A 92,026-nucleotide genomic window follows, 5' to 3' on the forward strand; every position below is an offset into this window, starting at 1 on the left:
CGGCGGACAATCAATCAGGTAAATAGGATTTTGACCTAACATGAGCCGCAAAACTCGATACTCCGTATGCGGCCATGATGTTAATTCTGTTTCTAATACAACTTCTGCGTCTGCGAGTTTATCAATACTGCTGTACGCAGGGATGGTAATTCTTACGTCTTGCTGTAGGTTTTGAAGGGCTTCCGGTAGTGCCTTGGCAACATCTGCCAAGCCACCACTTTTAATGAGGCCTTCAACCTCAGAAGCTACAAACAGAATAGATAAGTTGTTAGTAGCCAACTCGAGCTCCTTTCGGAATAACAACAATGCCCTCCTCAGACACGTGGAAGTGTTTTTTATCTTCTTGAAGATTCACACCAATCTGAGTACCAGGAGCAATATCGGCATCCTTGTCGACAATCACACGACGTAAAACACATCCTTCGCCAATTTTTACGTCACCAAGAAGTATACATTCGCTGATATCGCAAGCAGAAGCAATATTACTGCGAAAACCAAGCACCGACTTTTCGATTCTTGAGCCTCTAACATAGCTGCCATTACACACTAAACTATCGATTATCTGCACACGACCATTATCAGAGTCGGTAAATGTCGCAGGTGGTAATGGTGGGTAGTAGGTGTGCAATGGCCATTTACGGTTGTACAGCGAAAATGGTGCATCTTTTTCTAGCAGATCCATATGCGCTTGCCAGTACGCATCAATAGTTCCGACATCACGCCAGTACACCTCTTCTTTTTCGCCACTGATTTTGTTGGTACTGAAGTCATACACGAACACATCACCTCTAGGGAACATCTTTGGAATGATGTCCTTTCCAAAATCATGTGATGAAGCTTCATTATCCGCATCTTCGACCAACTCTGAGAACAGTACCTGAGCTTCAAAAACATAGTTACCCATTGAAACTAAAGCGTAATCAGGATCACCAGGAATCGACTTCGGATTTGCTGGTTTTTCTTCAAAGCCAATCATACGACCTTCACTATCGACTTCGATAACCCCGAATTGCGACGCCTCTTTTAGTGGCATGCGCAATGCAGATACCGTCAGAGAAGCCTTCTTTTCTGAGTGGAAGTTCAGCATTTGTTTGATATCCATCTTATAGATATGGTCAGAGCCAAAAATACAAACTTGCTCTGGTTCCTCTAATTCCATAAAACGCAGGTTTTGATAGATCGCGTCCGCCGTCCCTTCGTACCAACGTTTACCAGTACGCATTTGAGCGGGAATAGGATCGATAAAGCGGTCTGTAATGCCGTTGATGTTCCACCCCTTTTTTAAGTGATGGAATAAAGATTGAGATTTAAATTGGGTTAGGACGTAAATGCGCATCAGATCCGCATTAACAAAATTGTTTAGAGCAAAATCGATCAATCGATAACTACCACCAAACGGTACCGAAGGTTTACTGCGAGATTCCGTTAAAGGTCTCAAACGAGAGCCTTCACCGCCAGCAAGAATCATTCCCAAAACACCAGCCATTTGTTGTTCTCCATATCGTTATAGCTTGGATTTGGTACTCGCTTGAATGAGTCATACTCGGGGAGTCAAGCGAATACATTTAGCAACCGTCTCTGAGTTTCTGTGAACTCTTACAACACGGATAAAAAAGCTACGGCACTTCCAGTATGCAACGTCCACTCTTTCCTTATTTTTTGACGCAAACAATGTACACAGTTGCACTAATTTTTGTAATAAATTATCTAAGCGGGTTCTAAATTACAATTTTTAATACGCCATTCTGTGTACCATACAGCTCTTGCGTACTCAAGACGATATCTAGATCACACATGGAAAAGCAAACGATTACATTGTGAAAACAATTTACAAACGGATTCACTACACCGCCGATTTTTTAGCCCAATGTATAACAAATATGTGAATGCAAAATGAAAGTTACAACGAATATTTTTTACATAAAAAATACATCAGCGACTACGAAATATTGATACTGGGATCTTCTCGCGTCAGCAAAACTCAGTCAAAGCAGCAAAGATCTATACGAACAACACAGTGGCCTTTACGCAAAAACAAAACGCAAAAAAGGCAGCGATATCGCTGCCTTTTTACATTACTTAGATCGTACGTTTTTATGCTTTCGCTTTTTTACGCTTATCAGTGACTTCCCACTTACCGTCAACAAAGAGCGCTGTCCAACCAGATGGTTTGCCATTCTCTTCCGAACGAACGTAGTTCTCTTTTGTTTTGCGACTAAAGCGTACGACTGCAGGACGACCATCAGGATCTTCTTGCGGTGCGGTCGCTAGGTATTTGAACTTCTCAGGTAAACGCTCTTCAAAACGTGCCAGTTCAGCAACCAAAGGAGCACGTGTCTCGCGCGATTTCGGGAAGTTGCTTGCCGCCATAAATAGACCTGAAGCACCATCACGAAGTACGAAATACGCATCTGAGTTTTCACATGGCAACTCGGGGAAATGAACAGGATCTTCTTTCGGGGGCGCGACTTCGCCATTCTTCAAGATCTTACGAGTGTTCTTGCACGTTTCGCTCGTACAATCCATGTATTTACCAAAGCGACCGTTCTTAAGCACCATATCAGAGCCACATTTGTCACATTCAACAACTGGACCATCGTAGCCTTTTACTTTGAACTCGCCGTATTCAACAAGGTAGCCTTCACAGTTCGGGTTATTACCACAAACATGCATCTTACGCTTGTCATCAATCAGGTATGCGTCCATCGCTGTTTCACAGATCGGACAACGCTTTTTAGCACGAAGAGCTGCGGTTTCAACGTCTTCTTCTAGAACGTTAATAATACCTTCTTCGTCACCCAAGTTGATGGTTGTCTTACAACGCTCTTTTGGTGGTAACGCGTAACCTGAACAGCCTAAGAACACACCTGTCGAAGCAGTACGGATGCCCATTGGACGGCTACACGTCGGACACTCGATATCCGTCATGACGATGTGATTTAACTTCATACCGCCTTCTGACTCATCCAGCTCCGCTTTTTCAAGATCGCCAGTAAAATCAGCAAAGAAGTTGTCTAACACAGCTTTCCAGTTCACTTCACCTTCAGCGATTTGGTCCAATTTCTGTTCCATACGCGCAGTAAAGTCGTAGTTCATCAAATCGTTAAAGCTGTCATCAAGGCGGTCAGTAACAATTTCACCCATTTTTTCAGCGTAGAAACGGCGCTGATCAACTTTCACGTAGCCACGATCTTGAATCGTAGAAATGATCGATGCGTAAGTCGACGGACGACCAATGCCTCGTTTCTCCAGCTCTTTAACCAGTGCTGCTTCAGTGTAGCGCGCAGGTGGCTTTGTAAAGTGCTGTTTAGGGTCAAGTGACTCTAAGCTTAGCTTATCGCCAAGTTGTACCGCTGGAAGGATTGTATCCTCGTTTTTGCCCATTGGACGCTGTACACGAGTCCAGCCGTCAAATTTAAGGATACGGCCTTTCGCTTTAAGCGTGTATTCTGCCGCTTTTACGCTGATGGTTGTTGAATCGTATTCTGCTGGCGTCATTTGACACGCTACAAACTGATTCCAAATCAAAGCGTAAAGTTTGTGCGCATCAGCATCGACACCTTGCAGGTCTTCCGCCTTAACACCCACATTTGAAGGACGGATCGCTTCGTGCGCTTCCTGTGCCCCTTCTTTGCTACCGTACGTCAATGGTTTCGCTGGCAGGTACTTATCACCAAACTCAGAACCAATAAAGTCACGTACAGCGTCCACAGCCTCGGCACTTAGGTTAGTCGAGTCAGTACGCATATAAGTGATGTAACCGGCCTCATAGAGGCGCTGAGCTAGCATCATGGTCTTTTTCACGCCGTAGCCCAGGCGTGTACTCGCTGCCTGTTGAAGCGTAGAGGTGATGTAAGGTGCTGAAGGCTTGCTCTTTGTAGGGCGGTCTTCACGCTTACATACTTCGTAACTTGCATTCTCAAGTACAGACATCGCTGCTTTGGTTTCTGCCTCATTAACTGGCTTAAACGCAGAACCGTCTTTCTGCGCAACAAGCAGTTTAAAGTCCGCTTTGTCTTTCGTTTTCGTATTCGCATGAATGTCCCAGAATTCTTCTGGTACAAACGCGTTAATCTCACGCTCACGCTCAACTAACAATTTCACCGCAACAGACTGCACTCGACCAGCAGATAAGCCACGAGCCACTTTTTTCCAAAGTAAAGGTGAAACCATAAAACCAACGACACGGTCCATGAAGCGACGTGCTTGTTGGGCATTTACACCATCCATGTTCAGCTCGCCAGGTGTCTGGAAAGCTTGTTGGATCGCGTTTTTCGTAATTTCGTTAAAAACTACACGTTTGTATCGCTCTTCATCGCCACCGATGATCTCACGAAGGTGCCATGCGATTGCTTCCCCTTCGCGGTCCAAATCGGTTGCGAGATAAACGCAATCTGCGTCTTTGGCGAGTTTTTGTAGTTCGTTGACAACTTTTTCTTTGCCTGGAAGGATTTGGTAATTCGCTTCCCAGTCATGATATGGGTTAATCCCCATTTTTTTGATCAACGCTTTGCGGTCTTTCTCTTTTTTAACGCGCGCTTTCTCTTCCGGACTCATCCCTTTAGTTGAGATGGCTGCGGCTTTTTTCTCACCAGTGCTTTGACCGGCCGTAGGCAGATCACGCACATGACCAACACTAGACTTAACAATAAAGTCTTTACCAAGGTACTTATTTATCGTCTTTGCCTTGGCTGGTGACTCCACTATAACGAGTGATTTACCCATAACTGACTCTAACGTCCTTCATAATAATGCGGGTAGAAACCTTGTTTAAAGGCCACCCGCATAATGTTCTATTTCATTGCTTCTTTTTTTACTATTGTGCGAGATGAAAAGAAGATCAACTGCTTTTTTGAAATTCAGATCCGATTGGTTGACAATTCATCGTCTTTATACTTCAAAGAGACAGGGTTCTGAAAGGTATTGAGCGGCATATCTAAACAGGCAAACTTAGCATCCGCTAATCCAATGCAATAAATTTTGTTACCCATCACAAAATAGTTTGGTTCAATGTTCTGCCATCTTCCTCCGCATCATGCTTATACTCTAAAAATTGATCTGTTTAGTCTTACTGAACGATTGACTGAATTAATCATGCAAACCCATTTTAGTTGTAGGTATACTCAGCGCTCTTAACTGAATAGAATGGTAGAAAGAATATGTCTGATAGAACGTTTATCGAAGAGTTCGACCTTCTTTTGATCGCTAACCAAATCATCCAAGAGCACGATGATTACATCGAGGGAATGCGAGCAACAAGCGTAGAAGAAAAAGAAGGTGTTTTAGTTTTTAAAGGTGAATACTTCCTTGATGACAAAGGTTTACCAACTTCAAATACGACTGCAGTATTCAATATGTTTAAATACTTAGCGCATCACCTTTCTAAGGAATTTACGCTGGTTAAATAGTATTGGGAAACAAAAAAGCCAGAGTGTTATTCACTCTGGCTTTCCGGTTTCAGGTCAGAATATTTAGCAGCTTAAAGCCTTAAGTTTGTCGAAGTAGTCAGGGAACGTTTTCGACGTACACTTTGGATCGTTAATCGTCACAGGCGTATCACTAAGTGCCACCAGCGAAAAACACATCGCCATTCGATGATCATCGTAAGTATCAATCGCAGCATGCTTTAACTGAGAGACAGGTTTGACGATGATGTAGTCTTCCCCTTCTTCCACTTCCGCACCAACTTTACGTAACTCAGTCGCCATAGCTGACAAACGGTCTGTTTCTTTTACACGCCAGTTATAAACGTTACGAATAGCGGTAGTGCCTTCGGCAAATAGCGCTGTTGTCGCGATGGTCATTGCAGCATCAGGGATATGGTTGTAATCCATATCAATGCCTTTTAATTGACCAACACGTGAAATTACGTAGTCATCACCCCATTCAATTTCTGCACCCATTTTTTCAAGCGCATCAGCAAATTGAATATCACCTTGAATGCTGTTTTTACCGATACCCGTGACTTTAACTTCTCCGCCTTTGATGGCTGCCGCCGCCAAGAAGTAAGAAGCAGAAGACGCGTCACCTTCAACCAAGAAATCGCCTGGAGCGATGTATTGCTGACCGGCTGGGATCACAAACTCTTGATAGTCGTTGTTGATCACATCGACTCCAAACTGCTTCATGATATGCAGGGTGATATCGATATAAGGCTTAGAAACCAAATCGCCTTCGATGTTGATGCGAATTTCACCTTCAGCCAATGGCGCAGACATTAAGAAAGCGGTCAAGAACTGACTTGAAATGGACCCATCGATAGAAACTGTACCTGCTTTTAGGCCAGTACCAATTATTTTGAGAGGCGGAAAGTTCTCGTTTTCCATGTACTCAACGTTCGCACCAGCATCTTTCAGTGCCGTGACAAGGTGACCAATTGGACGCTCTTTCATACGAGGTTCGCCCGTCAGTACATACTCCCCTTCTCCAAGACAAAGAGCCGCAGCTAATGGTCGCATCGCAGTGCCAGCATTGCCGAGAAATAACTCTACCGGCTCTGAGACAGAAAACGGGCGCCCAAGGCCGTCAACGAGACATTCTGTTTTATCTTCGGAAAGTTGGTATTGAACGCCTAGTTTAGTCAGCGCATTCAGCATATGGCGAATATCATCACTGTCGAGGAGATTAGTAAGGCGAGTTCTGCCTTTAGCAAGAGCAGCAAGTAAAAGAGCTCGATTAGAAACGCTTTTAGAGCCAGGAAGGTTCACTTCCCCTTGAATTTTATTGATAGGTTGTAACGTTAGGCTTTCCATTAAAAGTTGATAATCCTTTGTGCCCTCAACATACGATTTTTTATGAGGGCTAAACAATTCTTCGTGAATTCAGACTACCCAAAAAAACACGACAAAACCAGAGTAAATCGGCGCTAATTTATGAATATCCTCAAGCAGCCTAAAGATACAGAATTAAAGGCATTGCCAGCGATGTAAATAAGAGCGAAAGAAGCACGGCGAAACAGCAAACTATTTCGACTTGATTTGACAATAAGCCAGCCCGACTGTACATGCTTGATTAGGCTTCGTTAGGCTAAAACAACCTAGGGTTAATAAGTGATATCAACCCTGACTCCATCATCAAAATATAAAATACGAACTTCATCCCCTCGACTAAATAACATATTTTTATCAACATCTTGGATGACATTAATTAGCTTATCACCCTTCACTTTGATGAGTAGCTCAACTAACTTATATTCAACCGTGTATTGGTAATTACTTTGGTTTTGAGCAACTGCGGCACCTGCAAGCGCACCCACTGCCGTCGCGACTTCTCTTCCCGTACCGCCACCAAATTGATTACCGACTAAACCACCGATAGTGGCACCAAGTAGTGTCTTCCAACCGTTACTTTTCGATTGAACAACCTCTTGTTGAGTAATATAACGGACAGAGTCAATCTTCCCGTAAACTACTTCATTAACTGGCTTGGCAACATTTCTTTCATAGGCTGCGTTGGCGACAAGTGGTAAAAACAGTATGATCCCAAGCCATACTTTTACGATATTTCTTAACCAGGTCATCATAAACTCCTCTGACTCCAATGTTGGTAACGACTTCTTATGGCTATTTATTTAACTGAACTCGATGAAACGTTCAACTTCCCCTCACCCTATAAAGCACTCAGCGACCCCAATGGTTTGCTGGCTTTTGGTGGTGACTTAAACCCCATGAGAATCCTCAATGGTTACTATCAAGGCATTTTCCCTTGGTATGGTCCTGGTGAACCTATTTTATGGTGGAGCCCTTCTCCGCGCGCCGTGTTTGACCCATTGCAGTTTAAGCCATCTAAAAGTCTCAAAAAATTTCAGCGTAAACATAACTATAAAGTAACACTCAATTTCGCGACAGAAGAAGTGATTAGACTATGTTCTTCAACACGCCCTGCAGAGGAAACATGGCTCAACGAGGAAATGCAAGCTTCCTACATTGAGTTAGCCAAACTTGGTCACTGTCACTCTGTAGAAGTATGGCATGACAACAACCTGATTGGCGGACTATATGGCATCTGCGTGGGCCAACTTTTTTGCGGGGAGTCGATGTTTAGCCTAAAAGATAACGCATCCAAAATTGCATTGTGGTACTTATGCAACCATTTGGCGTCAAAGCAAGGTCAATTAATCGATTGCCAAGTTATGAATTCTCACTTGGCATCACTTGGCGCATTTGAACTTGAGCGTGACGAATTTATGCAAAAACTACTATCTTTAAGAGAAAAGCAAACACTATTTGATGCCTATCAGCCCCAAGTTTTGCAGGATTCAGTATGAGTACGGATATACAACATATTCGAATAGGGTTGACGAATAATCACCCTTGTAGTTATTTGCCTGAACGGCAAGAGCGGGTTGCGGTGGCGCTTGATGAAAGGCTGCATACTGAAGAAAATTACCAGTTGCTCATGGCTAACGGTTTTCGTCGTAGCGGAGATACCATATATAAACCGCATTGCGAGCATTGCACCGCTTGCCAGCCAATTCGAGTCTCGATTCCAGACGTTAGACTATCAAAAAGTCAGAAGAGGCTGCTTAATAAAGCACAGTCTTTACGCTGGGAAATGAAACCTGAAATGGATGAGGAATGGTTTGAGCTTTACAGTCGGTACATCTGCAAACGGCATAGAAACGGCACTATGTACCCACCAAAGCGTGATGAGTTTGCTCGATTTGCTCAAACCAGCTGGCTGACAACGTCGTTTTTACACATTTACGATGAATCAGATCAATTGCTCGCCATTGCAGTGACAGATTTGATGCCTCAATGCTCGAGTGCTTTTTATACTTTTTTTGACCCTGACTACGAGTTATCTCTTGGCACGTTAGCAGTGCTTTATCAAATTAAATACTGCCAAGAAAACAAACAACAGTGGCTATATTTGGGATATCAGATTGATGAGTGCCCAGCAATGAGCTACAAAACACGCTTTCAACGCCACCAAAGGCTAGTAAATCAGCGTTGGCGAGGGTAGAATACGCCTCAACTTTACATAATTACTATTTAGCGGCAGAATATAGCCCGCTAATATTGCCTAATTTCTAAAGAGGATTAAATGGCTAAAGAAGACGTAATCGAGATGCAAGGCACAGTCCTTGACACTCTACCAAACACTATGTTCCGTGTTGAACTTGAAAACGGTCACGTTGTGACTGCTCACATCTCTGGCAAGATGCGTAAGAACTACATCCGTATCCTAACGGGTGACAAAGTAACTGTAGAGATGACTCCATACGACCTGTCAAAAGGCCGCATCGTCTTCCGCGCTCGTTAATCTCTGATTTTCGGATGCAATAAAAAACGGAGCAAGCTGCTCCGTTTTTTATTGCACAATTTTTTCCGATTTAGTTCAGATAAAAAAGCGCACGATCTTCTCGTGCGCTTTTACGTTTGTTACCGACTAACGATTAATGCATCGCTGTCTCTTTCTCACTTAAGTATTCAAACTCAAGCGTATCGTTGACCAGCGTTACTTTCACTGTACCGCCGTCAACTAAAGACCCAAACAACAGTTCGTTAGCCAAAGGCTTCTTAAGCTGTTCTTGGATAACACGCCCCATTGGGCGAGCCCCCATAGCTTTGTCATAACCTTTATGTGCTAACCAATGGCGAGCGTCTTGCGATACTTCCATTGAAACGCCTCTCGCATCAAGTTGCACTTGCAGTTCAACAATGAACTTATCAACCACTTGATGGATAACGCTTTCATCAAGGCTGTTAAACCAGATGATGTTATCAAGACGGTTACGGAACTCAGGAGTAAACACCTTCTTAATTTCCGCCATTGCATCGTGACTGTTGTCTTGTTGAATCAAACCAATTGATTTCTTCTCGGTTTCCGCCACACCTGCGTTAGTTGTCATAACAAGAATGACATTACGGAAGTCTGCTTTGCGACCATTGTTGTCCGTTAGCGTACCGTTATCCATGACTTGCAACAACAGGTTAAAGATATCAGGGTGCGCTTTTTCAATCTCATCAAGTAATACGACTGAATGTGGGTGCTTAATAACAGCATCGGTTAGCAAACCACCTTGGTCATAACCGACATAACCAGGAGGCGCACCAATTAAGCGACTTACGGAGTGACGCTCACCATACTCAGACATATCAAAACGAAGTAGTTCGATACCTAGAAGCTTAGATAACTGCACCGTCACCTCTGTTTTACCAACCCCTGTTGGGCCTGCAAACAAGAATGAACCAACGGGTTTGTTGTCTACACCTAAACCTGCACGTGTCAGCTTGATCGCCTCGGATAATGCATCAATCGCATTATCTTGACCGAATACCAACATCTTCATTTTGCTATCTAAGTTTTTCAAAATGTCTTTATCTGAAGAAGAAACCGACTTCTCTGGAATTCGCGCCATTTTGGCAACCATTGATTCGATATCAGCCACTCCGACCGTTTTTTTACGACGGCTTGCAGGAGCAAGACGACTACGAGCACCAGCTTCATCAATGACATCAATGGCCTTATCTGGTAGATGGCGTTCATTAATGTATTTAGCCGACAGTTCTACCGCGGCACGCAGTGCTTTATTGGTATAACGTACTTCATGGTGAGCTTCGTACTTCGGCTTCAAGCCCATCAAGATTTTAGTTGTATCATCCAATGAGGGCTCTACAACGTCTATCTTTTGGAAGCGGCGAGACAACGCACGCTCTTTCTCGAAAATGTTGCTGTATTCTTGGTATGTCGTCGAACCAATACAACGCAACTTACCGCTACTTAAAAGAGGCTTAATAAGATTTGCTGCATCGACTTGACCACCAGATGCCGCGCCTGCACCGATGATGGTATGTATTTCATCGATGAACAAAATGGCATCTTCTTCTTTTTCAAGTTGTTTCAAAATCGCCTTGAAGCGCTTTTCAAAATCACCGCGATATTTGGTACCAGCGAGCAAAGAACCAATATCTAGTGAATAAATCACGCTGTTTTGAATAACCTCAGGGACCTGCCCTTCGACAATTCGCCATGCAAGACCTTCCGCAATGGCTGTTTTACCAACCCCTGCCTCACCCACTAGTAGTGGATTATTCTTGCGGCGTCGACAAAGTACCTGAATAGTGCGCTCTAACTCTTTATCACGTCCAATGAGTGGGTCGATGTTTCCATCTTTAGCGACTTGATTAAGATTCGTCGCAAAGCTTTCTAGGCGTTCTTCAGAATTAGGCTCTTCAACACTTTCTGAGCTAAACGAGTCTGATGATGAATCCTCACCTGCACCTGATGCTTTAGTAATACCGTGGGAGATGAAGTTAACAATATCTAATCGGGAGATGTCATTTTTCTTCAGTAAGTAAGCGGCATGCGACTCTTGTTCACTGAAGATAGCAACAAGCACGTTGGCGCCTGTTACTTCATTACGACCAGACGACTGTACATGAAAGACGGCGCGTTGTAGTACACGTTGAAAACTCAAAGTCGGCTGCGTTTCACGCGTCTCATCACTATCTGGGATAAGAGGCGTAGTTTGATCGATGAAAATATCGAGTTCGTTGCGTAAAGCGTCAAGATCCGCCTTACAAGCTAGAAGGGCTTCCTTAGCTGCATCATTTTCCAACAATGCAAGTAGGAGGTGTTCGACAGTCATAAACTCGTGGCGTTTATCGCGCGCCCGAGCAAATGCACCGTTAAGGCTTGACTCTAGTTCTTTATTTAGCATAAGTACCTCCCGAAAAAACAACTGGGGTTGTTCGAGCAAGTCTTCTTTGTTTACGCTTGCTCCATAGTGCAAAGTAGCGGATGTTCATTTTCCCTTGCGTACATCGTAACTTGCGCTACTTTTGTTTCGGCAATTTCTGCGCTGTATGTGCCGCAGATTGCCTTTCCTTCATAGTGGACCTGAAGCATGATTTGAGTTGCTTTATCAATATCATGTGAGAAAAATCGCTCAAGCACCTCTATGACGAAATCCATAGGTGTATAGTCATCATTATTGAGTACGACATTGTACAGCTTAGGTGGCTGGACTTTCGTACTTTCTCGCTCCAGAAGATCAGAGTCCGGAGTGACCCATTCAAAATTTTTACTCATGGCAATCTAAAGATATCGTATCAAAGGGTTGATGTTTTCGACCTATAAAAACAATCTACCACAAGCGTGCAACGCGGTGTAGTGAGTTATGGCACCGAATTCGATCTTTGATCGATAAAAGTTGCTACCTAATATAGAGACTAATGCACGTCTTGATACGGCGCAAATAAAAGATGCTTGTCGATAAGTTACACATTTTTTCTTATAAAAGAACTTTCTATTTATTGCTTTCGGACTATTGCAAACCACCCCATCATCTTCTATCTGGATCACACTTCCTCATTGAGAATACGGTAATTATCACGAAAACTTCATTTTTTATTCAGTCAGAGGATTCTTCTACCATAAGCAACACGGACAGTATGGCTTTTTCAGTATGAACCACTTCATAGGCAAATTGACTAAACTTCTGCGTATATACGAAAAACTGTTTGCAACTTTGTTAATCTCAAAAGTGATTTGTTTTCAATTATGTTTCTGTTTGTTGCTCACTGCTATTGACTGTCGAAATTCATTGACTACAGTGGAAAGTGTCGATGCATAAATCATCATTTTGAAACATCTCTTCTTTAAGTGGTTTGATGAATGTGACTTATCATTGATTTGACGTTTGTTGGCATTCGCTGACAATGGTAGTACCAAGTTAAAGGTATAACTTGGTTGCAGTAACAACATCAGTAAAAAATGCATGAGGGATGTAAAGCATGGCTACAGGTACAGTAAAGTGGTTTAACAATGCCAAAGGATTTGGGTTTATTTGTTCAGATGAAGAAGAGGGAGATATCTTTGCCCACTACTCAACTATCCAGATGGACGGTTATCGTACACTGAAAGCAGGCCAACAAGTCTCTTACGAGATTGAAAAAGGTCCCAAAGGCTGTCACGCGAGTAGCGTCGTGCCTCTTGAAGGCCAAGCCAAATAATTAGAGCGCTGTCGAAATATAAAAATATTGCTCTCGAAACACCACGTTGATGTTTTGAAGAGAAAAATAAACCCGCCAAGATAGCGGGTTTCTTACTATTTAGAGCACGTGTTACAAAAGGAACACTTACAACGCACTTACAGGATAGGAAACACGCCGAAAACGACGTGTTTTTTAACACTAACTTACTTGTTAATGATTGCGTTAAAGGTTTCGCTTGGACGCATCAATTTAGAAACCAATGCATCGTCTAGTAAGTAGTAACCTCCTAGCTCACCTTTCACGCCTTGCGCATTATTTAGCTCAGCAACGATCGTTTCTTCCTGCTCTGACAGCGCTTTTGCAATTGGTGCAAATTCAGCAGCAAGATCCGCATCATCCGTTTGCTCTGAAAGCGCTTTCGCCCAGTAAAGTGCAAGATAGAAGTGGCTTCCACGGTTATCTAGCTCACCCACTTTGCGTGACGGAGATTTATTGGTGTCTAAAAACTCACCGGTCGCTTTATCTAGTGTATCTGCTAGAACCTGAGCCTTAGGATTGTTTGTCGCTACACTTAAATGCTCTAACGAAGCTGCAAGCGCTAGGAACTCGCCCAAAGAATCCCAACGAAGGTGATTCTCTTTTTCTACTTGTTGAACGTGCTTAGGAGCAGAACCACCAGCGCCTGTTTCAAATAGACCACCACCGTTCATCAATGGAACAATAGATAGCATCTTAGCAGACGTACCTAACTCTAGAATTGGGAACAAGTCTGTTAGGTAGTCACGAAGAACATTACCTGTAACAGAGATAGTATCTAGGCCCGCTTTCATACGCTCTAGTGAGTACTTACAAGCTTCAACAGGAGATAGGATCTTAATCTCTAGACCGTCAGTATCGTGATCTGGTAGGTAGGCGTTTACTTTCTTGATGAGCTCAGCATCGTGCGCGCGGTTTTCATCTAGCCAGAATACAGCTGGAACACCTGTTGCACGTGCGCGAGTCACTGCTAGTTTAACCCAATCTTGGATTGGTGCGTCTTTAACCTGACACATACGGAAGATATCACCTTCTTCAACCGCTTGCTCTAACAGTACGTTACCTGAAGCATCAACAACGCGAACAGTACCCGCAGCGTCTAGAATGAATGTCTTGTCGTGAGAACCATACTCTTCAGCTTTCTGAGCCATTAGACCAACGTTAGGTACGCTACCCATAGTGGTTGGATCAAATGCGCCGTGCTCTTTACAGAAATCAATAACCGCTTGGTAAATACCTGCGTAGCTACGATCTGGAATCATCGCTTTGGTGTCTTTTTGTTTACCATCTGGTCCCCACATTTGACCCGAAGAGCGAAGCATTGCTGGCATAGAAGCATCTACAATAATGTCACTTGGTACATGTAAGTTTGTGATACCACGATCAGAGTCAACCATCGCAAGTTCTGGTTGAGTTTGGTAAACCGCTTGAATGGCCGCTTCAATTTCTGCTTTTTGCGCTTCAGGTAGAGACTCAATTTTTGAGTAAACATCACCGATGCCATTGTTTACATCAACGCCTAGCTCTTCAAACAGCTTACCGTACTTATCGAAAACGTCTTTGTAGTAAACTTTTACTGCATGACCGAAAATGACAGGGTCAGAAACTTTCATCATCGTCGCTTTCATATGAAGAGACAGCAGCACGTCTTGCGCTTTCGCTTCAGCAATCTCTTTCTCGAAAAATTCAACCAACGCCTTCTTCTTCATTACTGAAGTATCAATGACTTCTTTATCTAGTAATGGGAACGCAGACTTAAGCTCTTTAACTGTACCATCATTACCGACAAACTCGATTTTGACCTCTGTTGCACCAGAGATAGTTGTAGACTTTTCGCTACCAAAGAAGTCATTGTCTGACATGCTCGCAACATGAGACTTAGATTCTGCTGACCATGCACCCATTGAGTGTGGGTTTTTCTTCGCGTAGTTCTTAACCGAAGTCGGAGCACGACGGTCTGAGTTACCTTCACGAAGTACTGGGTTAACCGCACTACCTTTGATTTTGTCGTAAGCCGCTTTAATCGCTTTCTCTTCGTACGTGCTCGGCTCTTCTGGGTAGTTTGGTAAATCGTAACCTTTCGCCTGAAGCTCTTTAATCGCCGCTTTAAGCTGAGGAACTGAAGCTGAAATGTTAGGTAGCTTGATGATATTTGCTTCTGGAGTTTGAGCTAGTTCACCAAGCTCAGTCAACGCATCGCCAATGCGCTGTTCTTCTTTTAGATGCTCTGGGAAGTTAGCGATAATTCGACCTGCTAGTGAAATATCACGAGTATCTACATTGATGCCAGACGATGCTGTGAATGATTGAATGATTGGTAGTAATGAATAAGTTGCTAGCGCCGGCGCTTCATCAGTGATGGTGTAGATAATTGTAGGTTTTTCTGTAGGCATGAAATTTCCCTATTTTTTAATCAACTTGTTGGCTGATCAACTCAGCGTCTGAGTTGGTTTAATTGACGCATTGCTGCACGTTAGCAGTACATGTCTCCTCACTAACGCCACATGCGGTTCGCACTCTTTGTTGTAGTTTGAAGCTCTAAGCTCTGAATCCATGAGTGCACTGATATAATTAAACAAATAACACGAATTAGTCTATCATTCTGTGCGCGTTTGTTAGTTTTAGGCGCGCAAATCATATCCGATCATGAGAAAACTTAAAACTTTCAAACACAGTTCATTTACATTTTTGCAGGGTAGTTAACATGTCATCTCGTACAGGTCAGGAAAAAGGTCGCAGTCGTAACCAGTCTAAAACGGGCCATTTTAAACACTCAGGAGCTCGCAATGGCTCGAAGACTCGTACTCAGCAAGACCGCCGCCCTAATCGCCCAACAAAAAGCCAAAAGCCAAAAGTGGCCCCTAAAGATCGTAAAGTCATTATTTTCAATAAGCCTTACGATACGCTCAGTCAATTTACCGATGGCGATGGTCGCAAAACGTTAGCGGACTATATCCCAATCAAAAATGTCTATGCGGCTGGCCGATTGGACCGAGACAGCGAAGGTTTGATGGTACTCACTAACGATGGCATCTTGCAGGCGAAGCTAACGCAGCCAAAGTCAAAATCGCCGAAGACTTATTGGGTTCAAGTTGATGGCGCTCCTCAGGAGCAAGATCTTGAAAAATTGAGAAAGGGAGTAGAGCTAAAAGATGGTATGACTCTACCAGCCGAAGTTGAAGTTATTCCAAAACCACAAGTCTGGGACAGAACGCCTCCGGTTCGTTTTCGCGCAAATATCCCTACCACTTGGTTAGCCATTACCATTATTGAAGGAAGAAATCGTCAGGTGCGTCGCATGACTGCGCACATTGGCTTCCCTACTTTGCGCCTCATTCGTCATTCGATGGGTGATATCGTCCTTAACGACCTAATGCCTGGTGAATGGAGAGAAATCTCTCTCTAATAAGCAGAAAAGATAAAAGCAGGCTTAAAGCCTGCTTTTTAGATTCGTACTTTTTCAGTTAAGCCCTATCTAATGAACTAAGGGATTACTGCTCAGCAAGCCAGTTTTTAAAGGCCTCTTTTTCCGCCGGAGACGCTTTCTGGTACATCGTCTTTAATACATCAACCATTGGGCTGTCGTTCGATGCGGCTGTTGAACGGGTATCACTAGTCTCAACTCGAGGCTCGATATCACTTACTGATTGTTGATGCTGATTCACAGTTACATAACTAACGGCAACACTCGCGATACCGCCAGCAATATTGTAGTTGCGAGATTCTTGAGGGTAATTACGACCAATTTGAACACCATCTGACTCTAATACATCTTCGACCAAAGCAATAGGTTGGCCTTTGGTATCCAGTAATTGCCAATCTAGAGGCGAGATGTTGTTTTGCGCTTGGCGAAGAGTTTTAAACTCTGGCAGTTCAAACGTTAGCTTTTCGTTTTCAGCATCAAATTTAGCAACGATTACATCACTGTAAACCGTCTTAAGGTTTTCGTTAATTTCGAATGTAGGTTGATATTTGAAGACAATTTGATTCGTTCCGTCAGGTAGTTCGATTGTCTTCTCACTAGAAAAAAGACCACCTTCTAGATCTGGCTTCTCCATGTTGACGGCCAATAACTTCACGTCTTCTGGAACCACTAAAGTCGTTGCAGCGTAGAGGTTTGTACTGGCAAAAATAGACAGTGCCATTGCCACTTTTAATGATAACTGCATAGAATTTTTCATCCTTATCTTCATAGTAAAAGACCCAGCATATAGCTGGGTCTTACAATATCAAACTGGGTATTGATTACCAGTAGAAACGAGCACCAACACCGAAGTTAGTTGCGTCGTCTGTGTCTTTGTTGTCGAAGTCAGTACCTTCGAAAGTGTAACCCGCTTCTGCGAATACACGTGCCCATTTAGAGAACTTGTATTCAACACCAGCGTAGAACCAAGAAGAGTCTGCGTCTACTTTACCTGCTTCGTCAGTAGACTGAGCTAGGTACTCGTAACCAGAGTATAGAGTTGTTTTAGGAGCAACAGCGAACATACCAGCTACAACGATGTAGTGTGAATCAACTGTTGATTTACCTAGCTTATCTTCGTTTTCGTTGTAGTAGTACGTAGCACCTAGAGTGTGCTCGTTTAATGCGTACTCAGCAGTTACTTCAAAAGATAGGTTTTCGTTATCAGTACGCTCTGTGTGAGAAACTGTTTGCTCTACACCATTAAGAACTAGTTTTTTCTCTTTAGTTACGTTGATGTCGTTGTTCGCAGTAAGTACACCAGCGTGTAGAGATAGGTCGTTGAAAGATTTACCAACGAATACTTCTAGTACTTCTTCGTTAGAATCTTTTTCGCCTAGCGCGTAACCAGCTTTTAGCCAGAACGCGTCATTTTCGTAAGCGTATTTGATTTGAGAATCGTTGTTCCAAGCGTGACCGTATGCAGTTTCCGCTGCGTTACCACCGAAGAAGTAAGAGTAATCTGCGAAGTATACGTCATCAGCCCAAGTACCTTCTTTACCGAAGCGAAGAGTACCCATATCACCCATATCAAAACCGATGATGTGGCGACGTACGTATACAGAGTCATCTGTACGCTCGCTTGAATCAGCACCTGCGTCGTAGTTGTCACCTAGAGCAACACCGATTTCAACTTCACCCAGAACTTTTAGGCTTTCGTCAACAACGTAAACCGCGTTCACACCAGTACGAGAAGAGCTAGTGTTTAGCTCTGCTGTGTGATCAGTTTTTTCTGTGAATAGAAGAGTTGGACGTAGCTGACCGTAGAAATCTACAGAACCTTCTTCAGATTTGAATACTTCAGCTGCGTTCACTGAAGTTGCAGACGCAACTACAGCTAGTGCTAATAGAGTTTTTTTCATAATTAATCCACTGCCTTTTCTTAGTTCGGGATATCCTTGTCCGGTTCCCTTTTTTTATATGTTTGAGGTAGAGCGTTAACAAAACGTTATACAGCACCTCCTCAAAATCTGGAGCTAAGAGTGCAAAAGATTATTCTGGCTGTCAAATTTTCTAAATACCAATGTAAAAAAAACAAAATACCATTATAAAACAACAACTTGATAAGTTTACCTTTATTTATTCGACGAACATCTAACCAATCTCCATTATTATTTGTAATTTACAAAATTATTAACAAATGGTTTTTTAATCCAATAAGTAAATTTAAAAAAACAAAAAAAAGAATAAAAACCCACAAATCAGACCAAGTTGGAGTTTTATATTTTTCATATAATGAAATTAATTTCATTAAGATAAGGTTCAATATTTTTTTGTGAAGGAGATCTACATTCCTTATAAAAGCATTCCGTTTTGTGAACTACTGTACAACTAGTGATGTGTGCTACTATTCGCCTCCAACGCATTTGAGGCCCGTATGCTGACCAGTAACATTCAAAAATCGATTCGTAATAGCTATCAAAACCTTCAAGATCAACTTGATAACTTTGTGCCTAGAAGAGCACAAAACTACCTTGTTGCAGAGATTGCAAAAACGCTGTGCGGTCAGTATCACAAATCTAACCGAATACTCGTTGCAGAAGCAGGGACTGGAATTGGTAAATCGCTCTCCTATCTAATGGCGACCATTCCCGTGGCTGTACATAACAATAGAAAAGTGGTTATCTCAACGGCGACCGTCGCTCTGCAAGAGCAGCTCATAAATAAAGACCTCCCTCTTTTTCGTCGGATTACCGACCGAGAGTTTTCTTTTATTTTGGCAAAAGGCCGTCAACGCTATTGTTGTGCAGAAAAGCTCGCTACTGCTAGCGGTGCTGATGGTGGCCAGTTAGCCATGTTTGAAACCAAACCTAAGCAAAAAGATATAGAGCTGTTAGAAACAATGCATCGCTCTCTTGCGCAAGGTAAATGGGACGGTGACCGTGATTCTTGGCCTAAACCCATCGACGATAAGCTTTGGCAACTGATTGTCAGTGATAAACACAGTTGCAATAACAGTTTACCAGGCCACCGCGGCTGCCCATTCCAAAAAGCGCGCTCAGAGTTGGATAAAAACGATGTCATCATTGCTAACCACTCTCTCGTCATGGCAGACGCAGATTTAGGTGGCGGCGTGATTTTACCTGAGCCAGAAAATACAATATACGTCTTCGACGAGGCACATCACTTACCTCACGTCGCTCGTGACCATGCTTCAGCATCTGCGAGTTTAAAAGGCGCGGCAGCATGGCTTGAGAAGTTAAATCAGTCGATTAGTAAGTTTTCATCACTCGCAGACGAGAAACGCGTAGCTCGATTTCGCAACGACCTTCAAGACGCGGTTCAGAACTTGATACCGGCACTGACTCAATTGCCCAAACAGTTCGACCCAGCTCAATTTGAAGAGGGTATCTACCGCTTCGAACACGGTGAACTACCTGAGTGGTTAGAGAACCAATCCAAAGAACTAAAACAGTTCAGTAAAAAAGCAAATCAGAGTGTGGCAAAAATTGCCGACCTTATTGCGGAAAGAGTAAAAGACGGGGAGCTTGCGACAAGGTTGGCTGAACCAGCGCTTGCAGAGCTCGGTTTCTACATTCAAAGGTTAGAAAACCTAGCGCAAGTATGGCATTTAATGGCTGAACCAGCTCGTGAAAAAGGTGCGCCTTTAGCTCGCTGGTTAGAAACCCACCCTGATCGCGAGGGTGATTTCATTGTGAGTGTTTCGCCACTTGAAATTGGATGGCAACTCGACCAACAGATTTGGAGCAGATGTATTGGCGCCATTTTGGTTTCCGCAACGATGCGTGCATTAAACTCCTTCCATTACTTTTGCCATCAGGTTGGTATTGATGGAAAACCAGAATCAGGCACACAGTTTTTAGCGCTTGCGTCACCATTCGATTACCAAAACCAGGCAGAATTACTCATCCCTGCGATGAAATATGAACCACCAGCGCCTCAATTTACTGAATATCTTATTGAGATCTTGCCTAAGTACTTGGAAGACAAGAAAGCCAACTTAGCATTATTCTCATCCTATTGGCAGATGAACCAAGTCGCGAAGGCACTCTCTTCGGAGTTCATAAAAAAAGGCTGGGCGTTGCAAGTTCAAGGTGAAAGCTCACGTCAAGAAATTCTAAAAAAACATAAAAAGTTAATAGAATCAAATAAAACCAGCATCTTATTTGGTACTGGCAGTTTCTCTGAGGGGCTAGACTTACCTGGCGAATTACTTGAAAACTTGGTGATTACAAAAATTCCATTTGGCGTTCCAACCTCCCCTGTTGAGCAGGCTCATTCCGAATACATTGAGAAAAAAGGAGGAAACCCGTTTATGCAAATAACTGTACCTGACGCAAGCAAAAAGCTGATCCAGAGCGTAGGTCGCTTACTGCGTAAAGAGAGAGATTCTGGTAGAGTAACGATTCTTGATCGACGCCTAGTCACTAAGCGATACGGACAAGCCTTAATCGACTCACTACCTCCATTTAAACGTAAAATAGAATATTAGAAGAATCACCATTTATGGAAATGATTGAGCCAACCATGCTGTTGGTGTTGGCGCTTGTCGCTTTTGTCGCTGGATTTATTGATGCAGTTGCCGGTGGTGGTGGCATGCTTACCGTACCTGCTCTACTGTCGCTGGGCTTGCCGCCTCATATTGCACTAGGCACCAATAAACTTGCCGCTACCTTTGCTTCTTCTACTGCGGCATTTACGTACTACAAAAAACGTCTATTCAAGCCTCAATGCTGGAGGCGTGCATTCGTGGCGACACTCGTCGGAGCGACATTAGGTACGCTATTTGTAGATGCGATTAGTACGGATTGGCTGGAAAAAGGATTGCCACTTGTTATTTTGGCGGCAGCGTTGTATACCGTTTTTCATAAAACGCCCCACTCTGCTCATCAAAGTCCAATCCCCGAGCCTTGCCCAAAACTTCATAAAAAACAGTACATACAAGGCTTATCAATCGGATTCTACGACGGACTCGCTGGGCCTGGAACTGGGGCTTTTTGGACAGTAAGTTCAATGGCGCTGTACCGGCTGAATATCTTGCTCGCCTCTGGCTTAGCAAAAGCAATGAACTTTACAAGTAACTTTACCTCTTTGATCACTTTTGCATTCCTCGGACACATCAACTGGGTGCTAGGCTTAACAATGGGAGTATGTTTAATGGCTGGTGCTTTTGTTGGCGCGCACTCCGCTATTAGATTTGGTTCTAAATTCATTCGTCCTGTATTTGTTACTGTCGTCAGCATACTAGCTATTAAATTGGCTTATGACGCATGGTTTGTAGGTTTGTCATGAACATTTCTCAACTCCAGGAAAATCTAGAACAAATGGCGAAGCAAGCCGCTGTTCTTGACCGTCAAAGAGGCGAACATCATGTTCCGCTTTTTGATGAGCGTTTATTTGGTTGCCGCTCTCGCTTACTTACTCCTTGCGTAAAAGAAGCAAAAGCCACGCTGGGTGCGATTGTGCGTGAGCAAAATGAAGGTAAGCTCACCGCTTTGCGTGCTGAGTACCTCACTGAACGGTTAGTGGCGCAAATCGGTGCGATTCAACGCGAGATTTCTACCACTAAAATTCGTAAGAATGAAATCAAACATAGCAGCCATTTCCGTAAGCCTATCAACGTGCTTTATCAGGAGCTCGCTCAACATCAAGAGTGGGCAAGACGCTTGCGCGAGATGGTGTTAGAAAAAGAACGTGCTGTCGAAAGCGCTCCTAGTTTTATGCGTGCCGACGCTCAAAAAGTATTACTAGCAACCGAGCAACGTTTAGCGCGTTGTGAAACAGCACTTCTTAAGCTAGAGAACCAAATTACACATAGGGAAAAACATCAATAATGGCTGATCAACCAACCTCGCCTTTAGATGACGCACCTGAAGAGATCAAACTGGCTGTCGATTTAATCTATTTGCTTGAGAGCAATGAGATAGATCCAGAAGTTGCGCTTAACGCTTTAAAGATCGTGCAAAACGACTTAGAAAACAAATTAAAAGCAAAGTAGCTCAGAGCGTTTCACTCCTTTCACCGAGACTCGTTTTCAGTGCTCTTACACAATGATACTATTCATAAAAAGTACGCCCCCAAAAAGGATAAATAATGAAAGTAATCAGCTTTAACATCAATGGACTACGTGCGCGACTGCACCAACTCCAAGCGCTAATCGACAAACACCAACCTGATGTGATTGGTCTTCAGGAAATTAAAGTTCACGATGAAGCATTCCCGATTGAAGCTGTCGAAGCCATGGGCTACAAAGTGTATTTTCATGGTCAAAAAGCACATTACGGCGTAGCAATGCTTTGTAAGCAAGAGCCTCTACACGTACAAAAAGGGTTCCCGACGGATAACGAGGAACATCAAAAGCGCATGATCATGGCAACGTTTTTAAATGAAAACGGCGAAAAGGTCACTGTGCTAAACGGCTATTTCCCTCAAGGGGATAACATCAGCCACGAAACCAAATTCCCATACAAGCGCCAATTCTATAAAGATCTGATGACCTACCTAAACGATCATCACAATAACGACGAGCAATTGATTGTTATGGGTGACATCAACATCAGCCCTATTGATGCAGATATCGGTATCGGCGAGCCAAACCGGAAACGTTGGCTAAAAACAGGTAAATGTTCATTCCAACCTGAAGAGCGCGAATGGTTGAAAACCTTACTAGACTGGGGCTTTGTGGACACCTTCCGTAAGCTATACCCAGAGGTAAACGATCAATTTTCGTGGTTTGACTACCGTTCTCGCGGTTTTGATGATAACCGTGGCCTACGAATTGATGTCATTTTGGCAACCCCTTCTCTAGCGGAAAAGTGTATTGAATCTGGTATCGACTATGAGCTTCGTGGTATCGAGAAGCCTTCAGATCACGCACCAATCTGGTCAACATTTAAGTAATATATTGCAAAGCTATAAGCGAGACTCAACGCTAAGCTTAGTCCGATAAAAAGGGAGACTCAGTCTCCCTTTTTAATACAAATTACCATTTAATCACTGGTTCAGCGGCCAAACCGTTTGACCATCAATACTTATCGGTGTTTGAGCGAATTCGTTCAGACAGTAGCCTGTATTACTACTTGCAAAGTAAGTGAGCGGCATCGGTGGTAGATTCAGCGCCACAACCTGCTGTTTCGCTTTTTCTGTGAACGAGAATCCCCACATATCGAGATAGTTAGTCATATCTCGCTGAGAAATGTAGCTCAGAGCAATAAGCAACCAGTCGTTGTTCGAGATGCTATTTGCTTCTTCCCGAGAGTAGTTGGCGAAACCAATACTCAATCGTCTCTCATCCCAAAGCGCATCGTCCGATTTTAAGCGGTTAAACTCACGTTCAATCAGGTGCAAGCGCGCCAATAAATGCCAACCATTTTTAAGCACACCTTCATGCTGCGCCGCCATCATCATTTGAATGTAAACACGAGCGCCCCAACTCCAACTGGTTTGATTTTGCGCTGCCATGTATGCGTTTGGATCCGCTTGAGTTCGGCTAGCTTGCAATAATTCAAACTGGCCTTTGAAATCCAAGCTTTGGCAAGTTGAAACTTTCCCCGTATTCTGGAAGAAACGAGACTTACTGTAATACGAGTAGTAATTGGTCGTTGAATGCCCTTCCCAGCCTGAAAATCGGAATCGACCTTTTTCTAAACCATGGCCAAGCTCATGTAAATCACCGTGACCGAGTGGGCTGAATGACCAATAAGCATCGTAAGGGTTACCCGAACAACCATAACCACACGTCGCTTGGTCAGCGTTCATGTGCTTCACTATATCAATATTGGCGATTTCCCAACCTTGGTTTTGGGCGTATTGAATAATTTCAGGCACTTCATCTATGCCCGGCCCTTGGAAACCTGCTAGCACATGCGGGTAGTTGTGAACATATTCTTCTGTTGCAAGCGCCATTTCCGAAGGGGTAGACCACATTTTATCGTTAACCGACTCCAACATTTTGTCGCGCTTTGAGTGTACTTCAAACCCAGGAGTGATCAGCTCAGCCCAATCGAATAAATTGGCTTCTAACTGTTGAATAAAAGCGTCGTTATCCTTCTCACTTCTCCAAACTGGATGCTGTGCCACATGATTAAATTTCAGTTCAACCGGAACATCATTTTTGTCAAAGTGAACCTGTACTGGACCACCATAAGGAGAAGTCAACGTGATGGTTTCACCCGGCTTCACTTCATAGCCGAATGAAGTCAGCAGTTTTGGTCGCGTGTATCCATCTTTGCTGAACTCATGAGTTGCACCACTTCTTAAAGTGTTGATGACAATCTTAGTCGCCACATCATTGCTGTCATTACGTTTAACCGTAAAAGTTTCCCCAGGAAGCGCATACACACCAGTCGAACGGAAGTTACGCTTTGATTCCATATTAATCGTTGCACTGATTCTCTTTATGTCAGGGCTAAACTCACTACGGCTGAAGTTCCCCATATTTGGTTGTTTTGGGTTTACGCTTCGGCTGTTGTATTGCACGTAATCGGCAAAGTACGACTTTAGGAATTCGGTCGTTTGGGTTGATTGTTTGTCCATCGGGAAGACAACCGTTTGACGATAATGATCAGCCAACAATACCATGAGTTTTTCGTATTGGTAGCCGTTTTGATTAAACAAATCTACTTTTTGTTCATCAAGCTTTTGCAACCAATGGCGAATGCTGTTTGCCCCTGCATAAAATTGACTGTCCATATTCGCAGTGTCAGGACAAGATTTGTCCTCACACTGTGACAAGTCAACATTGAAGTTTTGAGATTCAAAACGAGACAACAGCGCTTGTTGCGTAGCAACAGAGTCTGGCACGAAGTTCATGAGTGATGAAGGCGCCCAATCAACCAAGCCTAACTTACGCCAATAGTTATCTCCCACATAATCAACATGGAATTTTTCCAAAATGTCTCGGCCAAGTTCAGTTAGTCCTCCATCCCAATGCAGGTATAGAACAGGAATTTGGGCTTGCTCAGCGTATGCCAGAGCATCGAGTACTTGTTGGTTGGTGTCGCCAGATTGCAGATGCTGTGACAAGATCAATAAGTTTGGAGTATTGGTTTGCAAGCAGCTAAGTAGCTTCGAACCATCGCATAGGTTGGCCTCGTTAAACGCCAACTCTTGTGAAACATTGTCTTTCAGCCAATTCCGAGTCGCTTGCTCATCCGGAAAGTAATAAGACTGGTCCATTTGCGCGATGACGACGTTTGAAGTAACTCCGCCCGACAACCAAGTGACCAGATTACTTAACCATTTCGTCATCGCTGAGTTGGAAGAGTCGGGAAAACGTTGTGCCGTTCTAAATGGGTTACTCCCTAATAGTGCGTAACGTTGACCATTAGACTTTTCCCCGGCAACGCCAATTGACATAGCTTGATCTTTGTAACCGCTTACCATGGCCTTATTGGTCATCAAGATGGTGTCGTTGAAGCCATACTTAGGTGCCAAGATCGCGGCATCATGGGTTGGATCCCAATAAAGACCTGAAAGGTTTTTCGCAATTGCAGATTTGATCGTATTCGACTGCATCTTGTGAGCTTCCACAACCTGACGACTTTCACGAATGAAATCGCTCGGGTCAGAAACGAGCAGTGCATTACCAGTTTCAAGAGCTTGTTGAACTGGAGCTGGCGTTGGTTTTACTTGAGCATTAGGTTGTGATTCTCCCTCTCCCCCACCACATCCTGTGGCTAAGGCGGCAATGCCCAACGATAGAATTGTTTTTTTCATTTTTACTTACTAAACAATGAGTTTACCGAATGTTAATGTAAGTTAATGAATAATAAGAAAGAGTCTTTTACATCGGCTGGAAAAATAGGAATGAAGATAACAAAATTATCAAAAGCAATAGCACCCATTCCGGTGCTATTGCCTCTATTGATAATTAGCTTAAAGGACGCAGATAAGCTAAGAAACGCTTCTCTGCCACTTTGAAACACCACAAGATCATAAACGTCAGTGCCATGTAGAACAGCCCCGCCGTCAGGAAAGACTCAAATGGTGCATAGTAGCGCGAGTTAACTAGACGCGCAGCACCAGTTAAATCCATGATGGTAACGATGCCCGCGACTGCACTTCCGTGCAGCATAAATATGACCTCGTTTGAATAAGCTGGTAATGCTCGACGCAATGCACTCGGCAAGATAATACGTCTGTATGTCATAAACTTACTCATGCCATAGGCTTTCGCAGCTTCCACCTCACCTTTCGGCAAACCATTAATCGCACCACGAATAATTTCTGCGGTGTAAGCCGATGTATTCAGAATAAAAGCGACCAAAGCACAGAACCAAGCGTTCTCCCACAAGGTATCTTTCACAGGGAAAAACTGATCCATGCCGTAGTAAATCAAATACAGCTGAACCAATAGCGGCGTTCCACGGAAAAAGTAAATGAATCCCCAAGAAGGTAAGCTTAGAGCGTAATTGGTACTATTGCGTGCCACGGCTAATGGGATAGAGACACACAAGCCAATAACCAACGCTAATCCCACTAACCAAACTGTTGTCCAAAGTCCCTGAAGATAAGTTGGAAAGCTTTCAATAATCAAAGAAAAGTCCATAACTTACCTCGCATGAATACTGAACTTACGCTCAACAAGCTTGAGTAGCCCGGTCGAAACGCTGGTAAAAAATAGAAAGATGAGCGCGACAGCCATGTAAAAGGTGAACGGCATTTTCGTTGTACCTGCTGCCAATGAGCTCATTCTCACCATGTCATCCAGACCAATAATGGAAACTAACGCTGTGGTCTTAAGTAACACTAACCAGTTATTACCAAATCCAGGTAATGCATGACGAATCATCTGAGGAAGTAAGATTCTTCTAAACGATAAAGCAGAACTCATCCCATAAGCTTTCGCCGCTTCTAATTCACCCTTGTCCACCGCCATGATCGCTCCGCGAAAAGTCTCCGCCATGTAGGCGCCAAAGATAAAACCAATCGTGAGTACACCAGCAATAAATGGGCTGACATCAATATAATCAGGTAAGTAAGACGTCCATTCATGGTTTGGATCACTCGAGGCAAACCACTCGTTGAGCGTTTCGTTGATGGAGTAAAGGCTGTTATTTAAAAGTATTTGTCCACCAAAGAAAATTAGCATCATCAGAACCAAATCTGGAATGCCGCGAATGACTGTGGTGTAAAGAGTGGCAATCGCCCTTGCCCATTTGTAAGGTGCTAACTTAGCTAATGCGCCAAGCATGCCTAAGACCATGGCGAGAATGAGTGAAAGCACTGCAACTTCTATTGTTACTAAAGCTCCTTTCAAAATCGAAGCTTCGTATCCTTGTAAATCTAGCATAGGTGAGTTCCTAATCCCTAAACTCAAAAAATCGACCGTTGACTACTTCTAGGAACAAGCCAACGGTCGCTTAATTACGGTTTATTCACCGTACACATCGTAGTTAAAGTATTTACCAGCAATTTCTTGGTAAACACCTTTCTCACGTAGTGAAATAATTGCTGCGTCGAGTTTCTTCGTTAGATCTTTGTCTTGTTTACGAACAGCGATACCCATACCTTCGCCAAACCATTTTGGATCGGTTAACGATGGTCCAACAAACTCATAAGCTTCGCCACCTGCTTTGTTGATCACACCCTCTTCTAGAGCAGAAGCATCACCTAAAACAGCAGCAATTCGACCATTTTCTAGATCAAGATACGCTTCATCAAAAGAGCCATAACGCACAATTTCAACATCATCGCCGTAGTTGTCAGTTAAGTACTTGTCATGTGTCGTCGCACGTTGCACGCCAATTTTGACATCTTTAAGATTATCAAAATCTAGACCCGCACCTTTCTTAGCGATAAATTTATTTGGAATTTGTGCGTACTTGCCAGTGAAATCGACTTTTTTCTTGCGCTCTTCAGTGATAGACATTGCTGCGATGATGGCATCGTACTTACGTGCAAGCAGAGAAGGAATAATACCATCCCAATCTTGAGCGACGATTTTGCACTTCACTTGCATCTCTTCACAGAGTGCATTTGCCATGTCTACGTCAAAGCCTTTTATTGAGCCATCAGTTTCTGTCCAGCTAAACGGAGGGTAAGCACCTTCGATACCAAAGCGAACTGTTTTCCATTCTTTCGCTTGGGCAACACCTGATACTGCCGTTGCAGCAATCGTTGCTGCTAATAACCACTTTTTCATTTCCATACTCCTGTGATTGCTATTTTATTTCGTTTTGTTTGTTGTGTTGGCTTAGGAGGCAATAGTCTGCCGCCTAACAAATATTAGTAAATGGATGAGATAAACTGCTGTAATCGTTCTGAATCCGGGTTTGTAAATAGCTTAGCTGGATTTCCCTGTTCTTCCACTAAGCCTTGATGTAAAAACATCACATGGTTTGATACGTCACGCGCAAACGCCATTTCGTGCGTGACCACCAGCATAGTTCGCCCTTCATCTGCCAAATCTCTCATTACCCCCAGAACTTCTCCTACAAGTTCTGGGTCAAGCGCAGAAGTTGGCTCGTCAAACAACATCACCTCTGGGTCAACTGCTAGCGCACGGGCAATAGCTGCACGTTGCTGCTGGCCGCCAGATAAGTGCCCAGGGTAATAATCCTTACGCTCATACAAGCCTACTTTCTTAAGCAAGACTTCTGCATTTTCAATCGCTTGAGCTTTTGGCACGCCTAAGACATGAACAGGCGCCTCAATCACGTTTTCTAGTACGGTTAGGTGAGACCAGAGGTTGAAACCTTGGAAAACCATTGCCAGGCGTGAGCGAATACGTTGGACTTGCTTTTCATTAGCAGGAACAGATTCACCTGCTCTGTTGTTCTTCATTTGGATTAATTCACCATTTACCCAAATTTCGCCCGCGGTAGGCGTTTCTAGCAAGTTGATACATCTGAGAAAGGTACTCTTACCTGAGCCGGAAGAGCCAATGATGGAGATAACATCTCCTTTGTGCGCGGCAAGTGAAATGCCTTTTAAAACTTCATTTTGTCCAAATGTTTTGTGCAGGTCTTTTATATCTAGCGCTGGTACATCATTCATGCGCCCTACTCCCTGTGTTTTTGTCACTGCAATTAAGGGACTCCGCCCTCTCTAATTTGGAACAAATTAGCACCGCCCTTTGAAACTTGCAACAAATTATTAACCTAAATAATTCGAATAGAAAGATACTATAGACAAATTAATATGCAATATATAGCAACATATTCTTCAAAAGTTGAATATTAAATATAAAAAAGCCCCTTTCAAAGGGGCTTAATTAATTTACAAAAGTGTTAAGACGCTACTTAACCAATACCATAAAATCAGATTTCTGAGCATTCGTATTGACCTTCTCAGAATCAACTTCACTGATCACAAGACCATCGTGATCCACTTTAAGATCGGTCACATCACCATGAGAGAAAAGAGAAACAAAGTCATAGCTATTTAGGTTTGCTTCAGCAGACTCCACGACAATAGATTGTGAGAAATCACTTTTAGAAGAAACTTTCAAATCTTGCTTCACACTGTCATCGAATGTGTAGTAGAACAACTCCGGAACAACGACATCACTCTCTAAAGTTGTAAATATCTTGTGTGTTACTCGGTGTAGTGTTCCAGAGTTAGACTCTGCACGATATGCAAGGCGGCTAAAGCCTTTATCTTGGTCAGTGAAAGCAAAACCAGTATCAATAGTTGAGCCTCTCACCACATGCGACGCAGGCAGAGCATTTAGGTTGTAGTAAGCGCTTGGATCAATTGAGATATCCCAATTTGCGTCCTGATACATCTTTTGGTTCAGCACTACCGTCCAACCATTGATAGGTTTTTCAGCTGCAACACTGTAAGTCCAAGTTTCCGTTTTTGGCTCAAGCGGGTGGTAGAACTTCGTCGTTGACATAGGTAGCTCTGCAACTTCGTAGTTGTAATCACCAACAAGTACACTGATGTCTAAAGTGTCATATTTAAAAAGTGTTGGGTTCAAGATTGGAGAAGAGCCATTCATGCCAACCAACGGCAATGGTGATTCACTCGACCAATCGCGAATACCATACTGGTGCAGTTCTGTTTTCGCTGCGTCTGCATATTGTAGCACGACTGTCGACTCCATCTTCGAACCAATTGCTCTTACATCCAAAGAATCAATAGAATAGGTAGGCTTAGACTCTTTCGCAATTTTAGATATGAAGTTGTACTCTAAGCCACCAGCCTCCGTTGCTTCATATTTAAGGTCAGTTCGGGTAGCCTTACGGAAGTTGCCATTTTTATTGCAAGCAGACACCGCCTCTCGATTCATTGAGAACGTTGAGTTTCTAAGGTTATTGTCCTTTAAAAAATCTCGACCGAAGCTGTTTGCCGTAAATACTGTTCCAGAAGCATCAAGCAACTGATAAGTAAAATAGCCGTCCTCAGGAATGTCTTCTAGAACAAATTTCAAAGTAGTGCCTGATGGGTAGATAAAGTCGCCTTGACGGACACCATTCTTGTCTGAATAGAAACCGACGACCTTACCTCCTGTTAGCTGTGCACTTACGGCTGGTTGATAGGTCAATACCTGCTCGATGCCGTTGCCATCTACTCTTCGGTCGTAAATAGTACAGCTGTCTTTTTGTGCATTTGTTTCACTAATGACATTTGGAGCTGCAAAAGTAAAAGTGAATGTAGTTCTTGGTGTGGAACCACCGCCACCGCCGCCACCGCCGCCGCAACCGACCATTAACCCTGAGATGATTGCCACTAGTGGCAGTACTTTAAGCTGTTTCATGTCTTTTTCCTAAACTGAGCGGCAATGATTAGCCAAAAAATTGTCTTTGCTCTGTCCAAAGCAAGAATAAAGCCAGCTTTATATAATCACCGTGAATATTGACATTTAATCTGCATCTCGTGCAAAAGGAAAAAAAGTTCTAATTTTATGCAACTTGTGTAATGAAATTACACAAGATCTCCGCATCTCATTCGCATGCCAGAAACTTTCTGTAGTTTTATTTCACAACCATTCTTAAAGTGATCTAAATCAATCACCCTAAATGGCTATCTTGCTAGACTCCTGCCAAAAGATGAGGCTTTTTTTGCGCCTCAACACAATAAGTTATTAGCTATGCTTAGGCACAGTATCGACGTGTAACAAATCTAACAATAGCTAGCATAAGCGTGCCGCAGGATGCGGATTAACACAATTGAATGAAGAATTCATAACTTTTAAATATATGAGGAATCTATGTCAGACGCAGTTAACAAAACGCACTCTGATTCAGATATCGAGACCAAGAGCTACCGTGAGCTTCATCGTCCAGCATCTGAGTTCGCAAGCCGTTCAGACTACCTAGACCACGAACTACAAATCATGAAGCCACGTCGTTTTGGCTTGAACTTGCCAGGTCGTGACTTCCGCTTTGAGCTTGAAGACCTTGTTCCAGCACTTGCTGGTACTATCGGTATTATCGCAATGTACTCTGCGGTAATGATGTCTTGGGCTGAAGGTCTTACTGCAGCATGGGACCACGTAAACTTAGGCAAGGACTTTGCTATCGAAGTTGCGCGTGTAGAAATGCTCATCCCTGCACTTCTTTTCTGTGTACTTGCCTCTGGTTTTATTAACCCTAAAGCCAACCTAGCAGGCAACCACGGCCCAATGATCCCTCTTATTGGTACCATCGCTCTTGCTGGTGCTCACCCTCTTGCATTAGCAATTCTCATTGGTGTGTTTGGTTTGATTTTGAGCCTCTTAAAAGGTGGGTCAAAACTGGTTAACCTCACCTCTGAAGGTACGGCTGGTGGCCTTCTTATTTTCCTAGGTTTAACCGGAACCATGAGCCAAATTAACTCTATTCAAGCTTGGGCTGTTGGTTTGCAATCCGATACGGTTGCCGCTGGTAGCATGGGTTACATCGGTCTAATTGTTCTTGCGGTTACCATTGGCTTATACGCGTTCCTTGCTAAAGTGAACAAACGCTGGCTAGCGATCCCTGTTTGTGCCTTCACTGGGCTTGCAATCGCACTTGCTCTTGGCGCAGGCTTCGATATTAAATTCGTAACCGAGACAGGCCTTCCAAACCTAAATCCAATCTACTGGTGGGGTTCAACAGAAGAAGGTTGGATGCTTGGTCTTCCTAATATGGAACACTTCATCGCTTCTCTACCATTCGCCATTCTTGCGGTAGCAATGTGGTCACCTGACTTCTTGGGTCACCGTATCTTCCAAGAAATGAACTACCCACGTAAGAGTGAAAAAGTACTGATGGACGTTGATGACACAATGACAATGTGTTCCGTTCGCCAAATGGTCGGTACTGCAGTGGGTGGTGGTAACATCACATCATCTTGGGGGACTTACATGATCCCTGCTGCAATCGCGAAACGCCCTATTCCTGCTGGCGCCATCTTACTAGGCTCTCTATGTATTATTGTTGCAATCCTTGGTTTTCCTATGGACGTTGCAGTATGGCCTCCAGTTATGCGCGTTGCTCTTCTCGTTGGTGTATCTCTACCACTGCTTGAAGCTGGCATGCAGATGGTGAAGGACTCGAAAGACTCACAAGCAGCAGGCATTTGTATCTTTGGTTCTGCCGTTGTTAACCCAGTTCTAGCTTGGGCACTAACTATGCTTTTAGATAACAACGGTTTAATTGGAGATAAAGAGCGCGCGTCTCGCCTATCATTTGTAGACAAGATTGTGATCCCAGTAAGCGTACTTGTTATCTGTTTAGTTGCTATGCTTGCAGTTGGTATGCTTGAAGGCCAGTATGGCATCCAAGCTTGGCTATAAGCTAGCAGTCCAGAAATTTGTGGGTAGCGCTCGTCGCTACCCCATTTTTATCGAAATTTTTGAGGATTTATTGATTTAGTTTAAGGTTTGCAAAAAAATTTTAGTTTAACCTCTAACTGTTGCTTAAAAAGAGAAACGTTAAAACTAGTGACAATATTTATAGTTTTGTAAATCGAATACGTAAATTTAAGACTATAAATATTGTTATTCATAAGAGTGTACTGTTCCCCTCTTTTATCTGGGGATAGCTGGCTCAACGGCGAAGCAGTACGTATTTTTTTCTACTAAAAAGGTAGGTATGTCATGGCAGAGCAATTTGCTAAAGCTTGGGAAGGTTTTGCTGCAGGCGACTGGCAAAACGAAGTAAACGTTCGTGATTTCATTCAGAAGAACTACACTCCGTACGAAGGCGACGAATCTTTCCTAGTTTCTGAAGGTACTGAAGCGACTAACAAGCTTTGGGCTAAGGTAATGGAAGGCATCAAACAAGAGAACGCGACTCACGCTCCTGTTGATTTTGATACTTCAGTTATCTCTACCATCACTGCTCACGATGCAGGCTACATCGAAAAAGACCTAGAAACTATCGTAGGTCTTCAAACTGACGCTCCTCTAAAACGTGCGATCATCCCTAACGGTGGTATCCGCATGGTTGAAGGTTCATGCAAAGCCTACGACCGCGAGCTAGACCCACAAGTTAAAAAAATCTACACAGAATACCGTAAAACTCACAACCAAGGCGTTTTCGATATCTACACTCCTCAAATCATGGCGTGTCGTAAATCTGGCGTACTGACTGGTCTTCCAGATGCATACGGTCGTGGTCGTATCATCGGTGACTACCGTCGTGTTGCTCTATACGGTATTGACTTCCTAATGAAGGATAAATTCGCGCAGTTCTCTTCTCTACAAGAGCGTTTTGAGAACGGCGAAGACCTACAAATGACAATGCAGCTCCGTGAAGAGATCGCAGAGCAACACCGTGCTCTAGGTCAAATCAAAGAAATGGCTGCAAAATACGGTTGTGATATTTCTCGTCCTGCTGAAACTGCGCAAGAAGCTATTCAGTGGACTTACTTCGGTTACCTAGCTGCTGTTAAATCTCAAAACGGTGCGGCTATGTCTCTAGGTCGTACTTCTACGTTCCTAGACATCTTCATCGAACGTGATATCGCGGCTGGTAAGCTAACTGAAGAACAAGCTCAGGAAATGATCGACCACTTCGTAATGAAACTACGTATGGTTCGTTTCCTACGTACTCCTGAGTACGATGATCTATTCTCTGGCGACCCTATCTGGGCAACTGAGTCTATGGGTGGTATGGGTCTTGACGGTCGTACGCTAGTTACTCGTACAAACTTCCGTTTCCTAAACTCACTATACACTATGGGTCCTTCTCCAGAGCCAAACATCACTGTTCTTTGGTCTGAGCAACTACCTGAAGGCTTCAAGAAGTTCTGTGCGAAAGTATCTATCGATACTTCTTCTATTCAGTACGAAAATGACGACTTAATGCGTCCAGACATGAACTCTGACGACTACGCGATCGCATGTTGTGTATCTCCAATGGTTGTTGGTAAGCAAATGCAGTTCTTCGGTGCTCGTGCGAACCTTGCGAAAACAATGCTTTACACCATCAACGGTGGTGTGGATGAGAAGCTAAAAATCCAAGTTGGCCCGCAAATGCCTAAGATCGAAGGCGATGTTCTGAACTACGATGAACTGTGGGAGAAAATGGACCACTTCATGGATTGGCTAGCGAAACAATATGTGACTGCACTAAACGCTATCCACTTCATGCACGATAAGTACAGCTACGAAGCGGCACTAATGGCTCTACACGACCGTGACGTTAAACGTACTATGGCTTGTGGTATTGCTGGTCTATCTGTTGCTGCTGACTCACTATCTGCAATTAAATACGCAAAAGTTAAGCCAATTCGTGACGAAGACGGTCTAGCAATCGACTTCGAAATCGAAGGCGATTACCCTAAATTCGGTAACAACGACCCACGCGTTGATGACATTGCATGTGAACTTGTTTCTGTATTTATGGGCAAAATCCGTAAGCTTAAGACTTACCGTGATGCAATCCCTACTCAGTCAATTCTTACTATCACTTCAAACGTGGTTTACGGTAAGAAAACTGGTAACACGCCTGACGGTCGTCGTGCTGGTGCTCCATTTGCTCCAGGTGCAAACCCAATGCACGGTCGTGACGAGAAAGGTGCTGTAGCATCACTAACTTCAGTTGCTAAACTGCCGTTTGCTGACGCACAAGATGGTATCTCTTACACATTCTCTATCGTACCTAACGCACTAGGTAAAGATGAGGGTTCACAACGCGCTAACCTTGCTGGTCTTATGGATGGTTACTTCCACCACGAAGCGGGGATCGAAGGTGGTCAACACCTAAACGTGAACGTTCTTAACCGTGAAACTCTAGAAGACGCAGTTAAGCACCCAGAGAAATACCCTCAGCTAACAATCCGTGTATCTGGTTACGCTGTTCGCTTCAACTCTCTAACTGCAGAGCAACAAGCTGACGTAATCGCGCGTACATTCACTGAGTCTCTATAAGACTATAGCGAAATAACGTTCTAGTAATACAACAAAGGCTGATGCTAAGTAGCATCAGCCTTTTTTTATTTCTTGAATGAAAGTTGTGATATCGCGAAAGACTTTTGCCCGCATTCTTACGTATGATGCGAAAAAAGTTAGCAAATAAAGTCTATGAGATTTAGTAAATTAATTATTCTTACCCTTCTCTCTCCAGTTGCAATAGCATCCACTAAGTCTACGGTTTCTTTTACCATCGACAACGATGGTATTTTTGGCGTCGATCAAGACTATACGAATGGTGTTTTCCTTTCTTACGCGACAGACCAACTGACACAAGAAAGCCAATGGAAATGGCTGAGTCTAGCTAACTCAGAGCACGCCAATATCGATAAAATAGAGTTGGTTCTTGGCCACAAGATGTGGACTCCAAGCGACATTGAAGCCGATTATCCACTAATCAATGATCGCCCATATGCCGGTTACCTACACACCGAAATCAACTACCTTTCCCTAACGAGTGACAAAGCTGTACGGTACAATTTCACCATAGGAACTACGGGTGAAAGTTCGCTATCAGAAAAGGCGCAAGAAATCGTTCACGGCATAACAGGATCGACGGACCCTCAAGGTTGGGATTACCAGATTGAAGATAAAGTGGCGTTCAGCCTTGGTTACCGCGTATTTAACAAATTGATGCGCAGCGAAGAACAAAAAACACAATGGGAGATCACCAACATTAACGACATCAATGCGGGTAACTTCCGTAGTGATGTCTCTCAAGGCGTCATGTTTCGTTGGGGTACAAACCTAGCGAATAGCATCGGAGCCGCCAATATCAGTGTCGAAAGCCCTTTCTCAGCAAGTATGATCGCTCAGAACACGTCGAGTTGGTTCTTGTTCACCGGGTTTGAAGGTCGTTACCGCTTTAATGACATGACTATCGAAGGCGATCGTCCTGGCATTCCTGAACCGTCAGCGCCATACGACGTCACACTGCAAAATTGGCAAGCAAGTGCCGTCGCGGGAGTATCTTGGTACAACCAAAATTACGGTGCAAGCATCACCTTTACAATTAAAACACCGGATTATGAAGAAGCCCAAACCGATGTTTATGGGACAGGCTCGTTCTCCGTGTTCGCCTTTTTCTAAAAACTGGATTATCCCAGCATCGAAGTCAATCTAGATACACGGCAAGTTCTCGGGGTAGGTATTAACCACCTCGTGTTCAAGCGTTTATGTAGATTGGCTCCATCTATTTTCTTTCTTCAAATAACCTTGCCTTTAGTACCGACAAAGCTGTTTTAACCCTGCTTTTTGTAATAAAATAACAGCTAGAATTTACTAGTAATGAGAGCAAAAGATGTCAACAGCTGGTCGTATTCACTCATTTGAGTCATGTGGTACCGTAGACGGACCTGGTATTCGATTTATCGTCTTCTTGCAAGGTTGTTTAATGCGCTGTAAGTATTGCCATAACCGCGATACTTGGGACACGCATGATGGCAAAGAAGTCACGGTTGAAGAAATCATTTCCGAAGCGAAAAGTTACCGCCACTTCATGAATGCATCAGGTGGTGGCGTTACTTGTTCTGGCGGCGAAGCGATGCTTCAACCGGAATTCGTACGTGATTTTTTCCGCGCAGCTAAAGCCGAGGGCATTCATACATGTCTAGATACTAACGGTTATGTTCGTAAGCACACTGATGTTATCGATGAAGTACTGGATGCAACAGACTTAGTCATGCTTGACATCAAACACATGAAAGACGAAGTGCACCAAGATCTCATCGGTGTATCCAACCGACGCACATTGGACTTTGCTCGTTACTTACAAAAAATCGGAAAGAAAACATGGATTCGCTATGTCGTCGTGCCTGGTTACACAGATGACCCAGAAGCAGCACACATGCTTGGTGAATTTATTAAAGACATGGATAACATCGAAAAGGTCGAGTTACTTCCTTACCACAAACTAGGGGCTCATAAGTGGGAAGCGTTAGGCTTAGAATACCCACTCGAAGGCGTAAACCCGCCACCGAAAGAAACCATGGATGAAATTCAATCCATTCTTGCTCAATACAACGATAACGTAAAATACTAAGTGAACCGCAAGACTAACCTCTTTAAAATACCAGCTTATTGCTGGTATTTTTTTGATTATATCTAAGCCTTATCAGTGAGTTTCTCTGCGGTCATTTAGGTATAAAAAGAACGATAGAAATGATTGCGTAATGTTCGCATAGGAAGGAAGTAACATGGATTTGTTTAACTTAGGCTCTCTTGTTGTCTCAATTTGGATAGTAGCTGTCTACTGCCTACCAGATTGGAAAAAAGTCGTTTGGCCCAAACTGGAAAAAGAAAAAGGATTTCAGCACCTCGTTTTTGCAACGCTCTTCTTTTTCAGTATTTTATGGGCCGCTCAAGCAGGTGTAAAAGAAGGATTACAGATTCATTTTCTTGCACTAACAACGCTGACGATGATGTATGGGTGGCGCATGGCATTTCTACTCAGCATTCCCGCTATGTTGGTCAACCACCTACTACATGATGTGTCCTTGCTACTCTTACCCACGTCGTTAGTTCTATCTGCCCTAATTCCGATTTTCATTAGTTACTTAGTGTTTCTTCTGAGTTACCACTACTTGCCACGAAACATTTTTGTTTTCATCTTCGTTGCTGGATTTTTCAATGGCGCGATAACAGGAAGTCTGCACCTCATCATTAACTCTTTTTATCACCTATCCGTTGGTCACTACGATTGGGAAACCATTCAACATAACTACTTTGTTTTTGTGCCGTTGCTCGCCTTTCCTGAAGGTCTACTAAATGGTATGGCACTCGCGGTTTTAACCGTATTCAAGCCAGAGTGGCTGAGAGTATTTTCAGACCGAGACTACATATACAATCATTACCATAGATAAGTGTTTTTAAACTGGTCAAAAGTGACAGTTCTTGCCATTTTTTAGTATTAAATATGTGTTGAGATCATGTTTCACTCGTGTCTTAAGCGTTAACCTAAGCACATTAAAAATGTATTAGATATCTAGTGAGGTCACCATGGAAATGTCAAACGCTCAACGTTTGATTCTATCAAACCAATACAACCTTATGTCTCAACTTGATCCAAGTAATGCGGCCAAATACAAACGCTTACAAACGATCGTTGAACGTGGTTATGAACTACAAATGCGAGAGTTGAACAAAGATTTCGGCTGCCTCTCAGAAGCAGAGTGTCGTGAGATCATCGACGTTATGGAGATGTATCATGCGATGCAAGAATCTTACAACATGCTAGAAGATGAAGATCGCAGCAACGTGGATCAACGTCGCTTGAAGTTCTTGGGATTTGATATCGCTTCAGAAGCGCAACAAGTACATTACGTACGTTTTCTCATCGATTCTGAAGGTTTGTACCCTCAGTTTGACAAGGCAGATCATCACTTTAACAGCCAAATGCCGATGCTAGATAAATACCGCCGTATGCTGCAAACTTGGCGTAACTGCCCTCGTCAGTATCATTTATGTGAAAACGAACTAGCGCAAATCTTCAGCGCATAAAATGGTCATCTAAGAATGAGGAGAGCGCCCGCTCTCCTTGTTATTTACCCTGTCACAAACTTATCTAAGACTTTGCTCTCTTCCTACCTCTTTCACTTGCCTTGCTCAATGTAGAACAACGAATCACTGAGACTCTTCCGTCTTTGCCAAATATTTGATTTCTATTGCACCTATTCACGACATAAATTCGTCCTTAATAAAAGAGTGATTCAAATGTCACTTTTACAATAAATTCATAATTGTTAAGCAAAATTGCAAATCCCCGACTAGGCTTAAGTAGAGAAAGGCTGTGATTGAAAAATTCATATCCACCGCTCACCGTTGTAACGAAAAAACCGTCCATAAAGCAAAGTCTTTGGTGTCGCCAATCTTACATTCTGTACGAACCAAATATGATAACAGGACGTATATTCAAACAACAACGAGCATAACTGTTGGTGGAAAGCCTGAATCAACGTTCGTCGGTAGACTGACTATTAAAGGGGAAAGCGACATGAGTATTTTCGACCACTATCAATCAAGATATGAAGCTGCAAAAGATGAAGAGATGTCGTTACAGGAGTTTTTAGCCCTGTGTAAAGATGACAAAAGCGCTTATGCTAATGCAGCAGAACGCCTACTGATGGCGATTGGTGAACCAGAGATAATCGATACGGCAAAGGATCCGAGACTAAGCCGAATCTTCTCGAATCGTGTTATCTCTCGTTATGAAACCTTTAAAGACTTTTATGGCATGGAAGATGCCATAGAACAAATTGTGTCTTACCTAAAACATGCGGCGCAAGGCCTAGAAGAGCGTAAGCAGATTCTTTATCTACTCGGCCCTGTAGGTGGCGGTAAGTCTTCGCTTGCAGAAAAGCTTAAGGCTCTGATGGAACAGATGCCTATTTATGTTCTTACTGCTAACGGCGAACGCAGCCCAGTGAATGACCATCCATTCTGCCTATTCAAAGCCACAGAAGATGGCGATATTTTGAAAAAAGAATATGGCATCGAGCACCGTTATCTTCGCTCGATCATGTCTCCTTGGGCCGCTAAACGTCTTCACGAGTTTGGTGGTGATATCACCAAATTTAAAGTAGTGAAAGTACGCCCTTCTATCCTTGACCAAATCGGTATTGCCAAAACTGAACCAGGCGATGAAAACAACCAAGATATCTCATCATTGGTTGGTAAAGTCGATATTCGTAAGCTTGAACACTATTCGCAAGACGATCCAGACGCTTACAGCTACTCCGGTGCGCTGTGTAAAGCAAACCAAGGTTTAATGGAATTCGTTGAGATGTTCAAAGCACCAATCAAAGTGCTTCACCCGCTGTTAACAGCAACGCAAGAAGGCAACTTCAACGGTACAGAAGGCCTTTCTGCGATTCCATTCGACGGTATGATTCTGGCTCACTCAAACGAATCTGAGTGGCAGACCTTCCGTAACAACAAGAACAATGAAGCGTTCTTGGACCGTGTTTATATTGTGAAAGTACCTTACTGTCTACGTGTTTCAGAAGAAGTCAAAATCTACCAAAAACTTCTTGAAAACAGTGAGTTGTCTCAAGCCCCTTGTTCACCAAGCACGCTCGAGACTCTGGCACAATTCAGTATTCTTTCTCGACTTAAAGAGCCTGAAAACTCGTCCATCTTCTCTAAGATGCGTGTATACGACGGTGAAACGCTGAAAGATACGGATCCAAAGGCAAAAAGCTATCAAGAGTATCGTGATTATGCTGGTGTCGATGAAGGCATGAACGGTCTCTCAACACGTTTTGCCTTTAAGATTTTGTCACGCGTATTTAACTTCGACCAAACCGAAGTGGCAGCCAACCCTGTACATCTATTCTATGTGATTGAACAACAGGTTGAGCGCGAACAGTTCCCTGCTGAAACAGCAGAGAAATATCTCGAGTTCTTGAAAGGCTACCTAGTACCTCGATACGTTGAATTTATCGGTAAAGAGATTCAGACCGCTTATCTTGAGTCTTACTCTGAATACGGCCAAAACATCTTCGACCGATATGTCACCTATGCAGACTTCTGGATTCAAGACCAAGAGTACCGAGATCCAGAAACTGGTCAGCTATTTGATCGCTCTTCACTGAATGCTGAGCTAGAGAAGATCGAAAAAACAGCTGGTATTTCTAACCCGAAAGATTTCCGAAACGAAATCGTTAACTTTGTGCTTCGTGCGAAAGCGAATAACAATGGTCAAAACCCGGTTTGGACCAGCTACGAAAAACTGCGCACAGTAATCGAGAAGAAAATGTTCTCCAATACCGAAGAGCTACTTCCGGTTATCTCATTTAATGCGAAAACCTCTTCTGAAGATCAGAAGAAGCACGACGACTTTGTCGCTCGCATGATGGAAAAAGGCTATACCGAGAAACAGGTTCGCCTACTTTCTGAGTGGTACCTACGAGTACGTAAGTCATCCTAACCCAGTATTGAGTTAGGTCGCTTGTGAAACATGAAGAGGGCTATTTCATGGCGCAATTTATAGACCGAAGGCTCAATGGCAAGAACAAGAGCGCTGTTAATCGACAGCGCTTCTTGAAGCGCCACAAAGAGCAAATAAAAGAGTCGGTAGCAGACGCAGTGAATCGACGCTCGATTACGAATACGGAAACGGGCGAAGACGTCTCTATCCCTCACAAAGACATCAATGAGCCTATATTTCATCAAGGCAAAGGTGGTGTTCGCGAACGAGTTCATCCCGGTAACGACCAATTCATTACTGGTGATAAAATTGAGCGTCCCAAAGGTGGCGGTCAGGGTAGCGGCTCAGGAGAAGGGAACGCCAGTCCAGATGGAGAAGGCCAAGACGAATTTGTATTCCAAATATCAAAAGATGAGTACCTCGATATTTTGTTCGAAGATCTCGAGCTGCCTAATCTAGAAAAAAACCAAATTGCCAAAATCACTGAATGGAAAACACACCGTGCAGGCTTTCAAACTGCCGGTATCCCTTCCAATATCGCCGTAGTACGCTCTCTGCAACAATCTCTTGCGCGCCGTACTGCAATGACTGCTGGTAAGAAACGACTTCTCAAAGAGCTAGAAGACGAACTTGCTCGCATCAAAAATATTGAGCCTGCTCAGCAGTTTGAAGAGAACCGCTTGAAGGCTGAAATTGAAGAACTGCGCAAGAAAATCGAAAGCGTGCCGTTCATCGATACCTTCGACTTACGCTTCAAGAACTATGAGAAACGCCCTGTACCATCGAGCCAAGCGGTCATGTTCTGTCTAATGGACGTATCCGGTTCTATGGATCAGGCAACGAAAGACATCGCAAAACGCTTCTATGTTCTTTTGTACTTGTTCTTAACTCGTACCTACGAGAATGTCGAAGTCGTCTTTATCCGCCACCATACCCAAGCGAAGGAAGTGGACGAGCACGAATTTTTCTACTCACAAGAAACCGGGGGTACCATTGTATCTAGCGCGCTCAAGTTAATGGATGAAATAGTAAAAGAGCGATACCCGATTGGTCAGTGGAACATATATGCAGCTCAAGCATCCGACGGTGACAACTGGGCAGATGATTCGCCAAGATGCCGGGATCTGTTAGTGAACAAATTACTTCCAAACTGTCAGTATTACTCTTACATAGAGATCACGCGGCGCTCGCACCAAACTCTATGGCATGAGTACGAAAAACTCACTGAAGAATTTCCTAATTTCGCAATGAAAAACATTCGCTCTGTGGAGGATATTTTCCCAGTCTTTCGTGAACTATTCCAAAAAGAAACGGCGTAAGGAGGCTAGCGATGAATACCGCAACGAGAAACCTCTCAGGAGAGGCGCCTAAGAAGCGTAACAGTAAAGTGTTGCCGGATGGACCAGATTGGACATTTGAGCTGTTAGAGCGATACCACAAAGAAATTAAGCGTGTCGCGGAGCATTATCGCCTAGACACTTACCCTAACCAAATAGAAGTGATTACTTCAGAACAGATGATGGATGCCTATTCAAGTATCGGCATGCCAATCAATTACAATCACTGGTCATTTGGTAAAAAATTCATTCAAACAGAGCAGAACTATAAACATGGTCAAATGGGGCTAGCCTACGAGATTGTGATTAACTCCGACCCTTGTATTGCTTATTTGATGGAAGAAAATACGGTAACAATGCAAGCACTCGTGATAGCGCACGCGTGTTACGGCCATAACTCTTTTTTCAAAGGTAATTACCTATTCCAAACGTGGACTGACGCTAGCTCTATTATCGACTATCTGCTGTTTGCCAAAAAGTACTTAGCCGAATGTGAAGAACGATATGGCGTAAAAGAAGTGGAAAAACTGCTCGACTCTTGTCACGCATTAATGAACTTTGGTGTAGACCGCTACAAGCGTCCAGAGAAAATCTCAATTACAGAGGAAAAAGCAAGACAAGAAGAACGCGAAGCATACCTACAATCTCAAGTTAATGAGCTTTGGCGCACCGTACCGACAGCCAAGACGAAAGAGGAAGACATTAAAGAGCGATTCCCGAGCGAGCCTCAGGAAAACTTGCTCTACTTCTTCGAAAAACATGCGCCGTTGCTAGAGCCGTGGCAACGTGAAGTTGTTCGGATCGTCCGTAAGATCAGTCAGTATTTTTATCCGCAAAAACAAACGCAAGTCATGAATGAGGGCTGGGCAACGTTCTGGCACTACACCATACTCAACCATCTTTATGATGAGGGCTTGGTGTCTGAAAAGTTCATTCTAGAGTTCTTACATAGCCACACCAGTGTCGTGGCTCAGCCGCCTTATAACAGTCCTTACTTTAATGGCATTAACCCCTACGCGTTAGGCTTTGCCATGTTCCGAGATATTAAGCGTATCTGCGAAGAACCAACTGATGAGGACAAGGAGTGGTTTCCAGACCTAGCAGGAACCGACTGGTTAGATGCAGTGCATTTCGCGATGCATAATTTCAAAGATGAAAGCTTTATTAGCCAATACCTTTCTCCGAAATTAATGCGTGATTTCAAGCTGTTTGCGATCAACGATGATGATCATAAGAACTTTATTGAAGTCGCTGCGATACACGATGAGATGGGTTATAAACGCATTAGAGAAACCCTAGCCGCTCAGTATAACTTATCTAATCTTGAGCCAAACATTCAGGTGTTTAATGTCGATGTCCGTGGTGATCGCTCGCTTACGTTGCAGTACGTTCCTCACAACCGCATCCCACTTGATGATAGTTACGAAGAAGTTCTAAAGCACGTGTATCGATTATGGGGCTTTGATGTCATTCTCCAAGAAGTGAAAGACACCGGTCACCGAGAGGTCTTAGCGACCTGCCCTAAACGGAACCAATACGACACTAACATTTAACTAATACCTCGATACAAGTAAAACAAAAAGGCTCCTAATTCAGGAGCCTTGTTTATTCTTAAATCTATATGAGCATTTGTTACGCTTGCTTTGCAACAATCGCGCGCACGGCTTCTAGATCTTCGGGCGTATCAACCCCTGCCGCTGGTGCTTCTTTCGCTACCGCCACATGAATTTTTTCACCGTACCAAAGCACTCGCAGTTGCTCAAGACACTCAATCTGCTCTAATGCACTTGGTGCCCAGTTGACATACGTATAAATGAAACCAGCTCGATAAGCATAAATACCAATATGACGCATTAATGGGTTGGCAATGGTTTTGTCTTGTTTAGCAAAGTTATCGCGATCCCAAGGGATGGTTGCTCGACTAAAGTACAACGCATAGCCTTGCTCATCGGCGACAACTTTAACAGCATTCGGGTTGAACACTTCCTCTTCCGAGTCTATTTCTACAGCTAACGTCGCCATCGGGGCTTCACACCCTGATAAGTTATCAGCAACCTGACGAATGATGGACGGCGGAATCAAAGGCTCATCCCCTTGCACATTAACAATAATGTGGTCTGACGGAATAGCCATCTTTTCAACAACTTCTGCAAGACGCTCCGTACCTGATTCGTGCTGGGGAGAGGTCATACAAACTTTACCACCAAATGACGAAACCGCTTTCGCAACACGCTCGTCATCAGTTGCAACGATGACATCTTCCGCACCCGCTTGTAGCGCTTGTTCATAAACCCACTGAACCATAGGCTTACCACCAATATCCGCTAGCGGTTTACCAGGCAAACGGCTCGATGCGTAGCGCGAAGGGATGACAACCGTAAAAGACATTAGCGTCCCTCATCCATGCTCATAGTGCGAGCTTCAGGCTCTAGCAGAACTGGAATACCCTCTTTGATCGGGTAAGCAAGGCGATCCAATTTGCAGATCAACTCTTGATTATCTTTATCGTACGTCAGCTTACCTTTGCAAACAGGGCAAGCTACAATCTCAAGTAGACGGTGATCCATAAGCCGCTTTAACCTCTTTTATTCTATTTAAAATTTGCTCTGCATCGTTTGATTCAAACTGGGCAGATACAGGCAGATACCACCAATTATCTTGCGCATAATGGCTGCACTTGACGGCATCTTTCTCGGTCATAATCACATTGGTCCCTTGTTGAGCCAATGCTTCTAATTCTTGTTGATCAAAGTCTTGATGGTCAGCAAAACCTTTTGTGACTTTAACATCTGCGTTCATCGAGTTTAGTGTATGAAAAAAACGCGGAGGATGACCAATGCCCGCAAATGCGACGAGGTCTTTCAACTCCGAGACATCCACATGTTGCTTAGTCTTAAGATTAATAGCTTTAGAGGGTGCTAAAGCCATTGCGATTTCGCCCGTATGCGCTTGACCGCCATTGGTGATGATAAAGTCGACTTCTTTAAGTCGCTCAATACCTTCACGTAAAGGACCTAATGGAATCAGGCTTTCATTCCCAAACCGGCGATTACCATCCACAATCACTAACTCAATATCACGGCCTAACGCATAATGTTGTAATCCATCATCCGTAATTATGATATCCACATCCAAATCTAGCAGTGCTTTCACTGCATTTGAACGCACAGGATCTACCGCAACAGGTGCTCCTGTACGGCGATGAATCAACTTAGGTTCATCGCCACAATGCTTCGCTGGCGTATCTTCTTTTAGCACTAACGGATAGGCAGGAGCCTTTGCCCCATAACCACGAGAAACAACCCCCGGCTTAAAGCCCATTTGCTGTAGTTGCTCAACAAGCCACACAACAACTGGTGTTTTACCATTGCCACCAGCAGTGATATTGCCAACCACAACAACAGGTATAGGCGCATTATAAGCTTGCTTGCGGCCAGTTTGGTATTGCTTTCGCTTTGACTTGCTTATCGCTCCAAATAATAAACTCAGTGGCCACAAAAGCGGCCACAAGAGATATTTTATTGGATGGTTTTCAAACCAGATTTTTTCAATCACCGCGCTTATTCACCAAACTGAATACGGTGCAATTGTGCATACGCACCATTTTTCTCAATAAGCTCAGCGTGGTTGCCACGTTCAATGATGGCACCATCATCAACCACAAGAATTTCATCGGCTTTCTCGATTGTGGATAAGCGGTGCGCTATTACAAGTACCGTTTTGTCTTTTTGCAGCTCATCAAGTGCAGCTTGAATAGCTCGCTCGGATTCGGTATCCAAAGCCGAAGTTGCCTCATCAAGAATCAGCACTGGAGCATCACGCAATAGAGCTCGCGCAATCGCAACACGTTGGCGTTGACCACCAGACAAGCTAGCACCATTTTCACCAATCATGGTATCCAGTCCATCATCCATTTTGCCGATGAACTCCATCGCATGCGCGAGTGTTGCCGCTTTCTCGATATCACTACGCTCATATTGGCCATCCGTTGCGTACGCAATATTGTTTGCTATCGTGTCATTAAACAAATGAACATTTTGCGATACTAGTGCAAATTGCTGGCGTAAATTCTTTAGCTCGTAATCACGAATATCATGCCCATCTAATGTGATAGATCCACTGTCAACATCATAGAAGCGGTTGAACAAGTTCGCGATGGTACTTTTACCTGAGCCAGAACGGCCAACTAGCGCCACCGTTTTTCCTCTTGGAATATCGAAGCTGACATTTTCCAATGCTGGTTTTTCTGCACCAGTGTAAGTAAAGCTTACGTTTTTAACTGAAACATCGCCATTTGCGCGTTCAACTGTCAACTTACCTTCGTTTTTCTCAGGCTCGAGGTCAATTAACGCGAAGAGCGTTTGGCTCGCGGCCATACCACGTTGGAACTGAGAAGTAACGTTAGTCAGCGCTTTAAGTGGGCGCATCAGACCAAACATTGCAGAGAAGACAACAGTAAATGTACCTGGAGTCAGTTGCTCTTTAATCGAATCAATACTTGCTAAATAAAGAACGGCAACAATTGCAAGTGATGCAATCATTTGGATGATAGGGTTAGCCGCCGCTTGAGCCGTCACCAACTTCATGCTTTGTTGACGCATTTGGTTGCTGACTTTTTCAAATCGTTTACGTTCGATGTCTTGGCCGCCATAGCTCAACACAACTTTATGGCCTTTCAGCATCTGCTCTGCTGATGCAGTTACGTTACCCATCATGGTCTGCATATTTTTGGATATTTTTCTAAAACGTTTAGAAACAACACCAATACCCCATGCCACAACGGGAGCAACAGCAAACAGCACTAGCGACAATTGCCAGCTGTTGTAAAACATCAAGACTAACAGACCAATGATACTTGCGCCTTCACGCACAATGCTCACCAACGCTTGGCTAGTTGCCGCTGATACTTGCTCTGAGTCGTAGGTTATACGCGACAATAAGTTGCCCGTCTTTTCCTTATCAAAGTATGACACTGGCATATGCATAAAGTGATTGAACACCATGCGACGGACTTGCATAACTACGTTGCCAGATACCCAACTCAAACAGTAGGTGGAGACAAATCCACTTATGCCACGGATAAACATCATGGCAAAAATAATCAATGGAAGCGTGCGTAAAAAATCAGACTCAGCGTTCCCAAAACCTTCATCGAGTAGCGGTTTTAGTAGGGAAATCATATAGGTATCTGATATAGCATTAATAACTAATGCAATGACTGCAACGACAAGACCTGACTTATAAAGGCGAATAAATTGCCATAGACGCTTAAACGTCTGCCAAGTCGTTTCATCAGTATTTATCGACATAGAAGTGCTTTATTTTCTTACATTAAGACTCTCATTCTACTCCCTTACGCAGCATCTGCCTATACCAAGGCTCAAATGTATCGCTACGTTTGGTTTCTGAGCGCCAATTATCACGGTGAATAAAGAAGCTTACCTGACCACCCTCACCAGTATCAAGCCAAGTAATACCAAACTTTCGGTATGAAGCAACGACATTTTCCGCTGGCATTCCCCATCGATTGTTTTTTGCTAAAGAAGCAACCGCCACACTCGGGCTCACCGCCTCAATAAATCGAGGATTCGATGAACTTTTACTCCCGTGGTGAGGGACTAGCATCACATCGCTTTGTAACTTTCCGGGTTCTCTAAGCAAAATCCACTCGCTAATGGCCTCAATATCACCAGTAAAAAGCATACTAAAGTTAGAAATAGGGTCAGTAAGTCGTAGTACACAGGAGTGCGGATTATACGCACGTTGAACAAGTGCAGGAGGCCAGAGCACTTCCATGTTTAATCCTTGCCATTTCCATTGGTCGCCTCTAGTGCAAGGCTCATATTCGATAAATAATTGACTACTAAGTTTACGTTGTGGAGAAAAGGCATCTTCAATGACAAAGCGGCCGCCTGCGTGATCATTATCGGAATGGCTTAGAATCAGTGTATCTATGCTTTCATAACCTCGTTGATGCAAAACCGGAGTGACGACCTGCTCTGCGATACTGCCGCTTTGCCATGCTTTACCAGTGTCATACAGCAACACCTTGTCGTCTTTTTCTACAACCACTGCAAGGCCATGACCTACATCTAATACATCGATACGCCAATGCGGTTCATACTCCGCTGCAAACTTGATACTAATAACGATGCCGAGTAACAAATACCACGCGTACTGAGACATGAACCGTTGAAATATTAAGCAAACCACTATAGCCATAACCAGCATTGTCATTTCCATGCTAATAGGTTGCCAAGAACCTATTGCGTACTGTATTGACGTGCTCAATGGCTGTAATGACCAGTCCACCAAATGCCACAGAGGCTTCGCTATCATTTCAAGAAACAAAGATGAGAACAGGGCTAGAAACATCAAAGGTACAACGATAAATCCGAACCAAGGAATAAATACCAAGTTGTAGGCTATTGAGGACAAACTAAAACCGGAGAAGAAATGGCCACTAACAGGTACGATTAAAGCGCTCAACATCAATTGAGTAAGCAATAACGCTTTTAATCGCGCTTTCCAACCTCCCCTTTGATGTCGAATCAAATTAATTGCGAACAATACCGCACAAACGGAGAGGTACGATAACCAAAAGCTCATACTGTAGGATGCAAAAGGTTGGACAAGCAGTTGTAGAGATACTGCAAGCAAAAGAACTCGCCAAGAAGTCCAGTGCACCAGAGTATACTTCAGGAGAACGTAAACAACGCATACCGACACTGCTCGCGTAGTAGGCAGAGAGAAATCCGCTAACCAAGCGTAGGCAACAGCGAAGATCAGCCCATATAAGCTAGGCAACAACTGGTATTGGGGTAATAGATAACGAACGGTACCGCCCACGACTAGCCCAAAAGTAAACGCCATACCAATATGTAAACCAGAAATGGAGACCAAGTGCAGTAAACCACTGTCCCTGAGCGCTTGCCAATCCTCTTTAGACAGCCAAGAACGATCAGCAAAAACTAACGCATTTATTAACGAGAAATGATGAAGGGAAGACACATCATCAGCGACATCGGCAATAATGGATTGACGCAGAGATACATTAGAACGAACAATCCACTTAGCATCTTTGTTAACAACCGCTCGGGCGATAATATTTTTACTCATCGCGTGCTTTTCAGCATCAAAGCCAGCTTCGTTGCGTAGACCTGTAATCGGCTTTAACGAGATGGATGTCGTAAACTCACTGTTAACATCGAGTGGAAAAGGCGTAATAAGACGGATTTTAGGTTTAAGAAAAGGTAACAGAGTTTGAGAATTTACCGCTTCTATAGCGACAATACCTTCATAACCGTGACTTATTTGCGTAAAAGGGCTGTCAACTTTACCAATTATGGTAATATTCTCCCCTGCTTGAAAAAGGGCTTGTCTCTGAGACTCCAATACATTGCCGTGGACGATGACAACCATAAAGCCCGCAATTGCGCCTATGCTAATTAAGCCACGACGTAATTTGATTATTGAGCCAGTGGTTATTATTCCCAGCAGCAACCAACGCCAATCTGGTATTGTCGGCCACCAAGCTGACGAGATTACGCTCGCTACAAATAACGCCAAGGTCCAACTTTTTTCTGAGAGAGTCATGCTGTCCTATGCCTAGAAAGCTGATAAAACGCTTCATGCCAGATCATGAATTGATCAAACGCCAAAAAGCATTGAAGGTCTTCGGCAATGTGTTGTACAACCCGAACTTGTGGTGCTTAAACCGCCGCTCGGCATCAGGGGCTTTTGCTGTCGGGTTATTTATGGCTTTTGTTCCGCTGCCGAGCCAAATGATCATGGCCGCTGGCTTGGCCATTATGTTGGGTGTCAATCTGCCCCTCTCCGTCGCTTTGGTATGGATCAGCAACCCTATCACTATGCCTGTGCTATTTTACTTTGCGTACAAGCTAGGTGCTCTAGTGATGCGTCTTCCCCCGCAACCTTTTCACTTTGAACTATCGTGGGAATTCATCATGCAGCAAATGAGCACCATTGGACCTCCATTTCTATTGGGCTGCGCAATTTGTGGGGTTGTATCCGCGATTATTGGCTACTTCGGAATTCGAGGGCTTTGGCGCTACTCAGTGGTACGGAGCTGGCAAAAACGCAAAATAAGATAAGACCTTACTGCGTAAAAATCAGCATTTGAGCTATCAGTTGAGGGGCATCTAACAGTTAGAATGAAACGCGATGTTACTCAAGTCGGATAAATACAAAAAAGGACCGAATTCGGTCCTTTTTGTTTTTCGCATATTGTAAAACAATCAGCTATTTAGAACTCAGTACAGCCGCCGGATTCAACCTTGCGGCACGCGAAGCAGGATACCAAGTCGCAAGTAAACTAAGCACTATCGCCGTCACTGACACCAATGCGACATCTGGCCAGTGTAGTTGTGATGGTAAGAAGTCAACGAAGTAAATATCACCCGATAAAAACTGATGACCGATTAAGCTCTCTAGCCCTTTAATTAACGGAGTCAGGTTTAACGCTACTAAGACACCGATAACACTGCCGACGAGACTACCAAATACACCAGAGAATACACCTTGCCAAACAAAGATCCGTTTGATTAGGCTATCTTTTGCTCCCATTGTTCGCAAAATTGCAATTTCCGCCGCTCGGTCTTTCACTGCCATCATCAACGTAGACACAATATTAAAACATGCCACGCCAATCACCAGTACCATCACCAAGTACATAATGGTGCGCACGAGCTGAATATCGCGATACAAAAAACCAAACTTTTGCTGCCAGCTTTTCAAATACACGTAAACATCAACCATGCTACCAACCTCGCGAACAATAGAAGGCGCATTGAGAACATCGTCAGTTTTTAGTGAAATGCCAGTGACCCCTTCCCCTAATCTCGCGTATTGCTGAGCATCCGCTAATGGTACTAACGCTAGAGAGTGGTCGATTTGGCCATTCAATGTTAAGAACCCTGACACCTTCACGCGCACTCGCTTAGGAGCCTGCACTTTATTTGCGCCGCCTGTTTGCGGAATCATCAACGTAGCGTAATCCCCCACGGCGACATTTAGCTCGTTTGCTACACCTCGTCCTAAGATCACTTGCTGCTGACCGGCATAAAAGTTTTGCCAAGCTTCTTGGTCAATAAAATTCGATAAGCTCGACACCGCTTGCTCGAAAGTAGGCTCTACACCACGAACTTCTATCGCTTTTAGCTTACTGCCTTTTTCTGCCAAGCCCGTAAAACGAACGTACGGTGCTGCCGCAACAACATGTTCATGTTTTAGAGCTTGATTCATCGTTTTGGTGTAGTCATGAAGTGGTCCATTAACACCTTCTAACTCGCCGTGTGGGATCACAGACAACACACGCGATTGCAGCTCGCGCTCAAAGCCATTCATTGCAGACAAACCGATAATGATCACAGCAACGCCAACCGCAATACCAATAGTCGAAGAAAGCGATATGAAAGACACCATCTTGTTGCGCTTTTTCGCTCGACTGAAGCGACCACCAATCATCAAAGCTAAAGAGGTAAACAAAACTAGCCCTCCGCAGATGCTGTATCAGTCACAAAACGATCTACGAGCAAACCATCTTGCATGTGCATTTGACGATCCATTTTTGCTGCTAGCTCTTTGTCATGCGTGACAACCAAAAATGCAATGTTTGACTCTTTATTGAGCTCGCGCATCAAATCATAGATAGACAGTGCCGTATTGTGATCTAAGTTCCCCGTAGGTTCATCAGCCAAGACCAGATCAGGTTTATTCACCAATGCACGCGCAATCGCAACACGCTGACGCTCACCGCCCGATAACTCGGAGGGTCTATGTTGCATCCGATGACTCAAACCAACTTTATCTAACAGCGCTTTAGCCGCCTGTTTTGCATCCGCTACTTTAGCACCGCCAATCATCAGTGGCATCGCCACATTTTCAAGCGCAGTAAAGTCAGCCAACAAGTGATGAAACTGGTATACAAAACCAAGGTGCTTGTTGCGTAATGCCGCCTGTTTGTTCGAGCTCAAAGCTGATAGGTTTTGCCCTAGAAAATCAACTTCACCATGAGTTGCGTCATCTAACGCACCTAAAATATGCAATAAGGTACTTTTTCCCGAACCAGAAGAGCCAACAATAGAAACCAACTCCCCTTTGTCGATATCGAAACTTACGCCTTTCAACACTTCCGTATCTAACGAACCCTCTCGGTAGACTTTACGAATATCACGACATTCTAATAGCTTATTCATAGCGAAGTGCCTCAGCAGGTTTAACAGAAGATGCTCGATAAGAAGGATAAAGTGTAGCAGCAAGGCTAAGAGCAATCGCCAACACCACCACTAAAAGAATTTGCAGTGAATCAATCAAGATGGGTAGATGACCACCAAAGCTGAATAGCGCCACACCAGCAGATTCAAGAATCGCATTTAGATTAAGTGACAAGATCACGCCCGCAGCGCCACCAACAATCGCGCCAATTACACCACTGCTTGCACCTTGCACCATGAAAATGGTCATCACTTGAGATTGAGTCATGCCTTGAGTTTTCAATATTGCGACTTCTGATTGCTTCTCCATTACCACCATGATTAAAGCGGAGATAATATTGAATGCAGCGACACCCACAATTAGACCTAGCATAAGTCCCATCATGTTCTTTTCCATTTTCACCGCTTGGAAAAGCTCACCACGCTGTTCGCGCCAATCACTCCATTCCCATCCATCAGGCATGGGTTGGTCAGCAAAATCCGTCACCATAAATGGGTCAGAGAAAAAGACACGCCAACCAGAAACCGTGTCTTTAGGGAAACGCATCAGCTTAGATGCATCCGTCATGTTCACAATCATTAATTGACCATCAACGTCCGATCCCGTATTGAAAATGCCTGAGACAGTAAAGTTTCGCTGGCTAGGAATACGACCAAGTGGGGTAAACTGCGTCGCGTTGGTCACCATCAAGCGTACTTTATCCCCGATTGAGACCTTTAGTGAACGCGCCAAACTGTGACCCAAAAATACATTGTAGTCACCTGCATGAAGTGACGATAATCGTCCGGCAATCAAATGGTTGCTAATCGGATCGCCTTTCTTAGGTTCAATACCGATGAGGTAACCAGCCGTCAGCTGTGCAGAACTCTGAATAACAGCCTCTCCTCTAACGATAGGCTCCGGCTGAGATTCACTCGACATCGCTTGAACAAATGGAGGGGCAGACTCGGTCATAGGCGCTTTTCCATCGTGTTGCGAAACCACGGCATGAGGTAGCACACCTAAAATGCGTTCTTTTAACTGCGATTCAAACCCGTTCATCACAGAAAGAACCGTCACCAACGCCATTACACCGATCGTAATACCCGCCGTCGACATATAAGAAACAAATCGGCTGAACCTATCTCCAGAGCGTCCCCGAAGATACCTTAAGCCAATAAACAATGAGATAGGATGATACATATAAGACAAACCAACTGGTTGTTTTGATATAAAGCTTTAGCGGATTATCTTACCTTACTCTTCTCATTAAGAAGACAAGAGAATCGCTAAATTTGTCAACGACATGCAATAAGTCTGTATTTAGGGCAAAAAGTTCAAGGACAAATCGGCTAAACTTGATAACTTCATTCAGTTAGCGATAATCAGTGCCCTATTTCTCTTTGTTTGTTGAGTGAACAGGGAGCGCTCACTGGCAAAAGGATCGACTATATGACAGAGCAAGAATACTTTACCGTCCATCATAACCTCACCATCAACGTCGAAACGTTGAGTGCGGACTTTGCTTTGCCAGATGAAGAAACATTTGCCTCCGAAATTCCAGCACCATTTATTGTCGCCAGTGAATTTAGTCACTTAGATATGTTGGCAGACAACGCGCGTCTAGAGCTGAAAAACAAAGAGTTAAAGCATGTGATCAACTTGCTTGATACGCAAAACGCGAAACTTAACCTCTTGTTGAGCTTTATGCTTTCACAACAAGATGACGCCTCCATTCGCTATCAAACGACGCAGTTTGGTGCTAGTCAACTCAGTTTCCGCTCAGATACAGCGTTAACTACTCAACAACTCGTTCGTGTTAAACTGTTCCTCGATCACCCTGCTGCGGCGATTTACTGTTACGCTCAAGTAGAAGAATGTGATGCTTCAGAGCAAGATTTCATTATCACGCTTAGATACAAGATGCTCCGAGAATCTGATCAAGATTTACTGATAAAGGCGGCACTGTATCAACAACAAAAACTTTTACGTCAGCGCTCGATGGAGCGAGATAAAAAATAATTCCTATGACAAAAGCAACGATTCTTTCCGTCACCAACCCTTCAGAGCGTGGCGACAAAAAACAGCTAGGTAATTTGCCGGGCGCAGCTCTACCTCTAGCCATTGCAGAGCTAGCCAAACAGCATTCGAGTCACTCGCTACTCGTTGTGCCTGACCCGCAAATCGCTTTAAAGCTTCAGGCAGAGATTGAGCAATTCACCGACCAAACGGTAAGCCTGTTCCCCGACTGGGAAACGCTGCCTTACGATAACTTTTCTCCGCATCAAGAAATCATCTCTGAACGTATCGCACGCCTATACCAACTGCCAAGTCAACGTGATGGCATAACCATCGTCCCGGTCAGTACAGTATTGCAACGCCAATCGCCACGTGATTTTCTGTTGCAACACACTTTAATGGTGAAAACTGGTGATCGGCTCTCGCTAGAGAAGTTACGTGTACAACTTGAAAATTCAGGCTACCGCCATGTAGATCAAGTATTTGGACCAGGTGAATATGCAAGTCGTGGGTCTATTCTGGATCTCTTTCCTATGGGCAGCAATGACCCGTACCGCATCGACTTCTTTGATGATGAAATAGATACCATTCGCACGTTTGATCCAGAGAACCAACGCTCTATCGACGATATTCAGCAAATCCAATTGCTGCCTGCACATGAGTTCCCAACCACTAAAGAAGCGATTGAAGATTTCCGTACACGTTGGCGCACCCAGTTCGACGCACGCCGCGAGCCTGAATCAATCTACATGCAAGTGACCAAAGGCACGTGGCCCGCTGGTATTGAGTATTGGCAGCCGCTGTTTTTTGACCATACCGAGACTTTATTTGAATATTTGCCAGAAGACTCTCAAGTCATCACATATGGTGATATCGAATCTGCGGTCGATACTTTCTTAACCGATGTCGAATATCGATACGACCAGAAAAAAGTTGATCCGCTGCGTCCTCTTTTGACTCCTGAACAGCTTTGGTTGAAAAAAGACGAACTTTTCAGTCAACTAAAACAGCTCCCTATCGCTCAATTGAGCCTAGATAAAGTGGTTAAGCGTGCCGGTCGTCAAAACCTACCAGTACAATCGTTAGCCGAGCTTGGCGTTCAACAACAAAATAAAGAGCCGCTCTCGCGCCTTCGTCAGTTTAGTGAGCAATTCAGCGGCAAAATCGTTTTCTCGGTAGAGTCAGAAGGTCGTCGTGAAGCACTAACGGAGCTGTTGCAAGGCATCAAAGTTCGGCCAGTCGTACATGGCTCACTTTACCAAGCTCTAGACTCGGGTGATCGATTCAGCTTGGTCTTAGGCGCAGCAGAGCATGGTTTCATTCACGAAGATCTGAACTTCGCTCTGATCTGTGAAAGTGATCTACTCGGTGACCGTGTTATCCAGCGACGCCGCAAAGATAAAAAAGCCGTCAACAGTGACACCGTTATTCGCCACCTTGCCGAACTAAAACCCGGCCAACCTGTGGTTCATATTGATCACGGTATTGGCCGCTACATCGGTTTACAAACACTTGAAGCCGGTGGTATGAAAACGGAATACGTCACCCTTGAGTATCAAAACGATGCCAAGCTCTACGTGCCAGTTTCATCACTGAATCTTATCAGCCGTTATTCTGGCGGCGCTGAAGAGAGTGCGCCACTGCATAAATTAGGTGGTGAAGCGTGGGCAAAAGCACGTCGTAAAGCGGCAGAAAAAGTGCGTGACGTCGCGGCAGAATTGCTGGATGTGTATGCAAAACGAGAATTAAAACCGGGCTTCAAATTTGAGCTAGATCGTGGGCAATACGCAACATTTAAAGCAACATTCCCGTTTGAAGAAACAGATGACCAAGCGATGGCCATCAATGCCGTATTGTCAGACATGTGCCAGGCAAAAGCAATGGATCGCTTAGTATGTGGTGACGTGGGCTTTGGTAAAACGGAAGTCGCTATGCGCGCAGCATTTGTCGCAACGGATAACAGTAAACAGGTCGCCGTACTCGTACCAACAACCTTGCTTGCTCAGCAGCATTTCGAAAACTTCCGTGACCGTTTTGCCAACTTACCAATCCGAGTTGAAGTACTGTCTCGTTTTAAATCTGCCAAAGAACAAAAAGTCATTCTGCAAGACGTTGCCGATGGTAAAGTAGACATTGTCGTTGGTACGCATAAGCTGCTTTCGAGCGACATTAAATTCAAAGATTTAGGTTTGTTGATCGTTGATGAGGAACACCGCTTCGGGGTTCGTCAAAAAGAAAAAGTCAAAGCAATGCGTGCGGATGTGGACATTCTTACCCTCACCGCAACACCAATTCCACGCACACTGAATATGGCAATGAGTGGCATGCGAGACCTGTCGATCATCGCGACACCTCCTGCACGCCGTTTAGCCATTAAAACCTTTGTTCGACAAAAAGAAGAGCCAGTGGTCCGTGAAGCGGTACTGCGTGAAATTATGCGTGGTGGTCAGGTTTACTTCCTGCACAATCAGGTTGAAACCATTGAAAAAACGGCAGAAGACTTACAGAAACTCATCCCAGAGGCACGCATTACCGTGGCTCATGGTCAAATGCGCGAGCGCGAACTTGAGCGAATCATGAATGACTTCTACCATCAGCGCTTTAATGTGTTGGTGTGTACAACCATCATCGAAACCGGTATCGACGTACCAACGGCGAATACCATAATCATGGATCGTGCGGACAATCTTGGCTTGGCGCAGTTGCATCAATTGCGTGGCCGTGTTGGACGTTCGCACCATCAAGCCTATGCTTACTTATTAACGCCACATCCAAAAGCCATGACCAAAGATGCCATCAAGCGTCTTGATGCGATTGCTTCACTGGAAGACTTAGGTGCTGGCTTTACGTTAGCAACCCACGATTTAGAAATCCGTGGTGCTGGTGAGCTGCTTGGTGATGAGCAAAGTGGGCAAATTCAATCCGTTGGTTTTACACTTTATATGGAAATGCTGGAACAAGCAGTGCAAGCATTAAAAGAAGGCAAGGAGCCATCTTTGGATGAGCTGCTTCGTGAGCAAACTGAAGTGGAAATGCGAATCCCAGCGCTCTTACCAGATGATTACATTCCGGATGTAAACACACGACTGTCGATGTACAAACGCATTGCGAGTGTCACAAGCAGTGATGAACTATCAGAGCTAAAAGTGGAACTGATTGATCGCTTTGGTCTGCTTCCAGACGCAACAAAGAACTTACTTGCCGTCTCAGAATTGAAAATTTCGGCTGGTAGTTTAAAAGCGAAAAAGATAGAAGCCCATGATAAAGGTGGATTTATCGAGTTTTACCCTGATGCTGACATAAATCCAGCGTATTTAGTTAAACTGCTGCAATCACAGCCGCAAAAATTTGCAATGGAAGGTCCAACTAAGTTCAAGTTTAGCGTACCATTGGTGGACCGACGTAAACGCATTCAGTTTGTTCAAGACTTACTGAATGATTTTAAACAGAATTTATTACCAACGAGCTAATAGTCGAATGAGAATACTGATCCCGTTATTGCTTCTATGTGTCTCAATGCCCTCTTGGGCACAGCGCCAATTTGATATTGAAGTGATCATTTTCAAGCGAGCAGTCGACGCTGAAAGCACAACAGAATCTTGGCCGAATCAACTGCCAAAAATCGATATGGAAAATGTCGGTAGCCTAGAGAGTGAATCCTACCGCCGCTCTAAAGGCGTGACACTTTTGCCAAGTTCTTCTTTCCGTCTCAACGCGCAAGAAGCGGCACTAAATAATCATGCCGGCTTTAAAGTGCTTAAACACGTAGCCTGGCGTCAAGGTGACCGAGGTAAATCTAGCGCCCCAATTTTCCGCATCGTTGGCGGGCGAGATTTCTCTGATTCTTATCAAGCAGATGGCCGCCCACTCAATGGCAATCAAACATTTTCCAGCGACGGTTACAGTGAAGAGACGGTCAATGGTCCTTTATATGAACTAGATGGTCGATTCCAAATATACGTACAGCATTACCTCTTCGCCGAAACAACACTAGATCTGCGCGAACCAAGTGTTAGAGAGGTGCGTTTTGAACCAACCTCAACTGAGCAATTGGCGGATGACTTAGGTGAAGTAGATGGTAACGTCCAAGTCGGTAACTTGGCAGAAATATCGCCGACAGTAACCGAAGAGAAATTCCTGAAGAGTTATCGAATGGATCAAAAACGTCGTATGCGTAGCAGCGAGACTCATTACCTAGATAACCCGTTGATGGGTATGATCATTCAAGTTCGTCGGGTTCGATAAGCACGAGCGGTTCGACAAAGCGCAGCAAAGCTGCGCTTTGTTTTTATCTGCTATACCTCAGTTATTCCTAACCAACGCAGAGCAAGGAAAATAGCTGCGTTCAAGTATAAATAGACAGCTTTCAATTTACTTACACTCAACATGGAAGTCGTATTAGTTCATGAGTCCAGACTTTGAAATCATTGCGCCCCGCTTAGCGCTCAAGCTCATCCCTGCTGAAGAAGCACATTCACTACAACGATTACTTGCAGAATCCCCTTCGCTGCACCAATGGCTTGACTGGTGTGATAAAAACGTCACATTGAAAACCGCGCAGGACTTTCTGTTGGCAACCCGTCTTAACTGGGTCAAAACTGAGGCTTTTGGTTTCGGTATCTATGAGCGGCAAAGTAACACTTTGGTTGGAATGGCAGCGGTTAATGAGTTATATCATACGTTTAATATGGCGAGTATTGGTTACTGGGTTGCCGACCGCTATCAACGGCAAGGCTATGCCCAAGAAGCCGTTAAAGCCTTAGCAGAATTCTGCTTCGCAAAGCTAAGTTTAACTCGACTAGAGATTGTTTGTGACCCCGACAACGAAGCTAGCCAAGCCTTAATTGAGTCCGTCGGTGCACAAAAAGAAGCCATCGCCAGAAACCGGTTTATTTTTCAGGGTAAGCCTAAAGATGGCGTTGTGTTCTCACTTTTACCGACAGATCTAACATAAACAAAAAGCCACCGACTTGCGGTGGCTTCTGCATTTTTTAAGATACAACACATCCACATAGAGTGGATTTAAAACCTTAGTGCAGCTTAAGGTTTGGACGCAGCACGCGATTAATGCGACCGACGAGCATCATCAGACCGGTTTTGAATACACCGTGCAACGCCATTAGGTGCATGCGATACAACGAGATGTAAACGACACGAGCAATACGGCCTTCTACCATCATCGACCCTTTAGTTAGGTTCCCCATCAGACTACCAACGGTTGAAAAGCGACTTAGAGACACTAATGAACCGTGATCTTTATATACATAGTCTTTCAACTCGCGCCCGTTGATCTTCGCGACGATGTTACTAAATGCCTGGCTTGCCATTTGGTGTGCAGCTTGAGCGCGTGGCGGCACGAACGAACCGTCAGACTGGGTGCATTGTGCTAAGTCACCAATAACAAAGATGTCATCATCTCGTGTTGTCTGTAGTGTGTTTTTCACTACAAGCTGATTGATACGGTTCGTTTCTAAGCCAGCGATATCTTTAATAAAGTCTGGAGCTTTGATACCCGCAGCCCAAACCATGATTTGAGCTGGGATCTTCTCACCATCTTTTGTAGTAAGGCCATCTTTTTCAGCTTTAGTCACCATAGTGGCGGTGCGCACGTTTACGCCCAACTTCACCAACTCTTGATGAGCAGCAGAAGAAATACGTGGAGGTAACGCTGGTAAAATACGCTCACCTGCTTCAATCAGATTGACGTTCAACTTGCTAGAATCAAGATCACCGAAGCCATAAGTGCGCAGCTCTTTAACAGCATTATGTAACTCAGCTGATAGTTCAACGCCAGTTGCACCAGCACCAACAATCGCAATATCGACCGTACCGTTACCGTTTTTCGCGTGCAGCTTTAGGAACTCGTTGTTCATTTCTGTACGGAAACGGTGTGCTTGCTCAGGGCTGTCTAGGAAAATACAGTTTTCACGAACGCCAGGCGTGTTGAAGTCGTTTGATGTCGAGCCAATCGCCATCACTAGAATGTCGTATTCTAGCTCACGGCTTGGCATAAGAAGTTCACCGTGTTCGTCTTTAAGCTCACTTAAGATGATCACTTTACGTTCACGGTCGATGTCTTGAAGGCTACCCATTTGGAAGTCGAAGCTGTGGTTTTTTGCATGAGCTCGATAGCTCAGTGCATCTACTCCTTCGTCCAAAGAACCTGTAGCAACCTCATGCAATAATGGCTTCCACAAGTGGCTCGCTTTTCGATCGACTAGCGTAATTTGCGCACGGTTTTTGCGACCTAGAGTTCGACCAAGCTTAGTTGCCAACTCAAGACCACCTGCACCGCCGCCTACAACGATAATGCGTGTCACAATGATTTTCCTCTACAAAAATGAATATATGGGGTTCAGCTCGATGCATGACTCACAAACATTTGTGGCATCCATCCAACCGATGAATTCTTGGTTCTTAGAGGTGTCTCAATTACTTGGATTAAAAAACTGCCACTCACCTTGATTCTTTATCTATCAATGACTTGTCAGGGTTTGGCATGTTTATCTGGTACGCATACGACGCCAGAATTTTTTGGGCAAGTTTATTACTCGCTCTCAATTTTTTTTGATATTTATCAAATTATTTTAGTCCGGTTCATTATATAGAGACCAACTTTGAAGGCAACCAAAATCCGTGTAACGAGTACGGATTGACTACTTTTCGACTACTCTACAACAAGGTGTTCGTGCTACATAGGAGGGAAGTAAGAAAACGGTAAGGAGAACACAATATTCAAAGCGTTAAACCAAGAAAATGTGCCTTTCAAAGAGACAGTGGCTCGGCATACTCAAGAGAAGGAATCGCAGCAAAGCAGCCGATAAAAACGCCGCTTTACTGTCTACACTCAACATTAATAAGTATTTTTAAATGCCTTTATCGCTTGTAAATGATGAGAGATTTTTTTGAACTTATGAGACTGAGTTTCATCCCAAATGATTTGATAGTGTTTTTCTAGCTCAGCTGCCGTTTTCGAATTGTCATGCACTTCATCATCTTTAGAGAGAATCACTAAGCAGTGAGCTTGATTTTTCGCTCGGAACTGATCAACACATTTTGTTGCGATATCTTCGTACTCTTCTGGACGATCGATTCGACCAGCCATCGTTTTTTCTGGGTGCAAGTTCGGGTTGAACATCACTTGCTTGATACCGCATAGAAAACCAATTCGCTCAGACCAGTAACCACCTAAACCAACCCCGCAGATTAACGGGTTTGGGTCATCAGATTGATCGATAACTTTAGACACTTCTTTTAACAAGTGTTGCATGTCGTGCTTTGGGTGAAGGGTGCTGTAATTGATAAAACGAACGTCGTCGTCGATAAATTGCAGTTGAAGAACTTTTTCGTGGTTACCCGGGCTTGTACTGTCAAAGCCGTGTAAGTAAATAATCATGTGTACCTCTCCCTGTGTGTATCTGGTACTTTTATTAAAACTACCACTATTTCCTTACTGTTAAAGGGGAAAATATCACGAGTTCTCAAAACAGTGATCTTCCATACACAATGAGCCTTTCAACTCATACGCACTGTTTAAGTATTGTTCAGTTCCCCACAATTTATAGGCAAGTAGATACCAGAGCATCGCCATCACCAAGGTTCTTGGTTGCCAAGCGTGTACACCTCTCAGCCAAAGAGACACATCTTCGATACCTCGAATTTGGCAATACTGCTTTACCGCTTCTTCCACAGGCGCATTCGCGACCTGAATAGTTAAGGTCAAATCAAGCCTAGGGTCAGCAATCCCGGCATACTCCCAATCAATGACTTTCACCCCACTCTCCCCTCGCACTAGGTTGTAACACCCCAAATCGAAGTGACATAGGGCAAGCGGAACAGGTGCAACGTTCGGTTCCGTGCGCCACTTCATGTACAAAGCCTCAAACTCCGTACCCACATACTGACCATCAAGCTCAAGCCAATAATGATCGATGCGAGAAATATATGAAAATGGAACCAAAGGAATTGCGCTTATCGGATATTGATGAATCTTCGCCGCAATGGATAATAAATCGCTTAGTGCTAAGCCTGACTCCGTCAGTGCCTCTCCTTCTATCCATTCCACCAGCAACCCTTGCTCATGAATAAAAACTGGCTTGGGGCCAATTTCCAATGAAGAGACTGCATTCAGCACTTGATATTCACTGTGACGAGAAATTGAAAAAGCCTTGCAGACATGACTGGTCGGTCGCCAGATGTATGCAAGGCCTTGAGAAGATTCCAACCGCCAACAACGGTTGGTGAGCCCCCCGGTAACAGTTTGTACTTTTACCGGAGGCTCCGTAAAGAAGCCATCGAGAGCATTAAGACTCGGATCTAACTGTTTTGCTTGTTGCCAAGAAAACCATGCCATTGATGACTTCTCCACCCTGTTCGATTAAAGACCGAATAGGCTCTTAGATTGCGCTTTACGAATTTCAGTTTCATCCGCCCACTCAATCAAACCTGTTTCTAGGTCCATTAGGCGCATGGTCATCTTGTAGTATACATCTTTATCGCTACCTGCATTTTTCACAATGCTAGATAGGTTGCCGTAAAGCATGTATTGAGCACCAACCATTTTACCAAATTGGATAGCTGTGCTTTGGTTAACAAGCTCATCCGTGTTTTGGAAGTTAAGTTGTTCACGCACAGACTCAACACGATCCATATCAACAAAACGGAACTTACCTGAGTTCAACATCTTAGTAGAGATCGTGTCAGTAATGGATTCAGTGTCAATATGTTCACTGGTTTTGTTCTTAATTCGCTCAACAAAAACGATAGGACGTTGGTCACGAGTAATTGCTGCTACAGAGCCCGACATCATCATGCTATCCACCATTTCAGCCGCGATTTTTTGTAAATCTGTTGAGCCAAAATCGATAGTCGTGGTTTCTGTTGCTTGCGCATCGCCGTAAGAGACTTTGTTAGAACAGCCACCTAAAATGACGGCAAGACCTAAAAGAGCAATAATACTTTTTTTCATGAGAGTTCCTTAGTTTTTCAATACCAGCGCATCGTTAGCGCGGCAGCTTCGGCAGAGCCGTTAAGATTAATCGTCTTGTGCTTCTCTAATTTGCACACGGAATTTTGTGCCATTTGGATTCACAGTAACTTCAGATAACGTGACTTGCTCAAATCCTCGCACAATCATTTTTCGCCACGGACCAGGTTTGGTATTCACTTCTAAACCATTGTTGTCATACCAATAAAATCGGTAAAGAATGTGCTGATCACCTTTGTAATTGCTACTCAGCTGCACGACTCCTCGTGGGCGATCATCAACGTAAGTGGTGGTGATGTTGTCAACTAATAAGCGACTACCTAAAACGTTATCATTAAAAAATACTTTTTGCGTTTGGCCATCAATTCGAATACCAGCCGTGTTTTCGGCGCATCCAACTAAACCAATAGCCATTGCTAAACAAACAAGCCATGCTTTCATTACAGTCTCCCTAGCTGTTTATGCCACACGGTTGAGTGTGCTCCCTGACGAGATACCCATACCAATGTAGTCTGCTGTGCAGGCACTTCAAACTGATAGGTTTGATCACCCAAGTTTAAACTTTGTGTTCCCGGTTTCACGATTTTTGAAGCCGTTTTCACTTGCGCTGGCAATGTTTGCCAACTTCTTGTATCTGGCTGTTCGGTCAATGTGTTCCATACATTGAAAAGTATGTTGCCCACATCATCGCCTTTTTTCGCCGCCTCTTTTCGGATTCGATCTTTTGCCCAAACACGAAGAGCTTGACGGATCACTATTGTAGTAAGACGTTCATTAAGATCGTTTTGCGCCATCGCATTAACATCAGTCAGCGTACTGGAAGGCAATACCTGACCATTTAAAACAACATCGCTAAAACGTTGAGCACCTCGGTTCTGATAATAAGGAAGCGCCAACGAATAAATCGCGCCATTATCGCGACTGTCGTAAATCGGTAAATCAATACGCCACCCTTTCATCGCCTCAACAACACCCTGCTCATCAATAACGATGACTCGCCCTTGTGACTGAGTTAATCCAGAAGGTGCTTTGCCATACCGCTTCTCTAGCATGCGCAAGTCTTCACGCATGCCCAGCTTCTTAGCAGCGTATAAGGTGCTTTCTACAACTTGCTTGTTGTCTGGCATTACAGCGAGTGCTCGTCGGTAATCAACATAAGCACTGTTTAAGTCTCGCGACGCTTCATATAACAAGCCAGAAAGATAGAACAGATAACCATTTTGTACCGCGCTTAGTTTTTTACCAGCATCAGGGTAGTTCGCTAATACACTGCCTAAATTGGCAGATATGCCTTGCTTGTTAAGGTCTTTCTCTGCTGCTTTTAGCTCTTTTTCACGCGCCTTTCTTGCCGCTTCCTGAACTTGATTAGCTCGACGCACTTCAACTAGTGCTCCTTCTAAATCGTTTTTCTGTAAGTAATTTAGTCCTAGATACAGGTGCAAAAAGCCAAGTTCGTAATCGGCGGGATGATAGTCTTGGAGATTGTCGTTCACTGCGAGAGAGCCGACGCTCGTTGCCGTGTCTGACACAGATATCGTCGCTCGATCTTGTTGGACACGTACGGCACGATCGCTGCTTTCTAGCGCATTCAAACTTGTCGGGTAATCTTCAGCAAGAAAAGAGATGCGACCTTTTTCAAAATTGCCAAGTATCTCGCCACCCACTTCACTTGATTGAAGTTGTTTTGCTTTGGCATATTCCCCTGCAACAACGGCTTGATAAACTTCTTGATTCTGGTTGCTGTAATGACTAAACAGATTGCCCGCAGATAAATTCGCGCAGCCAGAGGCCATTAAAGCCCAGCTCATCAGCCCTAACAGCTTTACACCTAGTTTCACATTTATCTCCACAAATGTGTCATTCGACAGGAAAAAGAAGTGGGTGAATCACCACCCACTTTTAAAAGCTTAGCTCAATACCATTGGACCTAGAGGGCGGCCGCCTAGTAGGTGCATGTGAATATGGTAAACCTCTTGGCCACCATGTGGATTACAATTAACGATTAGGCGATAGCCGTCTTCAGCAATACCTTCTTCTTTCGCTAACTTTCTAGCAACAGTGAACAAACGCCCCATCATTGCTTCATCTTCAGCTTCTACATCATTCGTTGTTGGGATCAGTTTATTCGGAATAATGAGAATATGGCTTGGTGTGCGAGGGTTAATGTCGCGAAACGCAGTCACCAAATCATCTTGATAAAGGATATCGGCAGGGATTTCCTTGCGAATAATTTTACTAAAGATCGTTTCTTCCGCCATGAGGACTCCATTTTATAAACGTAATTAGATCCCAATTAGTATGCGCCAACCAAAAGCGGAGCTCAATAAAAACAGTGTTCACTTAACATTATTAATCAAATGCTAATTAACGAAGCTTTTTTTGTCGTGTGCGTCATAAAATGCGCGTCACAAACTGAATACAATCCAATGAATTTTGTTACTTTTTTAAGACAATTATTATTTTTATACCCAAGTAAATTCAAAAATACTTGGGTAGCTTGTCTATTTTTGGGAGAGGAAGCTCACTTATGCGAGGTTCAGTTATTAAAAGGATGTATGCCGGCTTTGCACTGATCATCATCCTATTTGCCGTCACAATTGCCATTATGATGGGAGGAATGAGTGATATTCACGGAAAATTTGGCACGGTTTCTAAATCATCCCTACCGTTGGTATCGTTATCTAATCAAACCAGTGTTGAGCTGCTTTCTGCCGACAAATCATTTAAAGACTTCCTGACGACAGAGAATAAACAACGCATGGATGAAATGCGTCAGGAATTTGCTAGATCTCAACAGCGCTTCGAATCCACATTGGCTCAACTGAAAACCGCAAGCCAAATCTACCCTTCTCTTGCCGAACCGTTTTCAGAGTTAAAAACGTTAGAGCAGAGCTATTTTACAGAAGCTCTAGAGGCCATGGACAACTACGAAGCAATGTTCGCGGCTCAAGAAGAAGTGCAAAAATCCTCACGCCGCTTCCAAAAACTGAATACCGAACTTTCGGTTGGTCTTAAAGAATATGTGGCAGATCAAACCAGCATTTCTGTCAAAGTCATGGCAAAGAGCTACTTTATCAAGTTAAAAGATGCCGAAGTAATTACCTCTGATGCCCTCGCCAGTTCCAACCCTGAGTTTGTTACGCAAGCCGTAGCTAAAAACCGCAAAGCAGTAACGCACTTGAATTACGCATTCCGCGGGTTGGTGACTCAGCTTCCTGAGCTAGAAAAAGCTTTTGGCGAATCTGTAGAGCAATTTACTCGTGACGTTGGTATGCGTGGCGGTGTGCTAGACCAACATAATAATTACCTCAATGCTCGCGCCGCTTTGTATAACAATATCGCCAACCTAGCAAATAAAGTGGATTCAACCATGGCGATTCTTGAGCAATTCACGACAACCGCAACAGATAAGCTCAATGAATCATTGGCAGACGCAGGTGACATATATTCGGCGGGTGTAACGAAAGCCATCATCATTGGCGTTATTGTCGTTTTACTCGCGACAGCGATTGGCTACCACATCGCTCAAAGCGTTCGCGAACCGTTGACTCGTATTCTAAAAGTGTTAGAAAGCCTGACTGAAGGTGATATGACACAGCGTATCGACATTCGCTATAACAACGAATTCAGCCGTGTGAGTGGACACATTAACTCACTCGCCGACAACCTTCACGAGATCTTGGTGAAACTCAACGAAGCGTCAGAAAACCTATCGTCAACCGCGACAACCAACGAACGCACCTCTTCGCAAGCACAAATTAAATTGAGCTCTCAACGCGAACAAACAGCAAACGTCGCTACCGCGATGACAGAAATGTCTCATTCAGTGCAGGAAGTCGCGCAAAGTGCGCAAGGCTCGTTAGAAATGGTGCAACGCGTCGAATCTGCCTCTGAAGAAGGTAGAAATGTTATGAGCAGTAATATCTCAACCATTAATCAACTAGAAACACGTTTGAACGAATCGGTCTCCGCAGTTTCTGAGCTACAAAAAATGAGTGGTCAAATTGGGTCTATCCTTGATGTGATCCGCAACATTGCGGAGCAAACCAACCTACTGGCATTGAACGCGGCAATTGAAGCGGCTCGCGCTGGTGAACAAGGTCGCGGCTTCGCGGTAGTGGCAGATGAAGTACGAGTACTCGCATCAAGAACGACTCAATCAACCACTGAAATTGAATCCATGATCAGTAATCTGCAATCTAGCTCGCAATCGGCGAACCAAGTCATACAAAGCTGTATGAGCGATATGGAGATGTCGGTTGAGCAAGCATCAAAAGCGAACAGCTCAATGGAAGAGATCCAGGCGCTAATCATCGAAATCAGCCAAATGAGTACGCACATTTCACAAGCAGCAGCAGAGCAAAGTGAAACATCAACAGACATTGCTCGCAGCATCGAAGATATCAACAGCATCGCCGATGAAAGTTTCCGAGCCATGTCGAATATCGCACAAACCAGTGAATCACTGACCCACTTGGCTCATCAGCAAAATGAATTGGTCCACCGATTTAAGTTATAAATACTTTATAATTAAGAGCATTAATTAGTGCAATCAACTGTATAAGGGCGACTTTTTGTTAAGTCGCCCTTGTTTTTTGTCGGCCATGTCTACATATGATTAATAAGGCCAGCTCATCCCCTTGCACAACTCTTTTCGAGCGGCCTCATAAAAAGGAAAATCTATGGCTGTTCATGTTGGTATTATCGACCAAGACCCAGTGAGATTGGTCACTCCTCTATTAGATAATCGTACGCTAAGCACACATATCGTCTTCATCGGAGACAAGAGCCAGTTAGATATATTTGACCGACTGAGTGCCGTTTTAGATCAACGAGAAATTACTTCTGAATTTTTTGAAATTCCATCCGCTGTTAATACATCTCTGATCAAACAAGCAATTCAAAAACTGGCAAAAGATCTCCATGAACGCGGCGAAGATGTAAAATTGAACGCGAGCTGTGGTCTTCGTCATCGCTTGTTGTCGGTGTACGAAGTTTTCCGTACCTATCGCTGGCCAATTTTTGTGGTTGAGCCTAGTAGCGATAAGCTTTGTTGGTTATACCCTGATGGCAAAGAAGATACCCAAGTCGAAGATCACATTACGATTGCAGATTACCTCACTATCTTTGGTGCACGCGGCGAGTTTCACCACGTTGATTTACCACCTCTTCTTGATAAAAAATTGTATGAACTTGGTGAACGATGGGCCTCAAATGCGCTTGAGCTTGGGCCAGGTCTAGCAACACTTAACTACCTTGCAACCACATGCCGCAAAGAACAAAAGCTTGATGTCGAGCTCTCCGAAAAACAGCAGGGCTACCGTGAGCTCAACATGTTGCTTTCAGATTTAGTAGAAGCAGAAATCGCCACCTATGAAAATGGCGTTTTAACGTTTGCAGATGAAGATGCTCGACGCTTTTCAAACGGTGAGTGGTTAGAAACTTTGGTTCACAGCACCGTGAAGCAAATCCAAGACACCATGCCGACGATTCAAGATCGATCGTTAAATGTTCAGGTTTATCGTAAACTTGGTGAAAGTGAAGTACGCAATGAGTTAGATGTCGCAACAGTTGTAAACAACAAGCTGCACATCATCGAGTGCAAAACCAAAGGCATGAGAGATGACGGCGACGATACTTTATATAAGTTAGAATCGCTTCGCGATCTATTAGGTGGCTTACAAGCGCGCGCAATGTTGGTGAGCTTCCGTCCTCTTCGTCACAATGACATTACTCGTGCTGAAGACTTAGGGCTAGCCCTGATTGGCCCTGATGAGCTTAAAGATTTAAGAACGCACTTAACGGCTTGGTTTAAAGACGCGGGCGGTTCAGACGAGATATAGTGCCATTAAGAAAAGCTAAAATTCACAACGATAAAAAGCAGCATTAATGCTGCTTTTTTTATACCTAAATTTTAGCTGTACGCATTTCTATAAGTAGAAAAAAACCAGAGGTTAGCCTCTGGTTTTTTCTGTTTGTTTAAATGCCAACTATAGAGGCTTAAAGCATTTTACGCGCTGCTTCTACAACCACTTTAATTGAACGCGCTTCCGTTTCTTTCAGAGTTGAATGATCTGGAATCTCTTTTTGTGTACGGTTGATGATAACACCAGCCACACAACCCGCTTTTAAACCAGAGCTCGCACACATTGTTAGCAGTGTTGCAGACTCCATCTCGAAGTTAAGTACGCCCATGTCTTGCCATTCTTGCATAGAGCCTTGGAAACGCTTAACAACACGACCAGAGAACGTATCGTAACGTTCTTGACCAGGGTAGAACGTGTCGCTTGATGCAGTCACACCCATGTGAACTGTAGCGCCAGACTCTTCTACCGCTGCTTTCATTGCGGTTGCTACTTCAAAGTCAGCAACTGCTGGGAATTCCATAGGAGCAAAGTGTAGGCTCGCACCGTCAAGACGAACTGACCCCGTCGTTACGATCATGTCACCCACGTTTACATGCGGTTGAATTGCACCCGTTGTACCAACACGTAGGAAAGTGCGAACACCAAGCTGTGCCAATTCCTCAACTGCGATAGAGGTAGAAGGACCACCAATACCTGTAGAACAAACCACAACAGGTTTACCGTCTAGCTCTGCACGGTATAGCGTGTATTCACGATGGCTTGCTAGAAATACTGGATTTTCCATTTGTTCTGCGATTTTTTGAACACGCGCTGGGTCACCAGGAATGATCGCTAGAGTCGCACCATTAAGATCAGCTTCAGTAACACCTAAATGGAATACAGCTTGAGACATAAGTCGCTCCTTATTGTGGCTTATTTTATGAACAATAAGCTCATTAATCAGTTATTGGGTACAGATGCACTGTAGCGAACCTTTCACCAACATAGAGTGATCACAATCACAATGATAAAATGTAATGAAAATGAAATTTCAAACAAAACTGGTATTGATCACACTTTAAGGGGCATTAGATCATTTTGTTGCATAGCAATGCGTGATTTCAAGGACGAGAAAAACGTCTGATCGCATCAGGTGAATACGGTTAAAAAAAGCCCGATACACGAATGCCTCGGGCTATTAATGAGTGGGATCAATGGTTAGGTCAGTTATTTGATCTGCTTGGACTCAAAACGAAGTAATCTCAACGCATTCAATGTCACCAGTGCTGTTGCACCACTGTCGGCTAATACAGCAACCCACAACCCAGTAACACCAAGTAAACTTGTCACTAAGAATACACCTTTCAAACCTAGCGCTAACGCGACATTCTGACGAATGTTACTTAGCGTCGCGCGCGACAGTTCTATCATGGCAGGTAGCTCAATCAAACGGTTGTGTGTTAACGCCGCATCAGCAGTCTCGAGCGCAACATCCGTACCGCCTCCCATCGCAATGCCGATACTCGAAGCTTTCATGGCTGGAGCATCATTGATACCGTCTCCCACCATCGCAACGGTATGTTGTTGTGATAGCTTCTCGACGTAATGCACCTTGTCTGCAGGTAACAAACTCGCTTTATAATCCAAGCCTATTCTATTTGCCATTGCTTCTGCACTTCTCGGGTTGTCACCCGTTAGCATCACCGACGTGACCCCAAGTTCCTTCAACATTGCGATGGCTTGCTGGGCATCTGAGCGCAATGTATCTTGCCATGCGATCACGCCAATGACCTCGTCATCGTAACGAACAATGACAACCGTTTTACCTTGTTGTTCCAACGTAACTACTTGCTCTATGGCTTCTTGAGAAAGTGGAAAGTCTGCCTTTGAAGGCGTGACCACTTGGACCATTTTTCCATCGACGTAACCAGTGACACCAGAGCCTACTTGCGCGGTTTTATCCAACGCTTCAGGAATAGTAAGCCCCTGCTCTTGCACTTTGGTAACTAAAGAAACCGCTAGAGGATGACTTGAACCAACCTCGATTGACGCAGTTAGGCTAAGTAACTTGTCTTCATCCATATCAAAAGCAAAGACATCAGTCACTTCTGGTTTACCTTGCGTCAGTGTCCCAGTTTTATCAAATGCGACAGACTCAACCTTGCCAAGCAACTCAAGCGCCGCACCACCTTTGATCAATGCGCCCCGCTTAGCAGCTGCCGCCAAGCCAGAAGTGATCGCCGCAGGCGTTGAAATTACTAATGCACATGGACAAGCAATCAACAGCAGGGCGAGTCCTCGATAGATCCACGTTTCCCACGGTTGGGCAAATAGTAATGGCGGCGTAACGATAACCATCAGAGACACCAGCATCATTAGCGGCGTATACCAACGGCTAAATTTATCAAGAAAGCGTTCTAATGGTGCCTTACGGGATTCTGCTTCTTCAATCAAATGAAGAATTCGGTCTATCGCATTCTCGCCCTGACGGGAAGTCACCTGTAAGCGAACCACTTTATCGACAACCACAGCCCCGGCCATCACTTTGCCACCGGTTTGATGTTCAACGGGAACAGATTCTCCCGTTAACGCACTTTCGTCAAAACTCGCAAGCGCATCTTGCAAAACACCGTCGGCAGGCAAACGACCTCCGGGTGCGACTTCTATGATATCCCCTGGTTTAAGCTGAGCAGCTGGTACTTCTTTACGTTCACCATCAATAATTAAAATTGAATTTTCTGGGACTAAGTCCATTAACGCCTGGACACCGCTTCGCGCGCGAGATGATGCATATGCTTCTAACTTTTCACCAATAAGGAAAAGCAATAACACCATTGCGGCTTCGGCGGTTTCACCTAAATATAAAGCGCCGAGCGCCGCTACACTCATTAACGTTTCAATCGCAAAAGGCGTACCGCTACGCGCCAACTTAAATGCTTTGAGCGCGATTGGGTATAAACCAAGTAAACACGTCAAAGTGAATAACCAAGCGCTTATTTGAGGGTCGATCTTAGAAATTACTGCCGCAGTAGCCATTGCACCAGCAATCGAGAGAATTTGGATGTTGTCTCTTATGACGCCAAGCCAGCCTTTCTTTGTAGTGCTTGGTTTTGGAGCATCCAGTGAAGAGAGCGGGAAACCCGTTTTTTGGGCTGTCTGCTCTATCGTAGCTATCAGCTCTAGACCATCAAAATCGACGACCAGTTTTTCTGTTGCAAACAAAACCTTGGCTTGGCTGACGCCTTGTAAAGACGTAATGGCTTTCTCAAGCTTTTGCGCACAAGATGGGCAATCCATACCTGACACAAGCCAAGCGTTCCGAACGGAGGAATTACTCTCCCTTGTGGGATCGTCTTCCTCGCCTGTGTCAACGCTGCAGCCTCCTCCACTACAGCAAGAGCTTTCAGAAACATCAACACTGGCCTGAGAGATATTGAGCGAAGATTTTACTGGCGCACAGCATGACTCGCTTGCACCAAGCGGCACCGCAGTTTTGATTTTGCTAGATTGGCAACCTTGATGTTTTGTACACATAATTTTTTCCTTATTGGTATCGGTGATTTACCTATTGCTAAGGATAAACCTTAGAGTAAGCTCCAAGGTCAAGATAAATTTGTACAGTTCGGCGATATAAAATAAAAAAGACGCCGAAGCGTCTTTCCAAACCAGTTTAAAAGCAATATTCCGTAAAGTTTAAACAGAGAGGTTAAACGGGATGCTTAAAACACTCATTTAATGTCATTCCTATGGCACGCAGCACGTCTCTTCTTGTGATAACACCAACCAACTTACCTTTGCCATCCACCACTGGATACATTTTCGGCTTTCCAACTTTCATCATGTCAGCCAGTTCAATTACTGACATTTCTGGAGAAACAGATAAGACATCATCATGCATACACTCTTGTACCGTATGTGTATCTTGGCAGTGATAACTTGCTTTCACCAACTTATCTAATAAGTCTTGCTCCGATAAAAACCCAACCACTTTTTCATTTTCATCAATGACAGGGCCACCTAGTGTGACACTTTGCATTACTTTGTTTAAAGCTGCCGAAAGTGACATATCTTTCGTGAAAGTCACCGCTTGCAACGTCATGTAATCTTTTACTTTTAATGAATGCATTCTTATCTCCTTAAGGGCATTTTATTGCGGCCTTTAGATAAGTGTCGCCTAATTTCCTGATTTTACTAAATGGAAAGGAGTAATTTTATTTATAGGCACAGCCTATTGAACTAAAACAAAATTAACTCACCGAACAACATTCACTGTATTTCGTTAAACGCAAGATTCAGCCAGGCTGATTTTTCTAGGCAAAATACAACAAAGCCAGTCAATTGACTGGCTTTGTTATTATGTAATTGTTGCGTTAGCAATGTTGGCGGCGCATGTTGTCTAAAATAATGCCAGTCGCCATCGCGACATTCAGTGATTCGGCACCGCCAAACGCCGGAATCGTGATCTTATCTGTCACGAATTTTGCTGCGGCTTCACGCACACCATGAGATTCGCTGCCCATCAACAAAATACCTTCAGCAGCGAAATCCGTTTTATGAACGCTCTCTCCTTCCAAAAACGCGCCATATACTGGCAATTTGGCGTGTTCCAAGTAACTTGGCAAATCCACCAAACTCACTTGTACGCGGCCAAAGCTGCCCATGGTCGCACTGATCGTTTTAGGATTATAAGGATCAGCACAATCTGTACTCGCAATAATGTGCTTGATGCCATACCAGTCTGCAACACGAATAATCGTACCTAGATTACCAGGGTCGGATACACCATCTAGCGCAATCATCAAGCCTTTCGCTTGAGGCTCTTTTACACTCGGAATTTCAACCACAGCAATGGCCGCATTATTGCTCACAAGCGTGCTCGCTTTGGTCAATTCATCAAGCGATGCTTCAACACAATCAAAACGATTTAGCGTACCAGCATTTTGTTCGAGAAATGCCGCTGTTGCAAAAACCTGCTTCACCTTCAATGAACTACTTGCTAGCTCTAGTACGTTCTTTTCACCCTGAACTAGGAATAAGCCATGCGCTTTACGCTGTTTCTTTTGACCTAAAGCACGAAGCAGTTTTAATTGGTTTTTTGAAATCATTAAAGTATCCCAGGTGAAAATGGTTATTCGGCGAGCGTACCCTAAACAATCTTCACGACAGTTCGGTATCAAGCGGATGAGATTATAAATTATACCTAAATAACCTCAAGAAGCTTGATCATCAGAAGACGTTGAACACCAAGCGTAGCCAAAATAAAAGAAGGCTCAAAAACGAAAAAAGCCCTGCGATAACGCAGGGCTTTCAAAAGGGTGGGACCCCAGCCACATCCCGGCACACAAGTCACACGCTGCGGCTGCTTCCTTCCGGACCTGACCGAGTTCACGAGCTATTGTTGCGAGAGGACCAGAGCCCCATAATTCTTTTCGAGAGGTCTTGCCTCAATCGATGGGGCGATTATTCAGTATCAGCTCTCATAATGCAAGAGCAAAAACCTTGAATTTCATCATTTCATTACCGTTTGGACAAAACTCGATCAATTCATTCCTTTATGATGAAACCGTACAGTCACGATAAGAGGAGTCGTGCCGTGAGGACTGCTTACTAATGTACATGTCTTCATCAGCCAAATGCATCGCTTGCTCTAAGCTCATGTGCCGTTCCCTTTTTGCAGAGAAACCAATAGAGATACTTATAGACTCCAAATCACTATATAATTTGCCTTTCACGTCTATTCTACTGAGCTCTCTCATTGCTCTAGTTAACTCGGCTTGCGTAGGATAACCCAGCAATATGAACTCATCCCCTCCAATTCGATAACATCTTCCCGACCAGACATAATGAATTTTTAGTGCCAGTAGTTGTAAAACTTCGTCCCCAGCGCGATGCCCATAAGTGTCATTGATTCGTTTGAAATGATTAATGTCTAAGTAAAGTATGGATAGATCTTTGTTTACTCCTTTTCGATACTTTACTTGCAACGCACGACGGTTCCTTAACCCTGTTAAGTTGTCAGTGTTCGATTGACGGTAAAGATAAAGCGAAACACAAATAGCAAACAATAATACAAAGATAAACACAGCTTGTGTTTGCGTCGCTAATCGAATCTCATATTCAAGTGCGGTACGCCAATCTGGGCGTACATCGTACTGAGCAATGATCTTATCAACTTCTAACATCGCTATCGCTCGACTGAAGAAAGGCGCAAGCATGGCTCCTTTTTCATTCGCGACCAATCCAACAGAGAGTTGTGACTCATAAAACTCGCCAATAGCGGTATCCTGCTCTATCGGAACCAATTCACTGAGACGTAAAAAATGATTGAGCATCGCCGTATCCATCGGAATGTAATCGACTTCTTCATTTAATAGCCCCTGAATGAGCTCTTGTTGAGTACGATAACGTTTGAGTTCTTTTAGCGGTAACAGTTGCGTCATCATTTGATCGAAAAAGTCATCCTTAACTACGCCAATCCGCTCAGATATCAACTGTGAAACATGAGAGTATGTGCTCGGTTTGTAACCTAAACGCTTGACCATCACCGATGCTGGCGCGTAATGGGGCTTTGGAAAGTAGCTAAATGCGCGCCGCTCACGGCTGACCGTTAACGGCGCCAAAATTTCGAAATTACCTTGGATAAACTCATGATACATAGAACCCCAGCTTTCACCAGGCTCACTAATGATCAAGCAGTTTAAAGCCAAGATCTCACAGCTTCTCACGACTACATCAGCCGTCATCCCTTCGACACGACCATCTGCGTTGTATACAACATATGGAAAGATAGATTCGAGCTTAATCCGTATTGGTTCATTAAAATCAAGGGGCAATAAACGAATAGAATCACGCAACGCTGCTCGCCTTAATTCAAATTGATACTGGGAAATTTCTTCGCGAAGCTGCTTTTGCACCGCTTCCCCGTGAATAAACGTAGCGAACGTGTCCAACTCTTCAAGATGATGATCTTTTTTACTGATGATGGATACGGGCTTTATCGAAATCTGATCATTGAGCATCTTGGCGTCAAACCCCTCCATCAGCATCGGCTTGAGCTGGTTAATGGCATCGACAACGCCATCCACAGCACCTGAACGTAGCAGTGTTACTGCTTGTTCGTGACCTTGATAAGAGATCTGTTCTAGCTCAGGGTAGTGTTGTTTAAGTAATTGGGCATAAACTGTATCTTTGGGGACGCCAACACGCGAAATGTCACTCAACGTCGAATCTTTTAAACCAAAGAGGTAGGTATATTCGATATTTGTTGGGCGGGAATAACTAAAACGTTGAGCACGTTCTTGTGTGTAAGTGATATTCGCAGCAAAGTCCGCTTCCCCATTCGCTACTGAATTTAGAATGGCATCAAAGCTGGAGTAGTTCACGTATTGAACGGTAAAGCCAAACTCCTCTGAAGCAGCATTGAAAAGAACACGAGTGACGACATCATCCGCTTCAGTCGCGACTTTATAATGAGCAATTAAAGGGGCTTCGGCTTTTACATTCAAACTCAAGAGGCAACATGCAAAAAGCAACAGTGTTCGAGCAAAAGTTGTCATGACAAACTTATCTTAAATCAACCACTTATATTGTGGTTATTATTATTGGAAGTGTAGTAAATATGAAATGAAGAACATATACTAATCTCCATTTTGTTCCACAACCAATTCGATACTCTGCCGCACATGTCACTTTTTACCTGACTAAAAACTCATAATTCAGCCTGTTCATCGCTACTACGTAAAATATAGTCAGTCATCCAAGCTGTCCCTAACAAACAGATCCAAACCACGAAAACAGGGTTTGGCACATCCGTGGTCGGGCTGACGACTAAGGCGGCAAAACCCACAGTCGGCAATGTCCAACATAATAATTTGCTCCAACGAATGGTATGTTGAAGCTTCGCAAGTGCTTCCATTGACGCTAACATTCCCGTCAAACTTAACGCCATAAGAACGGCGTACGGTAGGCCTGCAATCCACAAAGGGAGCAACAAAAACAACGGCCACCAGCTGTGTTTATTGGATGGCGTCCAATGCGCAGCCGACCACCACATCGCCATAACAGCAATGGTTTGAACCACTGTAACCCAAGCAGACCCATCCAGCTTACCGCCTTGCTGTGTGACCATAAGACCAACTTGCAGTGTAAGTACAATAAGACCAGCGGTGAGCAACACACCTAAAGAGCTTCTACGAGAAAATACCACCATTAAAAGTGGGAAAAGGATCAAAACACCAACCGACAAAGCAATTGGCTGCATTGAGAGTGTCGCACCAAAAGCCATCATCGCGCCCAGTAATACTAAGCCAGCGAACCCACCTTGTGGCAAAACCCACAGCGCGGGGATCATAAGTGCAAGAACGGGAATGTCCCCCTCGCTCAAACTCATCGCCCGAACGCAGACAACAGCGAGTAAGGTCGTAACGAAAAATTGAAGTGTCGATAAAATCATAGCGCCTCCTGGCTTCCCCACCTACTTGGTAACTCAACGGCAAAAACTGGGATTGAAAGTCGTTGAGAGGGTCTAGATTCAAGCTTAGCTTGCGTTTGCTTCATGCTGTTTAAGGCTCATCAACCAACGACACTAAAGAACAGAAAATGTAATTCTTCAAAGTGAGTCGCTGGCAACACAAGGGTTAAGAACCGTTAGCAATATACAAGTCCAATGGTTTACCATTCCTTAGTAATCCAAAATAGACACTTTTGAGTATGGACCAATTTTTAGCGCAAATCTTTGCTGTAATTCACCAAATTCCAAAAGGAAAAGTCTCCACCTATGGGGAAATTGCCAAAATGGCCGGTTATCCGGGCTATGCGAGACATGTTGGTAAAGCACTGGGCAACTTACCAGAAGGCAGTAAACTCCCCTGGTTTAGAGTGGTAAATAGCCAAGGAAAAATATCTTTAAAAGGCAGAGATTTAGAGCGACAAAAAAAGAAATTAGAAGCAGAAGGGATTGAAGTATCGGAAGTTGGCAAAACTTCACTTAAAAAATACAAATGGCAGCCTTAAGCTGCCATTTTTTGTTCTCAGTGCGTCGTATTAACGTGTTCCAACTAGACGAATATCTAATTGGTGAGTTTGTGCTTCATCTGTAATAACACCGTTATGTGTGTCGCTGATAAAACGCAGCTTTCCATCTACCTCAATGCGAGCACGAACGCTGTAACGATGGTTTGGTTTGATTTCATTGCTGTCGTAACTCAACTCAAAAGAAAGAGGAACTTGCTTACCTTCTGTTTCGAATGTCTGTTTCGCCAACACTTTTGCTGGCGCATCCGCCAAGGACACATCTTCTAACGCAATAGTAACCACTGCGTTTGGTGGCAAGGCAATCCGCTCGCGATAAGCCACTGTACCTGTAATCGTCTTCATTGACGCTTCTGTAGATTCCATTTCTGTATTTTGAGAAGTTTGGCAACCCACTAACGCAGCCCCAAAGAGTAGAGAAGTAACAAGTAGTAGTGTTTTTTTCATATATTCCTCGAAAAGAGCATTAAACCGAAGCAATTATAGGTGTGGAATATAAAACTGTCTGCTTCCTGTCACTTTATTTGACAATAGTTTGACTGAGTTAGAATTTATCAAACAATTGATTTTGTTTCATAATTGGAACAATACTATTTCTAAGTTACTCAATAGTTCTTAACTATGCCACTTCACAAGAGTGAGGCTGTTGAGGTAACTTGGAATGAAAGACAACGGTGAGGAGACACAATGAGTAAACCACTACGAGAATTGCTCAGCCTACTACAACTCGAAAAATTAGAAGAAGGCTTGTTTCGTGGCCAAAGTGAAAACCTAGGTTTGCCTCAAGTTTATGGCGGTCAAGTAATTGGGCAAGCGCTTTCTGCTGCGCGCTACACCGTTGAAGAAACACGCACGGTACACTCCTTCCATAGCTATTTTTTGTACCCTGGCGATCCAGAAAAACCTATTATTTATGATGTAGAAAATCTGAGAGATGGCCGTAGCTTTAGCACTAGACGCGTAAAGGCAATTCAAAATGGACGCCCTATTTTTTACCTAACCGCATCCTACCATGGCGATCAACCTGGGTTTGATCATCAAAAAGAAATGCCAGATATCCCTGGTCCAGAAAACTTTGCCTCAGAGAGTGAGCTCGCAAGCCATATTGCAGAATTTCTACCCAAACGCTTACGCAAAACATTTTGCGGGGAAAAGCCAATCGAAACTCGCCCCGTTACGGTTATCAACCCTTTGAAGCCCAAAAAAGCAGAACCCAAACAGTACCTTTGGATTCGTGCTAATGGTGAAATGCCAGAGAATCAGCTAATTCACCAGTACCTTCTGGCCTACGCATCCGATTGGGGATTCCTTGTAACAGCAATGCATCCACATGAAGTCTCATTAATGACGCCTAACTTTCAAGTGGCCACCATTGACCACTCTATCTGGTTCCATCGCCCGTTTAAGATGGATGAATGGCTTCTATATGCGATAGAGAGCCCAACGGCGAGCAATACTCGTGGGTTGGTCCGTGGCGAAATATACAACCAGCAAGGTCACTTAGTGGCGACCGCCGTGCAAGAAGGGGTGATGCGCTACACGAAATAGCTCGTGTTCGCTAGACGAAAAAAGGAGTGCTGTTCCGCACTCCTTTTTTAATGGGTATCAAACGATGATTAATTTGGTTGATACTTCATGTTAACAACCGACCATTCGTAAAGTGATTTCGGGTAACCATATTCGCCTTTCCCGTAAATGACATTTGGGTCGGCATAGAATCCACCTTTATTCGTTGCTAAAAATTCACGAACCCCACGACGGTAAGTAATCACAGGTGCTACTAACTCATACTCTACCTTTTCCATCTTCGAGTCATCAATTATTAAGAACCGAGTCATACGAATCGTGCTGCCGCTGGTGCAGTATCCTGGGTCATCATAGTCAATTGCTTCAAAAGGCTTGAGATCATCTTCGAACAGCTCTGATGTACATCCATCAAATCGAGCTAAGTGTACCCACGCTCCTTTTATTAGAGTTGGGTCATCGTTACCCACCGGCTTGAATGCAAGTAGTGCAATCTTACCTTTGCCGTATAATTTCAATTCTTCGTCCGTTGGCTCACGCACTGAACGAACGTTCATCAAACCAAACTCACTTTCTTCTAAGTTAGAAAACTCACGTGCATTTAGCGTGCTAAACAATACTGTTTGTTCAGTTTCAAGCAATGTATATTGATCCGCAACACCTTCATCTGCAAAGCTTAGATACAGCTGGACTTTCTTACTTTCCAACGCTTTGTAATCTCGAGATTCTCCTTCCGAAATGTCGAGAGAAATCCAACGTCTTTTTACTGGCGGGAGATCAAGTAACGTCAGCTCTTCCTTATCAACATCTAATGAAGCGACTCCTTTAATTGTTGAGCTGGATATTTGATAGCTGCGGTTTCCTATTGGTGTACCAAAGTCTAGCTTAACCTTTTTAAATGGTTCAAATTCCACCTTCATTGTAGAAGCACTTAAACCAGGGTGATTCGCTTTGTTAATAGTGCCATTTACGACGATTGTTTTAGCTTTGTAGTTGCGCCCAGTAAGGGTAACCTCTAATTGGTACGTGCCTGCATGCAGGATTTTCAAACGCCCTGTATCAGGAGAAACTAGCTCGACCACAGGGTCTTTTTGGTTAATAAGACGGTAACTTGCCTTCGCAATCCCACCACTCATCACTGGTGAGATAACACTACCAGCGGAGAATTCTACCGTTGGGTAAGTAACCGATACCGGGTTTGTGCCTTGTTTAATCGTGACCGAGAAACTACTTTCACCCGGATCCACTTTGTCGTCCCCCGCATCCGAAACAATAATTTTTGTGCTACCCGCGTTAAGAATTTGCATGGCACCCGTTTGGCTGTTTAAGGAAACCACATCTATTGCTGCGTTGTCTGCAAATCGGTACGTAACTTCCCCAACCGTACCAGAGATTTTCGGCGCAACAAATGTTTGGCCAACCTTCCAAATCTCTTCCACATCGGATTGAACTTCAATTCGGCTCGGCGCGCTCAAAATTGTCACGTAGACTTTTTGATCAGGACCAACGGTATAATTCGCGCTCTCTTTTCTGCGCACAGTTAGCGTCGCTTTACCCGCTTTATACACATGGAGACGTCCTTCACTAAAACCACCGACAACATCTGGTGCGGTGTTATCTACAATCTCAATTTGCTCGTCAGCACTCAAACCAAAATCACGGTGAAGATCAAAACTGTATTTGTTGCTGTATACAACGTCATAATCGTGCGTTGCCATCGGTTGGCCTTCAGCCTTTGCAACTTTGATGACGACATTAAATTGAATAGGTTGGTAGAACTCCCCACCATCGTCTTCAAACTTAAGGTCGTACTCACCCGCAGTCACTACCTCCAACTTGCCGTCAGTCATTCGTAAGCCATTAGGTAAGCTGCTAACTAGATTTACGTTACCTTTTTGCCCTTTAAACGCCAGAGGGATTGAAAGATTTGGTTGATAAGTAAGCGGCATTTCAATGTCTTTTATAACTGGATGAGGCGCGCGATTAACTTCAAGATCAAAACGAGTTTTGCTTGCAGGATAATTACGCATGTCATGCTCGTAAATTTCCACTTCAGCAGCACCAACACCTTTGATCAGTAATGCTTCACCATTTTCTGTTTTAGCAACAACGTCTTCACCACGAATGATTCTCAGCTCATAGTCACCGTAGGCGTTCGTCACCTTAGGGAAAATTCGTCCACCTTCCTCATAAGTTGTGACAATATCCGCTGCGCTGATTTCTTGACGCTTGCCTTGTTTTACATCCACAAAAAATTGCGCTGTTTGCTGTTTATCTAGAAACGCGTCGCTGTAAGTTGCAGTCGCTTCAACCGTTAATCGCCCAACATTATGAACAAGAAGCAAACCCGTTTCAGGGTCTAGCAACTCGGCCACCTTGCTGTCTGGTACGCTATTTATGATTTTGTAAGAAATACGTTGCGTTTGAGCTTTATCTAGACGCACTGGTTCTAACGTCAACCCTTCTCGATACTCGTCTTCAAGCAAAGCGAACTGTAATTGCCCCGGAGCTACTGCATGCAGTTTAACCGTAGCGCGAACTTGTTTCGGCAAGTAAAAGTCGTTACCTGAATCAGTAATCAGCACCGATGCCTGACCAACTGAACCTAATGAATATACCGACCCGTTCTCATCAACACGAATCAAGTTATGACCACTTTCTACCTCATAACTCAGTTCGCCTTTTTGGCCACGGACGATCAACGCTTTTCCTTCTGACTCAATCGCATTGAAATTCAGATCACTCACTGAAAGTTCAGTATTGATACCTCGCTCTACAGTCACAGAAAATCTTGCTTCAGAAGATTCATAAGCAGAGCTACTATCTGTAGCAAGAATAGTCGCCGTTCCTGGGCGCAGAATTTGTAGTATTCCTGAGTCATTAATTTTCACGACATTTGGCGGATTAGAATCAATGACTTGGTAAGATACCGACCCATGTACATTGCTCAGTTTTGCTTCAGTAACCGTTCCCACTCCTTCAAACTTCAATACCGTGTCTTCCACTTTTAATTGCGGACGGTTCTGCTTTGTTATCGTAGTTGGTGTCTTCGTATTGTTCGGCTTAGAGTCTCCCCCACCGCCACAGCCAGCAAGTAAAGCTGCGAGAAAAAGCAAATAGTAATTTCTGTTCATTTTTAGTAATACTTTGTTACATACAAGATGGGGCGATAATAATACGATGTTTTATTAATCACTATCCCCATTTTTGAGTACTTTATTACTTAAGTAATTGCTACTGTATTCATCCTAAAAACAAATACTCAAAAATAGCGACCAAATTACATGAAAACACAAAAAGCAAACGTTTAAATCAAACTCTTCCATTAATTTAGTAAAAATTAATATTCAATAAAATAAAACATGAAAAAGAAAGAGAAAAAATTGCGTTATTTTTTCTTTCATTATGATGTAAAGGATTAATGGACTGTAAAAACAAATGGTTAATGAAAAATAGAAGAGAGAATAAATATCGTTTATATTTATAAAAATCTGGTAGGAAATAGTTTTAAAAGCATAATCAAACTACCTTTTAACATTTAAAATACTAAAAGGTAGAATTAACATTAGATAGAATTCTTATAGGGCGAGTTATTTTAGGATTGGTAACTCTGTTGTGTATTTAATGGACTCCATAGCAAATGTTGAAGTCACATTAGATAGCCCTTTTACGCTATTAACTAACCGCTTATAGAATTCGTCAAAACACTTCATATCTTTGACTAGTACTTTCATCATGTAGTCATACTCGCCAGCCATACGATAAAACTCCATTACCTCAGGAAAGTCACTCACAGTTGTAACAAAATGGTGATACCAACCTTCGGAATGATCAATCGTTTTTAACTGAACAAATGCAATGAAAGATAGCTCGAGCTTTTCTGCACTTAACAACGCCACGCGTTTTTCGATGTAGCCCTCTTCTTCCAACCTTTTCAAGCGCTTCCAGCATGGTGTTGTAGTAAGATTGACTCGCTCAGCCACGTCATTTAATGACAAGGTGCTGTCGGTTTGTAGTAAAGCAAGCAGCTGCTTATCTATTCGATCTAAACTCATTTCTATAAAACCCATAAAATGCAGAAAATTTTTCTACAGATATCTTTATTAAGAGTAACAATAGCAAAGTTTTTCTCGGAAATTATAGATAAATTATCCCTATCTAATACTTATCTATCGATTTCCCAAGGAGAGACGCCATGTGTACTGACCACAATTGGATCAACAATGCAGTGCGTAAAATTGAAGCAGACTTCCAACGTTCTGCTGATACTCACTTATTTAAACTCGAACTACCTTCTCTTGATGGTATCGATATCTATCTAAAAGATGAGAGTACGCACCCTACAGGCTCTCTTAAGCATCGATTGGCGCGCTCATTATTTCTTTACGCTATTTGTAATGGATGGATTGGTCCTGAAACCACTGTAATCGAGGCGTCCTCAGGCAGCACTGCCGTTTCGGAAGCGTATTTTGCGCGTTTACTTGGCTTACCGTTCATTGCCGTCATGCCGAAAACCACTGCACGTAAAAAGATCGAACAAATTGAATTTTACGGTGGTAAAGCGCACCTTGTTGAACGATCAGATCAGATTTATGACGAGTCTCGACGCTTGGCTCAAGAACTAAATGGTCACTACATGGACCAGTTTACTTATGCTGAACGCGCTACTGACTGGCGCGGTAACAACAACATCGCGAACTCTATCTTTAGCCAAATGGAGTTAGAAGATCACCCGATTCCTAGCTGGGTAGTGATGAGTCCTGGAACAGGCGGCACATCCGCAACCATTGGCCGTTTTATTCGTTACCAAAAATACGACACCAAGCTTTGCGTGGTAGACCCTGAAAACTCAGTGTTTTACGACGCTTTCCAGTCAGGAAACCACTCATTGAAAGGTGATACTGGCAGCAAAATTGAAGGTATCGGTCGACCACGTGTCGAGCCAAGCTTTATTGCAGGTGTTATTGACGAGATGCGCAAAATTCCAGACGCTGCCAGTGTGGCAACCGCCCATTGGGTATCTCAGCTGATTGGGCGTAAAGTCGGCGCATCAACAGGCACCAATCTTTACGGTGTGCTGCAATTGGCTTGTGAGATGAAACAACGCTGTGAGAAGGGTTCCATCGTGACGCTTCTATGTGATTCTGGAGAGCGTTACCTAGATACGTATTATGACTTAACATGGGTAAAAGAGAACATCGGCGATATTCAACCTTACTTAGCTCAACTCGAAGTCATTCAAGCAAAAGGTTGCGTTGAGCCAGCTTGTTGCGGCTCAACTAACGCTTAACGTGCAAACTGGACTTTAAAAAAACAGCCCAACTTCATGCGGGCTGTTTTTATCGCTGGGTTTTACTTTTTCTGGCGCGCTTCAAACGCAGCCAATTGTTCTGGCGTTGCCGCTGGTTGATGATTTTGTTTCCATTCATCGTAAGTCATGCCGTAAACACGTTCGCGAGCGTCATCAATATCTAAATCCAAACCGAGATTTTCAGCCTCAGATTTATACCATTTGCTAAAGCAGTTGCGACAGAAGCCCGCAAGGATCATCAGGTCGATGTTTTGTACGTCTTTGTTGGCATCTAAATGCGCCAATAAACGGCGAAATGTCGCCGCGTCTAACTTATCTTGTTCTTCTTGAGTCAAGTTTTTGTATTTGAATTCAGCCACTTTCCTTTCCTTCTCTCTTATTTAACTAGCTTTCGTCACCATATCTAGTTAGTCGGTAGTCATGAGTAAGAAGTATGCTTTAGCGCAACAATTCCCATTCTAAAATCACTACCTTTGATAAAAGCTGATATGATAATTACCATCCATCCTATTGATTAAATTAACATTTAAACAAATCATTACAACGGTCTTTTACCAAGGTTATCGTCTAGTTATGAAAAACGCCATTCTATTATTGTCTGCCTTGACCATTAGCGTGCCAACTTTAGCTGCTCAAGAACAAGCTCATCAATCTTATTTTTATCTGGGTACTGGTAACGTTGGTTTTGATACACCGTACTTCGGCTCGGATAGAGACAATGAGTGGTCAACACCACATATCACAGTTGGCTGGGGTTACCATGTAAACCAATACCTCGCGTTTGAAGGGGTTCTGCGCTATTCACAAAATGAACTTAAGAACGATGCTCTAAAAACTGACTTAGATCTTCACTATTACCAAGCAGGTATGTCTGCTGTTGTAACAAGTGATAACTTAGGCGATACGCCGCTGTCACTGTTTGGTCGCGTAACTGCGCTTGGCACTCAAGCTGAAATGTATGTTCCAAACGAACAAAAAGTCACAGATGATTCAGGCGCGCTATTCAACATCGGTGCTGGTGTCCATTGGGATATGAGCAAAGATATCTGGTTACGCGCAGAGTACATTTATAATGTCGCAGATATGGGTTTTGAAGATTTTTACGACGGCTACGAAGGTGTACAAATCAGCCTAGGGAAACGCTTCTAATCGAACGCTTCCGAGCTAACTTTAAACCGATAAAGAGAAGCCGAGGTTATTACCTCGGCTTTTATGTTTTAACGTTTGATTTAAGGGTGCGCTATACGGCCCTTCGTATCATGGCTAATTGCTTTGTTTAACTCTGCTTCTACATGACCTGGTGCTTGTGTTTTCGCCGAAATCAATCGGTACATTGCCGGGATAACAAACAAGGTCACCAATGTCGCAAACCCCATCCCGAAAAAGATTACCGTACCCACGGCAATACGGCTCTCATAACCCGCCCCTGTCGATACTATCAACGGAATTGCGCCAGCAAGTGTGGTAAACGCAGTCATCAAGATTGGACGTAGACGTCGCGCAGCTGCATCAATGATCGCTTTTTCAAACTCAACGCCACGATCACGTAGCTGATTGGCAAATTCTACGATCAAAATACCGTTTTTCGTCACCATACCAATCAACATGATCATGCCAATCTGGCTATAAATGTTCATACCTTGGCCCATAATGACCAAACCAAGAAAGCCACCAAATACCCCCATCGGCACCGTAAACATGACCACTAACGGGTTTACGAAGCTTTCAAACTGAGCCGCCAACACGAGATACGCCACTAGCAGTGCCAATGCAAACACAACAGCAACACTCGCTTGGTTCTCTTTAAAGTCTTTCGACTCCCCCGAATAACTCACCGAAATGTCACCCGGTAAGTTGTCGATGGCTTCCTGGTCTAGGTAATTCAGCGCATCTCCTAATGTATAACCTTCCGACAGGTTGGCAGTAATAGTGATGGACTTCTGTTTGTTGTAGTGAGAAAGACGAATAGAGGCCGCCACTTCTTCAATTTTTGTGACCGCATCTAACGTCACTAGCTGACCGCTATTCGTGCGCAGATAAATCTGACTTAAATCTGCAGCATTATTAAAGCTATTTTCATCACCGCGAAGATACACATCGTACTCTTCGCCACGCTCAACATAAGTCGTTTCGCTTTTACCACCGAGCATGATTTCTAGGGTGTCAGAAATGTCTTGAACGCTGACTCCTAGCTCTGCGGCACGCTGTCGGTCAACTGTAACCAATAACTCAGGCGTTTTTTCCGAGTAATCTATCTCTGCTCCTTCCATCATTGGTGATTCTTCGGCTTTGTTCTTTAGCATTTCAGCCCAAACAACGAGCTCATCGTAATCAGAGCCGCCTAATACGAACTGAACTGGCTCACTCGAACCACCTTGGAAACCTGGCATAAATGGGAACACTCGAACATCTGGGATACCTGCCAATTCTTTCCGTACTTTGTTAAGGGCTTGCTGAGCCGTGATATCACGTTCGTTCCAATCTTCTAGAATCATGATCACAAAGCCTGTCTGGTCTCCTGCCTGGCCACCAAACGCTGGCGTTTGGATACTGAATGACTTCAGATAACCTTGCCCTAGTAATGGCATCAATCGGTCTTCGACAATATCCATATTGGCTGACATACGATTGTATGACGTAGCATCTGCACCGCGCACAAACGCGAATATCACACCGCGATCTTCTTGTGGGGTCAGCTGGGCCGGTACCTGATTCATCAAGAAATAGCTACCGCCCAAACAAGCTAGAATCACCAGCGGAGCAGCCCAACGTACTTTCAATGTGCCTTTCAATAATGCGCGATAGCCACTCTCAAGCTTGCTAAACAAGCGATCAACCGCTTCATTGAATCGATTTGGTTTTACATTCGCTTTCAAAATCTGACTACCTAATACAGGAGTCAGCGTCAGGGCAATCAAAGAGGAGAATATGACCGACATAGCCAGCAATACAGAAAACTCTGTAAATAGTAGACCTACCATACCATCCATAAAGGAGATCGGTAAGAACACCATCACCAGCACTAATGTTGTTGCTATAACAGCAAAACCAACCTCTCTTGTGCCTTTATATGCGGCGAGTAATGGCGATTCACCGCGTTCAATATGGTGGAAGATATTCTCTACAACCACAATTGCGTCATCCACCACCAAACCAATCGATAATATCAACGCCATCAAGGTGATCAAGTTGATAGAAAACCCAAAGTAGTACGCGGCAATGAACGAAGAAATCAGAGAAACAGGAACCGTAACCGCAGGAATTAAGGTTGCACGAGCTTGGCCGATGAAAATGTACAATACCAAAATCACCAAGCCGCCCGTGATAAATAGCGTGCTGTACACCTCTTCGATTGAACGCTCGATAAACACTGTCGCGTCGTAATCTATCGCAAGACGTGTACCTTCTGGTAAGAACTTCTGGATGTTATCGACTTCAGAACGAATCAGCTTAGCAACCTCTAACGGGTTTGCGTCTGACTGCGGTACCACACCAAGACTGATATTTACTACACCATCGCTTTTGAAGGTTGAGTTTTCGTTTTCTGCACCAATGAAGACATCTGCTACATCTTTTAAATAGATAGGTGTATTGTCGCTTGCGCGTTTAATGACAAGATATTGAAAATCTTCAGGCGTGTTATAAGTACGAGCCGTACGCACGGACATTACCGTTGAGTCGTTGCGAACTTCACCACCTGGGCTTTCTAGGTTCTCACTTCGCAAAGCTGATGTAATGTCCGAAGCTGTAACTGAACGTCCAGCCATTAGTTCTGGCTTAAGCTTCACGTACATGACCTTGTACAAACCACCGGAGAGATCAATGGAGCTAACCCCAGAGATCAGGCTAAAGCGGTCCATCAATACACGTTCGGCATAATCCGTTAATTGAGTACGGTCCATCTCTGCAGAACTGAGATTGATGTAGAGCGACGCCTCTCCCGAGCCATTGTTCTTATAAACAATAGGGTCATCCGCTTCATCAGGTAGCGAGCGCTGAGCACGAGCTACGGCATCACGCACGTCGCTCACACCTGTGTTGAGATCGTAACCTAGCTCAAACGTGATCGTGATACGCGACATGCTGTTACGAGTAGTGGAGCTAATTTCATCAACCCCACTGATCCCAGAAAGCTGGTCTTCCAAAACGGAGGTAATTTGGCTTTCAATAATAGTCGCCGATGCACCCTCATAACGCGTACTGATAGAAACGACTGGGCTTTCTATATCAGGCATTTCACGAACGGCTAATTTGGTGAATGACACAAAGCCAAACACACACAACAGCATGCTCAGAACCAACGCCGCGACAGGGCGTTTAACTGAAACGTCGGACAGTAACATTAGTTTTCTTCCTCATCCGATTCACTGTCATTGCGTGTCACATCCGTGGTGTTCGCTTTTAGTGGCGCGACAATTTCTTTCACTTCGACACCATCACGCATGTTAACAATGCCTTGAACCACAATCTTGTCACCAATCTCAACACCAGATTCGATCACCACCTCGTTACCAACACGAGCACCTAGCGACACTTCTTGACGAGTAGCTTTGTTGTTTTCATCAATTACATATACAAAACGTTTAGTTCCGGAGTATTCAAGCGCTTGAACAGGAATGATTGGCGCCTTAATAGCAGGAAATGCTAGTGAAGCGTTCATCAACATGCCCGGCTTCAATTGATTTTCTGGGTTATCAAACTCAATACGCACGCGAAGATTCAGTGTTTCGGCGCTGATACGCGTATCAATACCTGTGACTTGACCAGTAAAGATCTGGCTACCCCATGCACTGGTTTTAGCGATGACTTCCATACCAATAGAAAGCATCGATAAATAGCGCTCCGGTACTTGCAAATCCAGTTCCATGACGGAAAGATCATCCAACGTCAAAAGTTCAGTACCCGCACTGACCATTTTGCCGCGGCTAAAATCGATAAAACCAACAGTGCCAGAAAATGGAGCAGTAATATGGAGATCAGCTAAATTGGCTTGAGCAGCATCTAGCCTCGCTTGTGCTATTTCAACACTGGCTTTTTGTGCATCGATTTCAGTTTGAGTAATCGCATTCCGCTTAACCAAACGTTGGAACTCTTTTAACTTACGCTGTTCATCTTTTAGATACGCCTTTGCCTCAATCAAAGCGGCTTGAGCCTTATCGTCATCTAACTTAATTAATAACTGGTCTTGCTGGACATTTTGATTCGCTTTAACAGCGATTTGATTCACTTTGCCGGCGACTTCCGATGCGACAACCACAGACTCCGCTGCCTTTAATTTGCCGATAAGAGTTAAGGATTGATTGATCTCGTGCGTTTCTACTTGTTCAGTCACAACAGTAACCGCTGAGCCTCCTCGCATCGCAGCGCAAACCGATGGAGAACTCAGTAATATAGAAAGCGTTAAAACAGATAACGATAACGTGGCTTTCATGCTCATGATATTGACTTCTAAACGAATAAACTTATGTCATTAAACTGCTTACAGTTTATCAGTAGATACGGTGTTTAACGTCAAGTAGTGTAAATTCAAGTAAAAAGTGCGCTTCTCTTCTGTTCAAAGGACAAACAAAACGCTGACTTTCTACCATCTTTGCCCAAAAAGACAGCATTCAACGTAAAAACGTAAGAAAAACGCTTTACAGCCTGAGCGAGTTTGCTATGATTCGCTCCGCACTTGGGAGATGAGTTGGGAAAACATCTTACTAAGTATAAAAATCCTCTGGAGGGGTTCCCGAGTGGCCAAAGGGAGCAGACTGTAAATCTGCCGGCACTGCCTTCGATGGTTCGAATCCGTCCCCCTCCACCATATTCTTTCTTATGTTTTTTCCTTAAAACGTGAGAACAACTTGGAAGCTAGGTTGGGAAACTAACTTTTAAGTATAAAAATACCCTGGAGGGGTTCCCGAGTGGCCAAAGGGAGCAGACTGTAAATCTGCCGGCACTGCCTTCGATGGTTCGAATCCGTCCCCCTCCACCATATTCTTTCTTATGTTTTTCCTTTAAACGTGAGAACAACTTGGAAGCTAGGTTGGGAAACTAACTTTTAAGTATAAAAATACCCTGGAGGGGTTCCCGAGTGGCCAAAGGGAGCAGACTGTAAATCT

74 protein-coding genes, 2 tRNA genes and 1 other RNA gene (1 of these 77 running past the window's edge) are annotated in these 92,026 nt (G+C 43.9%); 33 read left to right on the plus strand and 44 right to left on the minus strand.

Annotation, left to right across the window (positions count from 1 at the left end; translation table 11 throughout):
• From glgA to topA, 3 genes are all read right to left on the minus strand, one after another.
• Positions 1-279, minus strand: the 5' portion of a protein-coding gene (gene glgA, locus IQP38_RS07330) for a glycogen synthase GlgA (RefSeq protein WP_193837457.1). 1,179 nt of this gene lie to the left of the window's left edge; 279 of the gene's 1,458 nt are visible here — the first part of the coding sequence; the start codon lies at positions 277-279; its stop codon lies off the left edge, out of view.
• A complete protein-coding gene (gene glgC / locus IQP38_RS07335) occupies positions 269-1,486 on the minus strand; it encodes a glucose-1-phosphate adenylyltransferase (RefSeq protein ID WP_005378352.1) in 1,218 nt (405 codons plus the stop codon). The genes glgA and glgC overlap by 11 nt, the downstream gene beginning before the upstream one ends.
• A 608-nt stretch (positions 1,487-2,094) precedes the next feature.
• Positions 2,095-4,725, minus strand: coding sequence for a type I DNA topoisomerase (gene topA / locus IQP38_RS07340; protein WP_005378351.1), 2,631 nt, complete (start codon positions 4,723-4,725; stop codon positions 2,095-2,097).
• 434 nt (positions 4,726-5,159) lie between these two features.
• Between topA and IQP38_RS07345 the strand changes: the two genes are divergently transcribed.
• Complete coding sequence (locus IQP38_RS07345; RefSeq protein ID WP_005387884.1) at positions 5,160-5,408, plus strand: YciN family protein; 249 nt, start codon at positions 5,160-5,162, stop codon at positions 5,406-5,408.
• Between the two features lie 63 nt (positions 5,409-5,471).
• Here the strand turns inward: IQP38_RS07345 and aroA are convergent, their stop codons facing one another.
• Positions 5,472-6,752 (minus strand): 3-phosphoshikimate 1-carboxyvinyltransferase, encoded by a 1,281-nt coding sequence (aroA, locus tag IQP38_RS07350; protein ID WP_017634728.1) that lies wholly within the window; start codon positions 6,750-6,752, stop codon positions 5,472-5,474.
• A gap of 290 nt (positions 6,753-7,042) precedes the next feature.
• A complete protein-coding gene (locus tag IQP38_RS07355) occupies positions 7,043-7,519 on the minus strand; it encodes a glycine zipper 2TM domain-containing protein (RefSeq protein ID WP_005378348.1) in 477 nt (158 codons plus the stop codon).
• A 39-nt stretch (positions 7,520-7,558) separates the two neighbouring features.
• Here IQP38_RS07355 and aat point away from each other — a divergent pair, with 39 nt between their 5' ends.
• The 3 genes from aat (at position 7,559) to infA (ending at position 9,264) form a co-directional block, all read left to right on the plus strand.
• Complete coding sequence (aat, locus tag IQP38_RS07360; RefSeq protein ID WP_005387881.1) at positions 7,559-8,266, plus strand: leucyl/phenylalanyl-tRNA--protein transferase; 708 nt, start codon at positions 7,559-7,561, stop codon at positions 8,264-8,266.
• The gene (locus tag IQP38_RS07365; RefSeq protein WP_047100846.1) at positions 8,263-8,964 is read left to right on the plus strand and encodes an arginyltransferase; all 702 of its coding nucleotides are present in this window, start codon (positions 8,263-8,265) and stop codon (positions 8,962-8,964) included. Before aat ends, IQP38_RS07365 begins: the two co-directional genes overlap by 4 nt.
• An 81-nt stretch (positions 8,965-9,045) precedes the next feature.
• Positions 9,046-9,264, plus strand: coding sequence for a translation initiation factor IF-1 (gene infA / locus IQP38_RS07370; RefSeq protein WP_001040192.1), 219 nt, complete (start codon positions 9,046-9,048; stop codon positions 9,262-9,264).
• A 133-nt stretch (positions 9,265-9,397) separates the two neighbouring features.
• Here infA and clpA read toward each other — a convergent pair whose 3' ends face one another.
• Together clpA and clpS are read right to left on the minus strand one after the other, a co-directional pair.
• Positions 9,398-11,665, minus strand: coding sequence for an ATP-dependent Clp protease ATP-binding subunit ClpA (gene clpA / locus IQP38_RS07375; RefSeq protein ID WP_005387879.1), 2,268 nt, complete (start codon positions 11,663-11,665; stop codon positions 9,398-9,400).
• A gap of 50 nt (positions 11,666-11,715) precedes the next feature.
• The gene (gene clpS, locus IQP38_RS07380) at positions 11,716-12,036 is read right to left on the minus strand and encodes an ATP-dependent Clp protease adapter ClpS (protein WP_005378419.1); all 321 of its coding nucleotides are present in this window, start codon (positions 12,034-12,036) and stop codon (positions 11,716-11,718) included.
• A 704-nt stretch (positions 12,037-12,740) separates the two neighbouring features.
• Here clpS and cspD point away from each other — a divergent pair.
• The gene (gene cspD / locus IQP38_RS07385) at positions 12,741-12,959 is read left to right on the plus strand and encodes a cold shock domain-containing protein CspD (RefSeq protein WP_005378407.1); all 219 of its coding nucleotides are present in this window, start codon (positions 12,741-12,743) and stop codon (positions 12,957-12,959) included.
• A 185-nt stretch (positions 12,960-13,144) separates the two neighbouring features.
• On the opposite strand, the gene IQP38_RS07390 is transcribed toward cspD, so the two are convergent.
• Positions 13,145-15,370, minus strand: a complete 2,226-nt coding sequence (locus IQP38_RS07390) for an NADP-dependent isocitrate dehydrogenase (RefSeq protein ID WP_005378404.1) — start codon at positions 15,368-15,370, stop codon at positions 13,145-13,147.
• Between the two features lie 311 nt (positions 15,371-15,681).
• On the opposite strand from IQP38_RS07390, the gene IQP38_RS07395 reads away from it, so the two are divergent.
• The gene (locus IQP38_RS07395) at positions 15,682-16,383 is read left to right on the plus strand and encodes a pseudouridine synthase (protein ID WP_017634731.1); all 702 of its coding nucleotides are present in this window, start codon (positions 15,682-15,684) and stop codon (positions 16,381-16,383) included.
• A gap of 85 nt (positions 16,384-16,468) precedes the next feature.
• Here the strand turns inward: IQP38_RS07395 and IQP38_RS07400 are convergent, their stop codons facing one another.
• Both IQP38_RS07400 and IQP38_RS07405 read right to left on the minus strand, forming a co-directional pair.
• On the minus strand, positions 16,469-17,146 hold the full coding sequence (locus IQP38_RS07400; protein ID WP_017634732.1) for a DUF2057 family protein: 678 nt from the start codon (positions 17,144-17,146) through the stop codon (positions 16,469-16,471).
• 76 nt (positions 17,147-17,222) lie between these two features.
• Positions 17,223-18,302, minus strand: coding sequence for a porin (locus tag IQP38_RS07405; protein ID WP_005378424.1), 1,080 nt, complete (start codon positions 18,300-18,302; stop codon positions 17,223-17,225).
• Positions 18,303-18,817: 515 nt separating this feature from the next.
• Between IQP38_RS07405 and dinG the strand changes: the two genes are divergently transcribed.
• The 5 genes from dinG to xthA all read left to right on the plus strand — a co-directional run bounded on the left by dinG (position 18,818) and on the right by xthA (position 23,301).
• A complete protein-coding gene (gene dinG, locus IQP38_RS07410) occupies positions 18,818-20,893 on the plus strand; it encodes an ATP-dependent DNA helicase DinG (RefSeq protein ID WP_158156106.1) in 2,076 nt (691 codons plus the stop codon).
• A gap of 14 nt (positions 20,894-20,907) precedes the next feature.
• The gene (locus IQP38_RS07415; RefSeq protein WP_138940022.1) at positions 20,908-21,693 is read left to right on the plus strand and encodes a sulfite exporter TauE/SafE family protein; all 786 of its coding nucleotides are present in this window, start codon (positions 20,908-20,910) and stop codon (positions 21,691-21,693) included.
• Entirely contained in the window at positions 21,690-22,235 is a 546-nt protein-coding gene (locus IQP38_RS07420; RefSeq protein ID WP_017820026.1) for a primosomal replication protein, read from the plus strand. The genes IQP38_RS07415 and IQP38_RS07420 overlap by 4 nt, the downstream gene beginning before the upstream one ends.
• Positions 22,235-22,399, plus strand: a complete 165-nt coding sequence (rsmS, locus tag IQP38_RS07425; protein WP_005378432.1) for a pleiotropic regulatory protein RsmS — start codon at positions 22,235-22,237, stop codon at positions 22,397-22,399. The genes IQP38_RS07420 and rsmS overlap by 1 nt, the downstream gene beginning before the upstream one ends.
• 95 nt (positions 22,400-22,494) lie before the next feature.
• Positions 22,495-23,301: an exodeoxyribonuclease III gene (gene xthA, locus IQP38_RS07430; protein WP_005378433.1), complete on the plus strand. Its 807-nt coding sequence runs from the start codon at positions 22,495-22,497 to the stop codon at positions 23,299-23,301.
• A gap of 93 nt (positions 23,302-23,394) precedes the next feature.
• On the opposite strand, the gene IQP38_RS07435 is transcribed toward xthA, so the two are convergent.
• The 6 genes from IQP38_RS07435 to IQP38_RS07460 all read right to left on the minus strand — a co-directional run bounded on the left by IQP38_RS07435 (position 23,395) and on the right by IQP38_RS07460 (position 31,105).
• Positions 23,395-26,118, minus strand: a complete 2,724-nt coding sequence (locus IQP38_RS07435; protein ID WP_193837458.1) for an ImpA family metalloprotease — start codon at positions 26,116-26,118, stop codon at positions 23,395-23,397.
• A gap of 154 nt (positions 26,119-26,272) precedes the next feature.
• Positions 26,273-26,950: an ABC transporter permease gene (locus IQP38_RS07440; protein ID WP_005378435.1), complete on the minus strand. Its 678-nt coding sequence runs from the start codon at positions 26,948-26,950 to the stop codon at positions 26,273-26,275.
• A 3-nt stretch (positions 26,951-26,953) separates the two neighbouring features.
• Positions 26,954-27,694 carry an ABC transporter permease gene (locus tag IQP38_RS07445; RefSeq protein WP_005378436.1) on the minus strand — a complete coding sequence of 247 codons (741 nt, stop codon included), beginning with the start codon at positions 27,692-27,694 and terminating at the stop codon, positions 26,954-26,956.
• A gap of 81 nt (positions 27,695-27,775) precedes the next feature.
• A complete protein-coding gene (locus IQP38_RS07450) occupies positions 27,776-28,546 on the minus strand; it encodes an ABC transporter substrate-binding protein (protein WP_005378437.1) in 771 nt (256 codons plus the stop codon).
• An 83-nt stretch (positions 28,547-28,629) separates the two neighbouring features.
• Positions 28,630-29,400: an ABC transporter ATP-binding protein gene (locus tag IQP38_RS07455; RefSeq protein ID WP_005378438.1), complete on the minus strand. Its 771-nt coding sequence runs from the start codon at positions 29,398-29,400 to the stop codon at positions 28,630-28,632.
• 241 nt (positions 29,401-29,641) lie between these two features.
• Positions 29,642-31,105, minus strand: a complete 1,464-nt coding sequence (locus IQP38_RS07460) for a hypothetical protein (RefSeq protein WP_033905046.1) — start codon at positions 31,103-31,105, stop codon at positions 29,642-29,644.
• Positions 31,106-31,558: 453 nt separating this feature from the next.
• On the opposite strand from IQP38_RS07460, the gene IQP38_RS07465 reads away from it, so the two are divergent.
• The 9 genes from IQP38_RS07465 to IQP38_RS07505 all read left to right on the plus strand — a co-directional run bounded on the left by IQP38_RS07465 (position 31,559) and on the right by IQP38_RS07505 (position 44,544).
• Positions 31,559-33,106, plus strand: a complete 1,548-nt coding sequence (locus IQP38_RS07465) for a DUF3360 family protein (RefSeq protein ID WP_005378441.1) — start codon at positions 31,559-31,561, stop codon at positions 33,104-33,106.
• Between the two features lie 303 nt (positions 33,107-33,409).
• Complete coding sequence (gene pflB / locus IQP38_RS07470) at positions 33,410-35,686, plus strand: formate C-acetyltransferase (RefSeq protein WP_005378442.1); 2,277 nt, start codon at positions 33,410-33,412, stop codon at positions 35,684-35,686.
• A gap of 153 nt (positions 35,687-35,839) precedes the next feature.
• On the plus strand, positions 35,840-36,817 hold the full coding sequence (locus IQP38_RS07475) for a lipid A deacylase LpxR family protein (RefSeq protein ID WP_005378443.1): 978 nt from the start codon (positions 35,840-35,842) through the stop codon (positions 36,815-36,817).
• A gap of 211 nt (positions 36,818-37,028) precedes the next feature.
• Positions 37,029-37,769, plus strand: a complete 741-nt coding sequence (gene pflA / locus IQP38_RS07480) for a pyruvate formate lyase 1-activating protein (protein ID WP_005378444.1) — start codon at positions 37,029-37,031, stop codon at positions 37,767-37,769.
• A 154-nt stretch (positions 37,770-37,923) separates the two neighbouring features.
• Positions 37,924-38,589 carry an energy-coupling factor ABC transporter permease gene (locus IQP38_RS07485; protein ID WP_017634737.1) on the plus strand — a complete coding sequence of 222 codons (666 nt, stop codon included), beginning with the start codon at positions 37,924-37,926 and terminating at the stop codon, positions 38,587-38,589.
• A 136-nt stretch (positions 38,590-38,725) separates the two neighbouring features.
• Positions 38,726-39,226, plus strand: coding sequence for a YfbU family protein (locus IQP38_RS07490; RefSeq protein ID WP_017820021.1), 501 nt, complete (start codon positions 38,726-38,728; stop codon positions 39,224-39,226).
• A gap of 493 nt (positions 39,227-39,719) precedes the next feature.
• On the plus strand, positions 39,720-41,654 hold the full coding sequence (locus IQP38_RS07495) for a PrkA family serine protein kinase (protein ID WP_005378447.1): 1,935 nt from the start codon (positions 39,720-39,722) through the stop codon (positions 41,652-41,654).
• A 47-nt stretch (positions 41,655-41,701) separates the two neighbouring features.
• A complete protein-coding gene (locus IQP38_RS07500) occupies positions 41,702-42,973 on the plus strand; it encodes a YeaH/YhbH family protein (protein WP_005378448.1) in 1,272 nt (423 codons plus the stop codon).
• An 11-nt stretch (positions 42,974-42,984) separates the two neighbouring features.
• On the plus strand, positions 42,985-44,544 hold the full coding sequence (locus IQP38_RS07505; RefSeq protein ID WP_005378449.1) for a SpoVR family protein: 1,560 nt from the start codon (positions 42,985-42,987) through the stop codon (positions 44,542-44,544).
• A 79-nt stretch (positions 44,545-44,623) separates the two neighbouring features.
• Here IQP38_RS07505 and kdsB read toward each other — a convergent pair whose 3' ends face one another.
• Genes kdsB through IQP38_RS07530 form a run of 5 tightly spaced genes read right to left on the minus strand, consistent with a single transcriptional unit; the run spans position 44,624 to position 50,587 of the window.
• Complete coding sequence (gene kdsB / locus IQP38_RS07510) at positions 44,624-45,379, minus strand: 3-deoxy-manno-octulosonate cytidylyltransferase (protein WP_053303248.1); 756 nt, start codon at positions 45,377-45,379, stop codon at positions 44,624-44,626.
• Entirely contained in the window at positions 45,379-45,558 is a 180-nt protein-coding gene (locus IQP38_RS07515; protein ID WP_005378451.1) for a Trm112 family protein, read from the minus strand. Before IQP38_RS07515 ends, kdsB begins: the two co-directional genes overlap by 1 nt.
• Positions 45,539-46,546 (minus strand): tetraacyldisaccharide 4'-kinase, encoded by a 1,008-nt coding sequence (gene lpxK, locus IQP38_RS07520; protein ID WP_053303249.1) that lies wholly within the window; start codon positions 46,544-46,546, stop codon positions 45,539-45,541. The genes IQP38_RS07515 and lpxK overlap by 20 nt, the downstream gene beginning before the upstream one ends.
• A 5-nt stretch (positions 46,547-46,551) precedes the next feature.
• Positions 46,552-48,300, minus strand: a complete 1,749-nt coding sequence (gene msbA / locus IQP38_RS07525) for a lipid A ABC transporter ATP-binding protein/permease MsbA (RefSeq protein ID WP_042522131.1) — start codon at positions 48,298-48,300, stop codon at positions 46,552-46,554.
• A 31-nt stretch (positions 48,301-48,331) separates the two neighbouring features.
• Complete coding sequence (locus tag IQP38_RS07530) at positions 48,332-50,587, minus strand: DNA internalization-related competence protein ComEC/Rec2 (protein WP_053303250.1); 2,256 nt, start codon at positions 50,585-50,587, stop codon at positions 48,332-48,334.
• Positions 50,588-50,595: 8 nt separating this feature from the next.
• On the opposite strand from IQP38_RS07530, the gene IQP38_RS07535 reads away from it, so the two are divergent.
• Positions 50,596-51,105 carry a DUF2062 domain-containing protein gene (locus IQP38_RS07535; protein WP_005387834.1) on the plus strand — a complete coding sequence of 170 codons (510 nt, stop codon included), beginning with the start codon at positions 50,596-50,598 and terminating at the stop codon, positions 51,103-51,105.
• 148 nt (positions 51,106-51,253) lie between these two features.
• Here IQP38_RS07535 and lolE read toward each other — a convergent pair whose 3' ends face one another.
• The 3 genes from lolE to lolC are packed head-to-tail and all read right to left on the minus strand — an operon-like array spanning position 51,254 to position 54,409.
• The gene (gene lolE, locus IQP38_RS07540) at positions 51,254-52,498 is read right to left on the minus strand and encodes a lipoprotein-releasing ABC transporter permease subunit LolE (RefSeq protein WP_193837459.1); all 1,245 of its coding nucleotides are present in this window, start codon (positions 52,496-52,498) and stop codon (positions 51,254-51,256) included.
• A gap of 2 nt (positions 52,499-52,500) precedes the next feature.
• Positions 52,501-53,208 carry a lipoprotein-releasing ABC transporter ATP-binding protein LolD gene (gene lolD, locus IQP38_RS07545; protein WP_005378457.1) on the minus strand — a complete coding sequence of 236 codons (708 nt, stop codon included), beginning with the start codon at positions 53,206-53,208 and terminating at the stop codon, positions 52,501-52,503.
• On the minus strand, positions 53,201-54,409 hold the full coding sequence (gene lolC / locus IQP38_RS07550; protein ID WP_025998625.1) for a lipoprotein-releasing ABC transporter permease subunit LolC: 1,209 nt from the start codon (positions 54,407-54,409) through the stop codon (positions 53,201-53,203). The genes lolD and lolC overlap by 8 nt, the downstream gene beginning before the upstream one ends.
• Before the next feature lie 249 nt (positions 54,410-54,658).
• Here lolC and IQP38_RS07555 point away from each other — a divergent pair, with 249 nt between their 5' ends.
• The 4 genes from IQP38_RS07555 to IQP38_RS07570 all read left to right on the plus strand — a co-directional run bounded on the left by IQP38_RS07555 (position 54,659) and on the right by IQP38_RS07570 (position 60,179).
• A complete protein-coding gene (locus IQP38_RS07555) occupies positions 54,659-55,228 on the plus strand; it encodes a hypothetical protein (RefSeq protein WP_017634743.1) in 570 nt (189 codons plus the stop codon).
• 5 nt (positions 55,229-55,233) lie between these two features.
• Positions 55,234-58,695 (plus strand): transcription-repair coupling factor, encoded by a 3,462-nt coding sequence (gene mfd, locus IQP38_RS07560; RefSeq protein ID WP_053303252.1) that lies wholly within the window; start codon positions 55,234-55,236, stop codon positions 58,693-58,695.
• 7 nt (positions 58,696-58,702) lie between these two features.
• The gene (locus IQP38_RS07565) at positions 58,703-59,470 is read left to right on the plus strand and encodes a peptidoglycan binding protein CsiV (RefSeq protein ID WP_080773703.1); all 768 of its coding nucleotides are present in this window, start codon (positions 58,703-58,705) and stop codon (positions 59,468-59,470) included.
• A gap of 160 nt (positions 59,471-59,630) precedes the next feature.
• The gene (locus IQP38_RS07570; protein ID WP_005387823.1) at positions 59,631-60,179 is read left to right on the plus strand and encodes a GNAT family N-acetyltransferase; all 549 of its coding nucleotides are present in this window, start codon (positions 59,631-59,633) and stop codon (positions 60,177-60,179) included.
• 76 nt (positions 60,180-60,255) lie between these two features.
• Here the strand turns inward: IQP38_RS07570 and IQP38_RS07575 are convergent, their stop codons facing one another.
• The 7 genes from IQP38_RS07575 to hinT form a co-directional block, all read right to left on the minus strand.
• The gene (locus IQP38_RS07575; RefSeq protein ID WP_005378463.1) at positions 60,256-61,545 is read right to left on the minus strand and encodes an NAD(P)/FAD-dependent oxidoreductase; all 1,290 of its coding nucleotides are present in this window, start codon (positions 61,543-61,545) and stop codon (positions 60,256-60,258) included.
• 533 nt (positions 61,546-62,078) lie between these two features.
• The gene (gene ycfP / locus IQP38_RS07580) at positions 62,079-62,621 is read right to left on the minus strand and encodes an alpha/beta hydrolase YcfP (RefSeq protein ID WP_005378464.1); all 543 of its coding nucleotides are present in this window, start codon (positions 62,619-62,621) and stop codon (positions 62,079-62,081) included.
• A gap of 75 nt (positions 62,622-62,696) precedes the next feature.
• The gene (gene thiK, locus IQP38_RS07585; RefSeq protein ID WP_017634746.1) at positions 62,697-63,578 is read right to left on the minus strand and encodes a thiamine kinase; all 882 of its coding nucleotides are present in this window, start codon (positions 63,576-63,578) and stop codon (positions 62,697-62,699) included.
• Between the two features lie 24 nt (positions 63,579-63,602).
• Complete coding sequence (lpoB, locus tag IQP38_RS07590) at positions 63,603-64,193, minus strand: penicillin-binding protein activator LpoB (protein ID WP_005378467.1); 591 nt, start codon at positions 64,191-64,193, stop codon at positions 63,603-63,605.
• A gap of 66 nt (positions 64,194-64,259) precedes the next feature.
• The gene (locus IQP38_RS07595) at positions 64,260-64,652 is read right to left on the minus strand and encodes a YcfL family protein (protein WP_005378469.1); all 393 of its coding nucleotides are present in this window, start codon (positions 64,650-64,652) and stop codon (positions 64,260-64,262) included.
• Positions 64,652-66,049, minus strand: a complete 1,398-nt coding sequence (locus IQP38_RS07600; protein ID WP_193837460.1) for a COG3014 family protein — start codon at positions 66,047-66,049, stop codon at positions 64,652-64,654. Before IQP38_RS07600 ends, IQP38_RS07595 begins: the two co-directional genes overlap by 1 nt.
• Before the next feature lie 69 nt (positions 66,050-66,118).
• A complete protein-coding gene (hinT, locus tag IQP38_RS07605; protein WP_005378473.1) occupies positions 66,119-66,469 on the minus strand; it encodes a purine nucleoside phosphoramidase in 351 nt (116 codons plus the stop codon).
• Between the two features lie 269 nt (positions 66,470-66,738).
• On the opposite strand from hinT, the gene IQP38_RS07610 reads away from it, so the two are divergent.
• Positions 66,739-68,730, plus strand: a complete 1,992-nt coding sequence (locus tag IQP38_RS07610) for a methyl-accepting chemotaxis protein (RefSeq protein ID WP_193837461.1) — start codon at positions 66,739-66,741, stop codon at positions 68,728-68,730.
• A 163-nt stretch (positions 68,731-68,893) separates the two neighbouring features.
• Positions 68,894-70,054 (plus strand): DUF1887 family protein, encoded by a 1,161-nt coding sequence (locus IQP38_RS07615; RefSeq protein ID WP_005378476.1) that lies wholly within the window; start codon positions 68,894-68,896, stop codon positions 70,052-70,054.
• A gap of 157 nt (positions 70,055-70,211) precedes the next feature.
• Here the strand turns inward: IQP38_RS07615 and udp are convergent, their stop codons facing one another.
• The 7 genes from udp to IQP38_RS07650 all read right to left on the minus strand — a co-directional run bounded on the left by udp (position 70,212) and on the right by IQP38_RS07650 (position 78,509).
• Entirely contained in the window at positions 70,212-70,970 is a 759-nt protein-coding gene (gene udp / locus IQP38_RS07620) for a uridine phosphorylase (protein ID WP_005378479.1), read from the minus strand.
• A gap of 314 nt (positions 70,971-71,284) precedes the next feature.
• Complete coding sequence (locus tag IQP38_RS07625; protein ID WP_053307489.1) at positions 71,285-73,591, minus strand: zinc/cadmium/mercury/lead-transporting ATPase; 2,307 nt, start codon at positions 73,589-73,591, stop codon at positions 71,285-71,287.
• Positions 73,592-73,763: 172 nt separating this feature from the next.
• Positions 73,764-74,183, minus strand: coding sequence for a CBS domain-containing protein (locus IQP38_RS07630; RefSeq protein ID WP_005378483.1), 420 nt, complete (start codon positions 74,181-74,183; stop codon positions 73,764-73,766).
• 244 nt (positions 74,184-74,427) lie between these two features.
• Positions 74,428-75,162 (minus strand): RNA methyltransferase, encoded by a 735-nt coding sequence (locus IQP38_RS07635; RefSeq protein WP_053303254.1) that lies wholly within the window; start codon positions 75,160-75,162, stop codon positions 74,428-74,430.
• Between the two features lie 213 nt (positions 75,163-75,375).
• An RNA gene (ffs, locus tag IQP38_RS07640) (signal recognition particle sRNA small type) lies at positions 75,376-75,472 on the minus strand.
• 137 nt (positions 75,473-75,609) lie between these two features.
• Positions 75,610-77,613, minus strand: a complete 2,004-nt coding sequence (locus IQP38_RS07645) for a GGDEF domain-containing protein (protein WP_104975980.1) — start codon at positions 77,611-77,613, stop codon at positions 75,610-75,612.
• A gap of 152 nt (positions 77,614-77,765) precedes the next feature.
• Positions 77,766-78,509, minus strand: a complete 744-nt coding sequence (locus IQP38_RS07650) for a hypothetical protein (protein ID WP_005389942.1) — start codon at positions 78,507-78,509, stop codon at positions 77,766-77,768.
• A gap of 257 nt (positions 78,510-78,766) precedes the next feature.
• On the opposite strand from IQP38_RS07650, the gene IQP38_RS07655 reads away from it, so the two are divergent.
• Positions 78,767-79,069 (plus strand): DNA base-flipping protein, encoded by a 303-nt coding sequence (locus tag IQP38_RS07655; protein ID WP_005378570.1) that lies wholly within the window; start codon positions 78,767-78,769, stop codon positions 79,067-79,069.
• A 30-nt stretch (positions 79,070-79,099) separates the two neighbouring features.
• On the opposite strand, the gene IQP38_RS07660 is transcribed toward IQP38_RS07655, so the two are convergent.
• Positions 79,100-79,534 (minus strand): YbaY family lipoprotein, encoded by a 435-nt coding sequence (locus tag IQP38_RS07660; protein ID WP_005378572.1) that lies wholly within the window; start codon positions 79,532-79,534, stop codon positions 79,100-79,102.
• A 240-nt stretch (positions 79,535-79,774) separates the two neighbouring features.
• Between IQP38_RS07660 and tesB the strand changes: the two genes are divergently transcribed.
• A complete protein-coding gene (gene tesB / locus IQP38_RS07665) occupies positions 79,775-80,635 on the plus strand; it encodes an acyl-CoA thioesterase II (protein ID WP_005378575.1) in 861 nt (286 codons plus the stop codon).
• 68 nt (positions 80,636-80,703) lie between these two features.
• On the opposite strand, the gene IQP38_RS07670 is transcribed toward tesB, so the two are convergent.
• Both IQP38_RS07670 and IQP38_RS07675 read right to left on the minus strand, forming a co-directional pair.
• Positions 80,704-83,745 carry a hypothetical protein gene (locus IQP38_RS07670; RefSeq protein WP_053303256.1) on the minus strand — a complete coding sequence of 1,014 codons (3,042 nt, stop codon included), beginning with the start codon at positions 83,743-83,745 and terminating at the stop codon, positions 80,704-80,706.
• A gap of 456 nt (positions 83,746-84,201) precedes the next feature.
• Positions 84,202-84,666 (minus strand): Lrp/AsnC family transcriptional regulator, encoded by a 465-nt coding sequence (locus IQP38_RS07675; RefSeq protein ID WP_025998626.1) that lies wholly within the window; start codon positions 84,664-84,666, stop codon positions 84,202-84,204.
• Between the two features lie 140 nt (positions 84,667-84,806).
• Between IQP38_RS07675 and IQP38_RS07680 the strand changes: the two genes are divergently transcribed.
• Positions 84,807-85,901 (plus strand): PLP-dependent cysteine synthase family protein, encoded by a 1,095-nt coding sequence (locus IQP38_RS07680; protein WP_193837462.1) that lies wholly within the window; start codon positions 84,807-84,809, stop codon positions 85,899-85,901.
• 62 nt (positions 85,902-85,963) lie between these two features.
• On the opposite strand, the gene IQP38_RS07685 is transcribed toward IQP38_RS07680, so the two are convergent.
• On the minus strand, positions 85,964-86,281 hold the full coding sequence (locus IQP38_RS07685; RefSeq protein ID WP_005378586.1) for a DUF1244 domain-containing protein: 318 nt from the start codon (positions 86,279-86,281) through the stop codon (positions 85,964-85,966).
• Positions 86,282-86,495: 214 nt separating this feature from the next.
• Here IQP38_RS07685 and IQP38_RS07690 point away from each other — a divergent pair, with 214 nt between their 5' ends.
• A complete protein-coding gene (locus IQP38_RS07690; protein WP_017634755.1) occupies positions 86,496-87,071 on the plus strand; it encodes a porin family protein in 576 nt (191 codons plus the stop codon).
• A gap of 80 nt (positions 87,072-87,151) precedes the next feature.
• On the opposite strand, the gene vmeF is transcribed toward IQP38_RS07690, so the two are convergent.
• Positions 87,152-90,265 (minus strand): multidrug efflux RND transporter permease subunit VmeF, encoded by a 3,114-nt coding sequence (gene vmeF / locus IQP38_RS07695; protein ID WP_017634756.1) that lies wholly within the window; start codon positions 90,263-90,265, stop codon positions 87,152-87,154.
• Positions 90,265-91,359, minus strand: coding sequence for an efflux RND transporter periplasmic adaptor subunit (locus IQP38_RS07700; protein WP_005389959.1), 1,095 nt, complete (start codon positions 91,357-91,359; stop codon positions 90,265-90,267). Before IQP38_RS07700 ends, vmeF begins: the two co-directional genes overlap by 1 nt.
• A gap of 284 nt (positions 91,360-91,643) precedes the next feature.
• Here IQP38_RS07700 and IQP38_RS07705 point away from each other — a divergent pair.
• Both IQP38_RS07705 and IQP38_RS07710 read left to right on the plus strand, forming a co-directional pair.
• Positions 91,644-91,728, plus strand: a tRNA-Tyr gene (locus IQP38_RS07705).
• A gap of 86 nt (positions 91,729-91,814) precedes the next feature.
• A tRNA-Tyr gene (locus IQP38_RS07710) sits at positions 91,815-91,899 on the plus strand.
• Positions 91,900-92,026: the final 127 nt, after the last annotated feature.

This window comes from Vibrio sp. OPT41 (genome assembly GCF_015163595.1).
In the GTDB taxonomy this organism is placed as follows: Bacteria; Pseudomonadota; Gammaproteobacteria; order Enterobacterales; family Vibrionaceae; genus Vibrio; species Vibrio alginolyticus.

Coding starts and splice junctions, on each gene's coding strand:
- glgC (WP_005378352.1), bottom strand. CDS start 1,486: ATGGCTGGTGTTTTGGGAATGATTCTTGCTGGCGGTGAAGGCTCTCGT.
- topA (WP_005378351.1), bottom strand. CDS start 4,725: ATGGGTAAATCACTCGTTATAGTGGAGTCACCAGCCAAGGCAAAGACG.
- IQP38_RS07345 (WP_005387884.1), top strand. CDS start 5,160: ATGTCTGATAGAACGTTTATCGAAGAGTTCGACCTTCTTTTGATCGCT.
- aroA (WP_017634728.1), bottom strand. CDS start 6,752: ATGGAAAGCCTAACGTTACAACCTATCAATAAAATTCAAGGGGAAGTG.
- IQP38_RS07355 (WP_005378348.1), bottom strand. CDS start 7,519: ATGACCTGGTTAAGAAATATCGTAAAAGTATGGCTTGGGATCATACTG.
- aat (WP_005387881.1), top strand. CDS start 7,559: ATGGCTATTTATTTAACTGAACTCGATGAAACGTTCAACTTCCCCTCA.
- IQP38_RS07365 (WP_047100846.1), top strand. CDS start 8,263: ATGAGTACGGATATACAACATATTCGAATAGGGTTGACGAATAATCAC.
- infA (WP_001040192.1), top strand. CDS start 9,046: ATGGCTAAAGAAGACGTAATCGAGATGCAAGGCACAGTCCTTGACACT.
- clpA (WP_005387879.1), bottom strand. CDS start 11,665: ATGCTAAATAAAGAACTAGAGTCAAGCCTTAACGGTGCATTTGCTCGG.
- clpS (WP_005378419.1), bottom strand. CDS start 12,036: ATGAGTAAAAATTTTGAATGGGTCACTCCGGACTCTGATCTTCTGGAG.
- cspD (WP_005378407.1), top strand. CDS start 12,741: ATGGCTACAGGTACAGTAAAGTGGTTTAACAATGCCAAAGGATTTGGG.
- IQP38_RS07390 (WP_005378404.1), bottom strand. CDS start 15,370: ATGCCTACAGAAAAACCTACAATTATCTACACCATCACTGATGAAGCG.
- IQP38_RS07395 (WP_017634731.1), top strand. CDS start 15,682: ATGTCATCTCGTACAGGTCAGGAAAAAGGTCGCAGTCGTAACCAGTCT.
- IQP38_RS07400 (WP_017634732.1), bottom strand. CDS start 17,146: ATGCAGTTATCATTAAAAGTGGCAATGGCACTGTCTATTTTTGCCAGT.
- IQP38_RS07405 (WP_005378424.1), bottom strand. CDS start 18,302: ATGAAAAAAACTCTATTAGCACTAGCTGTAGTTGCGTCTGCAACTTCA.
- dinG (WP_158156106.1), top strand. CDS start 18,818: ATGCTGACCAGTAACATTCAAAAATCGATTCGTAATAGCTATCAAAAC.
- IQP38_RS07415 (WP_138940022.1), top strand. CDS start 20,908: ATGGAAATGATTGAGCCAACCATGCTGTTGGTGTTGGCGCTTGTCGCT.
- IQP38_RS07420 (WP_017820026.1), top strand. CDS start 21,690: ATGAACATTTCTCAACTCCAGGAAAATCTAGAACAAATGGCGAAGCAA.
- rsmS (WP_005378432.1), top strand. CDS start 22,235: ATGGCTGATCAACCAACCTCGCCTTTAGATGACGCACCTGAAGAGATC.
- xthA (WP_005378433.1), top strand. CDS start 22,495: ATGAAAGTAATCAGCTTTAACATCAATGGACTACGTGCGCGACTGCAC.
- IQP38_RS07435 (WP_193837458.1), bottom strand. CDS start 26,118: ATGAAAAAAACAATTCTATCGTTGGGCATTGCCGCCTTAGCCACAGGA.
- IQP38_RS07440 (WP_005378435.1), bottom strand. CDS start 26,950: ATGGACTTTTCTTTGATTATTGAAAGCTTTCCAACTTATCTTCAGGGA.
- IQP38_RS07445 (WP_005378436.1), bottom strand. CDS start 27,694: ATGCTAGATTTACAAGGATACGAAGCTTCGATTTTGAAAGGAGCTTTA.
- IQP38_RS07450 (WP_005378437.1), bottom strand. CDS start 28,546: ATGAAAAAGTGGTTATTAGCAGCAACGATTGCTGCAACGGCAGTATCA.
- IQP38_RS07455 (WP_005378438.1), bottom strand. CDS start 29,400: ATGAATGATGTACCAGCGCTAGATATAAAAGACCTGCACAAAACATTT.
- IQP38_RS07460 (WP_033905046.1), bottom strand. CDS start 31,105: ATGAAACAGCTTAAAGTACTGCCACTAGTGGCAATCATCTCAGGGTTA.
- IQP38_RS07465 (WP_005378441.1), top strand. CDS start 31,559: ATGTCAGACGCAGTTAACAAAACGCACTCTGATTCAGATATCGAGACC.
- pflB (WP_005378442.1), top strand. CDS start 33,410: ATGGCAGAGCAATTTGCTAAAGCTTGGGAAGGTTTTGCTGCAGGCGAC.
- IQP38_RS07475 (WP_005378443.1), top strand. CDS start 35,840: ATGAGATTTAGTAAATTAATTATTCTTACCCTTCTCTCTCCAGTTGCA.
- pflA (WP_005378444.1), top strand. CDS start 37,029: ATGTCAACAGCTGGTCGTATTCACTCATTTGAGTCATGTGGTACCGTA.
- IQP38_RS07485 (WP_017634737.1), top strand. CDS start 37,924: ATGGATTTGTTTAACTTAGGCTCTCTTGTTGTCTCAATTTGGATAGTA.
- IQP38_RS07490 (WP_017820021.1), top strand. CDS start 38,726: ATGGAAATGTCAAACGCTCAACGTTTGATTCTATCAAACCAATACAAC.
- IQP38_RS07495 (WP_005378447.1), top strand. CDS start 39,720: ATGAGTATTTTCGACCACTATCAATCAAGATATGAAGCTGCAAAAGAT.
- IQP38_RS07500 (WP_005378448.1), top strand. CDS start 41,702: ATGGCGCAATTTATAGACCGAAGGCTCAATGGCAAGAACAAGAGCGCT.
- IQP38_RS07505 (WP_005378449.1), top strand. CDS start 42,985: ATGAATACCGCAACGAGAAACCTCTCAGGAGAGGCGCCTAAGAAGCGT.
- kdsB (WP_053303248.1), bottom strand. CDS start 45,379: ATGTCTTTTACGGTTGTCATCCCTTCGCGCTACGCATCGAGCCGTTTG.
- IQP38_RS07515 (WP_005378451.1), bottom strand. CDS start 45,558: ATGGATCACCGTCTACTTGAGATTGTAGCTTGCCCTGTTTGCAAAGGT.
- msbA (WP_042522131.1), bottom strand. CDS start 48,300: ATGTCGATAAATACTGATGAAACGACTTGGCAGACGTTTAAGCGTCTA.
- IQP38_RS07530 (WP_053303250.1), bottom strand. CDS start 50,587: ATGACTCTCTCAGAAAAAAGTTGGACCTTGGCGTTATTTGTAGCGAGC.
- IQP38_RS07535 (WP_005387834.1), top strand. CDS start 50,596: ATGCCTAGAAAGCTGATAAAACGCTTCATGCCAGATCATGAATTGATC.
- lolD (WP_005378457.1), bottom strand. CDS start 53,208: ATGAATAAGCTATTAGAATGTCGTGATATTCGTAAAGTCTACCGAGAG.
- lolC (WP_025998625.1), bottom strand. CDS start 54,409: ATGTATCATCCTATCTCATTGTTTATTGGCTTAAGGTATCTTCGGGGA.
- IQP38_RS07555 (WP_017634743.1), top strand. CDS start 54,659: ATGACAGAGCAAGAATACTTTACCGTCCATCATAACCTCACCATCAAC.
- mfd (WP_053303252.1), top strand. CDS start 55,234: ATGACAAAAGCAACGATTCTTTCCGTCACCAACCCTTCAGAGCGTGGC.
- IQP38_RS07565 (WP_080773703.1), top strand. CDS start 58,703: ATGAGAATACTGATCCCGTTATTGCTTCTATGTGTCTCAATGCCCTCT.
- IQP38_RS07570 (WP_005387823.1), top strand. CDS start 59,631: ATGAGTCCAGACTTTGAAATCATTGCGCCCCGCTTAGCGCTCAAGCTC.
- ycfP (WP_005378464.1), bottom strand. CDS start 62,621: ATGATTATTTACTTACACGGCTTTGACAGTACAAGCCCGGGTAACCAC.
- thiK (WP_017634746.1), bottom strand. CDS start 63,578: ATGGCATGGTTTTCTTGGCAACAAGCAAAACAGTTAGATCCGAGTCTT.
- lpoB (WP_005378467.1), bottom strand. CDS start 64,193: ATGAAAAAAAGTATTATTGCTCTTTTAGGTCTTGCCGTCATTTTAGGT.
- IQP38_RS07595 (WP_005378469.1), bottom strand. CDS start 64,652: ATGAAAGCATGGCTTGTTTGTTTAGCAATGGCTATTGGTTTAGTTGGA.
- hinT (WP_005378473.1), bottom strand. CDS start 66,469: ATGGCGGAAGAAACGATCTTTAGTAAAATTATTCGCAAGGAAATCCCT.
- IQP38_RS07610 (WP_193837461.1), top strand. CDS start 66,739: ATGCGAGGTTCAGTTATTAAAAGGATGTATGCCGGCTTTGCACTGATC.
- IQP38_RS07615 (WP_005378476.1), top strand. CDS start 68,894: ATGGCTGTTCATGTTGGTATTATCGACCAAGACCCAGTGAGATTGGTC.
- udp (WP_005378479.1), bottom strand. CDS start 70,970: ATGTCTCAAGCTGTATTCCATTTAGGTGTTACTGAAGCTGATCTTAAT.
- IQP38_RS07625 (WP_053307489.1), bottom strand. CDS start 73,591: ATGTGTACAAAACATCAAGGTTGCCAATCTAGCAAAATCAAAACTGCG.
- IQP38_RS07630 (WP_005378483.1), bottom strand. CDS start 74,183: ATGCATTCATTAAAAGTAAAAGATTACATGACGTTGCAAGCGGTGACT.
- IQP38_RS07635 (WP_053303254.1), bottom strand. CDS start 75,162: ATGATTTCAAAAAACCAATTAAAACTGCTTCGTGCTTTAGGTCAAAAG.
- IQP38_RS07645 (WP_104975980.1), bottom strand. CDS start 77,613: ATGACAACTTTTGCTCGAACACTGTTGCTTTTTGCATGTTGCCTCTTG.
- IQP38_RS07650 (WP_005389942.1), bottom strand. CDS start 78,509: ATGATTTTATCGACACTTCAATTTTTCGTTACGACCTTACTCGCTGTT.
- IQP38_RS07655 (WP_005378570.1), top strand. CDS start 78,767: ATGGACCAATTTTTAGCGCAAATCTTTGCTGTAATTCACCAAATTCCA.
- IQP38_RS07660 (WP_005378572.1), bottom strand. CDS start 79,534: ATGAAAAAAACACTACTACTTGTTACTTCTCTACTCTTTGGGGCTGCG.
- tesB (WP_005378575.1), top strand. CDS start 79,775: ATGAGTAAACCACTACGAGAATTGCTCAGCCTACTACAACTCGAAAAA.
- IQP38_RS07670 (WP_053303256.1), bottom strand. CDS start 83,745: ATGAACAGAAATTACTATTTGCTTTTTCTCGCAGCTTTACTTGCTGGC.
- IQP38_RS07675 (WP_025998626.1), bottom strand. CDS start 84,666: ATGAGTTTAGATCGAATAGATAAGCAGCTGCTTGCTTTACTACAAACC.
- IQP38_RS07680 (WP_193837462.1), top strand. CDS start 84,807: ATGTGTACTGACCACAATTGGATCAACAATGCAGTGCGTAAAATTGAA.
- IQP38_RS07690 (WP_017634755.1), top strand. CDS start 86,496: ATGAAAAACGCCATTCTATTATTGTCTGCCTTGACCATTAGCGTGCCA.
- vmeF (WP_017634756.1), bottom strand. CDS start 90,265: ATGTTACTGTCCGACGTTTCAGTTAAACGCCCTGTCGCGGCGTTGGTT.
- IQP38_RS07700 (WP_005389959.1), bottom strand. CDS start 91,359: ATGAGCATGAAAGCCACGTTATCGTTATCTGTTTTAACGCTTTCTATA.